At 67.8% G+C, this 115,343-nt stretch carries 79 protein-coding genes, 4 tRNA genes and 1 pseudogene (1 of these 84 only partly in view); 31 read left to right on the top strand and 53 right to left on the bottom strand.

Translation table 11 applies throughout. From position 1 onward, the window contains the following. The 4 genes from ACIA76_RS25350 to mftF all read right to left on the bottom strand — a co-directional run. Positions 1 to 18,280 carry the 5' portion of a non-ribosomal peptide synthase/polyketide synthase gene (locus ACIA76_RS25350; protein WP_397154758.1) on the bottom strand. 6,779 nt of this gene lie to the left of the window's left edge, so only the first 18,280 of its 25,059 coding nucleotides appear in the window; the start codon lies at positions 18,278 to 18,280; the stop codon falls past the left edge of the window. Next, a complete protein-coding gene (locus ACIA76_RS25345; protein WP_397154756.1) occupies positions 18,280 to 35,628 on the bottom strand; it encodes a non-ribosomal peptide synthase/polyketide synthase in 17,349 nt (5,782 codons plus the stop codon). Before ACIA76_RS25345 ends, ACIA76_RS25350 begins: the two co-directional genes overlap by 1 nt. A gap of 423 nt (positions 35,629 to 36,051) precedes the next feature. Beyond that, positions 36,052 to 37,425: a GAF domain-containing protein gene (locus ACIA76_RS25340; protein ID WP_397154753.1), complete on the bottom strand. Its 1,374-nt coding sequence runs from the start codon at positions 37,423 to 37,425 to the stop codon at positions 36,052 to 36,054. Positions 37,426 to 37,518: 93 nt separating this feature from the next. Continuing rightward, positions 37,519 to 38,910: a mycofactocin biosynthesis glycosyltransferase MftF gene (gene mftF / locus ACIA76_RS25335; RefSeq protein ID WP_397154751.1), complete on the bottom strand. Its 1,392-nt coding sequence runs from the start codon at positions 38,908 to 38,910 to the stop codon at positions 37,519 to 37,521. A 383-nt stretch (positions 38,911 to 39,293) separates the two neighbouring features. Here mftF and mftR2 point away from each other — a divergent pair, with 383 nt between their 5' ends. Further along, entirely contained in the window at positions 39,294 to 39,917 is a 624-nt protein-coding gene (gene mftR2, locus ACIA76_RS25330; protein ID WP_397154749.1) for a mycofactocin system transcriptional regulator MftR2, read from the top strand. Between the two features lie 43 nt (positions 39,918 to 39,960). Beyond that, positions 39,961 to 41,016, top strand: a complete 1,056-nt coding sequence (locus ACIA76_RS25325; protein WP_397154747.1) for a 2Fe-2S iron-sulfur cluster-binding protein — start codon at positions 39,961 to 39,963, stop codon at positions 41,014 to 41,016. Between the two features lie 281 nt (positions 41,017 to 41,297). On the opposite strand, the gene ACIA76_RS25320 is transcribed toward ACIA76_RS25325, so the two are convergent. The 3 genes from ACIA76_RS25320 to ACIA76_RS25310 all read right to left on the bottom strand — a co-directional run bounded on the left by ACIA76_RS25320 (position 41,298) and on the right by ACIA76_RS25310 (position 44,274). Beyond that, positions 41,298 to 42,032 (bottom strand): DNA alkylation repair protein, encoded by a 735-nt coding sequence (locus ACIA76_RS25320; RefSeq protein ID WP_397155071.1) that lies wholly within the window; start codon positions 42,030 to 42,032, stop codon positions 41,298 to 41,300. After that, positions 42,029 to 42,808 carry a glutamate racemase gene (locus tag ACIA76_RS25315; protein ID WP_397154745.1) on the bottom strand — a complete coding sequence of 260 codons (780 nt, stop codon included), beginning with the start codon at positions 42,806 to 42,808 and terminating at the stop codon, positions 42,029 to 42,031. Before ACIA76_RS25315 ends, ACIA76_RS25320 begins: the two co-directional genes overlap by 4 nt. 284 nt (positions 42,809 to 43,092) lie before the next feature. After that, entirely contained in the window at positions 43,093 to 44,274 is a 1,182-nt protein-coding gene (locus ACIA76_RS25310; protein ID WP_397155069.1) for an NAD(P)/FAD-dependent oxidoreductase, read from the bottom strand. 164 nt (positions 44,275 to 44,438) lie between these two features. Here ACIA76_RS25310 and ACIA76_RS25305 point away from each other — a divergent pair, with 164 nt between their 5' ends. From ACIA76_RS25305 to ACIA76_RS25290, 4 genes are all read left to right on the top strand, one after another. Then, complete coding sequence (locus ACIA76_RS25305; RefSeq protein WP_397155067.1) at positions 44,439 to 44,786, top strand: SPW repeat protein; 348 nt, start codon at positions 44,439 to 44,441, stop codon at positions 44,784 to 44,786. Between the two features lie 5 nt (positions 44,787 to 44,791). Beyond that, the gene (locus tag ACIA76_RS25300; RefSeq protein ID WP_397154743.1) at positions 44,792 to 45,415 is read left to right on the top strand and encodes a TetR/AcrR family transcriptional regulator; all 624 of its coding nucleotides are present in this window, start codon (positions 44,792 to 44,794) and stop codon (positions 45,413 to 45,415) included. A gap of 174 nt (positions 45,416 to 45,589) precedes the next feature. Beyond that, a complete protein-coding gene (locus ACIA76_RS25295) occupies positions 45,590 to 46,819 on the top strand; it encodes a lipase family protein (protein ID WP_397154741.1) in 1,230 nt (409 codons plus the stop codon). 100 nt (positions 46,820 to 46,919) lie between these two features. After that, positions 46,920 to 47,675, top strand: a complete 756-nt coding sequence (locus ACIA76_RS25290) for a hypothetical protein (protein WP_397154739.1) — start codon at positions 46,920 to 46,922, stop codon at positions 47,673 to 47,675. Between the two features lie 13 nt (positions 47,676 to 47,688). Here the strand turns inward: ACIA76_RS25290 and nshR are convergent, their stop codons facing one another. From nshR to hppD, 8 genes are all read right to left on the bottom strand, one after another. Beyond that, a complete protein-coding gene (nshR, locus tag ACIA76_RS25285; protein WP_397154737.1) occupies positions 47,689 to 48,498 on the bottom strand; it encodes an NshR/TsnR family 23S rRNA methyltransferase in 810 nt (269 codons plus the stop codon). A 92-nt stretch (positions 48,499 to 48,590) separates the two neighbouring features. Then, positions 48,591 to 49,781 carry an elongation factor Tu gene (gene tuf / locus ACIA76_RS25280; RefSeq protein ID WP_397154735.1) on the bottom strand — a complete coding sequence of 397 codons (1,191 nt, stop codon included), beginning with the start codon at positions 49,779 to 49,781 and terminating at the stop codon, positions 48,591 to 48,593. A 96-nt stretch (positions 49,782 to 49,877) separates the two neighbouring features. Next, the gene (gene fusA, locus ACIA76_RS25275) at positions 49,878 to 51,983 is read right to left on the bottom strand and encodes an elongation factor G (RefSeq protein ID WP_397154733.1); all 2,106 of its coding nucleotides are present in this window, start codon (positions 51,981 to 51,983) and stop codon (positions 49,878 to 49,880) included. A 157-nt stretch (positions 51,984 to 52,140) separates the two neighbouring features. Then, positions 52,141 to 52,611 carry a 30S ribosomal protein S7 gene (rpsG, locus tag ACIA76_RS25270; protein ID WP_397154730.1) on the bottom strand — a complete coding sequence of 157 codons (471 nt, stop codon included), beginning with the start codon at positions 52,609 to 52,611 and terminating at the stop codon, positions 52,141 to 52,143. Further along, positions 52,611 to 52,985 (bottom strand): 30S ribosomal protein S12, encoded by a 375-nt coding sequence (gene rpsL / locus ACIA76_RS25265; protein WP_062514304.1) that lies wholly within the window; start codon positions 52,983 to 52,985, stop codon positions 52,611 to 52,613. Before rpsL ends, rpsG begins: the two co-directional genes overlap by 1 nt. Positions 52,986 to 53,284: 299 nt before the next feature. Next, on the bottom strand, positions 53,285 to 53,824 hold the full coding sequence (locus ACIA76_RS25260; protein WP_397154728.1) for a DUF3558 domain-containing protein: 540 nt from the start codon (positions 53,822 to 53,824) through the stop codon (positions 53,285 to 53,287). A gap of 8 nt (positions 53,825 to 53,832) precedes the next feature. After that, entirely contained in the window at positions 53,833 to 54,363 is a 531-nt protein-coding gene (locus tag ACIA76_RS25255) for a DUF3558 domain-containing protein (RefSeq protein ID WP_397154727.1), read from the bottom strand. A gap of 51 nt (positions 54,364 to 54,414) precedes the next feature. Next, positions 54,415 to 55,617 (bottom strand): 4-hydroxyphenylpyruvate dioxygenase, encoded by a 1,203-nt coding sequence (hppD, locus tag ACIA76_RS25250; RefSeq protein WP_397154725.1) that lies wholly within the window; start codon positions 55,615 to 55,617, stop codon positions 54,415 to 54,417. 135 nt (positions 55,618 to 55,752) lie between these two features. Here hppD and ACIA76_RS25245 point away from each other — a divergent pair, with 135 nt between their 5' ends. After that, entirely contained in the window at positions 55,753 to 56,274 is a 522-nt protein-coding gene (locus ACIA76_RS25245) for an Lrp/AsnC family transcriptional regulator (RefSeq protein ID WP_397154724.1), read from the top strand. A gap of 10 nt (positions 56,275 to 56,284) precedes the next feature. On the opposite strand, the gene ACIA76_RS25240 is transcribed toward ACIA76_RS25245, so the two are convergent. Then, positions 56,285 to 57,259, bottom strand: coding sequence for an NADPH:quinone oxidoreductase family protein (locus ACIA76_RS25240; RefSeq protein ID WP_397154723.1), 975 nt, complete (start codon positions 57,257 to 57,259; stop codon positions 56,285 to 56,287). Between the two features lie 117 nt (positions 57,260 to 57,376). Between ACIA76_RS25240 and ACIA76_RS25235 the strand changes: the two genes are divergently transcribed. The 4 genes from ACIA76_RS25235 (at position 57,377) to ACIA76_RS25220 (ending at position 60,748) form a co-directional block, all read left to right on the top strand. Continuing rightward, positions 57,377 to 57,691, top strand: a complete 315-nt coding sequence (locus ACIA76_RS25235) for an ESX-1 secretion-associated protein (protein WP_397154722.1) — start codon at positions 57,377 to 57,379, stop codon at positions 57,689 to 57,691. Continuing rightward, on the top strand, positions 57,688 to 58,890 hold the full coding sequence (locus tag ACIA76_RS25230; RefSeq protein ID WP_397154720.1) for a transglycosylase SLT domain-containing protein: 1,203 nt from the start codon (positions 57,688 to 57,690) through the stop codon (positions 58,888 to 58,890). Before ACIA76_RS25235 ends, ACIA76_RS25230 begins: the two co-directional genes overlap by 4 nt. 300 nt (positions 58,891 to 59,190) lie before the next feature. After that, positions 59,191 to 59,964 (top strand): acyl-[acyl-carrier-protein] thioesterase, encoded by a 774-nt coding sequence (locus ACIA76_RS25225; RefSeq protein ID WP_397154718.1) that lies wholly within the window; start codon positions 59,191 to 59,193, stop codon positions 59,962 to 59,964. A gap of 28 nt (positions 59,965 to 59,992) precedes the next feature. Beyond that, positions 59,993 to 60,748 carry a hypothetical protein gene (locus ACIA76_RS25220; protein ID WP_397154717.1) on the top strand — a complete coding sequence of 252 codons (756 nt, stop codon included), beginning with the start codon at positions 59,993 to 59,995 and terminating at the stop codon, positions 60,746 to 60,748. A 6-nt stretch (positions 60,749 to 60,754) separates the two neighbouring features. Here the strand turns inward: ACIA76_RS25220 and ACIA76_RS25215 are convergent, their stop codons facing one another. Further along, positions 60,755 to 62,422, bottom strand: a complete 1,668-nt coding sequence (locus tag ACIA76_RS25215; RefSeq protein ID WP_397154715.1) for an FAD-dependent oxidoreductase — start codon at positions 62,420 to 62,422, stop codon at positions 60,755 to 60,757. 176 nt (positions 62,423 to 62,598) lie between these two features. Here ACIA76_RS25215 and ACIA76_RS25210 point away from each other — a divergent pair, with 176 nt between their 5' ends. Beyond that, positions 62,599 to 63,090: a SixA phosphatase family protein gene (locus ACIA76_RS25210; RefSeq protein ID WP_397154713.1), complete on the top strand. Its 492-nt coding sequence runs from the start codon at positions 62,599 to 62,601 to the stop codon at positions 63,088 to 63,090. Here ACIA76_RS25210 and ACIA76_RS25205 read toward each other — a convergent pair. Beyond that, the gene (locus ACIA76_RS25205; RefSeq protein WP_397154711.1) at positions 63,087 to 63,287 is read right to left on the bottom strand and encodes a hypothetical protein; all 201 of its coding nucleotides are present in this window, start codon (positions 63,285 to 63,287) and stop codon (positions 63,087 to 63,089) included. The genes ACIA76_RS25210 and ACIA76_RS25205 overlap by 4 nt on opposite strands. Positions 63,288 to 63,375: 88 nt before the next feature. Here ACIA76_RS25205 and ACIA76_RS25200 point away from each other — a divergent pair, with 88 nt between their 5' ends. After that, on the top strand, positions 63,376 to 63,810 hold the full coding sequence (locus tag ACIA76_RS25200; RefSeq protein ID WP_397154709.1) for a MerR family transcriptional regulator: 435 nt from the start codon (positions 63,376 to 63,378) through the stop codon (positions 63,808 to 63,810). 149 nt (positions 63,811 to 63,959) lie between these two features. Beyond that, positions 63,960 to 64,658: a PAS and ANTAR domain-containing protein gene (locus ACIA76_RS25195; RefSeq protein WP_397155065.1), complete on the top strand. Its 699-nt coding sequence runs from the start codon at positions 63,960 to 63,962 to the stop codon at positions 64,656 to 64,658. 46 nt (positions 64,659 to 64,704) lie between these two features. Here the strand turns inward: ACIA76_RS25195 and ribA are convergent, their stop codons facing one another. Next, a complete protein-coding gene (gene ribA / locus ACIA76_RS25190) occupies positions 64,705 to 65,319 on the bottom strand; it encodes a GTP cyclohydrolase II (protein ID WP_397154707.1) in 615 nt (204 codons plus the stop codon). A gap of 94 nt (positions 65,320 to 65,413) precedes the next feature. Between ribA and ACIA76_RS25185 the strand changes: the two genes are divergently transcribed. Genes ACIA76_RS25185 through ACIA76_RS25170 form a run of 4 tightly spaced genes read left to right on the top strand, consistent with a single transcriptional unit; the run spans position 65,414 to position 67,701 of the window. Next, positions 65,414 to 65,875 carry a MarR family winged helix-turn-helix transcriptional regulator gene (locus ACIA76_RS25185; protein ID WP_397154705.1) on the top strand — a complete coding sequence of 154 codons (462 nt, stop codon included), beginning with the start codon at positions 65,414 to 65,416 and terminating at the stop codon, positions 65,873 to 65,875. A gap of 34 nt (positions 65,876 to 65,909) precedes the next feature. Beyond that, a complete protein-coding gene (locus ACIA76_RS25180; RefSeq protein ID WP_397154703.1) occupies positions 65,910 to 66,389 on the top strand; it encodes a carboxymuconolactone decarboxylase family protein in 480 nt (159 codons plus the stop codon). Positions 66,390 to 66,393: 4 nt separating this feature from the next. After that, positions 66,394 to 66,705, top strand: coding sequence for a GNAT family N-acetyltransferase (locus ACIA76_RS25175; RefSeq protein ID WP_397154701.1), 312 nt, complete (start codon positions 66,394 to 66,396; stop codon positions 66,703 to 66,705). A gap of 9 nt (positions 66,706 to 66,714) precedes the next feature. Beyond that, entirely contained in the window at positions 66,715 to 67,701 is a 987-nt protein-coding gene (locus tag ACIA76_RS25170) for a pirin family protein (RefSeq protein ID WP_397154699.1), read from the top strand. Here the strand turns inward: ACIA76_RS25170 and ACIA76_RS25165 are convergent, their stop codons facing one another. Beyond that, the gene (locus tag ACIA76_RS25165; protein WP_397154697.1) at positions 67,702 to 68,574 is read right to left on the bottom strand and encodes a helix-turn-helix transcriptional regulator; all 873 of its coding nucleotides are present in this window, start codon (positions 68,572 to 68,574) and stop codon (positions 67,702 to 67,704) included. It lies immediately after the preceding gene. Between the two features lie 101 nt (positions 68,575 to 68,675). Between ACIA76_RS25165 and ACIA76_RS25160 the strand changes: the two genes are divergently transcribed. Both ACIA76_RS25160 and ACIA76_RS25155 read left to right on the top strand, forming a co-directional pair. Further along, a complete protein-coding gene (locus ACIA76_RS25160; protein WP_397154695.1) occupies positions 68,676 to 69,680 on the top strand; it encodes an aldo/keto reductase in 1,005 nt (334 codons plus the stop codon). 226 nt (positions 69,681 to 69,906) lie between these two features. Then, complete coding sequence (locus tag ACIA76_RS25155) at positions 69,907 to 70,560, top strand: hypothetical protein (RefSeq protein ID WP_397154694.1); 654 nt, start codon at positions 69,907 to 69,909, stop codon at positions 70,558 to 70,560. Here ACIA76_RS25155 and ACIA76_RS25150 read toward each other — a convergent pair. After that, positions 70,529 to 70,999 carry a PaaI family thioesterase gene (locus ACIA76_RS25150; RefSeq protein ID WP_397154692.1) on the bottom strand — a complete coding sequence of 157 codons (471 nt, stop codon included), beginning with the start codon at positions 70,997 to 70,999 and terminating at the stop codon, positions 70,529 to 70,531. The genes ACIA76_RS25155 and ACIA76_RS25150 overlap by 32 nt on opposite strands. 200 nt (positions 71,000 to 71,199) lie before the next feature. Here ACIA76_RS25150 and ACIA76_RS25145 point away from each other — a divergent pair, with 200 nt between their 5' ends. After that, positions 71,200 to 71,337 carry a hypothetical protein gene (locus ACIA76_RS25145; RefSeq protein ID WP_397154690.1) on the top strand — a complete coding sequence of 46 codons (138 nt, stop codon included), beginning with the start codon at positions 71,200 to 71,202 and terminating at the stop codon, positions 71,335 to 71,337. Positions 71,338 to 71,461: 124 nt separating this feature from the next. Here ACIA76_RS25145 and ACIA76_RS25140 read toward each other — a convergent pair whose 3' ends face one another. The 25 genes from ACIA76_RS25140 to ACIA76_RS25020 all read right to left on the bottom strand — a co-directional run bounded on the left by ACIA76_RS25140 (position 71,462) and on the right by ACIA76_RS25020 (position 97,136). Next, complete coding sequence (locus tag ACIA76_RS25140; protein WP_397154689.1) at positions 71,462 to 75,415, bottom strand: DNA-directed RNA polymerase subunit beta'; 3,954 nt, start codon at positions 75,413 to 75,415, stop codon at positions 71,462 to 71,464. Positions 75,416 to 75,510: 95 nt separating this feature from the next. Further along, positions 75,511 to 78,996: a DNA-directed RNA polymerase subunit beta gene (locus tag ACIA76_RS25135; protein ID WP_397154687.1), complete on the bottom strand. Its 3,486-nt coding sequence runs from the start codon at positions 78,994 to 78,996 to the stop codon at positions 75,511 to 75,513. Positions 78,997 to 79,410: 414 nt separating this feature from the next. Continuing rightward, the gene (locus ACIA76_RS25130; protein ID WP_397154685.1) at positions 79,411 to 80,109 is read right to left on the bottom strand and encodes a hypothetical protein; all 699 of its coding nucleotides are present in this window, start codon (positions 80,107 to 80,109) and stop codon (positions 79,411 to 79,413) included. Between the two features lie 14 nt (positions 80,110 to 80,123). After that, positions 80,124 to 80,774, bottom strand: coding sequence for a hypothetical protein (locus ACIA76_RS25125; RefSeq protein ID WP_397154683.1), 651 nt, complete (start codon positions 80,772 to 80,774; stop codon positions 80,124 to 80,126). Positions 80,775 to 80,826: 52 nt separating this feature from the next. Beyond that, positions 80,827 to 82,068: an MCE family protein gene (locus tag ACIA76_RS25120; RefSeq protein WP_397154681.1), complete on the bottom strand. Its 1,242-nt coding sequence runs from the start codon at positions 82,066 to 82,068 to the stop codon at positions 80,827 to 80,829. Then, the gene (locus tag ACIA76_RS25115) at positions 82,065 to 83,273 is read right to left on the bottom strand and encodes an MCE family protein (RefSeq protein WP_397155063.1); all 1,209 of its coding nucleotides are present in this window, start codon (positions 83,271 to 83,273) and stop codon (positions 82,065 to 82,067) included. Before ACIA76_RS25115 ends, ACIA76_RS25120 begins: the two co-directional genes overlap by 4 nt. A 5-nt stretch (positions 83,274 to 83,278) precedes the next feature. Next, a complete protein-coding gene (locus tag ACIA76_RS25110; protein WP_397154680.1) occupies positions 83,279 to 84,550 on the bottom strand; it encodes an MCE family protein in 1,272 nt (423 codons plus the stop codon). Then, on the bottom strand, positions 84,550 to 85,557 hold the full coding sequence (locus ACIA76_RS25105; protein ID WP_397154678.1) for an MCE family protein: 1,008 nt from the start codon (positions 85,555 to 85,557) through the stop codon (positions 84,550 to 84,552). The genes ACIA76_RS25110 and ACIA76_RS25105 overlap by 1 nt, the downstream gene beginning before the upstream one ends. Continuing rightward, positions 85,557 to 86,639, bottom strand: a complete 1,083-nt coding sequence (locus tag ACIA76_RS25100) for an MCE family protein (RefSeq protein WP_397154676.1) — start codon at positions 86,637 to 86,639, stop codon at positions 85,557 to 85,559. The genes ACIA76_RS25105 and ACIA76_RS25100 overlap by 1 nt, the downstream gene beginning before the upstream one ends. Further along, a complete protein-coding gene (locus tag ACIA76_RS25095; protein ID WP_397155061.1) occupies positions 86,636 to 87,964 on the bottom strand; it encodes an MCE family protein in 1,329 nt (442 codons plus the stop codon). The genes ACIA76_RS25100 and ACIA76_RS25095 overlap by 4 nt, the downstream gene beginning before the upstream one ends. Positions 87,965 to 88,084: 120 nt before the next feature. Then, positions 88,085 to 88,939: an MlaE family ABC transporter permease gene (locus ACIA76_RS25090; RefSeq protein WP_397154674.1), complete on the bottom strand. Its 855-nt coding sequence runs from the start codon at positions 88,937 to 88,939 to the stop codon at positions 88,085 to 88,087. Positions 88,940 to 88,941: 2 nt separating this feature from the next. Beyond that, positions 88,942 to 89,736, bottom strand: coding sequence for an MlaE family ABC transporter permease (locus tag ACIA76_RS25085; protein WP_397154672.1), 795 nt, complete (start codon positions 89,734 to 89,736; stop codon positions 88,942 to 88,944). Positions 89,737 to 89,747: 11 nt separating this feature from the next. Next, positions 89,748 to 90,824, bottom strand: a complete 1,077-nt coding sequence (locus ACIA76_RS25080; RefSeq protein WP_397154671.1) for an ABC transporter ATP-binding protein — start codon at positions 90,822 to 90,824, stop codon at positions 89,748 to 89,750. Positions 90,825 to 91,011: 187 nt separating this feature from the next. Then, on the bottom strand, positions 91,012 to 91,389 hold the full coding sequence (gene rplL, locus ACIA76_RS25075; RefSeq protein WP_397154669.1) for a 50S ribosomal protein L7/L12: 378 nt from the start codon (positions 91,387 to 91,389) through the stop codon (positions 91,012 to 91,014). A 62-nt stretch (positions 91,390 to 91,451) separates the two neighbouring features. Beyond that, positions 91,452 to 92,006: a 50S ribosomal protein L10 gene (gene rplJ, locus ACIA76_RS25070; protein WP_397154667.1), complete on the bottom strand. Its 555-nt coding sequence runs from the start codon at positions 92,004 to 92,006 to the stop codon at positions 91,452 to 91,454. A gap of 418 nt (positions 92,007 to 92,424) precedes the next feature. Then, positions 92,425 to 93,138: a 50S ribosomal protein L1 gene (gene rplA / locus ACIA76_RS25065; protein WP_397154666.1), complete on the bottom strand. Its 714-nt coding sequence runs from the start codon at positions 93,136 to 93,138 to the stop codon at positions 92,425 to 92,427. A 91-nt stretch (positions 93,139 to 93,229) separates the two neighbouring features. After that, positions 93,230 to 93,664, bottom strand: a complete 435-nt coding sequence (rplK, locus tag ACIA76_RS25060; RefSeq protein ID WP_397154664.1) for a 50S ribosomal protein L11 — start codon at positions 93,662 to 93,664, stop codon at positions 93,230 to 93,232. A 40-nt stretch (positions 93,665 to 93,704) separates the two neighbouring features. Next, on the bottom strand, positions 93,705 to 94,445 hold the full coding sequence (nusG, locus tag ACIA76_RS25055; protein WP_397154662.1) for a transcription termination/antitermination protein NusG: 741 nt from the start codon (positions 94,443 to 94,445) through the stop codon (positions 93,705 to 93,707). A 104-nt stretch (positions 94,446 to 94,549) separates the two neighbouring features. Then, positions 94,550 to 94,960: a preprotein translocase subunit SecE gene (gene secE, locus ACIA76_RS25050; protein WP_397154660.1), complete on the bottom strand. Its 411-nt coding sequence runs from the start codon at positions 94,958 to 94,960 to the stop codon at positions 94,550 to 94,552. A 30-nt stretch (positions 94,961 to 94,990) separates the two neighbouring features. Then, positions 94,991 to 95,063: transfer RNA gene (locus tag ACIA76_RS25045), tRNA-Trp, on the bottom strand. A 160-nt stretch (positions 95,064 to 95,223) separates the two neighbouring features. Continuing rightward, positions 95,224 to 96,291 (bottom strand): fused (3R)-hydroxyacyl-ACP dehydratase subunits HadA/HadB, encoded by a 1,068-nt coding sequence (locus ACIA76_RS25040; protein WP_397154658.1) that lies wholly within the window; start codon positions 96,289 to 96,291, stop codon positions 95,224 to 95,226. 136 nt (positions 96,292 to 96,427) lie between these two features. Then, positions 96,428 to 96,598, bottom strand: coding sequence for a 50S ribosomal protein L33 (gene rpmG / locus ACIA76_RS25035; RefSeq protein ID WP_011211653.1), 171 nt, complete (start codon positions 96,596 to 96,598; stop codon positions 96,428 to 96,430). A gap of 46 nt (positions 96,599 to 96,644) precedes the next feature. Continuing rightward, positions 96,645 to 96,717 (bottom strand) — tRNA-Met (locus tag ACIA76_RS25030). A gap of 74 nt (positions 96,718 to 96,791) precedes the next feature. Further along, a tRNA-Thr gene (locus tag ACIA76_RS25025) sits at positions 96,792 to 96,864 on the bottom strand. Between the two features lie 191 nt (positions 96,865 to 97,055). Next, positions 97,056 to 97,136, bottom strand: a tRNA-Tyr gene (locus tag ACIA76_RS25020). 186 nt (positions 97,137 to 97,322) lie between these two features. Here ACIA76_RS25020 and ACIA76_RS25015 point away from each other — a divergent pair. Next, the gene (locus ACIA76_RS25015) at positions 97,323 to 97,814 is read left to right on the top strand and encodes a YajQ family cyclic di-GMP-binding protein (RefSeq protein WP_397154656.1); all 492 of its coding nucleotides are present in this window, start codon (positions 97,323 to 97,325) and stop codon (positions 97,812 to 97,814) included. 4 nt (positions 97,815 to 97,818) lie between these two features. On the opposite strand, the gene htpX is transcribed toward ACIA76_RS25015, so the two are convergent. Beyond that, on the bottom strand, positions 97,819 to 98,697 hold the full coding sequence (htpX, locus tag ACIA76_RS25010; protein WP_397154654.1) for a zinc metalloprotease HtpX: 879 nt from the start codon (positions 98,695 to 98,697) through the stop codon (positions 97,819 to 97,821). A 233-nt stretch (positions 98,698 to 98,930) separates the two neighbouring features. Then, positions 98,931 to 99,953, bottom strand: a complete 1,023-nt coding sequence (locus tag ACIA76_RS25005; RefSeq protein ID WP_397154652.1) for a polyprenyl synthetase family protein — start codon at positions 99,951 to 99,953, stop codon at positions 98,931 to 98,933. 139 nt (positions 99,954 to 100,092) lie between these two features. Here ACIA76_RS25005 and ACIA76_RS25000 point away from each other — a divergent pair, with 139 nt between their 5' ends. Then, positions 100,093 to 101,367: a geranylgeranyl reductase family protein gene (locus ACIA76_RS25000; protein WP_397154650.1), complete on the top strand. Its 1,275-nt coding sequence runs from the start codon at positions 100,093 to 100,095 to the stop codon at positions 101,365 to 101,367. An 86-nt stretch (positions 101,368 to 101,453) separates the two neighbouring features. On the opposite strand, the gene ACIA76_RS24995 is transcribed toward ACIA76_RS25000, so the two are convergent. Next, positions 101,454 to 101,957 carry a DUF2505 domain-containing protein gene (locus ACIA76_RS24995; protein WP_397154648.1) on the bottom strand — a complete coding sequence of 168 codons (504 nt, stop codon included), beginning with the start codon at positions 101,955 to 101,957 and terminating at the stop codon, positions 101,454 to 101,456. Positions 101,958 to 102,054: 97 nt separating this feature from the next. Here ACIA76_RS24995 and ACIA76_RS24990 point away from each other — a divergent pair. The 4 genes and pseudogenes from ACIA76_RS24990 to ACIA76_RS24975 all read left to right on the top strand — a co-directional run. Next, positions 102,055 to 102,444: pseudogene (locus tag ACIA76_RS24990) on the top strand (DUF3592 domain-containing protein); the annotation flags it as partial. A gap of 376 nt (positions 102,445 to 102,820) precedes the next feature. After that, positions 102,821 to 103,963: a glycosyltransferase family 4 protein gene (locus tag ACIA76_RS24985; protein ID WP_397154647.1), complete on the top strand. Its 1,143-nt coding sequence runs from the start codon at positions 102,821 to 102,823 to the stop codon at positions 103,961 to 103,963. 54 nt (positions 103,964 to 104,017) lie between these two features. After that, positions 104,018 to 104,722, top strand: coding sequence for a demethylmenaquinone methyltransferase (locus ACIA76_RS24980; protein WP_397154645.1), 705 nt, complete (start codon positions 104,018 to 104,020; stop codon positions 104,720 to 104,722). A gap of 156 nt (positions 104,723 to 104,878) precedes the next feature. Continuing rightward, positions 104,879 to 109,015, top strand: a complete 4,137-nt coding sequence (locus ACIA76_RS24975) for a molybdopterin-dependent oxidoreductase (RefSeq protein WP_397154643.1) — start codon at positions 104,879 to 104,881, stop codon at positions 109,013 to 109,015. A 1-nt stretch (position 109,016) separates the two neighbouring features. Here ACIA76_RS24975 and ACIA76_RS24970 read toward each other — a convergent pair whose 3' ends face one another. Beyond that, positions 109,017 to 110,051 carry an aldo/keto reductase gene (locus ACIA76_RS24970; RefSeq protein WP_397154641.1) on the bottom strand — a complete coding sequence of 345 codons (1,035 nt, stop codon included), beginning with the start codon at positions 110,049 to 110,051 and terminating at the stop codon, positions 109,017 to 109,019. An 83-nt stretch (positions 110,052 to 110,134) separates the two neighbouring features. Here ACIA76_RS24970 and ACIA76_RS24965 point away from each other — a divergent pair, with 83 nt between their 5' ends. The 3 genes from ACIA76_RS24965 to ACIA76_RS24955 all read left to right on the top strand — a co-directional run bounded on the left by ACIA76_RS24965 (position 110,135) and on the right by ACIA76_RS24955 (position 111,435). Further along, positions 110,135 to 110,740, top strand: coding sequence for a TetR/AcrR family transcriptional regulator (locus ACIA76_RS24965; protein WP_397154639.1), 606 nt, complete (start codon positions 110,135 to 110,137; stop codon positions 110,738 to 110,740). Positions 110,741 to 110,891: 151 nt separating this feature from the next. Then, positions 110,892 to 111,128, top strand: coding sequence for a hypothetical protein (locus ACIA76_RS24960; protein ID WP_397154638.1), 237 nt, complete (start codon positions 110,892 to 110,894; stop codon positions 111,126 to 111,128). Positions 111,129 to 111,225: 97 nt separating this feature from the next. Next, the gene (locus ACIA76_RS24955) at positions 111,226 to 111,435 is read left to right on the top strand and encodes a hypothetical protein (protein WP_397154636.1); all 210 of its coding nucleotides are present in this window, start codon (positions 111,226 to 111,228) and stop codon (positions 111,433 to 111,435) included. On the opposite strand, the gene menD is transcribed toward ACIA76_RS24955, so the two are convergent. Continuing rightward, complete coding sequence (gene menD / locus ACIA76_RS24950; protein ID WP_397154634.1) at positions 111,432 to 113,063, bottom strand: 2-succinyl-5-enolpyruvyl-6-hydroxy-3-cyclohexene-1-carboxylic-acid synthase; 1,632 nt, start codon at positions 113,061 to 113,063, stop codon at positions 111,432 to 111,434. The genes ACIA76_RS24955 and menD overlap by 4 nt on opposite strands. Positions 113,064 to 113,152: 89 nt before the next feature. On the opposite strand from menD, the gene ACIA76_RS24945 reads away from it, so the two are divergent. After that, positions 113,153 to 113,974, top strand: coding sequence for a siderophore-interacting protein (locus ACIA76_RS24945; RefSeq protein ID WP_397154632.1), 822 nt, complete (start codon positions 113,153 to 113,155; stop codon positions 113,972 to 113,974). A gap of 54 nt (positions 113,975 to 114,028) precedes the next feature. Here ACIA76_RS24945 and ACIA76_RS24940 read toward each other — a convergent pair whose 3' ends face one another. Then, on the bottom strand, positions 114,029 to 114,475 hold the full coding sequence (locus ACIA76_RS24940; RefSeq protein ID WP_397154630.1) for a DUF6918 family protein: 447 nt from the start codon (positions 114,473 to 114,475) through the stop codon (positions 114,029 to 114,031). Positions 114,476 to 114,561: 86 nt separating this feature from the next. Continuing rightward, complete coding sequence (locus tag ACIA76_RS24935; RefSeq protein ID WP_397154629.1) at positions 114,562 to 115,218, bottom strand: PaaI family thioesterase; 657 nt, start codon at positions 115,216 to 115,218, stop codon at positions 114,562 to 114,564. Between the last annotated feature and the right edge of the window lie 125 nt (positions 115,219 to 115,343).

Here is a 115,343-nt window from a genome sequence, read left to right as displayed (position 1 = left end):
CGAGGACGTGGCTGGTATCGGATTCGCACAGCAGTGCCGCCCGCAGCGGGACGGTGTCGGTGATATCGAAACCGGCGCACAGGAATTCGGCGATCCACGCGTCGACGGCGGCCACGGTCTCCACGGTCAGCGCGAGGTCGACGGTCTCGGGGGCGAGGATCAGTTGTCGTGGTTCGCCGTTCGCGTCGAGCGGGTAGATCGTGCGCAGCGTCTCGTGCCGTGCCACCACATCGTCGAATGCCGAACGCAGAGCGGCGTGGTCGAGTTCGCCGAGAATGCGCAGTGCCACCGGGATGTTGTGCACGGGCGAGTCCGGATCGAGCCGGTTGGCCACCCACATACCGCGCTGGGTCGGCGCCAGCGGAATATGGTGCGGCCGTGGGCCACTCGTCAGTGGTAGGACGGGCTCTGATTCGTCGTCGGTGAGTGCGGCGGCCAGGTCGCGGACGATCGGGGTCTCGAACAGTCGACGCACGGCCAGGCGTCGCCCGAGGCGCTCCCCGAGCCGGGCCAGCACCCGGGTCGCGATGAGTGAATTGCCGCCGAGATCGAAGAAGTCGTCGTCGGCCCCCACGGATTCGACGCCCAGCACTTCCGCGTACGCCTCGGCCACGGCCGCCTCGAACGGCGCATCCGGCGCGCGATAGGCCATCCGCTCGAGGACCGGGTCGGGCAGTGCCGCGCGGTCGAGCTTGCCGGAGGCGTTGAGCGGGAAGGTATTCAGCGGCACATAGGCCGACGGCACCATATAGGACGGCAGCAGTCGCGCCGCCGCGGCGCGGATCTGTTCGGAATCGATCGCCGTGCCCGTGACATATCCGACCAGATGATCACCGGTCGCGGTGGTGACGATGCGGGCGGCTGCCTGTGTGACGCCGGGCGCGGTGGCCAGCACCGCCTCGATCTCGCCGAGTTCGAGGCGTTGCCCACGCAGTTTGACCTGAAAGTCGCTGCGGCCCAGATAGTTCAGTTCGGGATGATCGCCGCCGGTGTCCCAGCGCACGATGTCCCCGGTGCGATACATGCGCTCGCCCGGCACGCCGAAGGGGTTGGCCACGAAACGATCCGCGGTCGGATCGGGGCGGCCGTGGTAGCCGCGGGCCAGTTGGACTCCGGCCAGATACAGCTCACCCGGCACACCGGGCAGGGTCGGCCGCAACCGCGAATCCAGCACGTACACCCGGCTGTTCCACTCCGGGCGGCCGATCGGCGCGACGGGTCGCGCGGTATCGCCGGTGATCTCGCGGTAGGTGATGCTGACCGCGGCCTCGGTCGGCCCGTACAGGTTGTGCAGGCGCGCGGGGCTCACCGCGGTGAAGGCGCGCACCGTCTCGGCCGGGAGGGCCTCGCCGATGACGAAGACCTCGCGCAGATTCGCCACGGCGGCACTGTCGACCGCGGCGGCGAAGGCGCTCAGCATCGAGGGCACGAAATCGGTGGTGGTGACGCCGTATCGGTCGATGAGGCCGGCGAGGTAGGCCGGATCGCGGTGGCCGTCGGGGGTGGCGAGGACGACCGTCGCACCGACCCGCAGCGGCAGGAACCAGCCCCACAGCGAGACGTCGAAGGTGCCGGCCGTCTTCTGGAGATAGACGTCGTGTTCGGTGAGGCCGTACTGCGCCTGCATCCATGTCATCTGATTGACGATGGCGGCATGAGTGACGCTGACGCCCTTGGGTTTTCCGGTCGAGCCGGAGGTGAAGATCACGTAGGCCGGATGCTGCGGGCGCAGGGGCCGCAGCCGGTCGGCGTCGGTCACCGGGCTCGCCGGATACGCCGAGAGGTCGAGTTCTGCCAGCGTCGAGGCGGTCAGCACGCACAGCGGGCGGGCGGTGTCGAGGATGTGGGCACGACGCGCGGCCGGGTGATCGGGATCGATCGGCACGTACGCGCCGCCCGCCTTCAGCACGGCGTACATCGCCACGACCAGATCGATCGAGCGGCGAACCGCCAACGCCACCAGCGCCTCCGGGCCCACGCCGACGGTGATCAGATGCCGTGCGAGACGATTGGCGCGGCCATCGAGCGCGCCGTAGGTGAGCACGGTGTCCCCCGAGCGCAGCGCGGGCTGGTCGGGTGTGGCGGCGGCCTGCGCCTCGAACTCGTCGAGCAGGGTCTCGGGAGCGAAGGCGATGTGGGCCGAATCGTTCCAGGCGATGACCACCCGATGCCGTTCGCCGGTGTCGAACAGATCGATATCGCCGACGATCCGGTCCGGATCCGCCACGGCCGCGCGCAGCAGGCGCAGGAACCGGGTGGCCAGGGCCGCGACGGCCGGCTCGTCGAACAGGTCGGTGGCATAGGTGAATCGCAGATCCGTCGCGTCGACGGTCAGCTGGAGATCGAATAGGCTCCTCCGCTGGTCGGATTCGACCTCCGCGACGGTCAGGCCCGGTAGTTCGATCCCGATCGGTGCGAGATTCTGGAAGTACAGCGCCACCTGGAACAGCGGATGACGCGCCCGCGAGCGGGGCGGATCCAACGCCTCCACCAGTCGCTCGAACGGGATGTCGGCGTGGGCGAAGGCCTCGAGGTCGCCGTCGCGGACGCCGGTCAGCAGCCGCGCGAACGATCCGGATTCGGCGACCCGGGTGCGCAGCACGAGAGTGTTGACGAACATGCCGACCAGGCCGTCGAGCTCGGCCCGGCCGCGGCCCGCGATCGGCGCGCCGACGACGATATCGCCGGTGCCGGACAGTCGCGCGAGCAGCGCGGCCAGGGCGGCGTGCACGACCATGAACGGGGTCGCGGCGTATCGGGTTGCGAGCGAGTCGATTCCGGCTCGCACGGCCGGATCGAGCCCGACGGTGACGGCGGCGGCCGCATGGGTGGCCACGGCCGGGCGGGGGCGATCGGCGGGCAGATCCAGTTGAGCGGGCAAGCCGCGCAACGTCTCTCGCCAATAGCCCAGCTGCCGGGCGGCCGTCGAATCCGGATCGGCCTCGCTGCCGAGCATCTCCCGCTGCCAGTGGGCATAGTCGGCGTAGCGGAGCGCAACGTCGGGCAGGCGCGGGATGGATCCGGTGAGACGCGCGGTGTAGGCGAGGGCCAGGTCGCGGGCCAGCGGTTCCATCGAAAAGCCGTCGGCCGCGATGTGATGTACGGCCAGGGCCAGGATGTGCTCGTCGTCGTCCATCGCGGCCAGGCCGATGCGCAACGGGACGGCTGCGGTGACATCGAAGGGCCGGGTCACGAATTCGGCCAGGGCATCGGCGGTCAATGCCTCGATATCCGGGACGGTCGCGGGCGGCAGGATCCGCTGATATCCGGTGCCGTCGATCTCCGGATAGACGGTGCGCAGGGTCTCGTGGCGGCCGACCACATCCGCGACGGCGGCCCGCAACACCGCCCGATCGAGGCGGCCGGACAGCCGCAGCACGATCGGGACGATATGCACCGATTCGCTCGGATCGAAGCGGTTGAGGAACCACATGCGCTGCTGGGCCGGTGCGAGCGGTTCGAGCTCGGCGGCGGGGCGCGCGGTGAGCCGGGGCGCCGCCGCGGTGTCGGTGCGCACCTGGTCGGACAGGGCCGCCACCGTGGGGTTTTCGAAGACGATCCGCACGGGCAGCGCGGCATCGAGTCGGGCTATGAGGCGCGTGGCGAGCAGAGAGTTGCCACCGAGGGCGAAGAAGTCGTCGTCGAGGCCGACCCGGTCGAGGCCGAGCAGATCCGCGACGGCCTCGGCGACCGAGCGCTGGGCCGCGGTCACGGGCCGGCGATAGGTGCGGGTCTCGACGGCCGGGGCGGACAGCGCCCGGCGGTCCACCTTGCCGGACGGTCCCAGGGGCAGTGCGTCCAGGACCACGAACGCCGACGGAATCATATACGCGGGCAACAGGATTGCGAGGTGCCCGCGCAGTGTCGCCGGGTCGAGGGCATCGCCTGCGACGTGGGCGACGAGCCGATCGGCGTGTACGGTCACGACCGCCTGACTCACCCCGGCGACCGCCACGAGCGCGGCCTCGATCTCGCCGGGTTCGATGCGCAGGCCGCGCAGCTTCAGCTGGAAATCGGTGCGCCCCAGGTAGTTCAGCTCGCCGGAATCGGTCCAGCGAACCAGGTCGCCGGTCCGATACATGCGCACCCCGCCCGGTCGCGCCCCGAACGGATCGGCCACGAAGCGATCCGCGGTCAGATCGGGGCGGCCGAGGTAGCCGGTGGCCAGCTGGACGCCCGCGAGATAGAGCTCACCCGTGACGCCGACCGGCACCGGGCGCAGCCGCGAATCCAGCACGCGGACAGCGGTGTTGAATACGGGCCTGCCGATCGGCACCGAATCGGTATCCGCGTCGGTGACCTCGTGGAAGGTGACATCGACGGCGGCCTCGGTCGGGCCGTAGAGGTTGTGCAGGTCGACGCCGGTCTCCGCGCGCATCCGCTGCGCGGTGGCGGCGAGCAGCGCCTCGCCCGAGGCAAAGATCCGGCGCAGTGCGGTGTTTCGCGAGCCGTGGCCGGTCTGCAGATATGCCGACAGCATGGACGGCACGAAATGCGTCGTGGTGACGCGTTCCTCGGCGATGATGCGGGCCAGATAGGCCGGATCGCGGTGGCCGTCGTGACCGGCGACCACCAGGCGCGCACCGATCTGCAAGGGCCAGAACAGTTCCCACACCGAGACGTCGAAGGTGGCCGGTGTCTTGTGCAGCACGACATCGGTGGCATGCAGGCCGTATTCGGCCTGCATCCACACCAGCCGGTTGACGATGGCCGCATGCGGGATGACCACACCCTTGGGGCGACCGGTGGAGCCGGAGGTGAAGATCACGTAGGCGGTATGCGACGAGCGCAGGGGCGCACCGCGATCCGCGTCCGTGATCGGTTCCGGCGAATGGCCCGACAGGTCGAGTCGCTCCAGGGCCTCGGTCGTCAGGACGTGGGCGGGACGCGCGGTCGCGAGGACGTAGTGGTTGCGTTCGGCCGGATGGTCGGGATCCAGCGGCAGATAGGCCGCGCCCGCGGCGATGACCGCGTGCACGCCGATCACCAGATCCAACGATCGCCGCATGGTCAGCGCGACAACCGTGTCCGGACCCACGCCGATCGAGATCAGGTGGCGGGCAAGCCGGTTCACGCGCCGGGCGAAGTCGGCATAGGTCACCGTCATGCCCTCGAAGGTCACCGCCGGGGCCCGTGGGGTGCGGGCCGCCTGGGCCGCGAACAGCGAGGCGAGGGTCGCGGTGTCGTCGATCCGGTGGGCAGTGTCGTTCCAGGCGTGCAGGATTCGGCCACGCTCGTCGGCGTCGAGCAGATCGATATCGCCGATGCGCACGTCCGGATCGGACAGCGCCGACCGCAGGACCCGCACGAAGCGACGGCCCAGGGCCTCGATCGTCGCGGCATCGAACAGATCGGTGGCGTAGCGCAGCACCGCGCGCAGCCCGGTGCCCGCGACGGTCCCGTATTCGGCCAGCGCCAGCGAGAGATCGAATTGCGCGGTCGTCGTGGGCAGCGGCAGTGCGCCGACCTCGAGATCGGGCAGGCGCAGCACCGTATCGTCGCGATGTTCGAAGGTGAGCAGCACCTGCACCAGGGGCGAATGAGCCGGGGAGCGAACCGGATTCAGGTCCTCGACCAGAACGTCGAAGGGCAGGTCGGCGTGGGCCAGGGCACGCACATCGGCGTCGCGGACCTCGGTGAGCAGGTCGGCGAAGGTCGCGTCGCGACGCACGGCGGTGCGCAGCACGACGGTGTTGACGAACATGCCGACCAGATCGTCCAGCTCGGCCCGCGCCCGCCCGGCGATCGGGGTGCCGATGGCGATATCGCCGGTATCCGCCAGCCGGGCGAGCACCGCGGCGAGGGCGGCGTGCACGACCATGAAGACCGACGTCCCACGGCGGCGCGCGAGGGCGGCGATCGCGCCGGTCGTCTCGGCATCCAGATCGAATTCGACCGCCGCGCCGCGGCCGGAGGCGACGGGTGGGCGGGGGCGATCGGTGGGCAGTTCCAGCACCGGCGCGAGTCCGGCCAGTGCGCCGCGCCAATAGGCGAGCTGTCCGGCCAGCACCGATTCCGGATCCTCGGCCGCGCCGAGCAGTTCGTGTTGCCACAGCGTGAAGTCGGCGTACTGGACCGGCAGCGGATGCCAGTCGGGCGCACGACCGGTGCTGCGGGCGGCGTAGGCCGTCATCAGATCGCGGGCCAGCGGGCCGGTCGAGACGCCGTCGGCGGCGATATGGTGCACGACCACGGCCAGCACATGCTCGTCGCGGTCGACGCGGAACAAGGCCGTGCGCACGGGTGCTTCGGTGCGCAGATCGAATCCGGTCGCGGCCACCGCGGCGACGGCATCGGCCGGGCCGGTGGTCAGCGCGCGCGGATCGAGGTCCGCCATCGCGTCGACCGGCAGGATCACCTGCTGCGGGCCCGCGTCGTCATCGGGGAATACCGTGCGCAACGATTCGTGGCGCTCGAGGATGTCGCGGACGGCGGCCCGTAGCGCGCGCTCGTCCAGCGTGCCGGACAGGCGCAGCACCATCGGGATGTTGTAGACCGGCGACGCCGGATCCAGCCGGTTCAGCAGCCAGATGCGAGTCTGGGCCGCAGACAACGGGATTCGCTCCGGGCGCTCGACGGGAGCCAGGATCGGCTCCGGCGGCGCGCCCCGGCGCAGCGCCCGGGCCGCCAGCGCGGAGACGGTCGGGGCCTCGAACACCTCCCGCACGCTCAGCGCGCAGCCCAGCGCGGCGTTCGCGCGGGTGACCAGGCGCATGGCCAGCAACGAGTTGCCGCCGCGGGTGAAGAAGTCGTCGGTGGCGCCGACCGGTGTGCCGAGCAGATCGCTCACGAGCGCGGCCAGCACCGCCTCCGCGCCCTCGGCGGGCGCGCGGAATTCCTCGCTCGCGCCGAGGAATTCGACCGAGGGCAGGGCCTTGCGGTCGAGTTTGCCGACGGCGGTGCGCGGCAGCTGCTCGAGCACCACCAGATGCGCCGGAATCATGTAGCCGGGCAGCCGGTTTCGCAGCGCGGTCAGCACGGTGCCGGCGTCGAGGTCCGCGCCGCCGACATATCCGACGAGACAGTCGGATCCGGCGCTGTCGGCCGCCACCACGACGGCCGCATGGGCGACGCCGTCGACGGCCGTCAGCGCGGCCTCGATCTCGCCGAGCTCGATGCGCTGGCCACGGACCTTGACCTGGAAGTCGTTGCGGCCCAGGTACACCAGTTCGCCGTCGCGATTCCAGCGGGCCAGATCACCGGTGCGGTACATGCGCGCGCTCCCCCCGGAGGCGGCCTCTCCCGGCACGGCCCCTCCCGGTACCCCGAAGGGGTCGGCCACGAAACGTTCCGCGGTCAGCGCCCCCCGGCCCTGATAGCCCCGGGCGAGCTGATCGCCTGCCAGATACAGCTCACCCGTCACGCCCGTCGGCACCGGCCGCAGCCGGGCGTCGAGCACATAGGCGCCGGTATTCCAGCACGGCCGCCCGATCGGCACCTCGAATCCCGTGTCCTCGTCACCGAATTCGTGGAAGATCGTCGAGATCGCGGCCTCGGTCGGACCGTAGGCATTGTGGATCGCGCCGCCGACGTGGCGACGCAGGGCGGCCAGCAGCTCCGGCGGCAGCGCCTCGCCGCCGCAGTGCAGGTGACGCAGCGACCGCAATGCGTCGCCGTGCCCCTCGGCGATCAGGGCGGCCAGCACCGACGGCACATGTTCGGCGAAGGTGATGCCGTGGCGGCGGATCAGCCCCGCCAGATAGTCCAGGTCCAGATGTCCGCCGGGGCGCGGAATCACCAGGGGCGCACCGGTCATGGCGGGCAGGAAGCACTCCCATACCGAGACGTCGAAGGTCAGCGGGGCGCGCTGCATGATGCGGTCCGACGCGGTGACGCCGTAACGGTCACGCAGCCAATGCAATTGGTTGACGATCGCTCGATGGCTGGTGGCGACCCCTTTCGGTGCGCCGGTCGAACCGGAGGTGAACAGCACATAGGCGAGGTTGTCCGGGCGCAGCGGGGCGCGCCGGTCGGCGTCGGCGATCGGTGTGGAAGCGTAAGCGGCCCAGCGCGACTCGTCGACGGGAAGAACCCGCCTACCCGGTAGCTCGGCGCCACCGGCCGACAGGATCACCTCCGCTCGGGCCGTCGTGAGCACCTGGGTGATCCGTTCGACGGGATGCGCCGGATCGATGGGAAGGTATGCGCCACCCGCCTTCACGATGGCGAACAGGGCCACGAGCATATCGATCGATCGGTGCGCGGCCAGGCCCACGATGGTGTCGGGCGCGACGCCGTGCTCGATCAGACCGCGCGCCAGCCGATTCGAGCGAGCATCGAGTTCGGCGTAGTCGATCCACTCGTCATCGACGATCGCCGCGACGGCCGTCGGTGTCGCGGTGGCGCGGCGATCGAGCAACTCCCCCAGGGTTTCCCGCCGCACGTCGTGCGCGGTGGCATTGCGGTCCGACAGCAGCAGCGCGCGCTCGGCGGCCGACATCAGCTCGACATCACCGACCGGGGTGTGGATATCGCGCACCATGGCCCGCAGCATCCGCTCCAGCGCGGCCAGGAAGCCGGTCACGGTCGCCTCGTCGAACAGATCCGTCGCATAGTGCAGATGGATGTCGATGCCGTCCGGCGCGCCCGCGTCGTCGTAGCGGTCGGTGCAGGTCCAGTCCAGATCGAGCGCGATGGGTGTGGTCCCAGGATCGACGGCCTCGATGCTCAACCGGTCCAGGCGGATCTCGGGTGCGGTGTGGTTCTGCAGGGTCAGCGACACCTGGTAGAGCGGCGCATGCGCCTGGGATCTCACGGGATTCAGCGCGTCGACCACATGCTCGAACGGCACGGCCGCGTGATCGAAGGCGGCCAGATCGTCGGCCCGTACCCGGTCGAGCAGATCGTCCAGGCCGCCCGCGGGGTCGACGTGGGTCCGCAGCACGACCGTGTTGACGAACATACCCACCAACTCGTCCAGCGCGCGCTCGCCGCGACCGGCCACCGGCGCGCCGACGACGATATCGCCCACGCCCGTCAGGCGGGCCAGCACGGCCGCCAGGGCCGCGTGCAGCACCATGAACGGTGTGGCCCGGTGCGCGGCCGCGAGTTCGGCTACGGCCCGGTGCAATTCGCGATCCAGCCGCGTCGTGACGGCGCCTGCCCGATGGGTGGCCGCGGCAGGGCGCGGCCGATCCGAGGGCAGCTCGAGCACGTCCGGAATGCCGTCGAGCCGGTGCGTCCAGTAGCGCAGCTGCCGAGCGAGCGGCGAGTCCGGATCATCGGCGCGGCCCAGAACGGTGCGCTGCCAGATCGCGAAATCGGCGTATTGGACTGGCAATTCGCGCCACAGTGGCGCCGCTCCGGCACATCGGGCCACATAGGCGGTGGTGAGATCGCGGGCCAGCGGTGCGAACGACCATCCGTCGGCGGCGATGTGGTGCACGACGAACAGCAGGATGTGCACCGGGCCAGGATCGTCGGTGAGCCGCAGGAGCCGCACGCGCAACGGCACCTCGGCGGTGACGTCGAATCCGGCGGTGGCGGCCGCGGCCGCGATCCGTGCCACCTCGGCGGCGGGCACATCCTCCGGCGCGAGCTCCACCGGATATGTTCCCGGAGACAGGATCAGCTGTGCGGGTTCGCCGCCGCGATCCGGGTACCGGGTGCGCAGGGTCTCGTGCCGCGCGATCACATCGGCGATGGCCGCCCGCAGCGCGGCGATGTCCAGCGCGCCGGACAGCCGCAGGGCGAACGGGATGTTGTAGCCGCCGCCCCCGCCGTCGAAGCGGTTGAGGAACCACATGCGCTGCTGGGCGATCGACAGCGGTACGACCTCGCCGCGGTACTGGGGTATCAGCGGGATACGCGGGGCGGCCCGTTCGGCGGCCGAGACACGCTGGGCCAGAGCGCATACCGTCGGTGCGTCGAAGATCGCGCGAACGGGCACCTCGGAGCCGGTTGCCTCGGTCAGGCGGGCCGCGAGCTGGGTGGCGATGAGGGAATTGCCGCCGAGGGCGAAGAAGTCGTCGTCCGCGCCGATTCGGTCGATGCCCAGCAGTGCCGAGAAGGTCTGTGCGACGCAGGTTTCCGTTTCTCCCGCTGGTTTCCGGAACGCCGTGGTGACGGGTGCGGGGGCCGGTAGCGCGGCGCGATCCAGCTTGCCGGAGGCGGTGACGGGGAGGCGATCCAGGATCAGCCAGTCCGCCGGGACCATATAGGCCGGAAGTTGCTGTGTGAGTGCGGCTTTCACTTGCTGCGAGTCGATGCGCGTGCTGCGCTCGGGCACCAGGTAGGCGACCAGCCGATCGCCGGTGCCGTGGTCGTCGCGCACCGCCACGACGGCCTGGGCGATGGTCTCCTCCGCGGTCAGGACCGTTTCGATCTCCCCGAGCTCGATCCGCAGTCCGCGCAGCTGCACCTGGAAGTCGCTGCGGCCGAGGTATTCCAGTTCGCCCGAGCGGGTCCACCGCGCCAGGTCGCCGGTGCGGTACATGCGCGAAACCCCGCCGGAGGCTCCCGCTCCTTGGACCCCGAAGGGGTCGGCCACGAAGCGTTCCGCGGTGAGATCGGCCCGGTCCAGATAGCCGCGGGCCAGCTGCGGCCCCGCCAGATACAGTTCGCCCGCGACACCGACCGGAACCGGATGCAGCCGCGCATCCAGCACATAGCAGCCGATATTGCGGATCGGACGGCCCATCGGCACCGTCTCGGTGTCGGCATCGGTCACCTCGTGCCAGGTGACCTCCACCGCGGCCTCGGTGGGCCCGTAGAGGTTGTGCACGCGGGCCCCGGTCAGTCCGCGCAGCCCCGCGGCGGCGGCCGCGGGCAGCGCTTCGCCCGAGCAGAGCACATGCCGCAGCGAAACACAGTGCGCGGATACGTCTTCGGCGAGGAAGGTCGTGAGCATGGCGGGCACGAAGTGGGCGACCGTAATGGCCTCCCGCTGAATCACGTCGGCCAGATATCGCGGATCCCGATGCCCGTCCGGCCGGGCCAGTACCAGGCGGGCGCCGGCCTGCAACGGCCAGAAGAACTCCGGGACCGACACATCGAAGGTCGCCGGGGTTTTCTGCAGCACCGCGTCCGTGCCGTCGAGCGCTACGCAGTCCTCCTGCATCCAGCGCAGGCGGTTCACGATGGCACGATGGGTCACCGCCACGCCCTTCGGGCGGCCGGTGGAGCCCGAGGTGAACAGGACATAGGCCAGGCTGTCCGGATGTACCTCCGGCAGCGGGATATCGGTCTGATCGGACAGGTCCAGCGCGTCGATCGCGATCAGCTCCCGGCCGTCCAGGACGTCGCCGGAGGCGGCCAGGACGCACCGCGGCCGTGCGGTGCCGAGGATATGGCGGATGCGTTCGGCCGGATGATCCGGATCGAGCGGCAGATACGCTCCGCCCGCGGCGATCACGGCGTACATGCCGACCACCAGCTCCACCGAGCGCCGCAGATGCAGTGCCACAATCGAATCCGGTCCCACGCCGCGGCGGACCAGATATCCGGCGAGTCGGTGTACGCGATCGGCGAATTCGGCATAGGACAGACTCGTGCCCTCGAAGACGACCCCGGGGCGCGACGGCGTGCGCGCCGCCTGCGCCTCGAACAACGACACCAGCGTCGACGCGGACGGTTCGCGGCGCGTGCCGTTCCAGGTGCGCAGGATCAGCGCTCGCTCGTCCGGGCCGAATAGATCGATATCCCCCACGGGCACAGCGGGATTCGCGGTGACGGCGGCCAGGACGCGGGTAATGCGGGAGACCAGCGCCGTGGCGGTCTCGGCGTCGAACAGCTCCGTCGCATAGCGCAGGCTGCCCGCGAATCTCTCGTCGGTCGCGACGATCAGGTGCAGATCGGCCTTCGCGCTCGCGTCGGGGATATCGAGCGGCGTCACGGTCAGCGCCGATTCGCCTGCGGACAGCGGGGTTCCGGAGGCCTCGGACACACTCAGCATGACCTGGAACAGCGGATGCGCGCCGGTGGTCCGATCGACCGCGAGCTCGTCGACCAGCCGCTCGAAGGGCAGCTCCGCATGTGCGAAGGCGTCCAGGTCGACCGCGCGCACCCGCGCCAGCAGTTCGGCGAAGGAGATGTCTCCCGCGACCGGCGTGCGGAGCACGACCGTATTGACGAACATGCCGATCAGCGGCTGCAATTCGCGGTCGCCGCGCCCGGCGATCGGCGTGCCGACCACCACATCACTGGTGCCGCAGAATCGGGCCAGCGCGATCACGAGCACGGCGTGCACCACCATGAATGGTGTCGCGCCGTATTGCCGGGCCAGCTCGCGCACCCCGGCCTCGAGGTCCGCGTCGATCCGGAAATCCACTGCCGCGGCGTGAGTGGCGGGATGTGCGGTGCGGGGCCGGTCGGTCGGCAACGGGAGCCGCGCGGGCAGACCGGCCAGCGTCGCCCGCCAATACTCGCCCTGATCTCGAGCGAATTCGCTCGGCTCGGCCGCCGATCCGAGCAGTGCGTGCTGCCACAGGCTGTAATCGGCGTATTGGACGGGCAGTTCGTCCCAGTCGGGCTCGGTGCGCGCCGAACGCGCGCGATAGGCGTGCAGCAGATCCGCGGCGAGCGGCGCGGCGGACAGGGCGTCGGCGGCGATGTGATGCAGGACCACGACCAGAACGTGTTCGGTACCGTCGAGGGCGAACAGCGCGAACCGGGCGGGCGTCTCGCGGGTGACGTCGAAGCGGTATCCGGCGATCGAGCCGATGGCCGCGGGCAGTTCCGATTCGTCGACCGGGATCGGGGTCAGGTCGGTGCTGATCGCGTCGGCATCGAGGATGTGCTGGTACGGGCCGTCGGCGGCGTCGGGATAGCGGGTGCGCAGCGTCTCGTGCCGGGCGATGACATCGCGGACCGCCCGCTCGAGTTCGAGCACGCGCAGCGGACCGGAGAGCCGGAAGGCGACGGGCAGGTTGTAGTTCGGGCGCGCCCTGTCCTGCGTCTCGATCCGGTTCAGGAACCATAGTCGGCGTTGCGCGGGCGAGAGTGGAATCCGTTCGGGCCGTGACTGTTTCGTCAACGGTAGGCGGGGTGTCCCGGCCCGGTCGTCCAGCGCCGCCGCGAGAGCCGATACCGTCGGGGCATCGAACACCAGCCGCACCGGGATTCGCATACCCCGTTCGGCGCCGAGCCGCGCGGTCACCTGCGTCGCGTCCAATGAGCTGCCGCCGAGGGCGAAGAAGTCATCGTCGCCGCCGATCCGCTCGGCGCGTACCACCTCGGCGAAAACGCGGGCCACCTGCCGTTCGGTGGGTGTTGCCGGTGCGCGGAAGACGGTGGCGCGCAGGGTCGGTGCGGGCAGCGCGGCGCGATCGAGTTTGCCGCTGGTGTTGAGTGGGAATGCGTCGAGCTCGACGATCACCGTGGGCGTCAGCGCGGGCGGGAGGACCGCGGACAGATCCGCGCGCAGCCGTTCGGTATCCAGTTCGGCTCCGGGAGTGCGGATCACGTAGGCGGCCAGATACGCGTCGTCGATCACTCGCACGGCCGCCTGACTCACCTGCGGGGCGCGCAGCAGGGCGGATTCGATCTCCGCGGGTTCGAGCCGCTGTCCGCGGAGTTTGATCTGAAAGTCGGTACGCCCCAGGTATTCCAGTTCGCCGTCGGGCGTCCATCGCACCAGATCGCCGGTGCGATACAGGCGGGCGCCGCTTCCCGGGGCACCGATCAGGTCACCGCAGGGGTTGGCGACGAAGCGCAGCGCGGTCAGATCCGGGCGGCCGTGATATCCGCGGGCCAGCTGCACCCCGGCCAGATACAGTTCGCCCGGCACGCCGATCGGTACGGGATGCAGCCGCGAATCCAGCACGTACACCTGCGAATTCCACTCCGGCTCACCGATCGGCACGAGCTGGCTGTAACTATTGGTGACCGCGTGCGAGGTAATGGACACCGCGGCCTCGGTCGGACCGTAGAGATTATGCAGGCCCGCGTCACCGACCGCGCGGAACGCCGCGACCGTCTCCGGCGCCAGCGCCTCGCCGATGACGAAAACCGCACGCAGCGAGGACAGTTCGCCGGGCCGCGCGTGCGCGGCGAATACCGCCAGCATCGACGGCACGAAGTCGGTGAGCGTCACCCGATGCCGCGCAACGGTTTCCGCGAGATAGCGGGCGTCGCGATGACCCTCGGGATCGGCGAGCACCAGCGTCGCGCCCACCCGCAACGGCAGAAAGTAACCCCACAGCGAGACATCGAAGGTGCTGGCAGTCTTCTGCAGATACACATCGGTAGGCCGCAGCGCGTACTCGGCCTGCATCCAGGCCAGCTGATTGGCGATGGCCCGATGCGATACCGCCACACCCTTCGGCGCGCCGGTGGAACCGGAGGTGAAGACGACGTAGGCCGGGTGGTCCGGGTGCGGGGCGGCGCGGCGCTCGCCGTCGTCGATCGTGGCCGCGGACAGATCGGCCGTCACGAGTTCGTCGACGCGCAGGATCGGGCCGTCGTGGCGCAGGTCCAGATCCGCCCCGCCGGTGGTGAGTACGGTGTGCGGGCGCGCGACGGCGAGGATATGCGCGATCCGCTCGGCCGGATGTGCGGGATCGATCGGCACATAGGCCGCGCCCGTCCGCAGCACCGCGTACATCGCCACGACGAGGTCGACGCCGCGCGGCATGGCCAGCGCCACGAGGGTTTCCGGGCCGACGCCGGTCCGGATCAGCGCACGCGCGAGCCGGTTGGCCCGTTCGGACAGTTCGGCATAGCTGAGCTCGGTGTCATCGCAGATCAGAGCGCGCGCGGTGGGTGTGCGGCGCGCCTGGGCGTCGAATCCCTCCTGCAGGAAACGGTCGGTGACCCGGCAGCCGCTGGCATTCCAGGTGCCGGTGACGTAGTCGAGTTCGCCGAGATCGAGCAGTTCGAGATCGCCGACCGGCCGGTCCGGACCGGCGAGGGCGGCGGTGAGCAGGCGCACGAACTTGGCCGCGAATCCGCCGATCGTGGCCGCCTCGAAAAGATCGGTGGCATAGGTGAATTCGGCACGGTATCCCGCGACGGAAGGCGAGACGGTCAGCTGCAGATCGAACTTCGCGAAGCCCGGATCGAAGTCCACGAGTTCGGCGTCGACCCCGGGGAAGGCGGGCGCGGGGTGGCCGAGGTCCTGCAGGAACAGCGCCAGCTGGAACAGCGGATGCCGGGACCGCGAGCGCGCGGGGTCCAGGACCTCCACCAGGCGCTCGAATGGAATATCGCGATGGGCCAGCGCCCGCAGATCGGCCGCGCGGATGGTCGCGAGCAGTTCGGCGAAGCCGTGATCGCCGCGCACCCGGGTCCGCAGCACGACCGTATTGACGAACATGCCGACCAGATCGTCGAGTCCGCGCTCACCGCGCCCGGCGACCGGGGTGCCGATCGCGATATCGCCGCCATTCGACAGTCGGGCGGCCAACACCGCCAGCGCGGTGTGCAGCACCATGAACGGGGTCGCCCGATGACGTGCGGCCAGGCGTTCCACCGCGGCGCGTACGTCGGCATCGATACCGAATTCGAGCGTCGCGCCGCGATACGACGACGCCGCGGGCCGGGGGCGATCGGCGGGCAGCCCGAGCTGTGCGGGCAGTTCGGCGAGTTCGGTTGTCCAGAACCGAATCTGGCGCGCCGATTCCGATTCAGGATCGTGTTCGTCACCGAGCAGGCGCCGCTGCCACAGCGCATAGTCGGCGTAGTGCACGGGCAGCGGCGACCAGTCCGGTGCGCCGCCCGATCGACGAGCGGAGTAGGCGGCGCCGAGATCGCGCAACAGCGGTCCCATCGATACGCCGTCGGCGGCGATGTGGTGGACGACCATGACCAGGGTGTGGTCGGCAGTGTCCGTGCGCAGCAGCCGAACCCGGACCGGTATCTCGGCGGTGACATCGAAACCCACAGCGGCATACGTCGATACGGTCCGTACCAGCTCGCTCTCGGCGACGTCCTCCGGCGCGAGTTCGATCGCGCGGGCCGAGGTGATCACCTGCGCCGGGTCGTCGGCGGTCTGTGGATAGATCGTGCGCAACACCTCGTGCCGCGCCACCACATCGGTCACGGCCGCGGCGAGCGCGGGGACGTCGAGCGCACCACGCAGCCGCAGCGCGACCGGGATGTTGTCGACCGCGGCCGCGGCGGAACCGGATTCGTCCTGGGCGAGCCGGTTGAGAAACCACATGCGCCGCTGCGCGGGCGAGAGCGGAATGCGGTCCGGGCGCGGCTGCGCCACCAGTGCGAGACGCCCGACGGCCGGTGCCGACAACCCCGCCAGCCCGGCGGGGGTGGGTCGGTCGAAGAAGTCGCGCATATCGAGTTCGTGGCCCAGCGCCGCGCCGAGGCGGGCGATGGCGCGGGTCGCGAGCAGGGAATTGCCGCCGAGGGCGAAGAAGTCGTCGTCCGCGCCTACCCGCTCGACCGCCAGCAGTTCGGCGAACACCTCGGCGACCGCGCGTTCGGAGTCGGTCTCCGGCGCACGGTATTCCGTGGCGCCGCCGTCGAATTCCGGCTCGGGCAGGGCGCGTCGGTCCAGCTTGCCGCTGCCGTTGACCGGCATATGGTCGAGCACCACCAGCAGCGACGGGACCATGTAGTCGGGCAACCGTTCGCGCGCGGCGGCCCGGACCGCATCCGGATCGAGCGGCATGCCCGCGGCCGCGACCACATAGCCGATCAGATGGTCGCCCGAGGAGTGCTGATGCAGCACGACCGCGGCCTGGGATACCGCGCGATCGGACAGCAGCGCCGCCTCGACCTCCCCCGGCTCGATCCGCAGACCGCGCAGCTTGACCTGAAAGTCGCTGCGGCCCACATACTCCAGTTCGCGCGGGCCGTCGTTCCGGGCGGGCCGCCACCGCACCAGATCCCCGGTGCGGTACATGCGGTCGCCCGGCGCGCCCTCGGGATCCGCGACGAATCGCTGCGCGGTCAGCGCCGCGCGGGCGGTGTAGCCGCGGGCCAATTGCACTCCGGCCAAATACAGTTCGCCGATCACACCCTGCGGAACGGGTCGCAGATCCTCGTCGAGGACCAACAGCTCGGCATCGTCGGCGGGCTCGCCGATCGGGACACTCACCCGGTCCTCGGCGGTCACCTCATGTCCGGTGACATCGACCGCCGCCTCCGTCGGCCCGTACAGGTTATGCAGCGTCGCACCGCTGACCTCGCGGAACGCGGTGGCGGTCTCGGCGGGCAGCGCCTCGCCGGAGGCGAACACCATGCGCAGCGAGTCGATATCGGCGGATCGGCCGCGCGCCGCGCCGGTGAATACGGCCAGCATCGACGGCACGAAATGCGCGACGGTGACGCGTTCGGCGGCGATCGTGCGCAGCAGGCGGCCGGGATCGCGGTGGGCCTCCGGTTCGGCGATCACCAGCCGCGCCCCGATCTGCAAGGGCCAGAAGAACTCCCACACCGAGACGTCGAAGGTGAACGGCGTCTTCTGCAGCACCGCATCGCCGGGCCGGAGGCGATAGCGGCGCTGCCGCCAGCGCAGATTGGCCACGATCGAGCGGTGCGAGATCGCCACACCCTTCGGCAGGCCGGTCGAGCCCGAGGTGAAGATGACATAGGCCAGGTGGTCAGGCAGCGCCCACGGCAGTGGCCCGCCCGGTCGCACGGGACCGAGCTCATCCAGTCGGAGCACCGGAATATCCTGCGGCAGAGTCGGTTCGGACGCTGCGACGGTCAGCACTACGACGGGTGTGGCGGCCTCGATCACCTGGGCGATGCGCTCGGCGGGATGATCGGGGTCGAGCGGCAGGTACGCCCCGCCCGCCTTGTGCACCGCGTAGATCGCGACCAGCAGTTCGATCGACCGCCGCAGCGCCAGACCGACGAGCGCGTCCGGCCGCACGCCATGCTCGACCAGATGGTGCGCGAGATCGCCCGCACGGGAATCGAATTCGGCGTAGGTCAGGGTTTCGCCGCGGAATTCGATCGCGACGGCGTCGGGGGTGCGGCGCACCTGATCGGCGAACAGCGTCGCGAGGGTGTCCGGCGGGGCGAGGTTCGGTGACAGCACCGCGGCCCCGGCCACCACCGCATCGTCGAGCAGCCGCTCTAGCGCGGCGGCCAGTGCGCCTTCGGCGTCGGCGAGCAGTCCGGGCAGGCGTTGCGCGATGATCATCGACACCAGGGCCGCACCGTCGAGCGCGTCGCCCATCGCCTCGCCGAGCGCGGCCGATTCGGCCGCCAGCTCGCCGTAGCGGAGCGTGTCGTCCGCATGCCGCAGCGCGATGCGGGCCGGGTCGAGCGCGGCCACCGTGGCGATCAGATACGGCAGATCGGCGAGGCCGTAGGCGCCGCGCGGCGCCCGGGAATGGGTCGACCGGAGGGAGGCGATGGATTCCGCGTGCGACATCAGACGATTCCTTCCGAGCGGATCGAGCCCCGCGCACGTTCGCGCAGAGAATGCAGAACTCGTGTGAGGCCGTCCGCGCCGACCGCCGCCGGCAGGCCGGGAACCAGACCCGCGAGTGCGACGTGCAGGACCGCCTCGACGGCGGCGTGACCGCCCAGCGCGCGGCGCACGAGGATGAGCTGGGCGTGCAGCGCGGCGAAGGTGATCTCGCGTCCGTCGTGGGACAGGGCGATGGCCTCCGGTGCGGCCGCGGCGATGGCCGCCGGTAGATCGGCGAGCCCACCCCCGACCGGTTCGGCGCGTTCGGTCTCGGCGCGAATGTCGATGCCGCGGATCGTGATCGCCGGATCGGCGGCCACCACGGCGAGCACACGCAGCAGCCGATCCGCGTGCAGCCGGATCGTGGCGGCGTCGAAGATATCCGTGGCGTAATCGAATCGCAGGCCCAGTCCGGCCGGGCCGCGCTCGAATGCCGTCAGCTGCAGGTCGTATTTGGCCTCCGCCGCGGCCAGATCGAGGGCCTCGACGGTCAGACCCGGCAGGGCCAGGCGTTCGGCCGGCATGTTCGCGAAGGTGAACAGAACCTGGAACAGCGGGGTGTACGCGCTGGTCCGCCGCCGTCCGAGGGCCTCGACCACCCGCTCGAACGGCACATCGGCATTGCTCAGCGCCGCCAGATCGTGATCACGAGTCCGCCGCAACAGATCGTCGAACCGTCCGCGCGGATCGAGCTCGGTGCGCAGGGCGACGGTATTGACGAACATGCCGATCATCTCGTCGAGTTCACGCCGGCCGCGACCCGCGACCGGCACGCCGAGGGTGAGATCCCGGACGCCCGACAGCTTGGCGAGCAGGACGGCGAAGGCCGTATGCAGCACCGTGAACAACGTCGTGCGGTGAGTGCGCGCCACGGCCGCCAGGGCGTCGGAGAGATCGGGCCCGACCTCGAAATCCAGTGCCGCACACGCCATCGCGCGACGTGCGGGCCGTGGCCGGTCGGTGGGCAGATCCAGCACCTCGGGCGCGTCGGCCAGTCGCCGGATCCAGTAGGCGAGCTGACGACCGATCCGGCTGTCCGGATCGGTATCCGAACCCACTGTCTCCCGGTGCCATTCGCTGTAGTCGGCGTACTGGATCGGCAGCGGCGACCACGCGGGTTCCGCGGCGACGCTGCGGGCGGTGTAGGCGGTGATCAGGTCACGGGTCAGCGGCTCCATGGAAAAGCCGTCGGCGCAGATGTGATGCACGACCACCACGACGATGTGATCGGTCGGATCGATGCACAACACTGCCATGCGGATCGGCGGTGCGACCGTGACATCGAAACCGGCACCGCCGAATTCGCCGATCCTGGCTCCGATGTCCTTGGCGGCCACCGGCTTCGGTAGGAGATCGAAACGCATCTCCGCCATCGGGACCACCTGCTGAACCGGCCCACCCGGCCGCTCCGGATAGCGGGTGCGCAGAATCTCGTGCCGCCCCAGCACATCCGCGATCGCCGCCCCGAGGGCATCGATATCGAGCGCACCGCGCAGCCGCAGCGCCACGGGCACGTTGTAGGCGGCCGAGCTCGGAGCGAGCCGGTTGAGGACCCACATGCGCTGCTGGGCCGGGGACAGCGGAGCGGGGGCGGATCCGCTGCGCCGCCGCAGGATCGGTTCGGATGCGGTGGACTCCGCGGACTCGACCAGCGCGGCCAGCGCGCCGACCGTGGGCGCGGTGAAGATCGCCGACACCGGGACATCCACCCGCAGGGTCGCGGCCAGCCGAGCGGCCAGGCGCGTGGCGAGCAGCGAATTGCCGCCGAGGGCGAAGAAATCGTCGTCCAGACCGGCCGCGGCGATGCCGGTCAACTCGGCGAAGGACGCGGCCACCAGCCGTTCGGTCGCCGTCCCGGGGGCCCGGAAGACGGTCTCGGTGAATACCGGCTCCGGCAGCCGGGAGCGGTCGACCTTGCCATTGGCGTTGAGCGGCAAGGCATCCAGCACGACGACCGTGGCCGGCACCAGATACCGCGGCAGCTCGCCCAGCAGTTCTCGGCGCAATTGCTCGCCCGTCGAATTGCCGTGCGGCACCGCCACATAGGCGATCAACCTGCTGCCCGCCTCCGGATCCCGGTGCGCTACTGCGACAGCCGCGGTCACGCCGGGCCGACGCATCAGCGCGGTCTCGATCTCACCGGGTTCGATGCGGAATCCGCCGACCTTGATCTGGAAGTCGGCGCGGTCGAGGTATTCCAGGCCGCCGTCCGCGCGCCGGCGCACGATATCGCCGGTGCGGTACATCCGCCCGGCCGGGCGGGCCACGAATCGGGCCGCGGTCTCCGCCGAGCGGTCGTGATATCCGCGCGCCAGCTGCGCACCCGCCAGATACAGCTCACCCGGCACCCCGATCGGCACCGGCCGCAGCCGGTGGTCGAGGACGTGGGCGCGGCTGTTCCAGACCGGTCCGCCGATCGGGACCGTATGCCCGGGATCGCCGTCCACCTCGAATGCGGTGATAGCGACGGCGGTTTCGGTCGGGCCGTAGAGGTTGTACAGCCGGGCCGGGCCGCGGCGGGCGAATTCGGTCGCGAGTGAGGGCGGCAGCACCTCACCGATGGCCAGCACCGCTCGCAGCGAGGCGGGCAGTGCGGCGTCGGTCGCGAGCAGCATGCCGAGCAGGACGGGCACCGCGTACAGCACGGTGACGCCGTGTCGTTCCAGCAAGGCGCCCAACCGATCCGGATCCCGCTCGGTCCCGGGCGCGGTCACCACGAGTCGCCCGCCGGTGGTCGGCGACGCCCAGAACTCCCATACCGACAGGTCGAAGGTCGCGGGCGCCTTCAGCAGGGCGCAGTCCGCGCCACCGAGTCCGAATCTGGCTCGCACCCACCGCAATTGGTTGACCACGGCGGCATGCGGGACGGCGACGCCCTTGGGGATGCCCGTCGAGCCCGAGGTGAAGATCAGATATGCGGTGTTCGAGGGACGCAGGGGCGCATGACGATCCGCGTCGGCCACCGGGGCCGCGGAGTATCCGGACAGATCCAGTCCGTCGAGTGTGGTGAGGATATGGATCGGCGCGGCGGTGTCGAGGATGTGCCGGATGCGGTCGGCGGGGTGGTCCGGATCGATCGGCACATATGCCGCACCGGCCTTGACCACGGCATACATGGCGATCACCAGATCCACCGAGCGCCGCATGTGCAGGGCGACGGTTGTCTCCGGGCGCGCGCCGAGCGACATCAGATGGCGGGCGAGCCGATTGACCCGGGCATCGAATTCGCCGTAGGTCAGCGTCTCGCCCCGGTCACCGATCGCATCGATGAGCGCGATGGCCTGCGGGGTCGCGGCCACCTGCCGGTCGATCAGGTCGGTCAGCGTCCCGGGCGGCACCGGATGTTCGGTGGCATTCCACCCGGCCAGCAGGTCGCGCTCGGTGCCCAGCAGATCCAGTTCCGAGATCCGGCAGTGTGGTTGGGCGGCAACGGTTTCCAGAATGCCGCACAGCTGCGCGATCAGACGCCGGGCGGTCGGCTCGGTGAACAGATCGGTGGCATAGCCGAGGGCGAGAGCGATTCCGGCCGGTTGCCCGGCCGTGCCGTAGTTGTCGACGGCGAACAGGTGCAGATCGAATTGCGCCGTCTCCGTGACCGTTTCGATCGGCGAGACGGTCAGTCCGGGCAGGCGCGGCGATTCCCGCTCGTGGTTGTGGAAGGACAGGCCCACCTGCACGAGGGGATGGCGGGCCGTGGACCGCTGCGGGTTGAGCACCTCCACCAGGCGTTCGAACGGAATATCGGTCTGCGACAGCGCCGCGATATCGGCGGCCCGCACCCGGTCGAGCAGGTCGGTGAACCGATCGTCCTCGTCGACGGCCGTGCGCAGGACCACGGTATTGACGAACATACCGATGACGCCGTCGAGCGCGGGATCGTTGCGGCCGTCGACCGGTGTGCCGACCGCGATATCGCCGGTCCGCGACAGCCGTGCCAGCCAGGCGGCGAACGCCGCGTGCACGACCATGAACAGTGTCGCACCGCAGGTTCGGGCCACGTCGGTCAGCCGGGCATGCAGATCGGCGTCGATATCGAAGGCCAGCGTCGCGCCGCGCAGGCTCCGCACGGCCGGTCTCGGCAGATCCGTGGGCAGATCCAGCTGATCCGGCAGTCCCGCAAGGGTTGTCGTCCAGAACTCGAGCTGGCGGGCGGCGACGGATTCCGGATCGTCCTCGCTGCCGAGCAGCTCCCGCTGCCACAGCGCGTAATCGGCGTAGTGCACCGGCAGCGGTGTCCACGTCGGCGGCTCACCGGTCCGGCGGGCGGCATAGGCGGCCATCAGATCGCGCACGAACGGCACGATCGAGGAGCCGTCGGCGCAAATGTGGTGCAGCACACCGGCGAGCACATGTTCGTCCGTTCCCTCACCGCGGGCGAACAGCTCGATCCGGACCGGAATCTCCGCGGTCACATCGAACGTCGTGGCGGCCAGGCTCCGAAGCTGTTGCGGCAGTGCGGCATCGGTCGTCGACACCGGCGCCACGGCGGGCACGGCCTGTTCGGCGGGCACGACCAGCTGCGTCGGCCCGTCCGCGGTCTCCGGATATCTGGTGCGCAGCGTCTCATGCCGTTCGACGAGGTCGGCCACGGCCGCCCGCAGCGCCTCGATATCCAGGCGGCCGGTCAGGCGCAACGCCAGTGGGATGTTGTAGGCCGTCGAGGTGCGGTCGAACCGGTTGAGGAACCACATGCGCTGCTGCGCGGGCGACAGCGGCACCTGCCGGGGCCGTTCGCGCGCGACCAGCGGCGGGCGCGGCCCGGCGTCGGTCCCGATCCGCGCGGCGAGATCGGCCACCCGAGGGGCCTCGAAGACCGCGCGCACCGGCACCCGCGCGCCGACGGCGGCCCCGATTCGGGCCACCGCCTTGGCGGCGAGCAACGACGTGCCGCCGCGGGCGAAGAAGTCGTCGTCCGCGCCGACCGCCGCGTCGCCGCCGAGCACCTGGGCGTACGCCTGCGCCACCAGCTGTTCGGTCAGCGTGGCCGGGCGGCGATAGGCGGCGGCCTCGAACTCCGGGGCGGGCAGCGCGGCCCGATCCAGTTTCCCGTTGACGGTCAACGGAATTCGATCCACGACGACCAGCGCGTCGGGCACCATATGCTCGGGCAGCCGCTCTCCCAGCCGCCGCCGGATCCGCCGCGGATCGATCTCGCCGTCGGCCACGAGATATCCGACCAGCCGAGCCACCCCGCCGCTCTCCTCGCGCAGGAGCACCGCGGCCTGGCCGATCGCCTCGTCATCGAGCAGCGCGGCCTCGATCTCGCCGAGTTCGATGCGGAAACCACGCAGGTTCACCTGCTGATCGGCGCGGCCCAGATACTCCAGCTCGCCGTCGCGGGTCCAGCGGGCCAGATCGCCGGATCGATACGCCAGTGCCCCGTCGCGACCGTAGGGATCGGCGACGAAGCGAGCGGCCGTGAGCGCGGGCCGATGCAGATAGCCGCGCGCGAGTTGCCCACCGGAGACATAGATTTCGCCGGGCACGCCGACCGGCACGGGCCGCAGTCGCGAATCCAGCAGCCGCACGGACAATCCCGGCAGCGCACCGCCGATCGCACCGGTGACATCGGTGTCCGGGATGAGCGGGCGATGGGTGACATGCACGGTGGTCTCGGTGATCCCGTACATGTCGACCAGCCGCGGCGTGCGTCCGTATCGATCCGACCAGCCGCGCAACCGTCGCGGTTCCAGGGTCTCCCCGCCGAAGATCACATAGCGCAGCGCATGATCGGCGGGCGGTTCGGCGAGGTCGGCGGCGGCCAATTGGTAGAAGGCCGAGGGTGTTTGGTTGAGCACGGTCACGCGCTCGGCGAGCAGCAGATCCCGGAACTGTTGCGGCGACCGGGAAGTGAAGTAGTCGACGACGACAACCGTGCCGCCGTGCAGCAGCGCGCCCCACAGCTCCCAGACCGAGAAGTCGAAGGCAAAGGAATGGAACAGGGTCCACACATCCGACGGCCCGAAGTCGAACCGCCGCATCGCGTTGTCGAGCAAGGTGATCACGCCGCGATGCGGGACGACCACACCCTTCGGACGCCCGGTCGAACCGGAGGTGTAGATGACGTAGGCGGTATTGCCGGGGTGCAGCGGAGCGCGACGATCGGCGTCGGTGATCGGACTCCCGTCGCACGCGTCCTCGTGCACGTCGACGATCGGCCCCGTGAACCAGCCCGCGGGCAGGCCCGCCCCCGCACTGGTCACCGCGCATACCGGCCGGGCATCGTCGAGGACGAAGCCGATGCGGTCGGCGGGATAGTCCGGATCCACCGGCAGATAGCCGCCGCCCGCCTTCAACACCGCCAGCAGCGCGACGACGAGTTCGGCTGAGCGCGGAAGTGCCACCGCCACCAGCGATTCCGGTCCGACGCCCGCGGCGATCAGGCGCCTGGCCAGCCGGTTGGATCGGGCCTCGAGGTCGCCGTAGGTGAGGCCGAGCCCGTCCGAGCGGATCGCCACCGCATCGGTCCGGTCCGCCGCGGCGCGCGCGAATCTGGCGGTGAGCGTGTCGGTCCGGGACTCATCGGATCCGGTGACCGCCCATTCGTAGAGGGCGAGGTGCTGTTCCTCTGCGCTGAGCAGCCGGATATCGCCGACCACGACGGTACCGTCGGCGGCCACGGCGCTGAGCACCTGCTCGAATCTGCGGGCCAGCACGGCGATGGTGTCGCCGTCGAAAAGGTCGGTGGCATAGGTGATCTCGACGATCATTCCGCCGGAGCGGCCGTCGCGCCCGCGCGATTCGAGCACCGTGAACTGCAGATCGAACTTCGCGCCGACCGCGTCGAGCGGTTCGGGCCGGACGGTCAGGCCGTCGAGCCGGGCGGGCGCGATCGTGAAGTTCTGGAAGGTCAGCGCCACCTGGAACAGCGGATGCCGCTGCGCGGTGCGCGCCGGCGCGAGCGCCTCGACGAGCCGTTCGAACGGAACGTCGGCATGGGAAAGCGCCGAGATGTCCTGTCGCCGAACGGCATCGAGCACGGCGTCGAATCGGCTGCGCGGATCGATCTCGGTGCGCAGCACGAGCGTATTGACGAACATGCCCACGAGATCGTCCAGGGCGGCATCGCCGCGCCCCGCGACCGGCGTGCCGATCGCGATATCGGTGGCGCCGGACAGCCGGGCCAGCAGCACCGCGAGCGCGGCGTGGACAGTGCTGAACAGCGTGGCGTCGTATTTGCGGGCTAGCTCGCCGAGTTCGCCGTGCAGGTCGGAGTCGATATGCAGCCGGTGCGTGCCGCTCCGATACGAGGGCGCGGCCGGATGTGGGCGGTCGGTGGGCAGCGCGAGCCGTTCGGGCAGATCCGCGAGTGTGATGCGCCAATAGTCGAGCTGGCGATGCAGTTCGGCGTCCGGATCATCCGCGGCGCCGAGCATCCCCGCCTGCCAGAGCGTGTAGTCGACGTACTGCACCGGGAGTTCGTCCCACGCCGGTCGGTGGGCGCGGTGCCGCGCGCGATAGGCCATCAGCAGGTCGCGGGCGAGCGGGCCGAGGGAGAAGCCGTCCGCGCCGATATGGTGCAGCACCAGCACCAGGACGTGTTCGGTACGGTCGAGCCGCAGCAGCGCGGCGCGCAGCGAGGTCTCGCGGGTCAGGTCGAAGCCGGTACGCGCGAAATCGGTGATCTGCTGTGCCAGTTGGGTATTCGCCGACTCGTATCGCCACAGTGTCGGGATGTGCTCGGACGCGGGACCGACGATCTGCTCCGGCCCGTCGGGGCCGTCGGGGTAGGTCGTGCGCAGCGTCTCGTGCCGGGCCACGACGTCGGCGATCGCGGCCCGCAGCGATTCGACGTCCAACGCACCGGTCAGCCGGATGGCCAGCGGGATGTTGTCGACCGCGGCGGCCGCGGCGTCCGGATCGTCGGCGCGGTAGCGGTTGAGGAACCACATGCGCTGCTGCGCGGGCGAGAGTGGAATGCGGGCGGGCCGCCGCCCGGCGGCCAGAGCCGGGAAATGCCGTTGTCCCGCTTCGGCTTCCGCGCGCGCGGCCAGGCCCGCCACGGTCGGCGCGTCGAACAGGACGCGGACCGGGATGCGGGCGCCGAGGGCGGCGCCCAGCCGCGCGACGACCCGCGCGGCGAGCAGCGAATTGCCGCCGAGGACGAAGAAGTCGTCGTCCGCGCCGACCTTGTCGAGCTCCAGGAGGTCGCCGAAGATGCCCGCGACGGTCTCCTGCACCGGGGTTTCGGGAGCGCGGAAGGCCGCGGCCTCGAATACCGGCGCGGGCAGCGCGCGGCGGTCCAGTTTGCCCGCGGCGGTGAGCGGGAATTCGTCGAGCACGATCAGCACCGCCGGGACCATGTAGGCGGGCAGGCGCTCCGACAGTCGCGCGCGCACCTCGTCGACCTCGATCGAATGCGCCGGTGCGGCAATCACATACGCGACCAGCTGCTCACCGCCGCGCACCACCACGACCGACTGCGCGACCTCGCCCAGCGCGGTCAGCGCCGACTCAATCTCACCGAGCTCGATGCGCAGGCCCCGCAGCTTCACCTGGAAATCGGTGCGGCCCAGGTATTCCAGCTCGCCGTCCTCGGTCCAGCGAACCAGATCGCCGGTGCGGTACATCCGAGAACCTCCGCCGGAGGCTCCCCCTTCTCGGACCCCGAAGGGGTTCGCCACGAACCGCTCCGCGCTCAGATCAGGTCGAGCGGAATATCCCTGCGCCAGCTGAACTCCCGCGAGGTACAGCTCACCCGCGACACCCACCGGCACCGGCCGCAACCGGCCATCGAGCACGTACACCCGGGTGTTGAACACCGGACGGCCGATCGGCACGGATCCGGTATCGCCGTCGACCACCTCATGCCGGGTGACATCGACCGCGGCCTCGGTCGGGCCGTACAGGTTGTGCACCCGGGCCCCGGTCAGCGCCCGCAGTCGCTGCGCGGGTCCGGGCGCCAGGGCCTCACCGGAGGCGAACACCATGCGCAACGAGGTGCAGTGCGCGACAGACTCTTCCGCCACGAATACCGCGAGCATCGACGGCACGAAATGCGTCACCGTCACACCCGCCGCGGCGATCAGCCCGGCCAGATACACCGGATCGCGATGCCCGTCGGGCGCGGCCACCACCAGCCGCGCACCGATCTGCAACGGCCAGAACAGTTCCCATACCGACACGTCGAAGGTCACCGGGGTCTTCTGCAGCACAACATCATCGGGCGCCAGCCCGTATTCGGATTGCATCCACAGCAGCCGATTGACGATGGCCGCATGCGATACCGCGACCCCCTTGGGCCGCCCCGTCGACCCCGACGTGAACAGGACGTACGCGGTATTCGACGGCCGCAGCGGATACCGCCGCTCGGCATCGGTCACCGACGCGGTCGACCGGCCGGACACATCGGGCAGCTCTCGCAACACACAGACCGGCCGCGCCGTATCGAGCACGTCCTGGTTCCGGGCGGCCGGATGATCCGGATCCAGCGGCACATACGCCGCCCCGGCCAGGGTGATCGCGTAGATACCGACGACGAGATCGACCGAGCGGCGCAGCGCCAGGGCGACGCATTCGCCGGGCCCCGCGCCGAGGGCGATCAGATGACGGGCGAGGCCGTTCGCCCGTTCGGCGAGTTCGCGATAGGACAGGGTGACGTCCTCGAACGTCACCGCGGGTGCGTCGGGGGTGCGCTCGACCTGCCGCTGGAACAGCGCGGCGAGGGTCGCCTCGGACCGGGCCCGGCCGGTGTCGTTCCACTCGGTGAGCATCCGGGCGCGCTCGGCGTCGGTGAGCAGATCCAGCTCGCCGATCGGAACCTCCGCCCGGGCGGTGAGCCGATCCATCACCAACACCAGCCGCCGCGCGAAGCCCGCGACGGTGGGCGCGTCGAACAGATCCGTCGCGTACTCGAAGGCGGCCGTCAGGCCGCCGTCGGGGCGCGGGGTCAGGATCAGGTGCAGATCGAATTTGGCCGCGTCCGAACCGATATCGAGGCGGGTGGCTGTCATCCCCGCCGGAGCGAGCGCGGCGGGCTCGGCCTCGCGGAGATCGAGCATCACCTGGAACAGCGGATGCCGCGCCCGCGAGCGGGCCGGATTCAGGATCTCCACCAGCCGCTCGAACGGCAGTTCCGCATGCGCGAAGGCGCGCAGATCCGCGTCCCGCACGGCCGCGAGCAGTTCGGTGAACGACAGTGCGGGGGCGATATCCGCCCGCAGCACCAGGGTGTTCACGAACATGCCCACCAGATCGTCCAGCTCCGGCGCCCCGCGTCCCGCGACCGGCGTCCCGACGGCGATATCCATCGTGCCCGTCAGCTTCGACAGCACGGTCGCGAAGACCGCGTGCAGCGCCATGAACAGCGACGCATGGGACCGCTGCGCCGACTCCCGCAGCTGCCGCACCGACCCGGCATCGATCGAGAACTCGTGGCGCGCACCGCGTCCGGAGGCGACGGCGGGCCGGGTCCGATCCGAGGGCAGCGCCAGCGCATCGGGCAAGCCGTCGAGTTCGGCCGTCCAGAATCGGATCTGACGGGACATGAGCGATTCGGGATCGTCCTCGGAGCCGAGGATCGACCGCTGCCACAGCGCGAAATCGGCATACTGCACCGGCAGATCCGGCCACCCGGGCTCGGTGCCATCGCGCCGAGCGGCGTAGGCGCACAGCAGGTCTCGGGTCAGCGGTTCGATGGACCAGCCGTCGGCCGCGATGTGGTGGACGGCGATCACCAGCACATGCTCATCGACACCGAGTCGCAGCAACGCGATCCGCACCGGCACCTCATCGGCGACATCGAAGGGTTCGGCCGCGACAGCCCGAATACCCTCGGCCAGCGTCTCTCTCGTCACCGACCTCGGCTCCACGAGACCCGGCCCGCCGGTCACCTCCTGCCGTGGCACACCGTCGACGGCCGGATAACGGGTTCGCAGGGCCTCGTGCCGGTCGAGGACATCCGCCATGGCGGATGTCAGCGCGGCCACAGCCAACCGGCCCCGCAGCTCGATCGCGGCGGTCAGATTGTGCACCGCGTCCGCATCGAACTGATTGAGGAACCACATGCGCTGCTGCGCATAGGACAACGGCACCACCTCCGGCCGGACCCCCGCCACCGGCGGCCGTGCCGCACGGGACAACCCCTGCGGCAGCCCTCGGGCCAGCGCCCCGACCGTCGGATGCTCGAACAGCGTCCGAACCGGCACCTCGAGGTTCAGCAGTGTGCCCAGCCGGGCCGAAATCCGCGTCGCCACCAGCGAATTGCCGCCGAGGGCGAAGAAGTCGTCGTCGAGCCCGACCCGATCCACGCCGAGGATCTGTTCGAAAACCGCGGCCACGGTCGTCTCCGCGGGTGTGCGCGGCGGACGAAATGCCTTGGGCACGAACACCGGATCCGGTAGCGCCCGGCGATCCAGCTTGCCGGACGGCGTCATCGGCATCGCTTCCAGGCACTGATAGACCGTCGGGACCAGATACGACGGCAGGATCGCCCGCAACCGTTCCGCCACGGTGATCTCCGGATCGGGCAGATCGGTGACCAGCGAGGCCACCAGCAGATCCCCGGCGGAAGTCGTGCATACTCGCACCGCCGCCGACCGCACCCCCGGCAGCGCGATCAGCGCGGCCTCGATCTCGCCGAGTTCGATGCGCTGCCCGCGCACCTTCACCTGAAAGTCGCTGCGGCCCAGATACTCCAGCGCTCCCGCACGCCGCCGCACCAGATCGCCGGTGCGGTACAGCCGGACTCCGCCGGGCCCCGCGACGAAGCGTTCGGCCGTCAGCCCGGGCCGCCCGAGATAGCCCCGGGCCAGTTGTGCCCCGGACAGATACAGTTCCCCGGCAACGAGATCCGGCACCGGCCGCAGCCGCGCATCCAGGACGTAGGCCTGGGTGTTGTGCACCGGACTGCCGATAGGCACCGGCCCGGACCCGTCGGCGGCACGGAAGTGGGTGGCGTGCACGGTGAATTCGGTCGGGCCGTAGAGATTGTGCACCGCGACACCGGGCAGGGTCGCCGCCACCTCCGCGGTGAGCGCCTCTCCGGCCGCGAAAACCGTTCGGAGGGTGCCGATCTGGCCGCGCTCGGCCGCCTCGGCGAAGATCGCGAGCTGCGCGGGGACGAAGGAGGTCATGGTCACGCCGTGCTCGGCGATGAGCCGGACCAGATAGGCGGTGTCACGCTGACCACCGGGTGCGGCCACGACCAAGCGGGCGCCGCGGCACAGCGGCGCGAACAGCTCCCATACCGAGACATCGAAGGTCGTGGGCGTCTTGAACAGGATCACGTCGGTGCCGTCGATCCCGTATTCGCCGGTGATCCAGGCGATCTGATTGACGAGCGAACCATGCTGGACCGCAACGCCCTTCGGCACACCCGTGGAGCCGGAGGTGAAGATCACGTAGGCGAGGTGCGAGGGGCGCGGCCCGGCCGGTTCGGCATCCGGCGGATCGGCACGATCCAGGTCGAGCAGATCGTCGACGGTCAGCACACAGACCGGCCGCGCGACCTCGATCGCGTGGCGCAGGCGCGCCTCGGGCTGATCCGGATCGACCGGGACGTAGGCGCCTCCGGCGGTCAGCACCGCACAGGCCGCCAGGACGAATTCGGCGGAGCGGGCAATGTTGAGCACCACCAGCGATTCCGGTCCGACACCGCGCGCGTGGAGGTGCCGCGCCAGCCGATCGACGCGCGCGGCCGTCTCCGCGTAGGTCAGCCGCCGTTCCCCGTCGACGATCGCGAGCGCATCGGGCGTGCGTCGAGCCTGTGCCCGGAACGCGTCGACCACCGTCGAGTACGGAGCCTCGACCCGAGCGCCGCGCCCGGATTCGATGGCCCGCTGAGCCTCCGGCTCATCCAGTATGGGCAGATCGGCCACCGCGACCGAGGCATCGGCGACCACCGCCGCCAGCAATCGCACGAACCACCGCGCATATCCGGCGATGGTCGTGTGATCGAAAAGATCGAGGGCATAGGCGAATTCCGCCTGGATCCCCGCCGGTGCCGGACCTTCCCCGGGACCGGCACCGACGAAGCTTTCGGTGACCGTGAGTTGCAGATCGAACTTGGCCACTCCGGTGTTCAGGGTACTCGTCCGCACCGACAGATCGGGAAGTCCGAGGTCGACGCCGTTTCCGGCAGCGACGGCGAGCATGACCTGGAACACCGGATGCCGAGCGCGCGAGCGGGCCGGTTCGAGCGCCTCGACCAGCTGCTCGAACGGCAGCTCGGCATGGGCGAAGGCGGCCAGATCCATGGCCCGGACCTCGTGCAACAGTTCGGCGAACGGCCGATCCGCGGCGATGCGGGTGCGCAATGCGAGGGTGTTGACGAACATGCCGATCAGCTCGTCCAACTCGCGTTCGCCGCGGCCCGACACCGGGGTGCCGATGACGATATCGCCGGTGCCGGCCAGCCTGGCCAACAGTGCGGCGAGGGCCGTATGTACCAGCATGAACAGCGACACACCCCGGGCGCGGGCGACCTCGACGGCAGCACGGTGCAGCTCGGCGGGTATCGAAAAGCCATGCACCGCACCGCGTCCGGTCGCGACCACCGGCCGCGGCCGGTCGGTCGGCAGATCCAACTGATCGGGCGCACCGGCGAGGGCCTCGGTCCAATAGGCCAGCTGCTGGGCGGCCATCGAACCGGGATCCTCCGCGGCGCCCAGCCGATCACGATGCCACAGCGTGTAATCGGCGTACTGCACGACCAGCGGCTCCCACGCGGGCGCGCGACCGGTCAGCCGGGCAGTGTAGGCGATGCGCATATCGCGGGCGAGTACCGGCAGCGATAGGCCGTCCGCGGCGATGTGATGCAGCACGATCGCCAGCGCCAGCTCCTGCTCGCCGAGCCGGAACAGCCGGGCGCGCACCGGGATCTCACAGTCGAGATCGAATCCGCGGGCCGCGAAGCGCTCCAATTCGGGGTCGAGATCGTGACACACCTCGAGGTCGGGCGGTGTGAACGCACCGGGCCGCTGATGGGCGAAACCATCATCACCACAGGGGAATACGGTGCGCAGTACTTCGTGCCGGGACACCACATCGGCCAGCGCCCCGCGCAGCGCCGCGATATCGGCGGGCCCGGACATCCGCAGCACGAACGGCATGTTGTAGGCCGCACTGGCGCGTTCGAATCGGTTGAGGAACCAGATCCGCTGCTGGGCGGGAGAGAGCGGCAGCACCTCCGGCCGCGGCCGAATCCGGAGCGGGGGCGCCGATTCGGCGTCCTCGTCGATGAAGTCGTCCTCGATCAGCGCGGCCAGCGCCGCGACGGTCGGGGCCGCGAAGATCTCGCGCATGCCCACGCGCGCACCGAGTTCGGCATTGATCCGGGCCGCCAGCCGCGTCGCGACGAGCGAATTGCCGCCGAGCACGAAGAAGTCGTCGTCCAGCCCGATCCGCGACCGGTCGAGTACCTCGGCGTAGACACCCGCCACCGCCCGCTCGACCACCGACTCCGGTGCGCGATACCCTGCGCCGGACCCGGCGGGAGCGGGCAGCGCCGCGCGATCCAGTTTGCCGGAGGCGTTGACCGGCAACGCATTCAGCACGACATACGCGGACGGCACCATATAGGCGGGCAACCGCCGGGCGGACGCGGCCCTCAGGCCCGCGAGATCGACCGCGCCGGTGCCGTTTTCGACGATATAGGCCACCAGCTGCTGACCGAGCCCGATATCGTCGCGCACCACCACAACGGCGCGAGCCACCGACTCCTCGGCCGCGAGCACGGCCTCGATCTCCTCCGGCTCGATGCGCTGCCCGCGCAGCTTCACCTGGAAGTCGGTGCGCCCCAGGTACTCCAGCTCACCGGCGGCCGTCCACAGCACCAGATCCCCGGTGCGATACATGCGGGATCCCCGCGCCGCGGCCGGATCGCCGAAGGGGTTGGCGACGAAACGTTCGGCCGTGGTCCCCGGCCTGCCGACGTAGCCCCGGGCCAGCTGAACCCCCGACAGATACAGCTCACCCGGGACTCCGATCGGCACCGGCCGCAGGCGCGAATCAAGCACGTACAGCCGGGTATTGAACACCGGCGCACCGATCGGCACGCCGGTCGAATCCGCGGCCGTCACCTCGTGCGCGGTGACGTCCACCGCGGCCTCGGTGGGACCGTACAGATTATGCAGGCGGGCCGGGGTGGCGGCCAGTAACCGCCGCGCGGTCGGCGCGGGCAGCACCTCCCCCGAGGCGAATACCCTGCGTAGCGACCGCACCGCCGCGCCATCCAGTCCAGTGAGAAAGGCCGCGAGCATCGACGGCACGAAATGCACGGTGGTGACGCCGTATTCGGCGATCACGCGGCTCAGATACGCCGGATCCCGATGTCCCTCGGGTTGTGCGACCACCAGGGTCGCACCGATCTGTAAGGGCCAGAACAACTCCCATACCGACACATCGAATGTCGCGGGTGTCTTCTGCAGCACCACATCGTCGGCCGCGAGCCGATAGGTCCGCTGCATCCACACGAGCCGATTCACGATCGCGGCATGGGTGACCGTGACGCCCTTGGGCCGCCCGGTCGATCCGGAGGTGAACAGGACATACGCCGGATGTTCGGGCCGCAGGGTCGCCGTACGGTCCCGGTCCCGCACCGGCGCGGCCGCGTGACCGGACAGGTCGAGGCGGTCGAGCGCGATGATAGAGGCCGATGATTCGGGGATCTCGCCGGAAGTGGTGAGCACGCAGGCGGGTTCGGCCGTATCCAGGACGTGGGCGATGCGCTCGGCGGGATGATCCGGATCCAGGGGCAGATAGGCCGCCCCGGCGGCCAGCACCGCATAGATCGCCACCACCAGCTCCGGCGAGCGGCGCAGATGCACCGCCACGCGGCATTCCGGCCCGACCCCGAGCGAGATGAGGTGGTGCGCAAGCCGATCGACCTCGGCGGCCAGCTGGGCATAGGTGCGGTCGGGTGCGCCCGCGAACCGCACCGCGACCGCATCCGGCGTGCGGGCGACCTGGGCCTCGAACATCGAGACCAGCGTCGCCCGCGCGCCGCCCGCGGCCACCGCGCTCACCTCGAAGTCGGTGGCATTCCAGATCCGCAGGCTCACTTCGCGTTCCGGCTCGGTGGTCACCTCCACCGAATCCACCGGATACGCCGGATCCAGCTCCAGCAGCCGTTCCAGATAGCCGACGAAGCGCGCGTGCTGACGGATCAGCTCGTCGAGGTCGTAGCGGTGCGGATTGGCTTCGAGGTCCAGATGTACGCGGTCGCTGTCGCCGTAGTAGACGTTGAGGCTCAGATCCTCGACCGGTCCGGTGGACAGCACGTGGTAGCGGCCGACGGTATCGCCGAGGGTGAGAACGCTGTGGAACAGCATGATGTTGGCCAGCGGCCCGAACAGCCCCCGTCCCGAACCCTCTCGGCCGGTATCGCGCCGGATGTCCTCGTGCCGATATCGCTGATGCCGCAGCGCCCCGGTCACTTCCACGCGCGTCGCCCGCAGCAGCTCGGCCCAGCCCAGTGCGCCGACGCGCACCCGCAGCGGCACGATATTGGACAGCATGCCCGCCGAACGCCGTGCCACCGCGGTGGTGCGCCCGGTCACCGGCAGGCTCAGCACGACCTCCTCGCGATCGGTCATGCGCGCCAGATAGGCGGCGAAGGCGGCCAGCAGCACCATCGATGGCGTCGAATCATGCTCTGTCGCACAGGCATTCAGCATCTCGGCGATATGATCGGGCAGCGCGCGGCCGAAGATCCGATTACTCGCCGTGCGCGGCGCGGCGCGACCGCCGAGCGTCGTCGTGTCCAGGCCGTCCACGCGGTCGGCCCAGTAGTCGCGATCGGCCGGGTAGCGTGCGCTGTCGCGATAGGCCAGTTCCCGTTCGACCAGTTCAGGCAGTGCGCCCGCCGTATTCGGTCCCGGCTCGATGCCCCGCAGTCGCGCGGTGTATCGCTCCGCCACCCGGCGGATGTTGAGCAGTGCACCGTATCCGTCGACCACGATGTGATGCGCCCGCAGATACCAGAAGTACCGCCGCTCCTCGACGCGCAGCACCGCACCGGCGAACAGCCGGTCCCCCGCGAGATCGACCGGGGCGGTGTGGTCCGTCCGCATCCATTCCCGCGCCGCCGCAATCGGATCGGTTTCGCCGCGCAGATCGATCAGCGGAATGCGCACCGGCAGCGTGGGATCGACGCACTGTCGAGGCTCGCCATCCGAATCGTCCAGTCGCACTATGGTCGAGCCGAACTCGCGCGCGGCCTCGACCGAAACCTCTTGGAGCACACCGATATCAAGATCACCGAGCACGTCGACGTACTGCGCGATGTTGATCGGCGTCGCCGGGTCGAGCAGTTGGGCGTACCAGACGCCGAGCTGGGCCGGAGCGAGCGGAAACGACTCATCCTGCACCAGAGCCTCCTCGAATTGACGAAACAGCAAGCGGACGAACGTCTTTCGAACAGCACGAGCCGAGCCCGATGCGCGCGGCATCCGGGCAGCGGCGACCGCCCTACCGTGGGTGATTTCAGCGAATGCGCAGGGCGCGAGGAAGATCCCGCGCTGCGCTGTCGAACAGATTGTGCGCGAACGCCGCTGCTATCGAGCGACTCCGGACCGGGTATCCATGCTCATCCTCCAACTTCACGGCCCCGAGCTCCGCGGCCCTTGTTCTCATGCACAGCGAAGACTAGGCGTTTACACAATAAAACGGAGGGGCTTCCTTCAAAAAAAGCTGGACAGGCGACTGAATTCCCAGCCCGGACGATCAGGGGTGCCCCCGCGGTACCCCACGCGGGGTGTGAATGTGAGCCACCACACTTCCGACTGGAAACCTTAGGAGTCGAAACGTTGCATCTGCGTTGCATCGACGCCCATGCGCCGATCCAGCACTCGAATCTTGGCCTCTATCTGTGTGTACAGGGCCGAATCACGGTCGACGGTCGATCGATAGGCCACCCAGGCCGCGGTATCGTCGCGTCCCTCGGCGCCGGAAGTCCACCGGCTCAGCACGGCCGGATCGCCCGAACGCAGCACCGCGGTCCGCAGCCGCACGCGCAATTCATCGCGAATGTCTATCACTCCCGGCGCGGTCGACCGCGGCAGCACCGGTCCGGCGTACAGGCGCACCGCGGCATCCACATCGCCGGAATCCAATGCGGCACGCAGCGCCTCGACATCGGTGGCCAGATGGACGCGCATCCGATACGGCCGCGAGCCGAAGGCATGTGGGCCGACCACCGCGCGCAGTCGCGAGACGGCCGCGCGAATGGTCGCGTTGTCCAGATCGGTGTCGTCGAGCAGGAGGGCCAGATGGTCGGCGGACAGGCCCTCGGGATGTTCGGCCAGCAACAGCAGGATCTCGGCATGCCGCTGGGACAGCGCGACTCGCTCGCAGGACACGGTCAGCTGCGCCTGCCCCAGCCCGAGCACGTCCAGCGCCAGCCGTCCGGCCGGTCGCCGATCCGACGAATCCCCCGCTCCGCCACGGCGTATCGCACCGCGCTGCTGCGCGCGGACGGCCGCCAGCGCGAGATCCATCTCCGCCGCGGTCGCCGCGGCCTTCACCAGCGCCAGGATCTCCGGACGCGCCACGCGCACACCGCCGGCGATCATCAGGACCCCCACCAGCCGCCCGTCCGGATCATGGACGGGCGCAGCGGCTCCGGTGATCTGATGCATGCGGTGCAGATAGTGTTCGGGGCCGTGGATCCAGCTCGCGCGGTCGGTGCGCACGGTCAATCCGACGGCGTTGGTCCCGACGCGCCGCTCGCTCAGATCGTTGCCCTCGCACAGCCCGGCCTCGGCCGCGGCGGCCACCCGATCCGGAGTGCCGTGCACCGACAGCACCCGGCCGAACTGATCGGCGATCACCACGATCAGTCCGGTGCTCGTCGCATCCTGCAGTAACAGCTTGTCCACCAACGGCATCACGGCCGCGATCGGATGGTTGTCGCGATAGCGCTGCAGATCCGTGCCACGCAGCCCGCGGCCGTCGAGCACATCCATCGGATCGACCCCGCCGCGCAGACTCCGCAACCATGATTCGAGAACCAGCGGGCGCAGCAATCCCGGTAACTGACCCAGCTGCTCGCCACCGACGGTCAGATAGCCGTGTGCCTGGGCCGCATAGGATTCCAGAGCGCCGAGTTGCGTGCCCGGCTCGACCCCGTGTCCGGCTGCGCCGCCGCCTGCGAGATTGCTGACCATTTGCCTTTCTTCCCGCCCCAAACTGTACCGGCGGGAACACACCTGGTCCTCTCGAGTCCAGTGTTTGTCCGACAGGTCACAGTGCGGCGGCGACTACCGCGCGTCCGGGCGGAAGGCCGCGACATTGCGGTCCCGCACGGCGCCCCACCACAGGCCGGTGCCGTAGGCCAGATCGTCGAGGCGTTTGCACAAGAGATAGCGCACCGGATCGAGACCGCCGGGTTCGCGGTGGGTGAACCAGTCGGCCAATCCGTCGGCCACGGCCATGGTGAGCGCTATCCGGCGGATGCGCGGGGAGACCACCATCGCCAGCAGGGTCACCGGCCAGTAGTGCCGGCACAGCGCCGAGGCGATTCGCCACACGCCGCCGGAGAAGCCGCGCGCCAATTGAATCGCGGCGACCCGGGTCGGATTGTCGAGTTCGGCGAAGACGCGGCGCAGCCGGATCAGCGCGGCCACCAGCGTGGCCAGACCCGCGATCAGGCTCCAGCGGGTCGCCGCCGCCAGCAGCGCGGTGGCCACCACGGCCCAGAACGGCACGGACGACGGCGTCGCGGCGTCCGCGTGCCGACGTGCCAGCGGCGCGGCGCCCGCACCGTGGGATACCTTGCGCCCGAACCACTTTCCGAACGACACCGGATGGTCGCAGGCGACGTGCGCGGCGGGTTCGTAGCGCAGCCGCCAGCCCGCATCCTCGAGTCGCCGGCACAGATCGACATCGGTGGCCGAACGCATCCGCTCGTCGAATCCGCCCTCGGCCAACAGCGCCCGCCGCCGCACCAGCAGCGCGGTACCCGGCACATACGACACCGCGCCGTCCGCGGTGACGGCCGTCTCGCGCCGCCCGCGATCCAGCGACGAGCGGGTGTGCTCATAGCGGCCCAGCACGGTGGTGTCGGGCTCGCGCGCGACGATGCGCGGGGCGACCAGCGCCACCTCCGGATCGCTGAAATGGCCGAGCATCACCTCGAGCCAGCCCGCCCGCGGCACCACATTCGAATCCAGGAAGGCGACGAACTCCGTTGTGGCGGCTCGCAATCCGGCGTTACGGGCCGAGCCCGGGCCGTGCCGTCGATCGTGGCGCAGCACGGTGACCCGGCAGCGCCCGCGGGTGCGCGGGATGCGCACCGGCCGATCCGAGCCGTCGTCCACCACGACCACGCTGTGCCCGCGCAGCGTGCCGAGCAGCCGCTCCAGGCCGTCCGTGTCGTTGTAGTGCGGCACCACCACGGTCACATCCTCGGGCGAGGGCAACAGGCGCGGACGGGGATTGGCCACACCGGAGTCGAGCAGCCGTCTGGCAACCACGGCCGACTTGGGGTCGGTCACCTCCAGATAGCCGTCACCGATCAGGGCCGCCGCCTCCGGCGCGAGTCGCAGCAACCTCGTCGGCGAACCCCCGACCAGGTACCGACCACCGGAGTAGGTGCGCACCCGTGGATCGATTCGAACCCCGAACCCGTCGGGCAGTCGATCATGGCGCATTCCTGGGATGCTATGCGCTCATTGCCGTTCGGGCACACAGTGTCGAATAAAACGCACCGAATTCGATACGAATACCGCGCGCGCCACCCGACGCGCCGCCCGGCGACCCGGCTGCTATTCATCGGAGTTGCTGGCTATCGGATCGCAACTTCCGGTCGGATGCGATGAAGATCACCGCGAACAGCGCGCCGGTTCATCATCGGCAAATACCTCGAATCGCCGTCGTCCGGGCGTTCTTCGGGCAACCCGCGCACACACGGACCGATACGAACAGGGCGGGCTCTAGACTGCGGAGGGATAAAGCACGTTGAACAGTAGATGACGGGTTGCCGACGGGTGGTGGGGCTGCGGCACGGTCGCGAGGTGGCATGGGAGTCGGACGGATGCAGACGAGCGGGGGCGGTAATACCCTGTCGGAATCCGAGATCGTCGAGGCCGCATTGCGGGTCGTGCGCGAGGACGGAGTGGACAAACTGTCCATGCGCCGGCTGTCTCGCGAACTCGGCGTCTCTCCGATGGCGCCGTATTACTACGTGGCCGACAAACGCGAACTACTGGATCTGGTCGCCACCGCGGCACTGACCGGCGTGCGCAAACCACCGCCGGAATCGGGCCCGTGGCAACAGCGACTGCGCGATCTCATCGATCAGATCGACGAAAAGCTGCGCAAACATCCGGGGCTGGGCGATGTGCTCATCGAGCAGATGCTCGGAAAACAACTCGATCTGATCGCCGCGGTGATGGAGATCCTGTTCGAGGCCGGATTCGACGATCGCAATGTGCTCGCCTCGTACGCGACCATCCATACCTATCTGTTCGGGCGCGCGCGGGTGAATCCGCGCGATCGGGCGGGCCTGGCCGATGTCGCACTGCCCGAGGCGGTCGAGCGGGCGGTGAAACATATCGGCGATCTGCGCGGGAAGTACTCCTACGACTTCGGCATCAGTGTGCTGATCGCGGGCCTGGAGGCCCAGCTTGTCCGGCAGCGGGAGGGCCACGTATCGTGATACTAGAACACGTTCTAGTTCTGGTACGGCTCGAGAGGACACCATGACCACCGTTGAAGTGCCACACGGCTCGCGATCTGCCGTGCTGCGGGTGTCCGCGGTCATCACCGAGACGACCGACGCCTGCTCGCTGGTCTTCGACGTACCCGAGGAGCTGCGCGAGCGGTTCACCTATCAGCCGGGCCAATTCCTCACCCTGCGCATCCCCAGCGAGCGGACCGGATCGGTGGCGCGCTGCTATTCGCTGGCCAGCTCGCCGCATACCGACGACCGCCCGAAGGTCACCGTCAAGCGCACGGTCGACGGCTATGCCTCGAATTGGCTGTGCGACAACGTGAAGGCCGGCGACGAGCTCGAAGTACTGCCGCCCTCAGGCGTTTTCACGCCCAAGGATCTCGACGAGGATCTACTGCTGTTCGCCGCGGGCAGCGGCATCACGCCGGTGATGTCGATCCTCAAGTCGGCGCTGGCGCGCGGTAGCGGCCGGGTGGTGCTGATCTACGCCAACCGCGACAGCGAATCCGTCATCTTCGCCGACGAATTGCGCGAACTCGGCGATAAGCATCCGCAGCGGTTGATCGTCGTGCACTGGCTGGAGACACTGCAGGGCCTGCCCAGCACCGAGGGACTGGCCGCACTCGTCGCCCCCTACACCGCCCACCGAGCCTTCCTGTGCGGCCCCAAGGCCTTCATGGACCTGGTGCACGACGCCCTGGCCCAGATCGGCGTGCCGCGCAACCGAACTCACGCCGAGATCTTCAACTCCCTTGCGGGCGACCCCTTCTCGGTGACCGCCCCCGCCGAGGTCACCGACGAGGAGGCCGCCGACGCCGCCACCGTCGAGGTCGAACTCGACGGCGAGGTCCACAACCTCCGCTGGCCCCGCCGCCAAACTCTGGTGGACATCATGCTGGCCAAGGGAATCGACGTCCCCTACTCCTGCCAGGAGGGCGAATGCGGCTCCTGCGCCTGCACGATCCTCGAGGGCAAGGTCGAAATGACCAACAGCGAAATCCTCGACCCCGAGGACATCGAAGCGGGCTACATCCTCGGCTGCCAGGCCCACCCCATCACGGACCACCTCAAGATCCAGTTCTGATCCAGCGCCCAACTTCTCGCCCGGCCCCTCACGCCCTGCCGTCGACGGGGCCTCCCAGCACCACCCGCTCCCGGCCGTAGGCGGACCCCTCAGCGCCACCCACTCCTTGTCGTAAGCGGGGCCCCTCAGCGCCACCCGCTCCTTGTCATAAGCGGGGGCCTCCCAACGCCACCCGCTCCCGCCGCAGGCAGGCCTCCCAGCGCACCCACTCCCTGTCATAGACGGGCGCTCCCAGCGCCCCACCCTTTGTTCCCCGTCCCAGGCGCCTGGGACGGGGATCCCTACCGCATATCCCGATACCGCTGCCGCACTGGGCCTTCCAGATGCTCGGTGGCGTAACTCAAAGCGGTGCGGCCCATTTCGGCGGCGTGCTGGTCGAGGAAGTTCAGTAACAGGGTGCGGTCGATGCGTTTGCCCACCTCGCGGAGCATCCAGCCGACGGCCTTCTGGATGAGATCGCGGCGGTCGTCGAGCAGGCGCTCGCACAGGGCGAAGGTGGTGGTGGGGTCGCCTGCTTTGATGAAGGCGAAGGTGGACAGCAGGGCCACCCGGCGTTCCCAGAGCGAATCCCGTTGGGCCAGTTGGAATAACAGGTCGCGGGGGCGGGTCGACAGCCAGGGGCCGAGGATGTTCTCGGCGGAGATGTCGACCAGGTCCCAGTTGTTCACCCGGCCGCGGCGCACGGCCCCCAGATAGCAGGCGACGATCCGCTCCTGTGCCGCGGCATCGTTCGTGCGCGGCTTCATCGCCATGGCCATGGCGGCATTGAGAATCACCAGCGCGGCCATCCGATGCTCGTGCACCGGACTGTCGAGCAGCACGTCGATCTCGGAAAGCGGCAGCTCCGCAAACTGTTTGGCCACCGCGCGGGTGGCGGGCACCCGGACACCGAGGAAGACATCGCCCTCGCCGTACTCCCCCGGCCCGGTCTTGAAGAACCGCTGCAGGTGGATGGCGTCGGCCGGATCGGCCACGGCCACCAGGGCCTGCTGCACCGCAACGGCGGTCACGCTCAGCCCCGGGTGGCGGCGTCGGCGGTAGCGCCGAGGATCCGGCCGGATTCGAAGGCCGCCGCACCGGCAGGCAGGGCGCCGGGGCGACCGCTGTTGAGCACCGTCACCGCGCCCGAACCCGCGGTCGGGCGGCCGAGCGCATCCATCCGCCGAAGGGTTTGGGCGGCAACGGCTTCGGCGCTGTCGAACAGTCGCACATGATCGGGCAGCGCGGCGATGATCGAATCCATGACCAGCGGATAGTGCGTGCAGCCCAGCACGATGCCCTCGATATCGTCCGGGGTCTGCTCCGCGGCTCGCTGGATCGCCTCTCCGATGGCGGGCAGATCGCCGTGGTCGATGGCATCGGCCAGTCCATGGCAGGCCACGCCGACCACATGCGCGTCCCCGCCGAAGCGGGCGATCAGATCGGCCTGATAGCGGCTGGCGGTGGTCGCGGCCGTCGCCCAGACCGCCACCGTGCGGCAGACCGCCGCGGCGGGCTTGATGGCCGGCACCGTCCCGATCACCGGCACCTCGGGGCCGACCTCGGCGCGCACCTGTTCCAGCGCGGTCACGCTGGCCGTATTGCAGGGCAGCACGATGACTTCGGCGCCCATCCGCATCGCCCGCCGGGCCGCCTCCAGCACCCGATCGACCACCCACGGCTCGGGTTTCGGCCCCCACGGCGCCCCGTCCGGGTCGGTTTGCAGCAGCAGATCCAGATCCGGCCGCAGCGCGCGCAGCCATGCCCCCGTGGGCAGCAGGCCCAGTCCCGAGTCGATGAGCGAGACGATCACACGCCCAACTGTATTAGCGTCCCCCGACCCGAGTTCCTCCGCATGGGCCAACCTCACACCCGATGTCGGCCACATCTCCCGGCCAAGAGGTCCGGGAGCGGCCAAGTTGCCAGCCACATCTCCCGGCCGAGCAGTCCGCGAGCGGTCAGTTGCCAACCACACCTCCCAGCCGAGCAGTCCGCGAGCGGTCAGTTGCCGACCACACCTCCCAGCCGAGCAGTCCGCGAGCGGTCAGTTGCCGACCACACCTCCCGGCCAAGCGGCGCGAGCCCGCCCGGAGGACGTCAGTCGACGGTCGAGTGGTCGCGGGCGATGAGCTGGGGGCGCATCTTCATGACCTGGCCCGAGCGGCCCGCGCCGACGACGGCGGTGAGGACTCCGTCGGCGAAGTAGTGGGCGACGAATCTGCGGCCGTCGTCCTCGACGACGCGGACCTCGTCGGTGGGTGACGGGGTGCCCAGGACCTGGATCTTCAGCTGGTACTGGTCGCTCCAGACATACGGGACGCGCGGGACGGCGGGCGGCTCGGCGCCGAGCAGGGCGCAGGTCAACAGCTGAGCCTGTTCGCCCGCACTGGTCCAGTGTTCGACGCGGCGCTGCACACCGGTGTCGTGGCGCCAGGCCGCGACGTCGCCGACGGCCCATACGCCCTCGACCGACGTGCGACCGACCTCGTCGGCGAGGACGCCGCCGCCCGCATTGGGCGCGGCGAGCGCGATACCCGAGTCGGCGAGCCAGTCCGTGACGGGGACCGAGCCGACGCCGATCACCACCAGATCGGCGTCGACCACGGTTCCGTCGCCCAGACGGGCGCCGCGAGCCGAATTACCCTCCACCACAAGCGAATCCAGCCCGACGCCGCAGCGCAGATCGACGCCGGCCTCACGATGCAGCCGGGCGACGAGCGCACCGACCCGCTCGCCCAGCGCCGCCGCCAACGGTGCCGGTTGTGGTTCTACCAGAACCACATTCACCTCGCGAGCGCGGAAGCTGGCCGCGAGCTCACAGCCGATGAAACCCGCGCCGACCACCAGCACCGTGGTCGCACCGGACAGCCCGTCGCGCAGGGCCACCGCATCCGAATGTCCGCGCAGCATATGAACGCCCGCGACCTCGGGCAATCCGGGAATCCGCTTGGGGCGCAGCCCTGTCGCGATGATCAACTGTTCGTAGTCCACCGCGGAACCATCGGCCAGCCGCACCCGGCGGGCCGCGGTGTCCACCCCTACCGCGGGCACCCCTAGGCGCAGCTCGATCTCGTTGTCGGCGAAGAACTCCGGAGGCCGTAGAGTGGTGTCATCGGTCTCGCCGCGGATGAATTGCTTGGACAGCGGCGGACGGTCGTAGGGCAGCAGCGATTCGTCGCCGATGAGGATCAGCCCGCCGCGGTATCCACCGCGCCGCAATTCCTCCGCGGTGCGCAGGCCCGCCAGGCCCGCGCCGACGATCACGATCGGACGCGCCACAGTAGTCACCACTCCAACATATTCTAGAACACGTTCTAATTTCCATCGTGATGCGCGCCACAGTCATAGCGCCCGGCAATCGTTGCGGATCAGATATTGATCGGGCGGTCAATCAGAGTTATACCGAGTGAGGAACATATCCCTTGCCTACGAGGAGGCACATGATGTTCACCGATAGCCGCGCACAGGATTACATCGCGGTCGTGCTTGGCGTCTTCACCGCGCTGTCACCCATCTGGGTCGATCATGGCGATCGTGCGATGTGGACGTTGGTCGTTCTGGGTGTACTCATCGCGCTGACCGGCCTGGCGCAGATCTCGCGTCCGGCGCTGGCCGGCCTCGATTATGCGATGGGTCTGTTCGGGGTGCTGCTGTTCATCTCCCCGTGGGTGATGAACTTCCAGGCCTACAATGGCGCGTCGTGGACGGCGTGGATCGTGGGCGTGCTGACCGTGGTGGTAGCGGTGGCGGCACTGCCGCAGGTAGCGGGGCGCCTGCACACGGCCCACTGACGCAGATGCCCAAACCCCATCGAGCAGGGCGTCGCCGAAGCAAGAAGGTCGACGGTGACGCCCGTCTGCTCATTCTGGATGCGGCCGAAAGCCTGTTCGCCGCGCACGGTTTCGATGCGACGGCGACGGCGGCCATCGCCGCGACCGCGGGGGTTCCCAAGGGCCTGGTCTTCTACTACTTCCCCACCAAGGAGTCGATCCTGTCGGCGCTGATGGCCGAGCGGGTGCCGACCCCTCCGCTCGAGAACATCGATATCGTTGTCACACCGGGTGATCCGGCCCGGAGCCTGGTGAATCTGGACGCCGCGCTGAACCTGCGCGACCATCACTCCTCGGTACTGCGCGTCATCATGTGGCGCGAGGCCGATACCCATCCCGATGTGCGAAAGCAGCTGCGCCGCATGCGCGATCAGCTCCTCGACATCACCGCCCGCGTGCTGGCCGACAGCGCGCCCGGCCCGGTGCGGCCCGGCACACTGCGTGCCTGTGCGGGCGCCTGGGTGTCGGCCATGCTGGCCATCGCCACCACCGATCGGCTGCACGCCCTCGACGGCCTCGCGGTGGCGACCGCGGACGAGATCCTCAACATCTCGCAGGTGGTCGCCGCGGGCATGACCCATATGGGCTGAGCGCCGATCGACACGCCACCTGCGGGTCTGGGCGCGGTATCGGGTTCCCGCTGGAAGTTCACATAACCTTCCCTCTCCCGGCTCGGCGTGTCGCCTAGCCATGAGCGCGTTTGACACTTGAATACCAACTGGCCAGTCGTCCGTAGCTGAACATTTGCCATGGAGGTTATCGGTGTGACCAGTCAGGGTTCGGTTACCAAGCGCGGCTATACCGGACTGCTCCTGAGCGTCGTGGTCGGCGTCGTCCTGGGCCTGATCGCGGCCGTCCCGGCCGGCGCGCAGCCGCTGTATCCGGTGCCCGACCCCGATCCCTTCTACGCGGCCCCGCCGGATCTGGCCGACTACGCCGCGGGCGATGTGCTCGCGGTGCGGGCGATGCCGCCACTGCTGTCGTTTCCCGGCACCAGCGTCACGCTGATCAAGTTCCGCTCCGCCAACTCCCACGGCGAGCCGATCGCGGCCACCACCACCGTGCTGACCCCGTTCACGCACCGCCCCGACGGGCCGCTGCTGTCCTATCAGCACATCATCAACGGGCTCGGCACCCAGTGCGCGGTCTCGCACGTGCTGTACACCGGCGATCCGAATCTGGCGGTGCGCGAGGCACCCGCGCTGAACGCCCTGCTGTTACGCGGCTGGAGCGTCGCCCTGCCGGATCATCTCGGACCGCAATTCGCCTACGGCGCGGCGCGGTTGGGCGGTCAGATCACCCTGGACGGGATTCGCGCGGTCAAACGGATTCCGGACCTTCAGGTGACACAGAGTCCGGTCACCATGGCCGGATACTCCGGTGGCGGGATGGCGACGGCCTGGGCCGCCGCGCTGCAGCCCAGTTACGCACCCGAATTGGATATCGCGGGCGCGGCCACCGGTGGCGTGCCGATGAATCTGGAGACGATGGTCAAGGCGCTGTGGACCAATCCGCATCCGGCATTCGGACTGGCCATGGCCGCGGCGATCGGACTCGAGCGCGAATATCCGGATCGGCTGCCGATCAGCGACTATATGAACGCGCGCGGCCTCGCCGCCAGCAATGCCATGGCCAACGGATGCACCAACGAAATCCTGGCCACCGGCGCCGGGCGCAGCGTCCTGGATTTCGCGGCCAACACCTCGCTGGTCGACAGTCCGGAGGCCTGGAAGGTGGTGGAGGAGAACAGTCTCGAACTGTTCGACGGCGTGCCGAACATCCCGATCTTCGAATGGCATTCGCAGTCCGATCCGCTCATCCCGATCGATGCGATCCTCGATACCAACGCCCGCTACTGCGCGGCCGGTGTGCGCCTGCAGGCCGAGGTGAATCCCTCACCGGAACATCTCTCCGCGGCGGTACTGGGCCTGCCGTCCATGGTGAACTGGCTCGATGCCCGTTTCCGCGGCGAACCGGCGCCGAGTAACTGCTGAATTCCACACCGAGGCAGTGTCAGTGACAAATCGCTCCCGCAATCGGACTCACTCGGGCGGCCTCCGGCACGACTGGACGCCCTCGCCTAGCATGGCGGCTATGACCGACGCCGACTTCGCCAGCTTCGGGGAACCGAACCGCTCCCGGCCTGAGGGATATCGCCTCACCCATCCGGTGAACGATTCGGGCCCGGCGGCGACGAGCGGCCTGACCGGCTACGACCCGACCGTCCGGACGAGCCTCGGCCAGGACAACGGCGTGCACTGGACACAGCCGGCGGAGGCGGGCCCACAGTGGCCGGGCGGGACGGCACCCACGGTCACGCCGCGGTCCGAATCGCCCACGCCGCGTTCGGAATCGGTGGGGGCCGCACCGGATTCGGTGACGATCAGGCCGGAACCGCGAGGTTCGGTCGAATCGGTTCGGCCCGAGCCACAGCCGCGCCCGGATCTCAACAACCACCGCGCCGAGGAGAGCACCTACCGCCTCGAGCCGGAGCCCGCCCGCCGCGCGGCGACCGAGCCCACGCGCCGCGCCGAACCCCCCGCATCCCGCCGGGCGGCCCCGGAGCCTCCCCCATCCCGCCGCGCGGCCAACCGCCACGCCAGCAATCCGCTGGAGGACGCCCCGACCACGGTCGACATCCATCTGGTGATGCGCCTGCTGCTGGCCAGCCATACCCTCGAAACCGTCGCCCGCAAGGCCGAATCCGGGGAGGCGTCGCTGGAGGAGTTCATCCGCGCCGCGCATCGCACGCGGACCACCGCGGTCGATCTGGTCTCCGCCTGGTTCGGCGGCGCCACCCAGATGCGCCAATTCGCCGAGGCCCTGCTGGCCGCCACCGAAACCTCTTGAGCGATAACGCCTCTCAGCGAGTGGCTTCCAGACCGCGGCCGCTTCTCTGATAGAGGGCGATACCGGCCGCCACGGAGACGTTCAACGATTCCGCGGCCTCGCTCATGGGGATGCTGACCGAAATCTTGCGCACGCCTTGGAAATCGCTGGAAGGGCCGGTCTTCTCGCTGCCGAACAACAGCGCGAGTCGTTCGTCGCGCCGCTCCAGCTCGCCGAGCGTAATCGCACCGCCCGCATCGAAAACCACCATCGGCACGCCATTGTCGGAAAGGTACTTCGTGGCCGCGGCGCGATCGGCGAGCACGATCGGCAGCGAAAACACATAGCCCCGACTGGCTCGGATGAGACGTCGGTCGGCAATGCTGGTGAGATCGCTGTCGACCAGGACGATGCCGGATACACCCAATGCGTACGAGGTCCGGATGATCGCGCCGATATTGCCGACGATCTTCACGCCGTCGAGGACGACGAGGTCACCCGGCTTCTTCTCGGTATCGGCGAATCCGCAGGGCCGCGGGACGCGCGCGATGCCGAAGACCTTGGGCTTCTTCTCCACCTTGAACACATGATTGACGATCGCGGAATCCATCGTCCGGATCGGAATCCCACGCGATTCGGCGACGGCGACGATATCGTCCGGCAGCGGATTCTTTTCGGTCGCATAGATTTCGACGAAATCGAGTCCGGCACGCAGGCAGTGCGAAATCGGTTCGATGTCCTCGATCAGCGTGGTCTTGATGTTCCCTCGGGAGGGCTTCGTAATGTCGAGAATTCGCTGCACCGCGGGATCAGATTTATCCGTGATGGTGGGCATCGCCGTCATATCGACGAGTCTAGTTCATCGAAATACGAAGAGGGCCGCCCCCTTTCGGGAGCGGCCCTGTTCGCGTACTTACCTTCCGAGGAAGGACAGGATCACTTGACGATCTTGGTGACCCGGCCGGCGCCGACGGTGCGGCCGCCCTCGCGGATGGCGAAGCGCAGGCCCTCTTCCATGGCGACCGGCTGGATGAGCTTGACGCTCATCTCGGTGTTGTCGCCCGGCATGACCATCTCGGTGCCCTCGGGGAGGGTAACGACACCGGTCACGTCGGTGGTGCGGAAGTAGAACTGCGGGCGGTAGTTGTTGAAGAACGGGGTGTGGCGGCCGCCCTCGTCCTTCGACAGGATGTACGCCTGGCCCTCGAACTCGGTGTGCGGGGTCGTGGTGCCCGGCTTGATGACGACCTGGCCGCGCTCCACGTCCTCACGCTTGAGGCCGCGCAGCAGCAGACCGACGTTGTCGCCGGCCATACCCGAGTCGAGCAGCTTGCGGAACATCTCGACGCCGGTGACCGTGGTCTTCTGCGTCTTCTCGCGGATGCCGGTGATCTCGACTTCCTCGTTGACGTTGATGATGCCACGCTCGATACGACCGGTGACGACGGTGCCACGACCGGTGATCGTGAAGACGTCCTCGATCGGCATCAGGAACGGCTTGTCGGTCTCACGAACCGGCTCCGGGATCGACTCGTCGACCGCGTTCATGAGCTCGAGGATGGCCTCGGTCCACTTCGGGTCGCCCTCGAGCGCCTTCAGACCGGACACGCGCACGACGGGGGCGTCCTCGTCGAACTCCTGCGAGGCCAGCAGCTCGCGGACCTCCATCTCGACGAGCTCGAGGATTTCCTCGTCGTCGACCATGTCGGACTTGTTCAGCGCGACCAGGATGTAGGGCACGCCGACCTGACGGGCGAGCAGCACGTGCTCACGGGTCTGCGGCATCGGGCCGTCGGTGGCGGCCACGACCAGGATCGCGCCGTCCATCTGGGCGGCACCGGTGATCATGTTCTTGATGTAGTCCGCGTGACCCGGGGCGTCGACGTGGGCGTAGTGCCGCTTCTCCGTCTGGTACTCGACGTGGGAGATGTTGATCGTGATACCACGAGCCTTCTCCTCCGGCGCCTTGTCGATCTGGTCGAACGCGAAAGCCGCGTTCAGGGTCGGGTACTTGTCAGCCAGCACCTTGGTGATCGCCGCGGTCAGCGTGGTCTTGCCGTGGTCGACGTGACCGATGGTGCCGATGTTGACGTGGGGCTTCGTCCGCTCGAACTTCGCCTTCGCCACTTGATGTCCTCCTGGACTTGTTGGTGCTTGCTAAGCAGCAGTGCGGTTTGGGATCACCCCCGCATGCGCGGGGATTGGGTCTTTCTGACGCCCGGACTACTCGCCGGTCGCCTTGGCGATGATCTCCTTCGACACGTTGGCCGGAACCTCCGCGTACGAATCGAACACCATGGAGAAGTTCGCCCGGCCCTGGGTCTTCGACCGCAGGTCACCGATGTAACCGAACATCTCCGAGAGCGGAACCAGCGCCTTGACGACACGGGCACCACTGCGCTCCTCCATGGCCTGGATCTGACCACGGCGGGAGTTCAGGTCGCCGACCACTTCGCCCATGTAATCCTCGGGCGTGGTGACCTCGACCGCCATCAGCGGCTCGAGGATCACCGGACCGGCCTTGCGAGCCGCTTCCTTGAAAGCCTGCGAGCCGGCAACCTTGAACGCCATTTCCGAGGAGTCGACCTCGTGGTAGGCGCCGTCGAGCAGCGAAGCCTTCACGTTCACCAGTGGATAGCCAGCGAGCACACCGTACTGCATGGCGTCCTGGATGCCCGCGTCGACCGACGGAATGTATTCCTTCGGGACGCGACCACCGGTGACCTTGTTCGCGAACTCGTAGGTCGCGCCATCCTCGCCTTCGACCAGGGGCTCGAGGGCGATGATGACCCGCGCGAACTGACCCGAGCCACCCGTCTGCTTCTTATGGGTGTACTCGAACTTCTCGACCTTCTTGGTGATGGTCTCACGGTAGGCCACCTGCGGCTTACCGATATTGGCCTCGACCTTGAACTCGCGCTTCATGCGGTCGACGTAGATGTCGAGCTGGAGCTCGCCCATACCGCCGATGACGGTCTGGCCGGTCTCCTGATCCAGCTTCACGTTGAAGGTGGGGTCCTCCTCCGCGAACTTCTGGATGGCGGTGCCCAGCTTCTCCTGGTCGGCCTTGGTCTTCGGCTCGATCGCGACCTCGATGACCGGGGCCGGGAAGGTCATGGACTCCAGCACGATCTGGTTCTGCGGATCGCACAGGGTGTCGCCCGTGGTGGTGTCCTTCAGACCGATGACCGCGTAGATATGACCGGCCTGCGCCTCGGCGACCGGGTTCTCCTTGTTGGAGTGCATCTGGAACAGCTTGCCCAGACGCTCCTTCTTACCCTTGGTCGAGTTGATGACCTGGGCACCGGAGTCGACCCTGCCCGAGTACACGCGGACGTAGGTCAGCTTGCCGAAGAACGGGTGCGTCGCAACCTTGAACGCCAGGGCCGCGAACGGCTCGGTGACGTCGGCGTTGCGGTGGATGATCTGATCTTCCTTGTTCGGCACATGGCCGTCGGTGCCGCCGTCGTCCAGCGGGTTCGGAAGGTAGTCGATCACGGCGTCGAGCATGGGCTGCACGCCCTTGTTCTTGAACGCCGAGCCACAGAGCACGGGGTAGAGCTCCGAGTTGACCGTCATCTTGCGGATCGCGCCCTTGATCTCCTCGATCGAGAGCTCGCCGCCGCCGAAGAACTTCTCCAGCAGCGCCTCGTCCGACTCGGCGACGGTCTCCAGCAGCTCCTGGCGGTACTGCTCGGCACGGTCCTTCAGATCCTCGGGGATCTCGACGACCTCGTACTGCTCGCCCAGCTTGGTCTCACCACGCCACACCTTGGCGTTGTTCTCGACCAGGTCGACGATGCCCTCGAAGGTGTCCTCGGCGCCGATCGGCAGCTGGATCACCAGCGGCTTGGCACCCAGGCGGTCCTTGATGGTCTGCACGGTGAAGTAGAAGTCCGCGCCGAGCTTGTCCATCTTGTTGACGAAGCAGATGCGCGGGACGTCGTACTTGTCCGCCTGCCGCCACACCTGCTCGGACTGCGGCTCAACGCCCTCTTTGCCGTCGAAGACCGCAACTGCGCCGTCGAGCACACGCAGTGAGCGCTCCACCTCGACCGTGAAGTCGACGTGTCCCGGCGTGTCGATGATGTTGATCTGGTTGTCTTTCCAGAAGCAGGTCGTCGCGGCGGACGTAATCGTGATGCCGCGTTCCTGTTCCTGGGCCATCCAGTCCATCGTGGCCGCGCCGTCGTGGACCTCACCGATCTTGTAGGTGATACCGGTGTAGAAGAGGATGCGTTCGGTTGTCGTGGTCTTACCGGCATCGATGTGGGCCATGATGCCGATGTTGCGGACCTTGTTGAGGTCGGTGAGCACGTCCTGTGCCACGGAAATCTTCCCCGCTCGTAGCTAGTTGGGATTTACGGGAACGACCCTGTCGGGGGTCATCACTTGTTCAACGTCGAGCGCGGCGGTATAATGCCGCGCCCGACTGTGACTCGCCTCCCGGCGCCGTTCCTTCACCGGCGGCGGTCCGGGCGGTGGGTCACCAGCGGTAGTGCGCGAAGGCCCGGTTGGACTCGGCCATCTTGTGGGTGTCCTCACGACGCTTCACCGAGGCGCCCAGACCGTTGCTGGCATCCAGCAGCTCGTTGGCCAGACGCTCGACCATGGTCTTCTCACGACGCTGGCGGGAGAAGCTCACGAGCCAGCGCATCGCCAGAGTGTTGGCGCGGCCGGGACGAACCTCGACCGGCACCTGGTAGGTGGCGCCACCGACACGACGCGGCTTGACCTCGAGGGCCGGCTTGACGTTGTCCAGCGCGCGCTTGAGGGTCACGACCGGATCGGTGCCCGTCTTCTCGCGCGCCTGCTCCAGCGCGCCGTAGACGATGCGCTCGGCGATCGACTTCTTGCCGTCCAGCAGGATCTTGTTCACCAGCTGGGTGACCAGCGGCGATCCATACACCGGATCGTTGATCAGGGGACGCTTGGGAGCGGGGCCCTTGCGCGGCATTAGCTCTTCTCCTTCTTGGCGCCGTAGCGGCTGCGGGCCTGCTTGCGGTTCTTCACACCCTGGGTGTCGAGCGAACCGCGGATGATCTTGTAGCGCACACCCGGGAGGTCCTTCACACGACCGCCGCGCACGAGCACCATCGAGTGCTCCTGCAGGTTGTGGCCCTCACCGGGGATGTAGGCCGTCACCTCGACCGCGCTGGTCAAACGAACGCGCGCGACCTTGCGCAGCGCGGAGTTCGGCTTCTTCGGGGTCGTGGTGTACACGCGGGTGCACACGCCACGACGCTGCGGGCTCCCCTTGAGGGCCGCGGTCTTCGTCTTCGCGACCTTGTCGCGGCGACCCTTGCGGACCAGCTGGCTGATGGTTGGCATATACCGGCTTTCCTTATTCAGTAACCAGGTGTCTGGAACTAACTCTTCATGTCTGTGTCATCGAGCTTTCACCCGCGTCCCGAGCTGCGTTCCCTGCGTCCCGAGGTCGGGCGTGTCGCGCGCAGCGCGGGCCTGTCTTTTCGGGCACGCTGAAACGTTCGGCCGCTCTCGCTGGCTTACGTCCTGCACACAAGCTTGCCCGCACGTTCCGGGCACAGCGATCCACGATACCCGTCGGCGCGGCGGGGGGCAAAAGCAGGTACCCCCGTGGTAGGTGACGGGTCGGACGAATATGCGGTCTATCGGGCGAGGTTCAGGGTCAACTCTGCCAGTTTCTGTGCCGCATCGCACGGATCAGGATGTCCGCCGCCGGGTCGGTAGTTGATCCACCAGCCGATGATGCCGGTATCGGCGGCCGGGGCCATCACACCGCAGGAGTCCGGATCGTTGGGTCGATGGACCTGCATCGAACGCCTGCCCTGCACGTTGACATCGGTGGTCTGATAGCCGAGCCGATCGTTGTTCTGCTTCTCGTTGCTCAGCGTGCCCATCTCGTACCAGTTCAGCGTGGCCATGCCGTCGCCGCCCGGCGCGCCGGACAGCGACCACATGCAGACCGCGCCGTTGAAGGTGCCCGGGATGCTCTGCGCGCCGGTCGCCTTGGCGATCTGATCCGGCTGCACCACCTCGCATTCGCGCAGCAGCTTGTCGAAGTTCATGTTGACCCCGCCGCCGGCCCCGGCCGGCTGGGCGGAACCGGGGACGGTGCGCCCGCATCCGCCGACCGCCACCGCGACGGACAGTGCGGCGATCGCCGCCACCGCGACTCGTGATCTCATCGCGCCCCTCATTTCAGCCGCTGCACGGTCAGCTCGGCCAGCTTGCGGTTCTTGTCGCAGGGATTCGGGGAGGGCAGCCCGAAGGCGCCCGCGTAGGTGGACCATTCGAAGAAGTCGTCGCCCAGCTGCACCGCCAGGTCGCAGATCTGGCCCGTCTGATCAGCGTCCTGGAAGCCCTTGTGCCCGCCGACATCGATGGTCTCCGGATTGCGGCCCTGCGCGGTCACCCACGCTCGCTCGCGGTCGATCGGGCTGCCCCGATAGGACGCGAAGGTGACTGTGGGCCCGTCGAGTCCGCCGCCCTGAAAGTTGCAGCCGACCGAATTCTTGAACGTCTGCGAGATCTGGCCCAGGCCACCGAGATCGCGCACCTCGTCATCGGTGACATGCCCGCACTCCCCCACGAACGGGCCCAGTGCGGCCACCTTCATCGGCGGCCGCACCGGCGGGCTGTCACTATTGGATTTGTCCGACCCGCAGGCGGTCAACAGCGCCGCGATGGCCGCGCCCGTGACGATCGCCGCCGAGATCCTCCGCATGGAGGGAACTCTACTGGGATCCGGGTACCGGCCGACGGCCACGCGGAGCGGTCAGAGGTTGCCGCGAGCCTCCTGTTCACGCTCGATCGCCTCGAACAGCGCCTTGAAGTTTCCCTTGCCGAAACCGAGAGAGCCGTGGCGTTCGATGAGTTCGAAGAAGACGGTCGGGCGGTCGGTGATCGGCTTGGTGAAGATCTGCAGCAGATATCCGTCCTCGTCGCGGTCGACCAGGATGCCGCGCGACTTCAACTCCTCCACGGGCACCCGGACCTTGCCGATGCGGGCGCGCAGCTCCGGATCCTCGTAGTAGGTGTCGGGGGCCGACAGGAATTCCACGCCCTCGCGGCGCAACGCGTCGACGGTGGTGAGGATGTCACCGGTGGCCAGGGCGATGTGCTGCACGCCCGGGCCGCGGTAGAACTCGAGGTACTCGTCGATCTGGGACTTCTTGCGGCTCACCGCGGGCTCGTTGAGCGGGAACTTCACCCGGTGGTTGCCGTTGGCGACGACCTTGCTCATCAGCGCGGAGTATTCGGTGGCGATATCGTCGCCCACGAATTCGGCCATGTTCTGGAAGCCCATGACCCGGCGGTAGAACTCCACCCACTCGTCCATCTTGCCGAGCTCGACATTGCCGACCACGTGATCGATGGCCTGGAACAGCCGCTTGGGCGCGCCCTCGCGCGGGACGTGGGTGGACTGCCGGGTGACGTAGCCGGGCAGGTACGGGCCGTTGTAGCGGGAGCGTTCGATCAGCGTGTGCCGGGTCTCGCCGTAGGTCGCCAGGGCCGCGACGCGGACGGTGCCGAACTCGTCGGATTCGTCATGCGGTTCGACGAGCACGGTCGCGCCCTGGGTGCGGGCCTGCGCGACGCACTTGTCCACATCGGGCACCTCGAGGGCGATATCGACGATGCCGTCGCCGTGCCGATCATGGTGGCCGACCAGCGGGCTGTCCGGATCCACCGCGCCCTTGATCACGAATCGCGCACTGCCGCTGCGCAATACGTAGGCCTTGTGGTCGCGGTTGCCGGTCTCGGGGCCGGAGTACGCCTCGAGCCGCATGCCGAAGGCCGACTCCAGGTAGTGCGCGGACTGGGTGGCGTTGCCGACCACCCAGACCAACGCGTCCCAGCCGATCACCGGAAACGGGTCGCCCTGCGAATCGTGGTCGACCAGGCCGACGAGGCGGCGGAGTTCATCGTCACTGGGCACGGCCGGACGGGCGTCCCTCGGTAGGTGCTCGGTTGTCATGCACTTAGGTAATCGCTGGACCGCAAGGCTGAGCAATATCGCCGAAATTCTTTAGACACCGTGGTGAATTACGTCACCAAATCGGCCGTTGTGCTGGACAATTTGAATAGAACAACGCGAGCTGAGGAAGAGGCTATGGGGCGCACTGTCGCGAAGCTGGACGAACTGGACCTGGCGATCCTGTCGGCCATGCACGAATACCAGAAGGCGGGCATTCTCGAGCTGTCCCGTCGCACCCGGGTGGCCCGGGCAACCGTCCAGTCGCGGATCGCCCGCATGGAGGAGGCGGGAGTGATCGCTTCCTATGATCCACACATCGATGTGACCGCGGCAGGGTTCGACGTACAGGCGTTCGTCACATTGGAGATCGCGCAGGGGGCACTCGACGCGGTCGCCGCCGATCTCGAGGCGATCCCGGGCGTGCTGGAGGCGTATGCCACCACCGGCTCGGCGGATGTGCTGTGCCGCATCGGCGCGGAATCGCATGCGGGCCTGCAGGCGGTGCTGCTGAGCATCGATCGCAGTGCGGCCGTGGTGCGTTCGCACAGCGTGATCGTGTTGTCGACCGTCGTCGCACATCGCACCCTGCCATTACTGCGCACGCTGACCCCGGCCGGGACGAGTAAGGCGCCCGCGTACCGCAACGCCGGGTCCTGACTCGGATCCGTCAGCGCAGCGTCACCACGACCTTGCCGGTGGCGGTCCGATTGTCCAGCGACGCAACGGCATCCGCCGCCCGGTCCAGCGGATACACCACCGGCTCGGGCGGGGCGATCGCGCCCGCGGCCAGCAACGGCTCCACCTCGGCCCACTGCTGCCGCAGATAGCCCGGATGCGACATTATCCATTCGCCCCAGGCCGCGCCGGTCACCTCGACGTTCTTGAGCAGCAGGCGATTCACCTTCACCGTGGGGATCTCGCCCGCGGTGAAGCCGACCACGAGCAGCCGCCCGGCCGAGGCGAGCGAGCGAATGCTGTCGGTGAAGCGGTCGCCACCGACCGGGTCGAGCACGATATCCACGCCGCGGCCGCCGGTCAGCTCCTTGACCGCGGCCAGCCAGCCGTCGGTCAGCACCACATCGGTCGCGCCGTTGGCCCGGGCCACCCGCGCCTTCTCCTCGGTGCTCACGACCGCGATCACCCGGCCCGCGCCGAGCGCGGCGGCCATGCGCAGTGTCGAGGTGCCGATGCCGCCCGCGGCGCCGTGCACCAGCACGGTCTCGCCCTGGGCCAGGCGACCCCGATTGCGCAGGCAGAAGTGCACGGTCAGATCGTTGAACAGGATGCCCGCGCCGGCCTCGAGGGAGACGTTGTCCGGCAGCTTGAACACCATCTGCGGCGGAGCCACCGCCACCTGGGCCATGGCATTGCCCAGCAGGGTCAGTGCCACCACCCGATCGCCCGGCCGCACCGCGGCGTCCTCGGGCGCCTCGCGCACGATCCCGGCCACCTCGCCGCCGACGACGAACGGGAGTTCGGGCTTCATCTGATAGAGCCCGCGGGTCATCAGCACATCCGGATACGCCACTCCCGCCGCGTGCACATCGATCACCACCGCGCCCGGATAGGGCGTCGGCTCCGCGATGTCGACGATCTCGATGGCCTCGGGCCCCTCGAGCTTGCTCACCTGGGCTGCGCGCATGTGCCGACCTCTCTGTCCGTGACTGCTCGCCCACAAGTTAAGCGTTCTTCACACAGGGCTGTCCATGGGAGCTGGTTTTGTTACGCTAAGGCGCTGAACTGAGCCTGAGGGGGAGTCATGGCGAACGACCAGCCATCCGGCGGCATGACCGTGGATCTTGCTGCGCTGCAAACCTTCGCGAACAACCTCACGTCCGAGGCGCACGGCATCGCCGGGCTGCACTCCGGGCTCGGCGACGCGGCGGGCGCACTACCCGGTACCCAGTGGAACGCGACCTGCACGCAGGCCGCGAGTTCGGTCGACAACGCCCTGAAACGCATCGGCGACCGCCTCACCAAGATCGCCGAAAGCGTCGAGCAGTCCGGCAAGGTCGTCCAACTCACCGACGACGAGTTCCGCGACAAGCTGACCAGGATCGGACTCCACACATGACCCTCACCATCCCCGATGTCGAACAGTGGAACCCGAGCCAACTGACCGCGGCCGCGGCCGCGGCCGGAAAGCTCAGCACCGACCTGGATCAGGCGGTCGCCAAGGGCTACACCGACACTCAGAAACTCCGCACCGACAAGAGCTGGACCGGCGGCAGCGCCGATATCGCCGAGAATCGGATGAATACGGAGAAGACGCGGTCCTCCGCGGTGAGTCAGGCGCTGGTGGAGTTGCAGACGGCGTTGGGGCAGCAGGTGACGAACCTCGAGAACGCCAAGAAGGCCGTGCTCGACGCGCGCGATGCGGCACTGCATCCCTCCACCGAGGACGGGGCAGAGCCGGGTCCGTTCGAGGTGGCGGACAACGGGGTGGTCACCGCGGTCAAGCGGAAGTCCTATTGGTCGGGCCTGCCGGGCCTGCACGACAACGAGATTCAAAGCCATCACCTGGATGAGGACGGTAAGGCCGCGACCCATCAGACCACCGTCACCAACGCTCTCAAACAGGCCGAACTCATCGCCGAATCCGCGACCACGGCGGTCGATACCGCCAAGGGCAAGGTCGACACGGCCTATACGGGCCTGGGCGACCCGAATATCGGCGCCGTCACCGCTCCCCCCGCCTCGACCGCCCCCGCGGCTGTTCCCGTTGCGGCGGCACCGATTTCGCGCCCCGCACCCAGTCACACCGCCACCAACGTCTCCTACAACGCTGGATCCAACGGCAGCCACAACGGCGGCAGCGGCTTCGGCTACCACGGCGGAACCGGTCTGACCGGAACGGATTTCGGCGCGCTGGGTTCGGGCTCATCGGGTGCGGATTCGCCGTCGGTCCCGGTGAGCGGCGATGTGAAGGATTGGATCGCCCAGGCCAAGCAGATCTTGATCCAGATGGGCTATCCGCCCGACGCGATCGACGAGGACGCGCTGGCGATCATCATCCAGCACGAATCCGGCGGCGACCCGTCGATCGTGAACGGCTGGGACAGCAACGCCGCCGCGGGCCACCCGTCGGTCGGCCTGATGCAGACCATCGATAGCACCTTCAACAGCTACGCCGTCGACGGACATCACCAGATCAAGAACCCCGTCGACAACATCCTCGCCGCAAGCCGCTACGCGATCGACCGGTACGGCTCGCTGGGCAATGTGCCCGGGGTCGTCGCCGTGCGGCATGGCGGCGCCTACGTCGGCTACTGACGGATTCGGAAGCTGTTGGGCAGCAGGGCCTATCGGACGACGGCCCGCTGCCGGTCCTCCCACAGCCGTTATCGGGGCCGACCGCGAAATCAGGCGAATCGAACTCGGCCCCAACGGTTTCACCTGCGGTCCCTCCCCTCGCTACTTCGTCGACGGATAGCACCGGTACACAGTCGCCGACGACGGGTAGTAACCGGGCAAACCGGGCATCCGTTACGGGCCGGTAGAGACGACTGAACATCACAGTGTGACGCACGCCCCGTAAAGTCATGTCACAAAAGCACGCACGAGGGAGCTCCAGTGTCACTCGATCAGCCACTCGCCCCGCTTCCCCAGGAGGGCATGGGCTTTGCCTCGGCGTGGCCCGTCCGGGCTGGCGATGTGGATCCGTACAACCGGCTGCGCTTCGATGCCGTGGCCCGATACCTGCAGGACATCGCGGAAGAGGACTTGCGCGCCGGGTTGTTCCATCGCACCGATCCACAGTGGATCGTGCGGCGCACGGTCATCGATGTGGTGCGGCCCGTGCTGTGGCCGGATCGGGTGGGGTTGCGGCGGTGGTGTTCGGCGATGTCGACCCGGTGGACGAATATGCGGGTGCAGGTCACCAGCGAGAACGGCGGTCTGATCGAGACCGAGGGATTCTGGATCAACATCAACGAGATGACCAATCGGCCGACCCGGATCAGCGACGAGGGGCTGGCGCATCTGGCCCGCACCGCGACCGAGCATCGGCTGCGCTGGCGGCCGTGGCTGAGCGATCCGACCCCGCCGGAGTCGGATACCGAACTGCCGTTTCCCGTGCGCGCCACCGATATCGATCAGTTCAACCATGTCAACAACGCCGCGTACTGGCAGGCCGTGGAGCATTTCCTGGTCGACTTCCCGAAGCTGGTGGCCGGGCCGCATCGCGCGGTCGTCGAGTACATCGCACCGGTGCTGGCGCGCCAGCACATCAGCGTGCGCAGCCGCTACGAGCCGGGCGATCGCACCGGACATCCCGTGCTGCGCCTGTGGTTCGTGGTCGGCGGCACCACCACGACAACGGTCCGGATCGGACCGCTCCCCACCTGAACGGCCGATCGCGCGTAGTTTGCTTGCTGTGCGAACGATCTCTCTCGCGCTCGGCGCGGTCACCACGGCACTGCTGTTCGGACTCACCGGCTGCGGCCATTCGTCCGATTCGGCGAAGCCCTCGCTCACCGGTTCGGCCCAGCAGACGATGAATCCGGCTGCGGTGCCGTCCCATTCGGCGACACCCATATCGAGTCCCCCCGCGCTGCTCCCGCCCCGGCCTACATCGGGGAACGGCCTGACCGATGTCGACTGCGGCCCGGTGGACGGCTCGAACGGTAAGGCCGCCACCGTCATCGCCGTCGCCACCGCCAACGCGCGCGTCGGCTGCACCGAGGCCGTCACGGTGGCCGTCCACTACGTCGGCACGCCGCGGTCGGCCGATGCGGCGACCGTGGACGGCTGGACCTGTGCGCCGCAACAGGATCCGGCCACGCCCTACCGCTGCGTCAAGGACGACCGCCTCATCGACCTGCGCGGCGGCGGCGGACCGGCGGCACCCACCGCGTCGGCCATACCGTCACGGACACCGACCGGGGACGTCAACTGCGGCCCGGTCACCGACGCGGGCGGCGGCACCCACACGGTGATGGCCGTGAACGTCCCGGGGACCGGTCAGGTCGGCTGCACCGAGGCCATCAACGTCGCCTCGGAATACGCCTCGCATGTGTCCAATTCGACCAGCGCGGTCGTCAGCGGTTGGCACTGCGATGCCCAACCGGATCCGAAGGCGCGTTCGCGATGCACGAAGAATGGGCTCGTCATCGATCTGCTGGATCAGTAGGTCCGGTCAGGGGCGGGAGGCCTTCAGTAGGTCTTCGCGGGAGGTGAACTTGACCCGGGGACGGCCGCCGGAGCGGCCGGCCGTCCGTTCGGCGGCGTCGATCGCCTTCCAGCCCTCGCGGTCGACCAGATCCGGTTGACGTTGGGACAGCAGGGTTTTCAGCGCGACGCGGTCGGCGGTTGGGGCGGTAAGTTTGCCGGAGGTGAAATCGACCAGCAGGTGGTCGACGGTCTCGGCGGCGTCCACACGGTTGGAGCCGATCACGCCGCGGGGGCCGCGCTTGATCCAGCCCGCGACGTAGACGCCCGGGATCGGATCGCCCTCGGCAAGCACCCGGCCGCCCGCGTTCGGGATGATGCCGGCGCGCTCGTCGAAGGGCAGATCCGGTACGGGCTGACCGCGATAGCCGATCGAGCGCAGCACCAGTGTGGCCGGGATGGTCTCGGTCCGGTCGGTGGCGCGCGCCACCAGCAGGCCGTCCTCGGCGATCAGTTCGTTATGCGCGAATTCCACGCCCTCGACGCGGTCGGCGCCGGTCAGGGCGGTCGGCGAGGTCAGGTAGCGGAAGACGATGCGCTTATGGGCCGGATTCGGCGTCTTGGCCGCATACTCCTGGGCCAGTTCGTATTTCAGCCGCAGCGAGGGTTCGATATCCGGATCGTCCAGCAGTGCACGACTTTCCGGATCCAGCTCGAGTTCGGCCGGATCGATGACGACGTCCACGCCCTTCAGATAGCCCAGTGCCAGGAACTCCGAGGAGGTGTAGGCGGCCTGCAGCGGCCCGCGTCGACCCAGCACGACGACCTCGCGAATACTGCTCTGCCGCAACGCGTCCAGCGCGTGATCCGCGATATCGGTCTTGGCCAGCTCGTCCGGATCCAGCGTCAGCACCCGCGCCACATCGAGGGCCACATTGCCGTTGCCGACGATCACCGCCCGCTCGCCGGACAGGTCGAAGCCGCGCTCGGCGAAATCGGGATGGCCGTTGTACCAGGCCACGAATTCGGTCGCGGAGTGGCTGCCCGCCAGCTCCTCGCCCGGCACGCCGAGCCGCCGGTCGGTGGAGGCGCCCACCGCGTAGATCACCGCGTGGTGATGGGCCAGCAGCTCCTCATGCGAGATATGCTCACCCACTTCGACATTCAGGTGATACTGCAGTGTGTCCCGCCGGAAGGCGCTGTCGAACATGGTCGACACCGCCTTGGTGCCGGGATGGTCGGGCGCGACACCGGCCCGCACCAGACCCCACGGCGTGGGCAGCCGGTCGAACATCTCCACCTCGACATCGGCGCGCCGCAGCAGTTCGTCGGCGGCGTAGCAGGCCGCCGGCCCCGCGCCCACGATCGCCACCCGCAGCGTGCCCAGCTCCTTCGGCGGCCGGGCGGGGGTGACCAACGGGTCGAAGTTGGATTCCAGCGGATGACGCTCGAAGTAGGCGCCGTTGATATCGCGGAACCGCGCCAGCGATGCGGTCAGATCCTCCTCGGAGAAGATGGCCTCCACCGGGCAGGCATCCACGCACGCGCCGCAGTCGATACAGGTATCGGGGTCGATGTAGAGCTGCTCGGTCGTCGCGAACTCGGGTTGCTCGGGAGTGGGACGAATGCAGTCGACCGGGCACTCGGGTACGCAACTGGCGTCGTTACAACAGCGCTGCGTGATCACGTAGGCCATATCTCGCGGATCCTCGAAACATCTCGGTGGTCCCCCGACCCGGTGAGCCGGGGCATGCGGCACGGCCATGTCCGCAAGCAGACAAGTGTGACGCCACCTTCAGTGTGCCTCGAGAGTGAGCTACATCTCCGAAAGGCTGTCCGGTTGTCGGGCCGGATCGGCTTACGGTAGTGGCCATGGCGCGGACCCTGATCCTGATGCGGCACGGCAAATCCGGCTATCCACCGGGCGTCGCCGACCATGAGCGGCCGCTGGCGCCGCGCGGCCGGCGCGAGGCCGGGCTGGCCGGTGAGTGGCTGCGGCGGACCCAGCCGGGGATCGACGCCGTGCGCTGCTCGACCTCGACCCGCACCCGCGAAACGCTGGCCGCGACCGGCCTCACCGCCCCGGTCGTCTTCGAACCGTCGATCTACGAGGCGTCACCGCGCGCGCTGATCGAACTCGTCCAGCTCACCGACGATGCCGTGGACACGCTGCTGCTGATCGGCCACGCGCCCGGAATGCCGTGGACCGCATGGGAATTGGCGGCGAACCGGGATTCGGCGGCCGCCACCGACCTCAGCCGCAAGTTCCCCACCTCCGCGCTGGCGGTTCTGGAATTCGACCGGACCTGGGCGGATGCGGACACCGGAACCGGTGAGCTGATCCGGTTCCACATCCCCCGCTAGCGCAGCAGCCGCCCCCGGACCACCACGACCGCGCCGAGCAGCACGAGGACGACCAGGGCCACGAACCAGTTGGTCAGCCACCAGACCACGCCCAGCAGCACCAGGGCGGGCAGCGCCGCGATAACGGCGATGACGGGACTTTCCTTGACCGTTTCCAGCGCCGAACGCGCCCGAAGCCGGTCGATCTCTTTTGCCATGCACCCAGCGTAGGCCGGTCGACGGCGACTTGCTTGGAGCGCACTCCAGGTAGGTACCGTGAAATGATCCGGCGGAAGGGCGAACCCGATGAGTGTGACGACGACATCAGAGCGGATATCCGACGATACGTTCAACCGACCCCGCTATTCGATCGGCGAGGTGGCCGAGCGATCCGGCCTCAGCCGCGACACGCTGCGCTGGTACGAGCGCATCGGCCTGATGAACTACGTGGGACGCGACGCCTCCGGTAAGCGCCGGTTCAGCGACCGCGATCTGAACTGGCTCGATCTGATCGGCAAACTGCGCTGCACCGGCATGTCGGTGGCCGATATGTTGCACTACGCCGAACTGGTCCGGGCCGGGGACGAGACCACGCCGCAGCGGCTCGAGATGTTCCGCAAGACCCGCACCGAGGTGCTGGCCCGCATCGAGGAGTTGCGGCAGACCGTCGAGGTGCTGGATCGCAAGATCGGCATCTACGAGGCTAAAAGCGCCACGCTGCAACACAATTCGGCATTGTAAGCATGTGACCGAACCGCTCCCGGATTCGGACTGCTAGCAAGTACCATCCGGTACTGTCGAAAGTCAATGCTCGAACGTGAACTTTGACGCGTCGGCTCGTAGGGGCCGCACGCCAATGGGATACTCCAGAGGTGCAGCGGCCCGAAGATATTCCGCAGACGGACCAGGACGTGCCACCCGGCGATCATCGTCCGGTCGTCGGGAGTTTCCGTTTCTGGTTCGCCGGCGAGCGCTGGGAATGGTCCGACGAGGTGGCGCGGATGCACGGCTACGAACCCGGCTCGGTGTCGCCCACGACCGAGCTGCTGCTGTCGCATAAGCATCCCGACGACCGCGCCCATGTCCAGGACGTCCTCGACTACGCGCTGCATTCGGGCGAATCGTTCTCGAGCCGGCACCGCTTCCTCGATACGCAGGGCGTCATCCACAACGTGATCGTGGTGGCCGACCGCATGTTCGACGAGTCCGGCGCGGTGGTCGGAACCTCGGGCTACTACATCGATGTCACCGACACCCTCGCTGAGGAACGGCAGGAGGTCCTCGACGAGACCCTGCCCGAACTGTTCGAGGCGCGCGCGGTCATCGAACAGGCCAAAGGGGTCCTGATGCGGATCTACCGCATCGACGCCGACCAGGCCTTCCGGATTCTGCGCTGGCGCTCGCAGGAGACGAACGTCAAATTGCGCACGCTGGCAGCGCGATTGATGGCCGAACTCCATACGCTGCCGCCCGCCCCGCCGGCCGTGCAGAGCCGGTTCGATCATCTGCTGCTGACCGTCCACGAGCGGATCCCCGAGGAGGGCTCCGATGCGCAGGTGAGCCCGACATCGGCGACCGGGCAGTCGTAATCTCTCCGGCGATACCGAAACCGCCGCCCGCGCAGTGCAATAGCCGCTATCCGATCAAACGGATGGTATGTCCGGTGTGTTCGGCCTTGGCCCGCAGATAGCGCAGATTGGACGGGGTGGCGTGCACGCCGGTGGGCACGGTCTCGCGCACATCGATGCCGTGCGCGCGCAGCTGACGCGGCTTATCCGGATTGTTGGTGAGCAGATCGACCGCGGTCGCGCCCAGCGCGGTCAGTATCTGCGCGGCGGCGCGGTAGTCGCGGCCGTCCTCGGGCAGGCCCAGCGCGGTATTGGCCTGATAGGTGTCCAGGCCCTGGTCCTGCAGGGCATAGGCGTCGAGCTTGTTGTACAGCCCGATATCGCGACCCTCCTGACGCAGATACAGCAATATGCCGCCGGTCTCGGCGATGCGCTCGACCGCCTCGCGCAGCTGCGGACCGCAATCGCAACGGGCCGAGCCGAACACATCCCCGGTCAGACATTCCGAATGCAGCCGGACCAAGGGCGTGCGCGCGAGCGGGCGATGGCCGAGCAGTAGCGCGAGATGTTCCCTCCCGTCGGCGAGCCCATTGAAGGTGACCGCCTCCGCATTCGCCGAATAGCCGTCACCGAAGGTGAGCGGAATGCGCACGCGAGTGCGGACCGTGGCCGTATCTGTCATGGCTGCTCCGATGTCCAGGGACGCTTCGTTCAAATTTGAACAGAAGGTTTCGGGAAGTTATTCCAACCAGAACAACGAACGGTAACCTCGCATCATGAGCGTTCCGCGCTGGCTGAATGAAACTGAGCAGCGCGCCTGGCTTGCCTTCATCACCGCCGGGGGCCTGCTCAATCGTCGCCTCGATCAGCAGCTGGAACACGATGCCGGACTGTCGCATCTGCAGTACGCGATCCTGGTCCAGCTGGCGGCCGCGCCCGGACACGAGCTTCGGATGAGCGAGCTGGCCACCACACTGCTCAATTCCAAGAGCAAGCTGACCTATCAGATCGATCGACTCGAGCAGGCCGGGCTGGTGCGGCGGCGATCGTGTCCCACCGATATGCGCGCGGTGTACGCGGTACTCACCGAAGCCGGGCGGCACAAGCTCGAACAGGCCGCGCCCGGACATGTGGCGGCCGTGCGCGAACTGTTCGTCGATGCGCTGACCCCCGAACAGCTCCGGGCGATCGGCAATGGTTTGGGTGAGATCGTGCGCAGGCTGCGCAACGAGCACTGAACGGATTCCCGGGCCCGGTTACGATTCGTCCGCTATGCAATCACCCGCGCTCGATGCCCGCATCTGGATCGATAAGCAGACCCCCGAGCCCTTCCACGCCCTGGGCGCCGTCGCGCTCGCGGTCCGCACCGCGGCCACGGCGGCCGGATTGGACCGCGCCCTGGTCGAATTGGTCAATGTCCGCGTCTCCCAGCTGAACGGCTGCCCGTACTGCCTGAACCTGCACACCCGGCTGGCGGTGGAGGCCGGAGTCACCCAGCAGCAACTGGATGTGCTGGACGCCTGGCGGCGTTCGGACCTCTACCCGCCGCTGCAGCGCGCCGCCCTCGCCCTGGCCGAGCTGACCACCGCGTTACCGGATGAACAGACCCTCGAGCGTGAGTATGCTCTTGCGCGACAACACATGTCGGATGATCAGGTATCCGTCGTCATCTGGGTCGCGACGACCATCGGTGCGTTCAATCGCGTGTCGATCATGAGCAAGCATCCGGTGCGGGCGCGGAAGGAGAACTGAACCAATGACCGAACAGACTATGGCCTCGGCCGTCGTCCGCAACGACGCGCAACATCGCTATGAGGTGTGGTACGGCGACAAGCTGGCCGGATTCGCCGAATACCGGGAGCACGACGACGACACCGTCTTCATCCATACCGAGGTGGACACCGAATTCAGCGGTAAGGGTCTGGCAAACACATTGGCGCACGGCGCGATCGAGGACGTGGTGGCGCGCGGCCGGGCCATCGTGGCGCGCTGCCCGTTCGTCAAGAGCTGGCTGGACAAACATCCGGAATACGATGAGCACGTGGTCGGGAAGGGTATCGCGCGATGAGTAAGCCTCATGAGTGACCTCGAGGATCGTCCGGACGCCGCGGTCTGCGAGGCATCGCCCGCGCCCGGACCGCGCGCGGAGTTCTATCCCGCGCGCGAGGTACCGCTGGGCGGGGTGCGCGGCGTCACCGTGGAACGCGTACTGCCGCAACGTGATCTGCCGACGGTGGGCGCGTGGTGCTTCCTCGACCACTTCGGATCCCAGGCGCCCAGCGACGATCTGCCGCCGAATATCGATCCGCATCCGCATATCGGGCTGCAGACCGTCACCTGGCCGTTCGACGGACGCATTCGCCATCGAGACAGCATCGGCTCGGATGTGGAGATCGAGCCGGGGCAGCTGAATCTGATGACCTCCGGGCGCGGCATCGCGCATTCGGAGTACACCGTGGCGGGCGCGCCCGCGGGTCACGGACTGCAGTTCTGGATCGCGCTGCCCGACGGAAAGCGGTGGATCGACCCGCATTTCGAACAGCATCGCGAGCTGCCGGTGCTGGAGCTGCCGGGATTGAGTGCCCGGGTGCTGATCGGCGCGCTGGCCGGGGTGAGCTCCCCCGCCGCCGCGTACAGCCCGATCGTCGGGGCGGATCTGCTGATCGCCATGGGTGCGGACGTAACACTGCCCCTGACAACGGAATTCGAGCACGCCGTGCTGGTGATCGAGGGCGAGCTGACCGTGGCGGGTACGAAGGCAGGGCCGGGACCGCTGCTGTATCTGGGCAGCGATCGGACCGAGCTGCGGCTGTCGAGCGAGACCGGCGCGCATGCGGTGCTCATCGGCGGTGAACCGTTCGGCGAGGATCTGGTGATGTGGTGGAACTTCGTGGGGCGCAGCCACGACGAGATCGATGCGGCGCGCACCGATTGGGAGAACCATGACACCGGGCGCTTCGACGCTATCGCGGGCCACCCACCGCAGCAGCGCATTCCCGCGCCACCCTTGCCGAACCTGCGGTTGAAGCCGCGTAAACGGCGGACGGGTGGCGATCACCGATAGTCACACCGGATCGGAAGCCACTGTCTCCGAATCCCATTCGCCCGGCATGGTCTGAGTTCCGATGACGCGCAACAGATCCATCCTCTCCTGAGCGTCGGTGCCGGGGCGCGGATAGTAGACCAGCAGTTTCTGGGCCTCGGTCGGGGTGAGAAGAGTCTCGCAGACCAGATCCAGCCGGCCGACGCGGGGATGGATGATGACCTTGGCATCGCTGATCCGCACGGCCACTTCGTGTTCGGTCCACAGCCGCTCGAATTCGGCACTGGCGGAACGCAATCGGGTCACCAACTCGGTCACGTCGGCATCGCCCGCGCGGCGCGCGGCGGTGGCACGCAGATCGGCGACGTGGCGGCGGGTCAGGCGAGCCCAGTCCTCCTCCGGGAACTTGCCGCGCTCCCCGGGGTGGGTGAACCAGCGCACCATCAGATAACGATCCATTCCCGTCAGTCCCGAGACATCACCCATGAGCAGGACGTGCATCCGGTTCTGCACCAGGACCTCGCCCAGATCCGACACCACGCAGGCCGGGGTGTCGGTGAGCTTGTTCAGCAGATACAGCAGACCGGGGCCGACGTGCCGATCGCCGACGCGCGTGGGCGCGGAATGGCCGCACAGGTGGTAGAGGTGATCGCGCTCGTCGTCGCTCAGCCGCAGCGCGCGGGCCAGCGAGCCGAGCACCTGCACCGACGGATTCGGGCCGCGGGACTGTTCGAGACGGGTGTAGTAATCGGTCGACATGCCCGCGAGCAGCGCCACCTCGTCGCGCCGCAGGCCCGGCGTGCGGCGGCGGACGCCCGGCGCCACGCCCACATCCGACGGTTGCAGCTGTTCGCGGCGGCGGCGCAGGAAATCGGCGAGTTCGGCACGGTCCATGGCTCCACTGTGCGCCCCGGCCGCGCCCGCAGCCAGGGATCGCCGATCCCCCGATGAACAATCTCTCCCGAAGCTCCGGATCCGCGCGCAGGATTCTCATCATGACGAATATCGAGACAGTGCGGCTGGGAACCACCGGACCCGAGGTCGGCCGCCTCGGATTGGGCGCGATGGGCATGTCCGGGGTGTACGGCCAGGCCGACGAGATCGAATCCGCCGCGACCATTCACGCCGCCCTGGATTCGGGCGCGAATCTGATCGATACCGGCGATTTCTACGGGATGGGCCATAACGAGATGCTCATCCACCGGGCGCTGGCCGATCGCAAGCGCGAGGACTATCTGCTCAGCGTGAAGTTCGGCGGCCTGCGCGGGCCGGACGGCAGCTGGGGCGGCTTCGACGGCCGGCCCGAGGCGGTCCGCAACTTCCTCGCGTATTCCCTGCAACGGCTCGGCGTCGATTACATCGATATCTACCGCCCCGCGCGCCTGGATCCGGCCGTGCCGATCGAGGAGACGGTCGGCGCGATCGCGGAGATGATCGAGAAGGGTTACGTCCGGCATATCGGCCTGTCGGAGGTGGGCGCCCAGACGCTGAAGCGGGCCGCGGCCGTCCATCCGATCGTGGATCTGCAGATCGAGTATTCGCTCATCTCCCGCGGCATCGAGGCCGAGATCCTGCCGACCGCCCGCGAATTGGGCATCGGCATCACCGCCTACGCCGTGCTGTCCCGCGGCCTGCTCAGCGATTCACTCCGCGGCGGCACACCCCTCGCCCCCGATGATTTCCGCGCCCACAGCCCCCGCTTCCAGGGCGATAACCTCACCACCAACCTCCGCCTGGTCGACGCCCTGGCCGATATCGCCGCCGCCCGCGGCGTCACCGTGGCCCAACTGGCCATCGCCTGGGTCCTGGCCCGCGGCATCGATATCGTCCCCCTGATCGGCGCCCGCCGCCGCGACCGCTGGTCGGAATCCGTTGCCGCCCTGGATATCCACCTCTCCGACACCGAACTGGCCACCATAGCCGCCGCCACCCCCGCCGACCGGATAGCAGGCGACCGCTACGCGGCCCCCCAAATGGCCACCCTCGACAGCGAACGGTAGCCCCGGCCGCGCCCTCGCCCTGGCCTCGGCCGCCACCCTGTCCTCGCCCTGGCCTCGGTCGGCCACCCTGTCCCTCGCCCCGGCCGCCAGGCCGGGGCGAGGGCTCATTTCCCATATGCGACATTCCCATTTACGCCGTGCCGCAACGCTTCTGCTCACGCTCCGCAGCCGGTAGGTTCGTGCGGAATAACGGGTTTGCCGGGTTGTGATTATGAGGGAAGTGCGGATGCGGATTTCGAGAATCGTTGCGGCGGCTGGGCTCTGCGTGAGTGTGGTGGCGGGCGCGACGGGTGCCGCGGCGGCCGAGCCCGCCGCGGGTGAACGGGCGGGGCTCGCGATGAACGGCGCCGATCACGGCGTCGATTATCAGGTCGGATTGAGCGAGGACGACCGGTCCGTGGTGAGTTCCATTGCGGCGGGCCGATTCCTGACGACCTGGGATGCGAAATCGGTTGCGGTAACCGATGATTCGGGGCATCTCATCGCCACCCTGCCGCTGGGGTACGACATCGCCGGTAAACATATCGAACTCACGCCGATGCTCGAGGATGCCGGACGTCGGCTGACCCTCACCCCGGTGGCCGAAACCGCGGCGCCACTGCGCGATATCGAGGCACAACGCCGACTGTTCGACCTCGTGCAGACCAATCTGCCCGCGGTGGCGACGGGCGCGGCGATCGGCGCGGCCATCGGATTCGTGCTCGGCTTCCCGGCGGGCCTGTTCATCGTCGACTTCATCACGGTGCCGATCACGACCGTGCTGGGCGGGCTGATGGGCGCGGCCGCCGGGATCTATTTCAGCGGCGGCCAGCCCGCCCTGGACACCGCCTTGGAATCGGTGAACGGCCTCATTGCCGGCGTGGTCGAACCACCGCGGTGAATTCCGCTGCCGCCACTCGCTTTCCGGCACCGTCGGTGATCTCCACGGGCAGCACGATCTCGATCGGGATGCGGGCCTGAATATCGGCCCGCATCCGATCCACCTGCGCCGCGGTCAATTCCGAGGTCGCCGAGTACGGCCCCGCCGAACCCTTTGCCCGCGCCAGGTATTCGATCCGCCCGTCGCGCGCCACGACGAACGCGTCCGCCATCAGATCCACGATCCCGGAGACGGACGCGCCCATGGCCGCCGTTTCGGCCAGCCCGAACACCATGGCGGCGTGCAGATCACCGTTGTGGTTGAGATGTTCCGGCGCGGGCGTCATCGTCACGACATTGCGGCCCGGCCGATACTCCGCGCCCTCGATCCCCGCGAACCGGATGAACCCCAGCTTCTTGAATCCGGCCATCACCAGCTCACCCAGTGCCGCGTCAGTCATCGCCGCTCCCATCGGTATTGAAACAAGTTCTACTTTTCATACCGGGCGGGCCGGGCATTTGTCCACGGAACGGGCGAGATCGGAAGTTCTGAAACGAATCAAAGTCAGAATCATCCCATTCTGACTAAGCTCCATGTCGTTGCGCCACCGTCGCAGCACACATCGGGTCTGCCGACCCTCGAGCCCTCAGGACTATGCCCATGTACTCGCTCATCGCCCTCATCGACTCCAACTCCGCCGGCTCGGTGAACATCGCCAGCGTGATCACCAACATGCTCAACGTCTTCGTCACCGGATCCTCCGGCTCGACCAGCAACGGCGGCGGCATCTTCCACTGACCCCCGCGGCCCGCTCGAGGTGAGCGGGCCGATCTCATCTCCGGCGGACGCGGTAGGCGGATAACAGTTCGGCCCCCGCTCCGAAACTCGGAGCGGGGGCCGAAAGCTGTTGCCTAGCCGATGATTACCGGTAGTCGCTGAAGCCGTAGTCGTCCAGCGGCACCGCGGCACCCGTGGTCTGGCCGAAGCCGTCCGGGGTGTAGTAGGTGTCGTCGTAGGACGGGACGGCGTAGGCGGCCGCGCGGGCCTCCTCGGTCGGCTGGACCTGGATGTTGCGGTAACGGTTGATACCGGTACCGGCCGGGATCAGCTTGCCGATGATCACGTTCTCCTTCAAGCCGATCAGCTTGTCGGAGCGGCAGTTGATCGCGGCGTCCGTGAGCACGCGGGTCGTCTCCTGGAAGGAGGCGGCCGAGAGCCAGGAATCCGTGGCCAGCGAGGCCTTGGTGATACCCATCAGCACCGGACGGCCGGCCGCGGGCTCGGCGCCCTCGGACACGACGCGGCGGTTGGAGCCCTCGAACTCGGCGCGCTCGACCAGCGAACCGGGCAGGAACTCCGTCGCACCCGAATCGATGATCGTGACGCGACGCAGCATCTGCCGGACGATGACCTCGATGTGCTTGTCGTGGATGGACACACCCTGCGACCGGTACACCTCCTGGACCTCGTGCACCAGGTGGATCTGCACCTGACGCGGGCCCATGATGCGCAGCACCTCGTGCGGATCCGCCGAACCCTCCAGCAGCTGCTGGCCGACCTCGACATGGTCACCGTCGGCGAGCAGACGCTCGGAGCCGTCCTCGTGCTTGAACACCCGCAGACGCTGACGCTTCGACAGCTTGTCGTAGAGCACTTCTTCCGAACCGTCGTCCGGAATGATCGTGATCTTGTAGAAGCGGTCGTCGTCCTCCAGCCGCACGCGACCCGAGACCTCCGCGATGGGGGCCTTGCCCTTGGGCACACGGGCCTCGAACAGCTCCTGCACGCGGGGCAGACCGCCGGTGATGTCATCACCCGCGACACCACCCTGGTGGAAGGTACGCATGGTCAGCTGGGTACCGGGCTCACCGATGGACTGCGCGGCGACGATACCGACGGCCTCGCCGACATCGACCAGCTTGCCGGTCGCCATCGAACGGCCGTAGCACATGGCACACACACCCGTACCCGAGGTGCAGGTCAGCACCGAGCGGACCTTGACCTCGGTGACACCCGCCTCGAGCAGCGCGTCGATGGCCGGGTCGCCGATGTCGTGACCCTTCTCGACGACAACGTTGCCCTTGGCGTCGACGATGTCGATCGCCGCGGTCCGGGCGTAGGTGCTGGTCTCCACGTGCGGATCGCGGATCAGCGTGCCGTCGGGCAGCTTCTCGGCGATGTGCACGTTGATACCGCGCTCGGTGCCACAGTCGGTCTCGCGCACGATGACGTCCTGCGACACGTCCACCAGACGACGGGTCAGGTAACCCGAGTCGGCGGTACGAAGCGCGGTGTCGGCCAGACCCTTTCGCGCACCGTGGGTGTTGATGAAGTACTCCAGAACCGTCAGGCCCTCACGGAAGGAGGACTTGATCGGCCGCGGGATGAACTCACCCTTCGGGTTGGTCACCAGGCCCTTCATGCCCGCGAGGGTACGAGTCTGGGTGAAGTTACCCGTGGCGCCCGAATCGACGATCGTGATGATCGGGTTATCGGCCGGGTAGTGCGCGCGCAGCGCCTTACCGACCTCTTCGGTGGCCTCCTGCCAGATCTTGACCAGGGCGTTGTTGCGCTCCTGATGATCGAGAGCACCACGCTGGTACTTCTTCTCGATCTGATCCGACTGCGCCTCGTAGCGCTCCATGATCTCGGCCTTCTCCGGCGGAACCAGAACGTCCGACATGGAGACGGTGACACCGGACCGGGTGGCCCAGTAGAAACCGGCGTCCTTGAGCTTGTCGACGGTCTGCGCGACCACGATCATCGGATAACGCTCGGCCAGATCGTTGATGATCGCGGCCTGACGCTTCTTCGGCATCTGCTCGTCGATGAACGCGTAGTCCGCCGGCAGCAGCTCGTTGAACAGCACGCGGCCCAGGGTGGTCAGCGTGGTCCACGCGTCGCCGCGGGTCCAGCCGTCCGGGAACAGCTCGGTCTCGACCTCCCGCTGCGGACGCTGATCGGTCAACCGGACCTTGATCAGCGAACGCACGGTCAGCTCGCCGCGGTCGACGGCCATCTGCGCCTCGGCCGGCGAGGAGTACACGCCGAACTCCGGCTCGTCCTTGGCGGCCGCGCGGTACTCGCCCTTCGCGCCCTCTTCCAGGCGGGTCAGGTAGAACAGACCGGTCACCATGTCCAGACGGGGCATGGCCAGCGGGCGGCCGGACGCCGGGGACAGGATGTTGTTCGAGGACAGCATCAGGATGCGGGCCTCGGCCTGCGCCTCCGCCGACAGCGGCAGGTGCACGGCCATCTGGTCACCGTCGAAGTCGGCGTTGAACGCCTCACAGACGAGCGGGTGCAGCTGAATGGCCTTGCCTTCCACCAGAAGTGGTTCGAAGGCCTGGATACCCAGCCGGTGCAGGGTGGGCGCACGGTTCAGCAGCACGGGGTGCTCGGCGATGACCTCTTCGAGGACGTCCCACACCTGCGGCCGCTGCCGCTCGACCATCCGCTTGGCGGACTTGATGTTCTGCGCGTGGTTGAGATCCACCAGCCGCTTCATGACGAACGGCTTGAACAGCTCGAGCGCCATCAGCTTCGGCAGACCGCACTGGTGCAGCTTGAGCTGCGGGCCGACGACGATGACCGAACGGCCCGAGTAGTCGACGCGCTTACCGAGCAGGTTCTGACGGAAGCGACCCTGCTTACCCTTGAGCAGATCCGACAGCGACTTCAGCGGGCGGTTACCCGGTCCGGTGACCGGGCGGCCGCGGCGGCCGTTGTCGAACAGGGCGTCGACCGACTCCTGAAGCATGCGCTTCTCGTTGTTCACGATGATCTCGGGCGCACCCAGATCGATCAGTCGCTTCAAACGGTTGTTGCGGTTGATGACGCGGCGGTACAGGTCGTTCAGGTCGGAGGTCGCGAAGCGGCCACCGTCCAGCTGCACCATCGGACGCAGCTCCGGCGGGATCACCGGCACGGCGTCGAGAACCATGCCCATCGGCGAGTTGCCGTTGGTCTGGAACGCGGCCACGACCTTCAGACGCTTCAGCGCGCGAAGCTTCTTCTGGCCCTTGCCCGTACGAATGGTCTCGCGCAGGTTCTCGGCCTCGGCCGGGATGTCGAACTGCTCCATGAGCTTCTGGATCGCCTCGGCGCCCATCGCTCCGGTGAAGTACTCGCCGTAGCGATCCTGCAGCTCGCGGTAGAGGACCTCGTCCACGATCAGCTGCTTGATCGACAGCTTGGTGAAGGTGGTCCAGATCTCGTCGAGCCGGTCCAGCTCGCGCTGGGCGCGGTCGCGCAGCTGACGCATCTCGCGCTCGCCGCCGTCCTTGACCTTGCGGCGAACATCGGACTTGGCGCCCTCGGCCTCCAGCTCGGCCAGATCGGCCTCGAGCTTCTGCGCGCGGGCCTCGAGGTCGGTGTCGCGCTGATCGGCGACGGTCTTCTTCTCGACCTCCATCTCGGCCTCGAGCGTGGACAGCTCGTTGTGCCGCAGCTCGTCGTCGACGGCCACGATCACGTAGGCGGCGAAGTAGATGATCTTCTCGAGATCCTTCGGCGCCAGGTCGAGCAGGTAGCCCAGGCGCGAGGGAACACCCTTGAAGTACCAGATGTGGGTGACCGGCGCGGCCAGCTCGATGTGGCCCATCCGCTCACGACGCACCTTGGCGCGGGTCACCTCGACGCCACAGCGCTCACAGATGATGCCCTTGAAGCGCACGCGCTTGTACTTGCCGCAGTAGCACTCCCAGTCCCGCGTGGGACCGAAGATCTTCTCGCAGAACAAGCCGTCCTTCTCCGGCTTGAGCGTGCGGTAGTTGATGGTCTCCGGCTTCTTGACCTCACCGTACGACCAGTTTCGGATGTCTTCGGCGGTGGCCAAGCCGATCCGGAGTTCATCGAAGAAGTTGACGTCTAGCACGTAACTTCCTTTCCCCTGTTCGGGTTGAGTTTTGAGCAAAATTCGCTAGTGGTGTTGCCCCCGAGCCCTTTTCAGGGCTCGGGGACCGAATCGGCTCACTGCGCCAGGTCGTCGACAGTCGCAGCCTCGTTGCGGGACAGGTTGATTCCCAGGTTCGCCGCGGCGCGCTCGAGATCCTCGTCCTCGCCCTCGCGTAGTTCGATCGCGGCGCCGTCGGACGACAGCACCTCGACGTTCAAGCACAGGGACTGGAGCTCCTTGAGCAGAACCTTGAACGACTCCGGAATACCCGGCTCGGGGATGTTCTCGCCCTTGACGATCGCCTCGTACACCTTCACACGACCCACCACGTCATCGGACTTGATGGTGAGCAGTTCCTGCAGCGTGTAGGCGGCGCCGTAGGCCTGCATGGCCCAACATTCCATCTCACCGAAACGCTGACCACCGAACTGCGCCTTACCACCCAGCGGCTGCTGCGTGATCATCGAGTACGGACCGGTCGAACGCGCGTGAATCTTATCGTCGACCAGGTGGTGCAGTTTCAGGATGTACATGTAGCCGACCGCCACCGGATACGGGAACGGCTCGCCGGAACGGCCGTCGAACAACGTCGACTTACCGTCGGAGTTGACCATCGTCTCGCCGTCGCGGTTGGGCAGGGTCGAGGCGAGCAGACCGGTCAGCTCCTCCTCGCGCGCACCGTCGAACACCGGGGTCGCGATGTTGGTGTCGGCGGGCTGGCCGAGCATCTCCTCGGGCAGGTTCTCCGCCCACTCGGGAGAGCCGTCGACCTGCCAACCGGCCTTGGCGATCCACCCGAGGTGGGTCTCCAGGATCTGGCCGATGTTCATACGACGCGGCACACCATGGGTATTCAGGATGATGTCGACCGGCGTGCCATCGGGCATGAACGGCATGTCCTCCTTCGGGAGGATCTTGCCGATAACACCCTTGTTACCGTGACGACCGGCGAGCTTGTCACCGTCCTGAATCTTGCGCTTCTGCGCCACATACACGCGCACCAGCTCGTTGACACCCGGAGGCAGATCGTCGTCGTCCTCACGCGAGAACACCCGGATACCGATGACCTTGCCGGACTCACCGTGAGGCACCTTCAGCGACGTATCACGGACCTCACGCGCCTTCTCACCGAAGATCGCACGCAGCAACCGCTCCTCCGGAGTCAGCTCGGTCTCACCCTTCGGGGTCACCTTGCCGACCAGGATGTCGCCGTCACGAACCTCGGCACCGATACGCACGATGCCGCGCTCGTCGAGATCCGCGAGGACCTCATCGGAGACGTTCGGGATATCCCGGGTGATCTCCTCGGCACCGAGCTTGGTGTCGCGGGCGTCGATCTCGTGCTCCTCGATATGGATCGAGGTGAGGACGTCCTCTTCCACGAGGCGCTGCGACAGGATGATCGCGTCCTCGTAGTTGTGGCCCTCCCACGGCATGATCGCCACGAGCAGGTTCTTGCCCAGGGCCATCTCACCGTTCTCGGTGCACGGCCCGTCGGCCAGAACCTGGCCCTTCTCGACCCGCATGCCCTCGTCCACGATCGGACGCTGGTTGGCGCAGGTGCCCTGGTTCGAGCGAGCGAACTTGCGCATGCGGTACGAGCGGCGGGTGCCGTCGTCGTGCATGACGGTGATGTAGTCGGCCGAAACCTCTTCCACCACACCGGGCTTCTCGTTGACGACCACATCGCCGGCGTCGACCGCGGCACGCAGTTCCATACCGGTGCCGACCAGCGGCGACTCGGAACGGATCAGCGGCACGGCCTGACGCTGCATGTTCGCGCCCATGAGGGCACGGTTGGCGTCGTCGTGCTCGAGGAACGGAATCATGGCGGTCGCCACCGACACCATCTGGCGCGGCGAGACATCCATGTAGTCCACCGCGCTCGCGGGGACGAGCTCGTTCTCCTCGTTACCACGACGGGCGAGAACGCGATCCTCGAGGAAGTTGCCGTCCGAGTCCACCGGCGAGTTCGCCTGGGCGCGGATGTGGCGGTCCTCTTCGTCGGCGGTCAGGTACACGACATCGTCGGTGACCCGGCCGTCGGCGACCTTGCGGTACGGGGTCTCGATGAAGCCGAACGGGTTGACCCGCGCGTACACCGACAGCGAGCCGATCAGACCGATGTTCGGGCCTTCCGGCGTCTCGATCGGGCACATGCGGCCGTAGTGCGAGGGGTGCACGTCACGGACTTCCAGACCGGCGCGCTCACGGGACAGACCACCGGGGCCCAGCGCCGAGAGGCGACGCTTGTGGGTCAGGCCCGACAGCGGGTTGTTCTGGTCCATGAACTGCGACAGCTGCGAGGTGCCGAAGAACTCCTTGATCGCCGCCACGACGGGACGGATGTTGATCAGGGTCTGCGGCGTGATCGCCTCGACGTCCTGGGTCGTCATGCGCTCGCGCACAACGCGTTCCATACGCGACAGGCCGACCCGGATCTGGTTCTGGATCAGCTCGCCGACGGTGCGCAGGCGACGGTTGCCGAAGTGGTCGATATCGTCGACCGAGACCGGGACCTCGACGCCCGCGGGGGCGGTCATGGCCTTATCGCCCTGGTGCAGGCGGACCAGGTACTCGATGGTGGTGACGATGTCGTCGCGGGTCAGCACCGAACCGGTGATCGGCTCGCCCGGGTGCAGGCCCAGCTTCTTGTTGACCTTGTAGCGGCCGACGCGCGCGAGGTCGTAGCGCTTCTCCTTGAAGAACAGGTTCTCCAGCAGGGTCTGCGCGGACTCCTTGGTCGGCGGCTCGCCCGGACGCAGCTTGCGGTAGATGTCCAGCAGCGCCTCGTCCTGACCGGCGGTGTTGTCCTTCTCCAGCGTCGACATCATGATCTCGGAGAAGCCGAAGCGCTCGACGATCTCCTCGGTGGTCAGGCCGAGCGCCTTGAGCAGCACGGTGACCGGCTGACGCCGCTTGCGATCGATGCGCACGCCGACGGTGTCGCGCTTGTCGACATCGAATTCGAGCCACGCGCCGCGGCTCGGGATCACGCGCACGCTGTGCAGCAGCTTCTCGGTGCCCTTATCGATGGACTCGTCGAAGTAGACGCCCGGCGAACGAACCAGCTGCGAGACGACGACGCGCTCGGTGCCGTTGATGATGAACGTGCCCTTGTCGGTCATCATCGGGAAATCGCCCATGAAGACCGTCTGAGACTTGATCTCACCGGTGTTGTTGTTGATGAACTCCGCGGTGACGAACAACGGCGCCGCGTAGGTCATGTCCTTGTCTTTGCACTCATCGATGGAGGCCTTGACCTCTTCGAAGCGCGGATCGGAGAAGGACAGGGACATCGATCCCGAGAAGTCCTCGATCGGCGAGAGCTCTTCGAGCACCTCCTCGAGCCCGCCGAACGGATTGACGTCGCCGCGGGCGATCGCCTTCTCCCGCCAATCCGGCGAACCGATCAACCAGGCGAACGAGTCGGTCTGTAGATCGAGAAGACCCGGAACCCCGAGAGGCTCACGGATCTTCGCGAAAGACACCCGCTTCGGGGCTCCGGGGATACCGGCCTTGGTCTGGGTGGAGACTGCCAAGATGCGTCCTTCCAGCACCTCACGCGCGTCGCGTGGTGGTCCGCGACCGTCGCTTGTCTTTGCTACGAGTTCCGCTGGTTACACCCCGCACGAAACCCGAACAGCAAGGAACGGAAGTAACACCTCGACGGTGGAACTTTCGTGTGCGATCAAGGTATGGACAGGAGGCAGCCAGCGCAACGTCCAAACCTACACCCATACAGAAGGGGTGTCAAAGTACCACCCGAGCCGAGTTTCAAACAGTTGGCGCGCCGAACCCGTTTCCGCTGGCTGCGTTCGGGCCCATGGGCTGCGTCTCAACCGGGGCACTCGACCCTGTGACAGCTGCCGCTGTTGTGAATAGCGTGACTGGTCGGACGGGACTCGTCAAGTGGCGAGGCCGTCACAGCGGCCCCGAGATCGCCTGTGGCGCTGGCAATTCACCCGCTGACCTCAGAGATTAGGGAGGTCGCTCGCCAGCCAGCGTCCGTTGACCTTCTCCAGGCGCAGCAGAATCGGCCCCGTCGCACTCGGCTGCACGGCGCCGTCCTTGGTGATTCCCACGGTGGTGTTCGCCAGAACCTCGGCCCGATCGCTGGTGAGCAAAGTCACACCGATCGGCTCGGTGTGAACATCGGATTTGGCCGCGGTCTGCTGGTACGCCTGTGCCACACCGTCGAGATACTTATCGGAATCGGCCAGCGCCTTACCCGTCAGCACCTTCCGGGCCGCCTCCTTGTACCCGGCGAGATTCTTGGCGTCGACCGCGTAGACGGCGCTGAGCACCTGCGCCGCGGCGGCCTTGACCTGTTCGGTCTCGGCGTTGTCGACCAGGGCCCGATTGGAATCGTCGACGCCGGGACGAAAAGCCGCCGTCACCGCGAACGCGGCCAGCAGCAGCGCGGCGACGGTGCACAGGATGGCCGGACGCCACCGCGACGGCCCGCCGCCCCTGGCGGTATCGGCGCGCCGCGGCAGCCGCCGCCGACCGGAATCGGTCCGATCCCCGACGGGCGCGGGCATGGATTTGCGCTGGTCGACGGGCCCCGGACGCCCGGCCACGCGGCGCGTGGTGGTCTTCTTCGCGGGCGCGGTACTGGTGGCGGGACGACGACGGGAGGTGACCCGATTGATCGGTCGACGGGAATTCATACTCGCTGACCTCTCTACTGTCCGGGTGTCGGTGCGGGCGCGGGCGGCGGCGGGGGCGCGGGGTTCGACGCCGGCGGCGCTTGGACGTCCACCGAGACCGGTTGACCGAGGGCCTGCACCTGATCGGCCTTCCAGATACCACCGGCCTTCACCATCTCGACCTCCCAGGTGAAGCGCAGCTTGTCGGTGGGCTTTCCGGGCGCGGACGAATCCACCTCGAAGACCACCAGCGCCGACGCGTGATCGCGTTCGCTGTTGAGTTCGGTGATGGCGGCGTCGGCGATCTTCGAGGTCGAATCGACCCCGCTCGCGGTCGCACGCTGCTTCATCTGGTCCTTGTTCTTGGTGGCCGTGTCGAGCAGATCGCCGGTCATCGACGAGCGGGCCGTGGTCAGCGAGCCGTCCACATCGGCCATCTTCATCGTGGTGATGTTGATGGCCGCCTGCCGGGCGCCGTCGAGGGCGGCATCCCGCGCGGCCGCGCGCGGACCGTCGGCGAAGTAGGCCGCACGCACCCAGCCGAAGCCGAACCAGGCCGCGGCGGCGAGCGCCACCACGGCCGCGACCGCGGCGACGGCGGTGAGCACCGTGGGCATACGCGATACCGATCGTTCGGCGGGCGCGGGCGCGACGGGCGGCGTTGCGGTCACGGGGTCGGAACTCACAGCGCCACCCTAGCGTCGTCGTATCTGCTGCCCCGTCGGCATACCGCGCTGCTCACCGCTTCGGGGTCACTCCCATGAGGGTCGCCAACTGCATGGCCACCGGGGACAGGTCCAGCTTGTCCGGATCCGTCTTGGGCTTGTCGTCCCACGGCTGATGAATGCTCGGATCGGCCAGCTCGGCCCGGGAACCGCCGCGGACGTCGGTCGGATTGCCAAAGGGCACAGTGCATTTGGCGTCGAGGTTGAGCGGGAAGTCGTCGCGGGTATCGTCGAAGTCCGGATTCTGTGCCTTCATCTGTTCGAGGATGCGCTTGGTGCCCTCGTAGCCCTGGGTACAGGCCGGCGGGTTGTTGGTCTCCAGCACCAGGCCGAAGTGGGTGGTGTTATCGCCCGGCGCCGTGGCCGAACCGCCCCACGACAGCATCGGCAGCATCTGCAGCAATGGCTTGAGCGCGTAGTACTTCGGCGAGATCGACATCGTCAGCAAGCGCAGATTCGCGAGGTCTCGGGTGAGCGGATCGGCGCTCTGCTTCAGCAGCGCATCGATCGAATTGCCCGCGTCGGTGCCGGTACCGATCAATCGGCGGATATCCGGATCGTTGGCCTTGAGTTGCACGCTGAGCTTGTCCAGGCCGTCGCTGAACTGCCGAATCGCGCTGGACTGATCGGCCTGGGTGGCCAGGACGGTCTTGGCGTCGTTGATCAGATCGATGGTCGGCTGCAGCGATTCGACGCCGGTCTGGCTGAACTTGTTCAGCGAATCGACCAGGACGCGCAGATTGTCGCCCTGCCCGTCGAAGGCCTTGCCGAGTTCGGTGACCGTCGTCGACAGCGCCCGCAGATCGGTCGTCGAGGCGAAATGGTTGACGCTGGCCAGCAGATCCTCGACCCGGATCGGGGTCTGGGCGCCGTCGATGACCGATCCGTCGTGCAGATACGGACCGCCCGAGGCGTTCGGCAGCAGGTCCACGAACTGCTCGCCGATGGCCGAGCGGTTGGCCACCACGGCCTTCGTATCCGCCGGAACCTTCGGCTTACCCGTATCCAGCTCGAGGTAGATCACCACGCCGTCGGGTGTGATGTTCATATCGTCCACCCGGCCCACCGGCACACCGCGATAGGTCACCTCGGCGCCCTTGGACAGATTGCCGGTCTCCTTGGCCTTGACCGTCACCCGGTACTGCCCGAAGCCGAGCATGTGATCGAGGCGAACGTACTTGGCGCCCACAAACACCACGCCGAGCACCGCGATCAGGGCGAAGAAGATGAGCTGATAGCGAACGAGTCTGCTCATCGCGGACCACCCACTCCCAACTGGTCGAGAATCCCCGCGATCGGATTGTTCGGCGGGGGTGGGGGCACCACGACGGCCGGGGGCAGCGGCAGCAGCGAGATCGTCGGCCAGCCCGGACGCGGGCCGTTGCCGTTGTAGTACGGATTGGCCGGATCGACGTTGATCGGCGGGTTGGTCTGGTAGAACACCGGATTCGGTTGCCCCGCACCGAGATTGGACAACGTATTGGCGATCTGCAGATCGACCACCAGCCACAGATTCACCTGACCGCCGATCGAGGCGGGAATCGAGGAGTCCGGGAACGGATAGGTCGGGATCAGCGGGAACGCGGTCACCAGATCGGGCGCCGCGCGGCCCAGCTCCTGCAGCGTCGGCCGCAGCGAGGTCAGATCCCGGATCAGGTTGTCCTTGGAGTGATCGAGGACATCGAAACCGGCCTGGCCCACCCGATCCAACTGCTTCAGCAGATCGATCAGCTGAGGGCGCTGCTCGTCGAGAATCTTGATGCCCGCGGGCAATTCGTCGAGGATCTTGCCGATCTGATCGGTCTGCTGGCCGACCCGGCTCGACAGCACGCCGAGACCGTCGATGGCCCGCTGAATATCGTCGACCTGCTTGTTCAGGCCGTCGATCAGGGTGTCGGCCTGATTCAGCAGCGAGCGCACCTTCTCCTCGCGACCGGACAATGCCTTGTTCAGCTCGACCACGACCGGCTGCAGCTGTGCCACCCCGCCGCCGTTGAGCAGCAGCGACAGCGCGCCGAGTACCTGCTCGATCTCGGTGGCGTGCCGGGTCCGCTCGACCGGGATGATCGCGCCGTCTTTCAACTGATCGGGCGCGGGATCCTGTGCGGGAGCGGACAATTCGATGAACTTCTCGCCCAGCAGATTGGACTGCCGCACCTCGGCGTGCGCGTTGGCGGGCAGCTTCACCGATGAGTTGACCACCGTATGCACGCTCGCGGTCCAGCCGTCGGGCGCCACATCGATCTTGTCGACACGGCCCACCGGCACGCCCTCGACCTTCACCGCCGACTGCGGCACCAGATCCAGCACATCGTCGAAGCGAACGTCGATACGCAGCGGATGCGCGCCGGTGTCGGCGCCACCGGGCAGCGGAATGCTGTAGATGCCGTCGGACGCGCACGAACTCACCAGCACCGTCGACAGGCCCAGAACCGTTGCGGCAGCGAGGGATCGGGTCATCCGGCTCATCGCTGGCCGCCTTCCTGCTGCGAGGGCGGCTGCCGATCCGACGGCGTGCCGGGCACGGTGCCGGGCACCGGGGCGCGCTGCTGGTTATCGCCGGACAGGATGCCGAACGGCAGGATCAGCGTCGGCGACTGCACACCCGCGGTGATCTGATCGGTGATCGTCTTGCAATGGTCCAGGATCGGGCGCATCTGGCGGCCGATCGCATCGAACTGCGGATCGCCCGGGCGCAGTTTGCTCAGATCCAGTGTCTTGCACAGCAATCCGAACGGATCCTGCAGATCCGGGAAGTTCGCGCGCATATCCAGGGTTCCGGTCTGACCGTTGTGCGCGTTGATCAGGTTGCTCAGCGCCAACGGAATCACCGGCAACGCCCGGGCCAGATCATCGCGCTGATCGGCCAGCGTCTGGGTGAGCTTGGTCAGCGAATCGGCGTTCGCGGCCACCAGATCCCGGTTGTTATCGATGAAGCGCGCGACATCGCCCAGCGCCACCGACAGCAGATTCAGCGCCTGCCCCAGATCCTGTCGCTCGCCCGCCAGGAAGCTCGCCAGATCGGCCAGCTGCGCATTGAATTGGCGCACCTGATCGTCGTTCTCGGCCAGCGTATGCACGAAGATCTGCAGATTCTTGATGGTGTCGAAGATGTCGCCGCGCGCGTCCGACAGGTACCGCGCCGCATGCGACAGCTGCGTGAAGCTGTTGGCCAGCGCGTCGCCGTTGCCGGTGAGATTCGCCGCCGACGTGCGCACCAGCTCGTTGACCGCGCCGTCCTTGTTCGCGCCGTCGGGGCCCAGGGCCTCCGACAGCTGCGAGATGCTCTGGTAGAGCCGGTCCACCTCGACCGGAGTCGCGGTGCGGTCCTTCGGAATCGTGGCATCGCGGTCCATCGTCGGCCCGCCCTTGTACACCGGGGTGAGCTGGATGAAGCGGTCCGACACCACCGACGGCGTGATCTGGGCGGCCCTGGCATCGGCTGGGATCTTGTACTTGCGATCGACGTGCATGGTGACCTTCACCTGATCGCCGACCGGCTGCACCGCATCGACCGAGCCCACCGTCACGCCGAGGATCCGCACATCCGAACCCTCGTAGATGCCGATCGACTTGTCGAAGTAGGCGGTGATCTTGGTGGTGTTGAACTGGTCGAACAGCCACCACAGCACGCCCGCGAGCACCACCGCGGCGACGGTGGCCAGGGTGATGACAATCTTTGTGCCACGGCTGGATTCACGCAGCGCGGTCAGCGGGTCCCGACGAGCGGCTTCCATCAGTTGCCTCCCAATTCCCGGACCGGCTGGCGATCACCGGGAATCTCCGGCAGGGCCGGCGGAATGTTGGTGACGACCGCGTCGAACCATCGGCCGTTGCCGAGCACGTTGGCGTAGATGTTGTAGAACGGCGCGGCCAGGGTCAGCGTCTTGGAGATGTTCTGCTGATTGTCGTTGAGCAGATCGATCGACTTCTTCAGGTTGGTCAGCGCCGGGCCGATCTGCTGTTCGTTGTCGTGCACCAGCGCGGACAGCTCGGTGGCCACCGATTTGGCGCCGGTCAGCAATTGCGCGATCGCCTGCTGGCGAATGTTGAGCTCGGCCAGCAATTGACCGCCGTTGGCCAGCAGCCGCTCGAATTCGGCATTGCGGTCGGCGAGCACCTTGGTCGTCTTGTTGGTCGCCGCGAACAGCTGCTTCAGCTGTTCGTCACGCTTGGCCAGCGTCTCCGACAGCCGCGCCACGCCATCGATCGAGCCGCGAATCTCCGGCGGGGTGCCGGAGAACGCCTCCGACAGCACCCGGAAGCTGGTGGCCAGCTGGGCGGTATCGGTCTGCTGGATCTGCTTGGCGGCATCGCTGAACGCGTCGATCACGTCGTACGGGGACACCGTGCGCGACAACGGGATTCGCCGGCCCGGATCGGCCGTACCGGAACCCTTCGGATCCAGCGCCAGATACTTCTGCCCGAGCAGGGTCTTGATCTGGATGGACGCGGTGGTCTGATCGCCGACCCAAGCATCCTTGGTCCGGAAGTCGACCAGCACCCGATCGCCGTCCAGGCGCACATCCGAGACGTCGCCGACCTTCACACCGGCGATGCGGACCTCATTCCCCTTCTTCAGCCCGGCGGCCTCGGAGAATTCGGCGGTGTACTTGGTGCCCGCGCCGATGATCGGCAGCTTGTCCAGCGAGAACGCCGCCGCGGTGATCAACACGACCAGGAACAGGCCCAGCCCACCCATGAACGCGGGGCTGCGCTTGCCCAGCAGCAGACGATCGTCCATCAGCGACCACCCTTCCCGTGACACCGCGGCGCGGGGTTGGTGTAGACGGGCTGATTCACCGTCGGCAACCCGGTCGGAACGTTCAGATCCGGCGTCTTGCTCGGATTGCCCGGTCCGGCAACGATATCCAGCCCGCACAGATAGAACTGGAACCAGGCGCCGTAACTGCCGACCCGGCCCAGCTTCTCCATCTTGACCGGCAGATTGTTCAGCGCCTGATTGACCTCGTCCCGCCGCGAACTGATCTCGCCGGTCAGCTGATTCAGGCCCGCGATGGAGCCCTGCAGCGTCGGCCGAACCGGAACCAGCAGATCCGAGGTCGCCGAGGCGAGATTGCCCAGCGACTGCACCGCCGAGCCGATCGTGCCGCGCTCGGCGTTGAGCCCGCTGACCAGCGCCTCGGTATTGACGATCAGGTCGTTGAGCTGTCCGTCGCGCGCATTGACCGCCGCCAGAACGTCATTGAGGTTCTTCACGATATCGCCGATGACCTGGTCCTTGTCGGCAATCTTGTTGGTCAGGCTCGCGGTATTGGACACCAGATCGGTGATGGTGCCCGATTCGCCCTGGAACACCTGGATGATCTCGTAGGACAGCTTGTTCACATCGTCGGCCGACAGCGTCTGGAACAGCGGCCGGAAGCCGTTGAACAGCGTGGTCAGATTCAGCGCCGGGCGGGTGCGCTCGAGCGGAATCGTGCCGCCCGCGTTCAATTTCCGGCCCTGCTGCCCGCTGCCCTGCTCCAGCGCGATATAGCGCTGGCCGACCAGGTTGCGGTACCGGATGGTGGCGGTGGTCGAGGCGGGCAGCCAGTCGCGGTCGGTCAGCTGGAAGCTGACCTCGGCCTGATCTCGGTCCACGACGGCCACCTTGGTGACCTGGCCGACGCGCACACCGGCGATGCGGATCTCGTCGCCCGAATTCAACGACGTCACATCGGAGAAGCGGGCCTTGAACGTCTTACCGCCCCCGGTGTAGTTGGCGATGGTCAGACCCAGCATCCCCGTCGCGAGCAGCGTCACCACGACGAAGATCAGCAGTTTGGTCAGCGGCGCGCCCATACCGCGCAGTCCACCGTTCATCGCACACTCACCTCGCTGCCGCGCATGGCCGGCGCCGCGATCCGGCTGATCCAGCCGGGCACCTGATCCGGCGAGACGCCGTTGGCCGCGCCCACCACCGCGCCCACGGCCCGCTGCTCGGCCGGGGATCCGGCCAGGGTCGGGGTGGCGCCGTAGACCGAGAACTGCGCGGGCGGAAGATGTCCCGCCTTCTGATCGCCGGGCTTACTGCTGGGCACCGGATAGGAACCGTCGTTGTAGGGACCGGTCGGGTACTGGCCGAGATCGATGCCGAGGGGAGCCTCCGGCAGACAGACCGGGCCGCCGGTGTCCAGCCACCGCGGCTCGTCCTGATTGGGCAGGTAGCGGCCGCGCGGGTTGACGAACTGCACATTCGTCCGCACCCCGGGCATATCGGTGCCCGGGCCGAAGATCTTGGTGATGCGCGGCTCGAGCGCCGCGAAGTTCTTCATCGTGCAGGCGTAGCTGGGTGAATAGGTGGCCAGCAGTTCCAGCGCCTCGCGCGAATCGGCCGCGACGTCGATGATGTTGTCGCGGTTGGCCACCAGAAAGTCGGCGGTATGTGAGGAGGCCGGGGTCAGCACCGAGTACAGGGTGTCGATCTGCGAGCGCTTCTGCACGATCGTGGCATTGGTGGTCCGCAGATTGTCGAAGGTGTCGACCAACTGCGGCAGCGCATCGGAGTAGGTGTCGGCCACGGTCGCGAAGTTGTGCAGATCCTCCTGCAGCGTGGGCAGCACGCCGTTGAGACCGCGGAAGATGGTGTCCAGCCGGTCGATCGTGTTGCCGAGCTCCTGGCCCTGCCCGCCGAGCGCCTGCGACAGCGCGCCCAGGGTGGAGGCCAGATACTGCGGCGGAATCGCCTGCAGCAGCGGCAGCACGCTGTCGAGCAACTGGCTCACCTCGACCGCGTTACCGCTGGCGTCCTGCTGCAGGGTCGTGCCTGCCGTGAGGTACCGGCCGCTGGGCTGCTGCGGCCACACCAGTTCGACATAGCGCTCACCGAACAGTGTCTTGGGCAGCAGCCGCGCGGTCACATTGGACGGGATCTCGTCGGCCTTACCGGGTTCGAGGGCCAGATGCAGCATCACCTTGGCGCCGGAGGATTCGCTCGAGCGGACCTCGCCGACCGTCACGCCGCGGACCTTCACATCGGCATTGCGGGTCAACGCGTTTCCGACGGTGTCGGTGATCAGGTCCACCTTCACGACCTTGACCCAGACCTTGTTGTATGCGGCAATCGTCGTCGACAGGAACAGGGCCATGACGACGAAGAACAGCACGCCGAGAGTTCGTTTACGCAGTTTCTCGGTGGCACGCCACATCAGCACTCTGCGCTCGCTCATGCTCCCCCCTCCAGCCCGTGACCGATCATGCTGTCACCCCACGGGATGATCGGAAGGCCTCCGTGGTTACGCAAGCTGCCGCCTCCGGCCTTTGACCGATCATCCCGCTACCCGAACCGTCGTGGTCGTTCCCCAAATGGCAAGGCTGAGAAAGAAATCGAGGATATTGATCAGAACGATCGAGGCGCGCACCGCACGACCCACGGCCACGCCGACTCCGGCGGGGCCGCCGGTGGCGGTGTAACCGTAATAGCAGTGGATCAGGATGATCACGAATGCGAAGACGAGCACCTTGAGGAATGAATAGAGCACATCCTCCGGTGGCAGGAACAGACTGAAGTAATGGTCGTAGGAGCCGGTGGACTGCCCGTTGAACCACACGCTGATCTGCCGGGATGCCAGGAATGTGCCCAGCAGGCCGACGATGTAGAGCGGGATCACCGCCACGAAACCCGCGATCACGCGGGTGGTCACCAGGAATGGCACGCCGGGCACCGCCATCACCTCGAGCGCGTCGATCTCCTCGGAGATCCGCATCGCGCCCAGCTGCGCGGTGAAACCACAGCCGACCGTCGCGGACAGGGCCAGCGCGGCGACCAGCGGGGCCAGCTCACGGGTGTTGATGTAGCCGGTCAGGAAGCCCGTGAGCACCGAGGAACCCAGGGCATCGAGGGCCTTGAAGCCCTGCAGGCCGACGACCACACCCACCGAGGCCGACATCATCACGACCACGCCGATCGTGCCGCCGATCACCGCGAGCGCACCCGAACCGAAGGTCACCTCGGCCAGCAGCCGCATGACCTCCTTGCGGAAGTGCACGATCGTGCGCGGGATCCAGGCGATCGCCTTGGAGTAGAACGACATCTGATCGCCCGCGCGATCGATGACGTTCAGCGGCGCGCGCAGGGTATTGCCGACGCGGCGCAGGGCGGGAGAACGCTGTGCGACACCCATATTCAGGATCCCTTGGCCGGGACGACCTGCAGGTACACCAATGTCAGAACCAGGTTGACGAAGAAGAGCACCAGGAAGGTGATCACCACGGATTGGTTCACCGCGTCACCCACTCCTTTCGGGCCGCCCTTGGGATTCAGACCCTTGTAGGCGGCGATGACGCCGGCGATCAGCCCGAACAGCAGCGCCTTGATCTCGCCGATCCACAGGTCGGGCAGCTGAGCCAGGGCCGAGAACGAGGCCAGATAGGCGCCCGGGGTGCCGCCCTGCAGCAGCACGTTGAAGAAGTAACCGCCGGCGATGCCGACCACCGCGACCAGGCCGTTGAGCAGCAGCGCCACCAGCATCATGCCGAGTACGCGCGGCACGACCAGCCGCTGCACCGGATCGATGCCCAGCACCTCCATCGCGTCGATCTCCTCGCGGATCGTCCGGGAACCCAGATCCGCGGCGACGGCCGAACCCGCGGCGCCCGCGATGATGAGCGAGGTGACGATGGGGGCGGCCTGCTGGACGGTTGCCAGCACGCTGGTCGCACCGGTGAAGGCCTCGGCGCCCAACTGCTTGATGAGTGAACCGGTCTGCAACGCCACCACGGCGCCGAACGGGATTGCGACCAGTGCCGCGGGGAGAATCGAAACGCTCGCGATGAACCACGACTGTTCGATGAACTCACGCCACTGGAAAGGGCGGCGGAATGTCTTGCGCGCTACGTCGAGTAATAGCGCGAAGATATTGCCGGCCTGTGCAAAACCCGACTCGACCGGGGTACGCAGCCGTGCCAGGGTTTGATTCACGGTGGTGAATGTTACTCGCTGGTTGTGTTCTGGCGCACGGTGGTGTCGTACGCGCCGCCCTGATATTCCGGAGCGTTGCCGGTATACGCGGGCAGTACTTGCGTATCGCCGTTCTCTTCCATGGATTCCCGGATCGCGACCTGCGCCGCATGCGGCAGCGTGTGCATGATCTCGCGGACCCGTTGGCGGCGCCGTTCCACCCCTTGGCGCACGGGCATCCCGGGGGTCACCTTCATCTGCGGAGGAATGCCCTGGATTTCGTCGATTCCGTTGTCGTAGTGGCCGGCGTCCGCGAGGGCCTGCTCACGGGCCATCTGCGCCTCATCCTTCTCTTCCGTCATGCCGATCGGGCCGACCATGCGGCCGTTCAGGAACTGCTTGACCACCGGCTCCTCGGAGGTCAGCAGCACCTCACGGGGGCCGAACATGACCAACTGTCGACGGAACAGCATGCCGATGTTGTCCGGGATCGTGCGGGCCACCTGGATGTTGTGGGTCACGATCAGGATCGTGGCGTCGATCTGGGCGTTGATGTCGAGCAGCAGCTGGCTGATGTAGGTGGTGCGGACCGGATCCAAACCGGAGTCCGGCTCGTCGACGAGGATGATCTGCGGGTCCAGGACCAGCGCGCGGGCCAGACCGGCACGCTTGCGCATACCGCCGGAGATCTCACCGGGCAGTTTGCTCTCCGAACCGAGCAGACCGGTCAGCTCGAGCTTCTCCATGACGATCTTCTTGATCTCGGATTCGCTCTTCTTGGTGTGTTCGCGCAGCGGGAAGGCCACATTGTCGAACAGATTCATCGAGCCGAACAGGGCGCCGTCCTGGAACAGCACGCCGAACAGCTTGCGGATCTCGTAGAGATCCTTGTTCGAGCAGGTGGTGATGTCGTGACCGTCGATGTAGATGTGGCCGCGCTCGGGGCGCAGCAGACCGATCAACGACTTCAAGAAGACGGATTTGCCGGTTCCGGATGGGCCGAGCAGCGCGCTGACTTCGCCCGGCGGCAAGGTCAGAGTGACATCCTGCCAAATTCGCTGAGAACCAAAGGACTTCGTAACACCTTCGGTTCTGACCTCGACGCCCACGCCAACCTCCAACAACAGAGCAAATTCCAGCGCCGGTGTGGCGCATCACACTGGGTGCGGCCACTGTATCGCATGCCGCTGGCGCAGCACACCCTATCTGACTCATGAGTAGAAAAGTTGTCGAGATCACAGCGAAAAGGGCGATCCCGTAACGGGACCGCCCTTTCTAGCAGTAAATTACTGCAAATTACTTGACGGAGACCTTCGCGCCGGCCTCTTCCAGCTTGGCCTTGGCAGCCTCGGCGGCATCCTTGGCGACCTTCTCCAGGATCGGCTTCGGGGCGCCCTCGACCAGGTCCTTGGCTTCCTTCAGGCCCAGGCCGGAGACGATCTCACGGACCACCTTGATGACCTGGATCTTCTTGTCGCCGGCACCCTCGAGGATGACGTCGAACTCGTCCTGCTCCTCGACGGCCTCGACGGCAGCGGCGGCCGGACCGGCGGCGATCGCGACCGGAGCGGCGGCGGTGACCTCGAACTTCTCCTCGAACTTCTTGACGAAGTCCGACAGCTCCAGCAGGGTCATTCCACCGATGGTCTCGAGCAGCTCGTCAACGTTGGCCATTGTGTTTCCTTTCGATATGAGGCTTCATCCCGCGGGGACGGGAAATGTATTGGTATTTCGACTTATTCGGCGTCCGCGGCCGGAGCCTCGGCGGCGCCACTCGCGTTGCGCTGCTTCTCCTCGAGAGCAGCGAACAGGCGGACAACCTGGCCGGCGGGCGCGGCGAACAGGCCGGCCGCCTTGGTGAGGTTGCCCTTCATGGCACCGGCCAGCTTGGCCAGCAGCACCTCGCGGGACTCCAGGTCGGCAATGCGCTCGACCTCGGACACGGACAGCGTGGCGCCGTCCATGTAGCCGCCCTTGATGATCAGGGCCTTGTTGTCCTTGGCGAAGGTCTTGAGCGCCTTCGCGGCCTCGACGGGCTCACCACTGATGAAGGTGATCGCGGTCGGACCGACGAACAAGTCATCCAGGCCTTCCACGCCCGCCTCAGCAGCGGCACGCTTGACCAGGGTGTTCTTGGCGACGGAGTAGGTGGCATTCGCACCCAGCGACCGGCGCAGCTCGGTGAGCTTGCCGACCGACAGACCACGGTATTCCGTGATCACAGCGGCCGTCGAGCCCTTGAACTGCTCGGTGATCTCCGCAACCGCGGTGACCTTCTCGGATTTCGCCATACTTCGCCTCCTCTCTGGATGGTCGGTTCGTTTGATGCGCTACCGACGTCCGAGGGAACAGCCCCGGCGACAAAGTAAACGCCCCGGACGCAGGGCGTCCCGGGGCGCGGAAGAAAGCGTGCGCGAGCGTACTCGCACAGATTCCCGACCTCGGCTCTCCCTGCGTGGGCCGCCAGCAATGACGCCGGACCTTCGACTGCCCGAGGGCAGCGACCAACGGTCTTCGGTAGAACGATGGGGGTGATCGCCGAACTGGCCGACGACCGTTGTTCAGAATAGCCGACCCGCGCCCATCTGCCAAAACGGCCCGGACGGCTTCGCCGCGGGGACAGGAGGGTCAATGCTCCGGCGCGCTCTTTGCGCCGGGAAACACGAAGGGCCGGTACGAAATTCGTACCGGCCCTTCGAGGCTTACGTGCTACGCGTCCTCTTCGGTGAGGTTGCGGGTGCGGTTCGGGTCCACCGGGATGCCCGGGCCGGTGTTCGTCGAAATCGTCACCTTCTTGACGTAGCGGCCCTTCGCGGTCGAGGGCTTGAGGCGCAGGATCTCGTCGATGGCGGCGCCGTAGTTCTCCACCAGCTTCTTGTCGTCGAAGGAGGCCTTGCCGATCACGAAGTGAAGGTTGGCCTGCTTGTCGACGCGGAAGTTGATCTTGCCGCCCTTGATTTCGTTGACGGCCTTGGTCACATCGGGGGTGACGGTGCCGGTCTTCGGGTTCGGCATGAGGCCACGCGGGCCCAGCACACGCGCGATACGACCGACCTTGGCCATCTGGTCCGGGGTGGCGATCGCGGCGTCGAAGTCCAGCCAGCCGCCCTGGATGCGCTCGATCAGATCCTCGGCGCCCACGGCGTCCGCACCGGCGGCCTCGGCCTCGGCGGCCTTGTCGCCGACCGCGAACACGATGACGCGGGCGGTCTTACCGGTGCCGTGCGGCAGGTTCACGGTGCCGCGGACCATCTGGTCGGCCTTACGCGGGTCGACACCGAGACGGACGGCGACCTCGACGGTCGCGTCGGTCTTCTTGGTGGAGGTCTCCTTCGCCAGCCGCGCGGCGGTCAGCGGGGTATACAGCTGATCGCGGTCGACCTTGGCGGCCGCCTCGAGATAGGCCTTGCTTCGTTTTGCCATGTTGGTCTGTCCTTGTCTGAGTCAGTAGTGGTGCGGGACTGGCCGTCCCTCCCACGGAGCCGTTCATCCCTCGTGTCGACGAGGGACGAAGTCACTCGGCGATGGTGATACCCATCGAGCGAGCGGTGCCGGCGATGATCTTCGCCGCGGCGTCGATGTCGTTGGCGTTCAGGTCTTCCTGCTTGGTCTTGGCGATCTCGCGGATCTGATCCATGGTGACCTGGGCGACCTTGTTGCGGTGCGGCTCGGGCGAACCCTTCTGCACACCAGCGGCCTTGAGCAGCAGCCGAGCGGCGGGCGGAGTCTTCAGCTTGAAGCTGAACGAGCGGTCTTCGTAGACCGTGATCTCGACCGGGATGACGTTGCCACGCTGCGACTCGGTCGCGGCGTTGTACGCCTTGCAGAACTCCATGATGTTGACGCTGTGCTGACCCAGCGCGGGACCCACCGGCGGGGCGGGAGTCGCCTGGCCGGCCTGGATCTGGAGCTTGATGAGCCCAGCGACCTTCTTCTTCTTCGGGGGCATCTTTCTTCCTTGGTTTGTTTTCTTGCGTTATTGCAAGTCTTTAGATCTTCGCGACCTGGTTGAAGCCGAGCTCCACCGGGGTCTCGCGACCGAAGATCGACACCAGCACCTTGAGCTTCTGCTGTTCGGTGTTGATCTCGGAGATGCTGGCCGGCAGCGTCGCGAACGGGCCGTCCATGACGGTCACCGACTCGCCGACCTCGAAGTCGACCTCGATCGTCGGCTTCGGCGCGACGGCGGTCTCGGACTCGTTGGCCGCGTTCGCGGCGGCGGGCTTCTTCTGCTGCTCCTCTTCGGGCAGCAGGAACTTCGCCACATCGTTGATGGACAGCGGCGAGGGCTGCGAGGTCGCGCCGACGAATCCGGTGACGCCCGGGGTGTTGCGCACCGCGCCCCACGACTCGTCGTTCAGGTCCATGCGCACCAGGATGTATCCGGGCAGCACCTTCTCCTGAACGTTCTTGCGCTGACCGTTCTTGATCTGGGTGACCTGCTTGGTGGGGACCTCGACCTGGAAGATGTAGTCCTCCAGACCCAGGTTCTGCACGCGGGTCTCGAGGTTGGCCTTCACCTTGTTCTCGTAGCCGGCGTAGGAGTGCACGACGTACCAGTCGCCGGGGGCGCGGCGCAGCGCCGCCTTCATCTCCGCGATCGGATCGGAGGGTGCGTCGGCGGGCTCCGCGGGCGGCGCGGAGTCCTCGTCGGTCGCCTCGGCGGTGGTCTCTTCCACCACGTCCTCGACCGGGGACTCTTCGTATGTGCCGTTCTCCGGGGTGCTCACTGGGCACTCGCTTCCTGTGTCGTCACTAACTTCCTCTGCGTGCCGGATGAGAGATCCGGCGGATGGCACCGCCCACAGGACGGTGACCGGCGCCAGACGGTCAGCTAGCCGAACAGCCAGTCGACGCCCTTGACGAACGCCAGATCCAATCCGTAGATGAACGCGACCATGAAGACCACGAACACCAATACCACGCTCGTATAGGTGACCATCTGCTTACGGTTGGGCCAGATCACCTTGCGTAGTTCCGCGACTACCTCGCGCAGGAACTTCACCAGGCGCTTGAGCGGATTACCCGCACCGCGGCCGGTCTTCTTACCGACCGGCTTGGACGCCTTTCGCGATGCCGTATCGCTGGGAGCGCTACCGTTGCGCTCGATCGTGGCGATCGAGCCGGTATCGCTCTGAGAGGTGCGAGCCCGCCGAGTCGACCGCTTACCGCTCGGTCGATTCACCGCGGTGCCATCGTCATCGGCCGCATGCGAGCCGTGGCGAATGTCCCGCTCGTCGCTCACGTCGATTCCTCTCGTCGCTGGCATTCGGTGCAGGGGCGACAGGACTTGAACCTGCAACCTGCGGTTTTGGAGACCGCTGCTCTGCCAATTGAGCTACGCCCCTTCGGCTGGACATCTTCAGCTTATCCAGCACCGTTCCTGTTCAGTTGTGTTCCGGGAGCCACACAATACGCGCGCCGCCCCTTGCAGAGCAGCGCGCAGCGACTGGCGACCCCAGATTCCCGAGTCTACGTTACCGGCCCGTCGGACCGCCAATCGGCCTGTCAGGACAGCTGTACCGTGGCGGTCGCGCGCCCGAAGATCCTGCGCCCCTCCGACTTCGCGGTGATCGCCACGACGGCCGTACGGGTCTCGGGGTCGGTCGACTTCACCTTGCCGGTGTACTCGATCTCGGCCGGGGCGTCCGCGGGGACGTACACCATGCTCGTGAAGCGCACGTTGTACTCCTTGACCGCACCCGGATCACCGAGCCATGAGGTGACGAAACCGCCGCCCAGACCCATGGTGAGCATGCCGTGCGCGACCACGTTGTCCAGGCCGACGCGCTTGACGACCTCATCACTCCAGTGGATCGGATTCGGATCGCCCGAGACGCCCGCGTAGTTCACCAGATCGCCGCGCGTGAGCTTGACGATCCGCGGCGGCAGTTCGTCGCCCTCGGCGACATCCTCGAAGCGCAGCGCGCGCGTACCGCCCGCGGCCTCGGGGAGGCTGGCGACCGGCGGCGCGGGTTCGCTGATCGGCGGGACGGCGGCCGGACGCTCGGCGGTCTCGACGCCGCCCTGCATCAGCACGTTGCGGGCGATATCGCGGAGATTCGGATCGATATCGGCACCGCTGCGGCCGGCGAGCGTCGTGTAGGTGGTGAGCACCAACTCGTCGCGCGAGGTCACGATGTTCTTGGTGACGATCATGTCGGCGCCGCCCGGCGCCTGACGGAAGGAGTGCAGATAGACATCGCAGACGAGCCGGTCGCCGACGCGGATCGGGCGATGGAACTCCAGCGTCTGATCGGCCTGCATGATCTGGCTGAGGTCGTAGCCGGTGACAACCTGCTCGAACAGCCTGCTCTGCGCCAGGATTCCGACGAGGGAGATGAAGGTCAGCGGGGCCAGCAGCCCGTCGTAGCCGTGCTCGCGGGCGGCCTCGTCGTCCCAGTGCACGGGGTGATAGTCCTGGACGGCGCGGGCATACTCACGCACCTTCTCACGACCGACCTCGTAGTGGTCCTCGACGCGGTAGTGATGACCGACCATGGCCGCCGCGTGGGCCGCGGGGTCGAACGGCTCGTCGGTGGCGATATCCGTCTCGATCTCGGTGTTGATTGTCACGGAAGGCTGATCCCTATCTGACCCCGCTACCGGGAGTCCGAGGAGCGCTCACTACCGCACTTACACCAAGTGCCGGAGCGGGTCGAAAACCTGCTCCGGCACGTTACCTACGCGGCAGCTTGCACGCGTGGTGAAGTTAGCGAGACTCGCGGTGCGCCCGGTGGGTGCCGCAGTTCGGGCAGAACTTCTTCAGCTCGAGGCGGTCCGGGTCGTTACGCCGGTTCTTCTTGGTGATGTAGTTGCGATGCTTGCACTGCTCGCAGGCCAAGGTGATCTTTGGCCGGACATCGGTGGACTTCGCGGCCACGATTATGCCTTCTTTCCGGTCAACCTAAGGGGTTAATCAGTATGGGTAGCGATGGCCGGACTCGAACCGGCGACACAACGATTATGAGTCGTTTGCTCTACCACCTGAGCTACACCGCCATTACACGGTATTGCAGTGGTGTCGCCGTCACGGCCCATGGAGTGCCGAGTCGGTCACCACCGGCAATCCGGCGAGCCCCCTAACGGAATCGAACCGTTGACCTTTTCCTTACCATGGAAACGCTCTGCCGACTGAGCTAAGGGGGCGCGACTGCAGGCGCTCCGCGTGTCGATCTCTCGCACCCGGGGCGCCGAAGCCTTGAACGAGGTTACACACAGACCGGCCCCCGCTCCAAACCGTGTGGTCAGAAGCCATTTTGAACGCCCGCTCGAGCGGCGTGCGGCGAACCGGGCCCGAAAACAGAAGACCCTCACGGTGATCCGTGAGGGTCTGCGGGTGGCGGATGAAGGATTCGAACCTCCGTAGCTTGCGCGGCTGATTTACAGTCAGCTCCCTTTGGCCGCTCGGGCAATCCGCCAGGTCGCGCCGTGACAGCGCGGTGATGAGAATACAACGAAGACCGGCAGGAGATGCAAACCGGCAGGCCAGCGGCGCATCCCCTACCGGATACCGGATCGACTACCGCGCGCCGGGCGACTAGCGTCGGTCGGTCGGGGTAGAACATCTCCCTACGAACCTCGAGCCCATGAGACAGGAGCGCAGTGTGGCCGATTCGTCATTCGATGTCGTCAGCAAGGTCGATCGCCAGGAGGTCGACAACGCCCTCAACCAGACGGTGAAGGAGCTGAGCACCCGCTACGACTTCCGCGGCACCGGCGCGAGCATCGAATGGTCCGGGGAAGAGAAGATCGTGCTGTCGGCCGAATCGGAGGACCGGGTCAAGGCGGCCCTGGATGTCTTCAAGGAGAAGCTGATTCGCCGGGACATCTCGCTCAAGGCCTTCGACGCCGGCGATCCGCAGGCCTCGGGAAAGGTGTACAAGATCACAGGCACGGTCAAGGAAGGCATCTCCACCGAGACCGCGAAGAAGATCGCGAAGCAGATCCGTGACGAGGGCCCCAAGGGCGTGAAGGCCCAGATCCAGGGCGAGGAGCTGCGGGTCAGCGCCAAGAGCCGCGATGATCTGCAGGCCGTGATCGCGATGCTGAAGCAGGCCGACTTCGATGCCGCGCTGCAGTTCGTGAACTACCGCTAGCGGCTCAGTACCGCCGCGGCCCGCCTGCCATCTGTTCCAGCCGGGCGATCCGATCGGCCATCGGGGGGTGGGTGGAGAACCAGCGGGCCATCCGGTCCCCGTTGCGGAACGGATTGGCGATCATCAGGTGGGACTGGGCGGTCAGCTGGGGCTCAGGCGGCAGGGGGGCCGCCTGGGTGCCGCTCTCCAGCTTGCGCAGTGCCGAGGCCAGGGCCAGAGGATCGCCGGTGAGCGCGGCCCCGTCCGCGTCGGCCTGGTACTCGCGCGAGCGCGAGACGGCCAGTTTGATCAGGCTGGCGGCGATCGGTCCCAGGAGCGAAACCAGCAGCACGCCAATGATATTGGGCCCCTCGCCGTTGCGGTTGCCGCCGCCGAAGGCACTGGCGAAGAAGGCCAGATTGGCCAGACCCGAGATCACCGCGGCCAGCGCGCCGGCCACCGAGGAGATCAGGATGTCGCGGTTGTAGACATGCGACAGCTCATGCCCCAGCACCGCGCGCAGCTCACGCTCGTCGAGGATCTGCAGGATGCCGCTGGTACAGCACACCGCCGCATGCCGCGGACTGCGGCCGGTGGCGAAGGCGTTGGGGGCGTTGGTCGGGCTGATGTAGAGCCGCGGCATGGGCTGCCGCGCGGACGTCGCCAGCTCGCGCACGATCTTGTAGATGACCGGCGCCTCCAGCTCGGACACCGGCTGGGCATGCATCGCCCGCAGCGCCAACTTATCGCTGTTGAAGTACGCGTAGGCATTCATGCCCACGGCCAACAGGACCGCGATCAGCAGAATGGCCGGGCTCCGGAACATCGCTCCGGCGAAGACGATCAACGCCGACATGCCGACCATCAACCCGAAGGTCTTCAACCCATTCCCGTATCCGTGCATGGCTCCTCCGCCTCTCCGCGTCTCAGGCCGTACCAGTCGGGTGCCACGAGGGTTGGTCACAGGTCCTGCGCGGGGAATCCACTCACCTTCTGGGCGTACCCGGCGAGTTACCCATGTGCTCACGAAATCCGCCGTCGCCTGGCGATTCCCCAGGTGCACAACTCATACTTCCTAGCGCATTACACCAGGTCAACGATGGAGCATGAGAACAAGTTCCGCCACGGAACGTGACGTCAGCCGACGCGTTCGATGGTGTAGCGGACCAGGCGTTCCAGGGCCTCGTTGGCCGGGCCGGACGGCAGGGCGGACAGTTCGGCGTGGGCCAGGTCGGCGTAGCCCTGCAGCTTCTCCTTGGCCAGGACCATGCCGCGCGAGCGGGACAGCAGATCCAGCGCCTCGGTGACCTCCTCGTCGGACTGCAGCGGCTTGGCCAGCAGTCGGCGCAGCCGGTCGCCCTCGGCGCCCTCATCGCGCAGCGCGTACAGCACCGGCAGGGTGTGCACGCCCTCGCGCAGATCGGTGCCCGGGGTCTTGCCGGACTGCGCGGAGACCGAGGAGATGTCGATGATGTCGTCGGAGATCTGGAATGCCGTGCCGACCGCGTCTCCGAGCCGGGCCAGCCGCTCGACATGATCGAGGTCCGCGCCGGAGAAGGTGCCGCCGAATCGGCCGGCGGCCGCGATCAGCGAACCCGTCTTCTCCCAGACCACCCGCAGATAGTGTTCGACCGGATCCTGAGATTGGTTGGCCCCCATGGTTTCCCGCATCTGGCCGGTGACGAGTTCGGCGAACGTCTCGGCGATGACGCGCACCGCGTCGGGGCCGAGCGTGGACACCAGGCGGGAGGCGTGGGCGAACAGATAGTCCCCGGCGAGGATCGCAATACTGTTGCCCCAGCGGGAATTCACGCTGGCCGCACCGCGCCGCATGGACGCCTCGTCCATCACGTCGTCGTGGTAGAGCGTCGCCAGATGGACCAGCTCGACGACCGTGCCCGCGGTGATCAGATCCGAATCGCCCGGCCGCGGCCCCAGCTGCCCGGTGAGGATGGTGAACAGCGGACGAAAGCGCTTACCCCCGGCCTTGGCCAGATGCAGCGCGGCCTCCTGGAGGAATGCCTCCCCGTCGGACAGCTCGCTGATCATCAGTTTCTCGACCTCGTCCAGGCCGTTGCGCACCGTCGCCGCGAGCTCTGGGTCACCCAGGTCCACCCCGGCGACCACGGTGCTCTCATCGCGCACAGCCGATGCACTCATCTCGTCTCCCAACGCCGCGTCCGTCCCCACACCAGAAGAACCTAGCGTGTCGGGTGCCCGGACCCCATGAACACCGTCACTGTGGGAGAAATCAGACACTGGACGACACCTGTCGGCGGGTACTGGAAGTATTGTGCCCATGGTTGCACCGGATCCCACATCCGCGCACGGCCGCACCGCCGAATCGCTGCCCGCCCATGCCGATGTACTGGTGGTCGGCGCCGGGCCGGCCGGTTCGGCGGCCGCCGCCTGGGCCGCACGGGCGGGCCGGGACGTGCTGCTGCTCGACGCCGCCGCCTTCCCCCGCGACAAGACCTGCGGCGATGGACTCACCCCGCGCGCCACGGCGGAACTGGAACATCTGGGCCTGGGCGAATGGGTGCGCGCGCACACCGTCAATCGCGGCCTGCGGATGGCCGGATTCGGCCGCGAGGCGCTGCTGCCCTGGCCCGACGGCTCGTTCCCGGCCTACGGAAGTGCCGTTCCCCGTACCGAACTCGACGACAAGCTGCGCGAGACGGCCGTCAAGTGGGGTGCGCACATGATCGAGGACGCGCGGGTGGTCGACGTGGCCCGCGACGGCGATCGGGTCACCGGGGTGACCGTGCGCACCGATGCGGGCACGCGCGAGATCTCCTGTCGCACCGTGATCGTCGCCGACGGGGTCCGCTCACCGGTCGGAAAGCTGTTGGGCCGCACCTGGCATCGGCAGTACGCCTACGGCGTCGCGGCGCGCGCCTACATCCGGTCCGGCCGCAGCGATGACGAGTGGATCACCTCGCATATGGAGCTGCGCGACGCCGAGGGCACCGTGGTGCCCGGCTACGGCTGGGTGTTCCCGCTGGGCAACGGCGAGGTCAACATCGGTGTCGGCTCGTTGGCCACCGAGCGGCGCCCCTCCCATATCGCGCTGAAACCGCTGCTGCAGCACTATGTTTCGCAGCGCCGCGCGGAATGGGAGTTCGAGGGCGAGACCCGCGCGGTGGCCTCGGCGCTGCTGCCCATGGGCGGCGCGGTATCGGGGGTCAGCGGCCGCAACTGGGCGCTGGTCGGCGATGCGGCGGGCTGTGTGAACCCGCTCAACGGCGAGGGCATCGACTACGGCCTCGAGGGCGGGCATCTGCTGGCCGGGCTGCTCGACGAGCCGGATCTGACCACGCTGTGGCCGGATCTGCTGCGCGCCCGCTACGGCCGCACGTTCTCGGTGGCGCGGCGCATCGCGGCACTGGCCACGCATCCGCGCATGGTGCCCATCGGCGGGCCGCCGGTGATGCGGTCGAAGTTCCTGCAGCACACCGCGGTTCGGGTGATGGGCAATCTGGTCACCGAAGAGGACAGCGATCTGGTGGCGCGCGTGTGGCGGACCGCGGGCCGGACCTCCATGCGGTTCGACGAGCTGACGCCCTTCACGTGACGACCACGCGGTCCGCCTCGGGATCCGGGGCCTGATGCGGGTATCCCGGCCGGTATCGGTTTCGGCCGGGACATCCGGGAGCGCGATTACGCGTCGGCCGTGGCCAACCAGTTCTCGATGAACTTGCGCTCGCTGTTCACCACGCGGTGCTGCAGCTGTTCGGCCAGCGGCTCGATGGCCCCGCCCACGATCGGCACCTTCACCGTCACGGTGCCGGACACCTCGATCTCCGAGCCCTCGGCGGTGGGTCGCAGCTGATAGGTGCCTTCCATCTCGCTGCTGATGCCCTTCGTGCCGCCGGCGAAGGTGCCACGGGCGGTATCGCCGCTGAGCGGGCCCCAGTCGTCGGTGCGCTCGAGTACGAGTTCGTTCTTGAGGACCTTGGTCACGATGGACGGGATCTTCTCGGCGGCGGCCCGCTCGGTCATGTGGATGCGAATGGTGTCCGGCCCGCCGGGATGCGACAGGTCCAGGGTGGCCGTCGAGGCTCCGGAGAACCTCGCCTGCCAGAGTTCGTCGTTGATGATCGCCCGGTGAAGCTCCTCGACCGGGACGCTGTATGACACGGTGAAGCTGAATTTACGGGACATGGCCGCACACGCTAGCCGAACCATGCAATAGCCTTGTGCAGTGTCGGAAACCACGCAGTCTGATCATGGGCGCGCGCACCCGATCAATGGGCATCCGATTCGCCTGCGGCGCACCCGGATCGGGGTCCTGATCGCCGCCACCACCGTGAGTGTGCTGGCCGTGCTGCTGGTACTGGCGGCCTGGCGCGACGACATGTTGATCAGCTCCGACAAGGGTGTGGCCAGCGCCGAGGTGCTCTCCGCCGGACGGCTGCGGGCGGCGGTCATCTTCACCACGCCCGATGGGGTGACCCACAATCCGAAGGTCGGCGTGCTGTATCCGACCAAGCTGACCGGCGGGGAACGCATCAATGTCGAATACAGCCGCAGCGATCCGGATCTGGTCCGGGTGGCCGGGCGCGATGCGCGGGTGGCGATCATCCCCGCGCTCTCGGTGATCGTGGTGGCCTGGGGCGTGGCCCTGCCCGTGCTGTGGTTGATCAGGCGACTGAGGCGTCCCGGCCAAGAGCGTGCCGGGACCCTTGATGGTGGCAGTGCCGGGACCTTTGATGGTGGCAGCACCGGGACCTTTGATGGTGGCAGCACCGGGACCTTTGATGGTGGCAGCACCGGGACCTTTGATGGTGGCAGTGCCCGGACCCATTGATCGGGGGCGGTGCCGGGACCCATTGATCGGGGGCGGTGCCGGGACCCATTGATCGGGGGCGGTGCCGGGACCGTCGATGGCGGCGATGCCGGGGCCGATCGATCGGGGGCGATGCCGGGACCCGCTGAAAGTCGGGTGGGCGAGAGTTCGCCGGATCTTTGGATAGGTGTCATGTGCGCGTGACGGCGGGGCGGCGCGCGATGATCACACTCGAACCGTGCGTGTAGCGATAGTCGCGGAGTCGTTCCTGCCGAATATGAACGGTGTGGTGAATTCCGTGCTGCAGGTGCTCGACCACCTGGACCGCCACGGTCATGATGCGCTGGTCATCGCGCCGGACACCACGCGGGGGCTGCCGCCGGCGCCACGCGAGCACGGGCGCTTCCCGGTGGTGCGGGTGCCCGCGGTGATGGTGCCCAAGATCAGTTCACTGCCGGTCGGGCTGCCACAGCCGGTGATCACCTCGGCCATCGATGAATTCGATGCCGATGTCGTGCATCTGGCCTCGCCGTTCCTGTTGGGCGCGGGCGGGGTGGCGGCGGCGCTGCGGCTGGATCTTCCCGCGGTGGCGGTCTATCAGACCGATGTCGCGGGCTTCGCCAAGAGTTACGGCCTGGGTCCGGCCCGCCGGGCCGCCTGGGCCTGGACCCGGCGCATTCACGTACGCGCCGCGCGCACCCTCGCTCCGTCCAGTGCCGCGGCGGAAGATCTTGCGCAGCACGGCATTCCGCGGGTCCACCGCTGGGCGCGCGGGGTGGACCTGGCCCGCTTCACCCCCTCGGCCCGCCGCCCCGATCTGCGGGCGGCCTGGGGAGCCGACGGCAAACTCGTCGTCGGATTCGTCGGGCGGCTCGCGCCGGAGAAGCATGTGGAACGGCTGGCCGCATTGGCCGGGGATCCGGACGTCCAGCTGGTGATCGTCGGCGACGGCCCGGAGCGTGGGCGACTCGCGCAGCTGATGCCGACGGCGATCTTCACCGGCGAACTCGGCGGATCGGAACTGGCCGCGGCCTATGCGAGCCTCGATGTCATGGTGCATCCCGGCGAGCACGAGACGTTCTGTCAGGGCGTGCAGGAGGCGCTGGCCTCCGGTCTGCCGGTCGTCGGGCCGGACGCGGGCGGGCCGCGCGATCTGATCGCCCACTGCCGCAACGGATATCTGCTCCCGGTCGACCGCTTCGCCGAACTGCTGCCCAGTGCCGTTGCGGCGCTGCGTGATCCAGAGCTGCACACCCGATTCGCCACGGCCGCACGTAAATCCGTCCTGCACCGCACCTGGCCCGCCATCTGCACGGAACTGATGGGCCACTACGCCGAGGTGATCGGCGGCGATCAGGTCAGCGCCTGCCGCACGGCGTAGCACTGGTGACCCTGTGCCGCCACCTGCCGGGCCGGGCGGGCTAGGGTCGCAGTCGTGGCGAAGACAGAGTCGTATCGGGCCTCGTTGGATAAGCAACCGCATGAGGTCGCGTCGATGTTCGACGGGGTCGCCCAGCGGTACGACCTCACCAATACCGTGATCTCCGCGGGTCAGGACCGCTATTGGCGCTGGGCGACGCGGACCGCGCTGGCGCTGCGCCCCGGCGAGCGAGTGCTCGATCTCGCCGCGGGGACCGGGGTGTCTACCGCGGAATTCATCAAGTCCGGCGCCTGGTGCGTCGCCGCCGACTTCTCCCAGGGCATGCTCGCGGCGGGGCGGTTCCGCGAGGTGCCGATGGTGGCCGGGGACGCCACCGCACTGCCGTTCGCCGACGAATCGTTCGACGCGGTGACCATCTCCTACGGCCTGCGCAACGTATCCGATCCGGACGCGGCCCTGCGCGAGATGTTGCGGGTCACCAAGCCCGGCGGCCGGCTGGTGGTCGCCGAATTCTCCACCCCGGTCTTCGGCCCGTTCCGCACCCTGTACATGGAGTATCTGATGCGGGCCCTGCCGCGGGTGGCGCGCGCGGTCAGCTCCAATCCGGACGCCTACGTCTATCTGGCCGAGTCGATCCGGGCCTGGCCCAACCAGCCGCAGCTGGCGCTGCGCCTGGCCGATGCCGGGTGGTCAGCGGTGAAATGGCGCAATCTGACCGGCGGAATCGTCGCACTGCACCGGGCATACAAGCTCGGGTAACGTTTTCCCCAGGCATCGGTAATCGCCGAGGCCGCAGAGCTTTTCCGGTGATATCGATCACTCCTCACAAGGGAGATCGCCGCCTGTGTGGACCTTCGTCACCTGGCGATAACGTTCGGTAAATCCGGCGCAATCGCAGGTGGAGATGATCGGCTCATGTCGTCGGATGCTGGAACCAGCCGCGCACCGGGCACCTTCGCCACCACGTGCTCCTACTGCGGCGTGGGCTGCGGGATGATCGTGGAGACCCGGCCCGATGAGCGGGGTCTGCCGGTGATCGCCAAGGTTCGCGGCGACAAGCTGCATCCGGTCAATGCCGGGCGGCTGTGCACCAAGGGCGCCACGCATGCCGATCTGATGGCCGCGCCCGGCCGGATGACCACCGCACTGCGCCGCCCCGAGCGCGGTCGCCCGCCGCTGCCGGTTCCGGTCGACGATGCCGTCGCCGAGGCCGCCGACCGGTTGCGCACGATTCTCGAACAGCACGGACCCGACGCGATCGCGCTCTATGTCTCCGGACAGATGTCGATGGAGGCGCAGTATCTGGCGACCAAGCTGGCCAAGGGGTATCTGCGAACGGTCCACATCGAGGCCAATTCGCGGCTCTGCATGGCCAGCGCCGGGACCGGCTACAAACAGTCCCTCGGCGCCGACGGCCCGCCCGGCTCCTACGACGATTTCGACCATGCCGATCTGTTCTTCGTGATCGGCGCGAATATGGCCGACTGTCATCCGATCCTGTTCCTGCGCATGGCCGATCGGCTCAAGGCGGGCGCGCGGCTGATCGTGGTGGATCCGCGCCGCACCGAAACCGCCACGCGCGCGGATCTTTTCCTGCAGCTCCACCCGGGCACCGATCTGGCCCTGCTGAACGGGCTGCTGCATCTGCTCGTCGAGAACGGCGATATCGATAAGGATTTCATCGCCGAGCACACCGAAGGCTGGGAGGCGATGCCGGAGTTCCTGGCCGGCTATCCCCCGGACCGGGTCGCCGAGCTCACCGGCCTGGCCGCCGACGATATCCGCACGGCCGCACGGTGGATCGGCGAGGCGGGCGAATGGATGTCGCTGTGGACCATGGGCCTCAACCAGTCCACGCACGGCACCTGGAACACCAACGCGCTGTGCAATCTGCACCTGGCCACCGGGGCCATCTGCCGGCCGGGCAGCGGTCCGTTCTCGTTGACCGGACAGCCGAATGCCATGGGCGGCAGGGAGATGGGCTATATGGGTCCCGGGCTGCCCGGCCAGCGAAGTCTGCTCGCCCCGGCCGATCGCGCCTTCGTCGAGACGGCCTGGGGGCTCGCGCCGGGGACTATCCGGACCGAGGCCGGGCCGGGCACCGTCGAGATGTTCCGCGGCCTGGCCGACGGGCTGATCAAGGCCTGCTGGATCGTATGCTCCAATCCCGTTGCGTCGATGGCCAATCGCCGGACGGTGATCGCCGGACTGGAGGCGGCCGAACTGGTGGTGGTGCAGGACGTCTATACCGAGACCGCCACCAACGCCTACGCGGATCTGCTGCTGCCCGCCACGCTGTGGGCCGAAGCCGATGCGACCATGGTGAATTCGGAGCGCACGGTGACCCTGCTGGAGCGCTCGGTGAATCCGGTCGGCGAGGCGCGACCGGATTGGCAGCTGATCGCGCAGGTGGCCACCGCCATGGGCTTCGACGGCTTCGATTTCGCCTCGAGCGCCGAGGTTTTCGACGAGATCCGGCAATTCGCCAATCCGGCCACGGGTTACGACCTGCGCGGGATGAGCTACGACGCGCTGCGGTCGGGCCCGATGCAGTGGCCGTGCCCGGATCCGGCGCGGAGCCGAAATCCGTTGCGGTATCACAACGACGGCGTGAGCCAGGAGCTGTTCGTCGACGAATACGGATACCGGCCCCGGCTGGCGTTCGCGACACCGAGTCGGCGCGCGGTGTTCTGGCCGCGCCCGCATATGCTGCCGGACGAAATGCCCGATGACGACTATCCGTTCACGCTGAACACCGGGCGCCTGCCGCATCAGTGGCACACCATGACCAAGACCGGCCGCGTGCCGAAGTTGAACCGGCTCAACGGAAAACCGTTCGTCGAGGTGCATCCCGAGGACGCCGAGCGGCTCGGGGTGCGCGACGGCGATCAGCTCGAACTCGCCTCCCGGCGCGGGCGCGCCGTACTGCCGGTACTGATCAGCGATCGGGTGCGGCCGGGATGCTGTTTCGCGCCGTTCCATTGGAACGACGAGCAGGGCGAATACCTGACCGTCAATGCCGTCACCAACGACGCGGTCGATCCGGCCTCACTGCAACCGGAGTTCAAGGCCTGCGCGGTCGCGTTGCGGCGGGTGGCGGTGCTGCCGGAGGCGCTCGCCGAGCCGGTGTCGCTGCCGGACGGCTCGCGGCATCCACTGGCCACCATGCTGGGCCTGGACACCGCCACCGCGCCGACACTGAGCGAGAACGAGCGGGTCTATCTCGGCGGCTATCTGGCCGCGCTGCAGGCGCTTCCGGTGCAGGGGCAGCCGATACTGCCCGAATCCGCACCGCTGTCACCGCGCGGCCGGTTGTGGATCAACGGCCTGCTCGCGGGGATGTATTCGCGCTCGACCGACACCGCCACGGCCCCTGTCGATTCCGCGATCCGGCCGGTCACCGTGCTGTGGGCGTCGCAGACCGGCACCGCCGAGGAGCTGGCCGCGATCGCGGCCGGGCGGCTGGCCGAATCCGGCTTCACGCCAAGGCTGTTGGATATGAACTCCTGTGAGCTGACCGAGCTGACCGGTGACGCGCTGGTGGTCACGAGCACTTTCGGCGACGGCGGGCCGCCCGATAACGGCGCCGATTTCTTGGATCGCCTGCACGACAGCGCGATTCGGCTCACCGAGTTGCGCTATGCCGTCTTCGCCCTCGGCGACTCCTCCTATGACGACTTCTGCGGGCACGGCCGCCGCCTGGATCAGCTGCTCGCCGAGCACGGCGCGACCCGGATGCTGGCCCGGATCGATAGCGAGCCGGACCACGATCCGCTGTCCACGCGGTGGCTCGACGAGGTGATCGCGGCGCTCTCGGGAGAGGCTGGGGCACGGCACGATTCGCCCACCGCACCGCCCCCGCTGCCGATCACCGGCACCACCACCATCCTGCTGACGCGGCCCGAGGCTCCCCCGCTCGGCCGCACCCAGCCCGCCCTGTTCACGCGCAGCGCGCCGGCGAGGGTCCCGCTGATCCGCAATGAACTCTTGTCGCGGCCGGGTTCGGCGAAGGAAGTGCGGCAGTTCGGCTTCGACCTGAGCGGCGTCGACGCCACCTACGAGGTCGGCGACTCGCTGGGCGTATGGCCCGTCAACAGTGCGGACCTGGTGACCGAATGGCTGTCGGCCACCGGCCTGGACGGCGGGCGGCTCGTCGACCTGGACGGGCGGGAGATGCCGCTGGACCACGCGCTGAGTACGCATTACGACATCAGCAAGGTCAGCCACGATCTGCTGGCCTTCCTCGTCGAGCGCCATCACGACCCGCGCCTGGCCAAACTGCTACGCCGCGATAACCGCAACGAACTGGATCGCTATCTGTGGGATCGGCAGGCGGTCGATGTGCTGCGCGACTTTCCCGTACGCGCCGATCTCGTCGACTGGCTCGGTGTGTTGAAAAAGCTTCAGCCGCGCCAGTATTCGATCTCCTCCAGCCCGCTGGTCAGCCCGCATGAGGTGCAGTTGACCGTCGGCGTCGTGCGCTACGGCCCGGCCCAGGCGCGGCGCGGCGGGGTCTGCTCGACCTTCCTGGCCGATCGCTGCGCGGAGTCCGAGGCGCCGGTATTCCTGCAGCGCGCACCGCATTTCCGCCCGCCGCTGGATCCGGCCACCCCGATGATCATGATCGGGCCGGGTACCGGGATCGCGCCGTTCCGCGGCTTCCTGCACGAGCGGCGGGCGCTGGGCAGCCACGGCCGCAACTGGCTGTTCTTCGGCGATCAGCACGCCGAGGACAACTTCTACTACCGCGACGAGCTCGAGGATATGTTCCGCACGGGCTTTCTCACCCGCCTGGATCTGGCGTTCTCCCGCGATCAGCGCGAGCGGATCTATGTGCAGCACCGCATGATCGAGCACGGCGCGGAGCTGTGGTCCTGGCTCGCAGACGGCGGTCACCTCTACGTCTGCGGCGACGCCGCCCGGATGGCGGGCGACGTCGACAACGCGCTGCTGCGCATCGCCCGCATCCACGGCAAGCTCGATGTCGACGCGGCCCTGGCCTTCAAGAAGCAGCTCATCGCGCAGAAGCGCTACGTGCGGGACGTGTATTGAGCTATACCGCAGGCGGATTCAGCCGGGTGAAATCCGCCAGACGGTAGTACTGATAGTAGGGATAGGGCGGGGTCACCGCGCTCGCCTTGTCCAGGCGGGCGATCTGATCCGCGGTCAGCTGCCAGCCGACCGCGCCGAGGTTCTGGCGGAACTGGTCCTCGGTGCGGGCGCCGACGATGACCGTGGCCACCGTGGGGCGCGACAGCAACCAATTCAGGGCGATCTGCGCGACCGTGCGGCCGGTTTCGGCGGCAATCTCGTCCAGCGCGTCGACCACGTCGTAGAGCAGTTCGTCGTCGACATGCGGCGCGACCTCGGCGGTCTTGTGCAGCCGCGAATTCGCCGGAAGCGGTTGGCCGCGGCGGATCTTGCCGGTCAACCGGCCCCAACCGAGCGGGCTCCACACCGCCGCGCCGACCCCCTGATCGCGGCCCAGGGGCATCAGTTCCCACTCGTAGTCGCGGCCGACGAGCGAGTAGTACACCTGATGGGCGACGTAGCGCGGCAGTCCGTACTTATCCGCCGCGGCAAGGGATTTCATCAACTGCCAGCCCGCGAAGTTGGAGGCGCCGACGTAGCGGATCTTGCCCGCGCGCACCAGATCGTCGAGTGTGGCGAGCACCTCCTCGACCGGGGTGCCCGCGTCGAAGGCATGCAGCTGGAACAGATCGATGTAGTCCGTGCCGAGCCGACGCAGCGATCCCTCCACCGCGCCGATCAGGCGGGACCGACCCGATCCGGCATCGTAGGGTCCGGGTCCGGTGGGCAGCGAGGCCTTGGCAGACACCAGGATTCGGTCGCGACGCCCCCGAATCGCCTCGCCCAGCACCTCTTCCGACGCACCGCCGGAGTACACATCGGCGGTGTCGAACATGGTCACTCCCGCGTCCAGGCCGATGTCGACCAGCCTCCGCGCCTGCCGGGCATCGGTATCACCCCAGGCCGAGAACAGTTCACCCCGCCCGCCGAAGGTGCCCGCGCCGAAGCTCAATGCGGGCACCAGCAGCCCCGAGGCACCCAGTCGCCGATACTCCATGATCCACTCCTAACGGAACTATTGTTTCATTAACATCTCGGACGATACACTCACTCGACGATTAATGAAACTGGAGGCCCGTTATGACCGAGGAGAAGCCCGGCTCGTTGCGCCCGGGCGGCCGCACGGCCCGTGTCCGCGAGGCGGTCCTGCGGGTCGCGGGCGATCTGCTGGCCGAACACGGCTTCGCGCGACTGGATTTGGCCGAGGTGGCCACACGGGCGGGCGTCGGCAAGACCACCGTCTACCGCCGCTGGCGCACCCCGGCCGGACTCGTCGCGGACCTGCTCGCCGAGATGGCGGAAACCTCACTCCCCCATGCCGATACGGGCTCGCTGCACGGCGACCTGCGGGCCAATGCCCGCCTGGTGGCGACCACCCTCACCGACCCGCGCCAGGGCCCACTCTTCAAATCCCTTGTCGCGGCAGCGACCTGCGATCCCGAGGCGGCCGCGGCCCTGCGCCATTTCTACGACATCCGCCTGGCCGAGTGGTCACCCTGCATCGACCGAGCGATCGCCCGCGGCGAACTACCCCCCGACACCGATTCCCGCGCAGTCCTTTCCGCCGTCTCGGCCCCCCTCTACTATCGCCTCCTGATCTCCGGCGACGCCCTCGACGCCCGGGCCGCCGACACCGCCGCCGAGGCGGCCCTCCTCACCGCCCGCGCGGGCCTGTTCCCCCGCTGATCCGCACCCTCTCCAGCGCCTCGCACTGGTTGCGGGCGGCTGGAGGGGGTGCGAAGCGCGGGAAGGGGTGCGAGGTCTGGGGATGCACGTGCACCGGCGGGGCGAGATCGAGTTGTTAGCGGCGGAAGGTGCTGGTGGCGAGGAGAATTGGATGATGAAGGGCGATCGAGTGGAGATCGTCGTCGATACCGGCGATGGATCTCGGACGTACGAGGTGGCCGCGACGCGGGCGGGACGGCGGGTCGAGATCCGCATCGCGCGGGGCGTGGTCGAGGTCAGTGAGGTCACCCGGACCGGGAGCGCGGTGCGCACCGCGCGCTTCATGGCCGGGCGCACGCTGGCGCTGGTCGAATATCCGGCCGATGCGGGGCCGCTGCCGGGCGAGTGACAATCATCGAACGGTTGCCAGGTCGGCTCCCGAGGCGCATCCTCGAAGGCGCCGGGGGTACCACCGGCAATCGGCCGAGCAGCGAAAGGAGCACCCGATGATCGACCGCACCATCGATGCCATCGACGCAGTTCCCGAAGCCGATTACAGGGAGCAGACCGTCCCGGCGTATCCGGATGCCGACGAGGAGGACACCGGTTTGCCCTCGGGCGAGCCCATTCTGGAGGCCTCCGAGGCCGACGTGCTCGAACAGTCCATCTCGGTGCCGTTCGACGAAGACTACGAGAACACGGGCGCGCGGTACTAGGCGCCGGCCGCGATCGCGGCCTTCACATTCGCATGCAATTCACGCAGGCTGGACCGCTCGGTGGCCACCTCGAGCACCCGGATGCCGTGTGCGGGTCCGGTCAGCGCGGCCGCCAGATCGCCCGGCTCGACCTGCCGATGCGGAACCCGATACGCCGCGCACAGGGCGGCCAGATCCATGCCGTGCGGGGTGCCGAAGACGCGCTCGAAGACGCCCGCGTACTGCGGATCGCCCTGCTCGAGCAGTTCGAAGATGCCGCCGCCGTCATCGTTGGCGACCACGATGGTCAGATCCTCCGGCCGCGGCTCCCCCGGGCCGATCAGCAGTCCCGACGCATCGTGCAGGAAGGTGAGGTCGCCGATCAGTGCGATCGTGCGGCCCGAATGACTCAGTGCCGCACCGACGGCCGTCGACACGGTGCCATCGATACCGGCCACGCCGCGATTGGACAGCACCCTGATACCCGGATGCGGATGCGATACCAGCGCCGCGTCGCGCACCGGATTCGACGCGCCCAGCAGCAGCTGATCACCGTCGCGCAGGGCGTCCATGACCAGCGCCGCCACATGCAGGCCTGTCGGCTTGGGATGGCGTGCCAGCTCATCGCGCACGACCCGGCAGGCCATGGCGTCGACCGCGCGGCAGCGTTCGAGCCATTCCGCGGTCGGCGCACCGCTGGTGAGTGCGCGGGTTCCGGTGCCGACGACATTGCCCGATACATCGGGCCACCGCGGACCCGTGGTGACCGCGAAGACCGTGATCTCCGGATCGGCGAGCACCTTCGCCACCTGCCGGTGCAGCGTGGGCCGTCCGGTGATGATGGCCTGCTTGGGTTTCAGTAGCGCCAGGGCCAGGGGATGCAGTGCGGGGCCGGGCATGGGCGCGGTCGGCTCGGCGACCGTCGGCAGTCCGGCCAGCTCGGGGCGATAGCCCGCGCCGTGACCGGAGATCACCACCGTATCGGGGGTCAGATCGATCTCGAGCGGGACGTCCAAGGTCGCGTATTGCGTTGCGGTCCAGGGCATTCCGGCTGCTCGGCCCGCCGGAATCGACTCGCCCTGGCGCGCATCGGGCACCAGCGGCTCGCGCAGCGGGATATCGAACTGCACCGGACCCGCATTGCCGGAGCGACTGCCGCGCGCCGCGGCCAGCACCCGGCAGACCGCCGCCCGCCAGATGCTGTTCTGCCGCCGGTAGCCGTCCTCCTGCTCGGCCAGGCCGAGGCTGATCGCCGCGCGCACCTGACTGCCGAACATCCCGAACTGCTCCACCGTCTGATTGGCGCCGCTGCCCAGCATCTCGTAGGGGCGGTTGGCACTCAATACGATCAGCGGCTGGCGCGCGTAGTTCGCCTCGAGAACCGCCGGACCCAGATTGGCCACCGCGGTTCCCGATGTCATCACCACGGGCACCGGGCGGCCGCTCGCGATGGACAGGCCGACCGCGAGGAATCCAGCGGTGCGCTCGTCGATGCGCATATGCAATCGCAATCGACCCGCGGCGTCGGCGGCCTCCAGGGCGAACGCCAGCGGCGCGTTCCGGGACCCCGGACACAGCACGACATCGTGCACACCCCCGCGCGTCAGCTCGTCGACGACGACCTGCGCTTGTGCAGTCGATGGATTCACGCCCCCAGCCTCTCAGACGGCCGGTAGATATGGGGAGTCGGCTCGCTCACACCGTGTTCCGCAAGTTAGGTTTTGCTAACCTAACGCATATGGCCAAGCGCACCAAATACGTCAAGCCCGAGCAGCGGGAGATACTCACCGCCGAGGTACTGGCGAGCAAGCAGATCAGCCCGAACTTCGTCCGCGTCACGATCGGCGGCGCCGGACTGGCGGGATTCACGCCGATGGGTTTCGACCAGTGGTTCCGATTGTTCATGCCGGGCCGTAACGGGCTTCGACTGCCGTCGGCGGCGAACAACCTCTGGTACGCCCAGTACCTGATGATGGGCAAGGAACAGCGGCCGGTGGTGCGCAACTACACCGTGCGCGCGTGGCGTCCGGCGGGCGCGGGTGAATTCGGCGAATCCGGTGAGCTGGATATCGACTTCGCCATGCACGGCACCGAAACCCCCGCCTGCGGCTGGGCCGCCGGGGTGACGCCGGGCGGTCAGGTCGGGCTGCTCGACGAGGGCATCATGTACCAAGCGCCCCAAGACAGTTCGTATTCGCTGCTGGTCGGCGACGAGAGCGCGCTGGCCGCGATCGCGGGAGTGCTGCGCTCGGCACCGCGGGATCTGCGCGGCGCGGCGTATATCGAGATCGTGCACCCCGACGACGCGCAGGACCTGGGCGAACCCGAAGGGGTGCAGGTGAATTGGCTGGTCCGCACGAATCCGACCGCGGCCATCGGCAGTCTGGCGCAGGAGGCGGTGCGCGGGGCCGAACTACCGGCGCAGGGCGTCTACGGCTTCGTGGCCGGGGAGCAGAAGCTCACCTCCGGCGTACGCCGTCATCTGGTCGAGGAGCGCGCGATCCCCAAGGCCGACGTCACATTCACCGGTTATTGGCGCGTGGGCAAGGCCGCGGGCTGAGGATCGGATATCCCCCCGCTGGTCTCGGCGGGCACGACACCCGCCGAGGACCGATCAGCCGGCGTGCTTCTGGATGAGGTCACCCACCCGCGGAAGCGCCTCGACGACATGCTTTTTCGCCGAGGAACGGACCGCGGAGTACGCCTTCTTCAGGGCCGGGCGCGAGGAGGCATCGGCGCGGGCGTCGGTCACCGAGAGCAGCGACTCGGCAACCGCGTCCTGCTTGGCCACCAGCAGATCGGCGAACCGGCCGCTACCCGCGGTCCGGTACTCCGCCCAGAACGGCTCGAGGCGCTCGACGAACTTGGGCACGAACGATTCCAGCGCGTCCGACACGATGGTCGGGCTGACCTTCTTCGCCGCGGCGTATGCACCCTTCACGGCGAGGCCCGACGCACCACCCTTGTCCGACACCTCCGCTTCCAGAACCTGCTGGGCGTCGGCGAGGAAGGCCGGGCGCTTGGCGTCATCGAGCAGGGATTCAGACAGTGCAGCAACCACTTTCAGGTTCCTCCGGATAGTTTTCGATGAGCGAGCGCACGCCACTATACGCACCGGACGAACCAGGCACACTCCGACGACCCGCGCTAAGGCTGCCAGGGCAGCAATTCCACCATCAGCCCTTCACAATCGGCGAGCAACGTTTCGGATTCGTCACGCAGCCTTGCGCTTACGAACGTCTTGCGTCCCTCGATGCGATCGACGGTGCCCTCGACCACGAGCGGAGTCTCCACCGGAGTGATCTTGCGGTAGTTGACGTGCAGGAACGCGGTGCGACTGATCGGTCGTCCGGCATAGTGCACCAGCCCACCGAACAGATCGTCGAACAGCAGCGGCAGTACGCCGCCGTGCACCGCGCCGTTGCCGCCGAGGTGATAGCGACGGAACTGCCCGCGCATCCGGACGCCGCCCGGTCCCGCCTCGACGGTCTGCCACGGCGGCATGAGCAGGCTGCCGCGTCCCGGCAGCGAGACCACTCGCCCTGCGGGGCCCTGCGATTCGGGCGCGCGATAGGGCTCCAGCAGCGCGATGAGCTCCTCCGCCTTGTCGCGGGCCCGGCCGAACACCTCGTCGGAACAGTCGACCGACACGGCAAGATCCTGCAGCGTCCGCATGGCCTCCACGAACGGCCCGAAATGCGGCCCGGGACTTGCCTCGACGACCTTCGGAAATCCGCCATGCTTCTCGTAGCGATCCTCATCGATCGCACTCCGGTCGATAACCGGTTCCACCCGCTCACTCATACCTGCACGCTAGCTGTGTTTGATTTGCCTCCGCTTCGCTCCGGCGGGGGGGGGGGGCCCCCCGCCGGGGGGGGGGGGGGGGGGGGGGGGGCGGGGGGGCGGGGGGGGGGGGCGGCGGGGGGGGG

The sequence above is a fragment of the Nocardia sp. NPDC051570 genome (assembly GCF_044454005.1).
GTDB lineage: Bacteria > Actinomycetota > Actinomycetes > Mycobacteriales > Mycobacteriaceae > Nocardia.
The sequence above is the reverse complement of the archived record's forward strand: the minus strand, read 5'-3'. Positions and strand labels throughout refer to the sequence as shown.

Bases quoted from the DNA above. Each gene is read 5' to 3' on its own strand.
- ACIA76_RS25340 (WP_397154753.1), bottom strand. From the start codon at position 37,425: ATGGTCAGCAATCTCGCAGGCGGCGGCGCAGCCGGACACGGGGTCGAG.
- mftF (WP_397154751.1), bottom strand. From the start codon at position 38,910: ATGCGCCATGATCGACTGCCCGACGGGTTCGGGGTTCGAATCGATCCA.
- mftR2 (WP_397154749.1), top strand. From the start codon at position 39,294: ATGCAGACGAGCGGGGGCGGTAATACCCTGTCGGAATCCGAGATCGTC.
- ACIA76_RS25325 (WP_397154747.1), top strand. From the start codon at position 39,961: ATGACCACCGTTGAAGTGCCACACGGCTCGCGATCTGCCGTGCTGCGG.
- ACIA76_RS25305 (WP_397155067.1), top strand. From the start codon at position 44,439: ATGTTCACCGATAGCCGCGCACAGGATTACATCGCGGTCGTGCTTGGC.
- ACIA76_RS25300 (WP_397154743.1), top strand. From the start codon at position 44,792: ATGCCCAAACCCCATCGAGCAGGGCGTCGCCGAAGCAAGAAGGTCGAC.
- ACIA76_RS25290 (WP_397154739.1), top strand. From the start codon at position 46,920: ATGACCGACGCCGACTTCGCCAGCTTCGGGGAACCGAACCGCTCCCGG.
- nshR (WP_397154737.1), bottom strand. From the start codon at position 48,498: ATGACGGCGATGCCCACCATCACGGATAAATCTGATCCCGCGGTGCAG.
- rpsG (WP_397154730.1), bottom strand. From the start codon at position 52,611: ATGCCGCGCAAGGGCCCCGCTCCCAAGCGTCCCCTGATCAACGATCCG.
- rpsL (WP_062514304.1), bottom strand. From the start codon at position 52,985: ATGCCAACCATCAGCCAGCTGGTCCGCAAGGGTCGCCGCGACAAGGTC.
- ACIA76_RS25260 (WP_397154728.1), bottom strand. From the start codon at position 53,824: ATGAGATCACGAGTCGCGGTGGCGGCGATCGCCGCACTGTCCGTCGCG.
- ACIA76_RS25255 (WP_397154727.1), bottom strand. From the start codon at position 54,363: ATGCGGAGGATCTCGGCGGCGATCGTCACGGGCGCGGCCATCGCGGCG.
- hppD (WP_397154725.1), bottom strand. From the start codon at position 55,617: ATGACAACCGAGCACCTACCGAGGGACGCCCGTCCGGCCGTGCCCAGT.
- ACIA76_RS25245 (WP_397154724.1), top strand. From the start codon at position 55,753: ATGGGGCGCACTGTCGCGAAGCTGGACGAACTGGACCTGGCGATCCTG.
- ACIA76_RS25240 (WP_397154723.1), bottom strand. From the start codon at position 57,259: ATGCGCGCAGCCCAGGTGAGCAAGCTCGAGGGGCCCGAGGCCATCGAG.
- ACIA76_RS25235 (WP_397154722.1), top strand. From the start codon at position 57,377: ATGGCGAACGACCAGCCATCCGGCGGCATGACCGTGGATCTTGCTGCG.
- ACIA76_RS25230 (WP_397154720.1), top strand. From the start codon at position 57,688: ATGACCCTCACCATCCCCGATGTCGAACAGTGGAACCCGAGCCAACTG.
- ACIA76_RS25215 (WP_397154715.1), bottom strand. From the start codon at position 62,422: ATGGCCTACGTGATCACGCAGCGCTGTTGTAACGACGCCAGTTGCGTA.
- ACIA76_RS25210 (WP_397154713.1), top strand. From the start codon at position 62,599: ATGGCGCGGACCCTGATCCTGATGCGGCACGGCAAATCCGGCTATCCA.
- ACIA76_RS25205 (WP_397154711.1), bottom strand. From the start codon at position 63,287: ATGGCAAAAGAGATCGACCGGCTTCGGGCGCGTTCGGCGCTGGAAACG.
- ACIA76_RS25200 (WP_397154709.1), top strand. From the start codon at position 63,376: ATGAGTGTGACGACGACATCAGAGCGGATATCCGACGATACGTTCAAC.
- ribA (WP_397154707.1), bottom strand. From the start codon at position 65,319: ATGACAGATACGGCCACGGTCCGCACTCGCGTGCGCATTCCGCTCACC.
- ACIA76_RS25185 (WP_397154705.1), top strand. From the start codon at position 65,414: ATGAGCGTTCCGCGCTGGCTGAATGAAACTGAGCAGCGCGCCTGGCTT.
- ACIA76_RS25180 (WP_397154703.1), top strand. From the start codon at position 65,910: ATGCAATCACCCGCGCTCGATGCCCGCATCTGGATCGATAAGCAGACC.
- ACIA76_RS25175 (WP_397154701.1), top strand. From the start codon at position 66,394: ATGACCGAACAGACTATGGCCTCGGCCGTCGTCCGCAACGACGCGCAA.
- ACIA76_RS25170 (WP_397154699.1), top strand. From the start codon at position 66,715: ATGAGTGACCTCGAGGATCGTCCGGACGCCGCGGTCTGCGAGGCATCG.
- ACIA76_RS25165 (WP_397154697.1), bottom strand. From the start codon at position 68,574: ATGGACCGTGCCGAACTCGCCGATTTCCTGCGCCGCCGCCGCGAACAG.
- ACIA76_RS25160 (WP_397154695.1), top strand. From the start codon at position 68,676: ATGACGAATATCGAGACAGTGCGGCTGGGAACCACCGGACCCGAGGTC.
- ACIA76_RS25155 (WP_397154694.1), top strand. From the start codon at position 69,907: ATGCGGATTTCGAGAATCGTTGCGGCGGCTGGGCTCTGCGTGAGTGTG.
- ACIA76_RS25150 (WP_397154692.1), bottom strand. From the start codon at position 70,999: ATGACTGACGCGGCACTGGGTGAGCTGGTGATGGCCGGATTCAAGAAG.
- ACIA76_RS25145 (WP_397154690.1), top strand. From the start codon at position 71,200: ATGTACTCGCTCATCGCCCTCATCGACTCCAACTCCGCCGGCTCGGTG.
- ACIA76_RS25130 (WP_397154685.1), bottom strand. From the start codon at position 80,109: ATGAATTCCCGTCGACCGATCAATCGGGTCACCTCCCGTCGTCGTCCC.
- ACIA76_RS25120 (WP_397154681.1), bottom strand. From the start codon at position 82,068: ATGAGCAGACTCGTTCGCTATCAGCTCATCTTCTTCGCCCTGATCGCG.
- ACIA76_RS25115 (WP_397155063.1), bottom strand. From the start codon at position 83,273: ATGACCCGATCCCTCGCTGCCGCAACGGTTCTGGGCCTGTCGACGGTG.
- ACIA76_RS25110 (WP_397154680.1), bottom strand. From the start codon at position 84,550: ATGGAAGCCGCTCGTCGGGACCCGCTGACCGCGCTGCGTGAATCCAGC.
- ACIA76_RS25105 (WP_397154678.1), bottom strand. From the start codon at position 85,557: ATGGACGATCGTCTGCTGCTGGGCAAGCGCAGCCCCGCGTTCATGGGT.
- ACIA76_RS25100 (WP_397154676.1), bottom strand. From the start codon at position 86,639: ATGAACGGTGGACTGCGCGGTATGGGCGCGCCGCTGACCAAACTGCTG.
- ACIA76_RS25095 (WP_397155061.1), bottom strand. From the start codon at position 87,964: ATGTGGCGTGCCACCGAGAAACTGCGTAAACGAACTCTCGGCGTGCTG.
- ACIA76_RS25090 (WP_397154674.1), bottom strand. From the start codon at position 88,939: ATGGGTGTCGCACAGCGTTCTCCCGCCCTGCGCCGCGTCGGCAATACC.
- rplL (WP_397154669.1), bottom strand. From the start codon at position 91,389: ATGGCCAACGTTGACGAGCTGCTCGAGACCATCGGTGGAATGACCCTG.
- rplJ (WP_397154667.1), bottom strand. From the start codon at position 92,006: ATGGCGAAATCCGAGAAGGTCACCGCGGTTGCGGAGATCACCGAGCAG.
- rplA (WP_397154666.1), bottom strand. From the start codon at position 93,138: ATGGCAAAACGAAGCAAGGCCTATCTCGAGGCGGCCGCCAAGGTCGAC.
- rplK (WP_397154664.1), bottom strand. From the start codon at position 93,664: ATGCCCCCGAAGAAGAAGAAGGTCGCTGGGCTCATCAAGCTCCAGATC.
- htpX (WP_397154654.1), bottom strand. From the start codon at position 98,697: ATGCACGGATACGGGAATGGGTTGAAGACCTTCGGGTTGATGGTCGGC.
- ACIA76_RS25005 (WP_397154652.1), bottom strand. From the start codon at position 99,953: ATGAGTGCATCGGCTGTGCGCGATGAGAGCACCGTGGTCGCCGGGGTG.
- ACIA76_RS25000 (WP_397154650.1), top strand. From the start codon at position 100,093: ATGGTTGCACCGGATCCCACATCCGCGCACGGCCGCACCGCCGAATCG.
- ACIA76_RS24995 (WP_397154648.1), bottom strand. From the start codon at position 101,957: ATGTCCCGTAAATTCAGCTTCACCGTGTCATACAGCGTCCCGGTCGAG.
- ACIA76_RS24975 (WP_397154643.1), top strand. From the start codon at position 104,879: ATGTCGTCGGATGCTGGAACCAGCCGCGCACCGGGCACCTTCGCCACC.
- ACIA76_RS24970 (WP_397154641.1), bottom strand. From the start codon at position 110,051: ATGGAGTATCGGCGACTGGGTGCCTCGGGGCTGCTGGTGCCCGCATTG.
- ACIA76_RS24965 (WP_397154639.1), top strand. From the start codon at position 110,135: ATGACCGAGGAGAAGCCCGGCTCGTTGCGCCCGGGCGGCCGCACGGCC.
- ACIA76_RS24960 (WP_397154638.1), top strand. From the start codon at position 110,892: ATGATGAAGGGCGATCGAGTGGAGATCGTCGTCGATACCGGCGATGGA.
- ACIA76_RS24955 (WP_397154636.1), top strand. From the start codon at position 111,226: ATGATCGACCGCACCATCGATGCCATCGACGCAGTTCCCGAAGCCGAT.
- ACIA76_RS24945 (WP_397154632.1), top strand. From the start codon at position 113,153: ATGGCCAAGCGCACCAAATACGTCAAGCCCGAGCAGCGGGAGATACTC.
- ACIA76_RS24935 (WP_397154629.1), bottom strand. From the start codon at position 115,218: ATGAGTGAGCGGGTGGAACCGGTTATCGACCGGAGTGCGATCGATGAG.